109 protein-coding genes, 1 tRNA gene, 1 pseudogene and 2 other annotated features (2 of these 113 cut by a window edge) are annotated in these 115,343 nt (G+C 40.4%); of the genes and pseudogenes, 71 read left to right on the top strand and 40 right to left on the bottom strand.

Going from position 1 to position 115,343, the window contains the following annotated elements; all coding sequences use genetic code 11:
* A protein-coding gene (locus tag PKC96_05095) for a M42 family metallopeptidase (GenBank protein ID HMM00700.1) crosses the window boundary here: on the top strand, positions 1-1,012 show its 3' portion. The gene continues 74 nt to the left of window position 1, outside the view; the window shows 1,012 of its 1,086 coding nt (coding positions 75-1,086); its start codon lies beyond the left edge, outside the window; the stop codon is at positions 1,010-1,012.
* Between the two features lie 118 nt (positions 1,013-1,130).
* Here PKC96_05095 and PKC96_05090 read toward each other — a convergent pair whose 3' ends face one another.
* Both PKC96_05090 and PKC96_05085 read right to left on the bottom strand, forming a co-directional pair.
* Positions 1,131-1,637, bottom strand: a complete 507-nt coding sequence (locus tag PKC96_05090; protein HMM00699.1) for an ECF transporter S component — start codon at positions 1,635-1,637, stop codon at positions 1,131-1,133.
* Positions 1,610-2,068 (bottom strand): DUF523 domain-containing protein, encoded by a 459-nt coding sequence (locus PKC96_05085; GenBank protein HMM00698.1) that lies wholly within the window; start codon positions 2,066-2,068, stop codon positions 1,610-1,612. Before PKC96_05085 ends, PKC96_05090 begins: the two co-directional genes overlap by 28 nt.
* 75 nt (positions 2,069-2,143) lie before the next feature.
* On the opposite strand from PKC96_05085, the gene PKC96_05080 reads away from it, so the two are divergent.
* The 8 genes from PKC96_05080 (at position 2,144) to PKC96_05045 (ending at position 9,374) form a co-directional block, all read left to right on the top strand.
* Positions 2,144-2,755 carry a M48 family metallopeptidase gene (locus PKC96_05080; GenBank protein ID HMM00697.1) on the top strand — a complete coding sequence of 204 codons (612 nt, stop codon included), beginning with the start codon at positions 2,144-2,146 and terminating at the stop codon, positions 2,753-2,755.
* Positions 2,727-3,473 carry an RNA methyltransferase gene (locus PKC96_05075; protein ID HMM00696.1) on the top strand — a complete coding sequence of 249 codons (747 nt, stop codon included), beginning with the start codon at positions 2,727-2,729 and terminating at the stop codon, positions 3,471-3,473. Before PKC96_05080 ends, PKC96_05075 begins: the two co-directional genes overlap by 29 nt.
* A 251-nt stretch (positions 3,474-3,724) precedes the next feature.
* Positions 3,725-4,759 (top strand): phenylalanine--tRNA ligase subunit alpha, encoded by a 1,035-nt coding sequence (gene pheS / locus PKC96_05070; GenBank protein ID HMM00695.1) that lies wholly within the window; start codon positions 3,725-3,727, stop codon positions 4,757-4,759.
* Between the two features lie 9 nt (positions 4,760-4,768).
* The gene (gene pheT, locus PKC96_05065; protein ID HMM00694.1) at positions 4,769-7,177 is read left to right on the top strand and encodes a phenylalanine--tRNA ligase subunit beta; all 2,409 of its coding nucleotides are present in this window, start codon (positions 4,769-4,771) and stop codon (positions 7,175-7,177) included.
* Between the two features lie 3 nt (positions 7,178-7,180).
* The gene (locus tag PKC96_05060) at positions 7,181-7,669 is read left to right on the top strand and encodes a DUF177 domain-containing protein (protein ID HMM00693.1); all 489 of its coding nucleotides are present in this window, start codon (positions 7,181-7,183) and stop codon (positions 7,667-7,669) included.
* 120 nt (positions 7,670-7,789) lie between these two features.
* Positions 7,790-8,227 (top strand): division/cell wall cluster transcriptional repressor MraZ, encoded by a 438-nt coding sequence (gene mraZ, locus PKC96_05055; GenBank protein HMM00692.1) that lies wholly within the window; start codon positions 7,790-7,792, stop codon positions 8,225-8,227.
* Positions 8,220-9,149, top strand: coding sequence for a 16S rRNA (cytosine(1402)-N(4))-methyltransferase RsmH (rsmH, locus tag PKC96_05050; protein HMM00691.1), 930 nt, complete (start codon positions 8,220-8,222; stop codon positions 9,147-9,149). Before mraZ ends, rsmH begins: the two co-directional genes overlap by 8 nt.
* Before the next feature lie 9 nt (positions 9,150-9,158).
* Positions 9,159-9,374, top strand: coding sequence for a hypothetical protein (locus PKC96_05045; GenBank protein HMM00690.1), 216 nt, complete (start codon positions 9,159-9,161; stop codon positions 9,372-9,374).
* Between the two features lie 135 nt (positions 9,375-9,509).
* Here the strand turns inward: PKC96_05045 and PKC96_05040 are convergent, their stop codons facing one another.
* Together PKC96_05040 and PKC96_05035 are read right to left on the bottom strand one after the other, a co-directional pair.
* Positions 9,510-10,067, bottom strand: coding sequence for a hypothetical protein (locus tag PKC96_05040; GenBank protein ID HMM00689.1), 558 nt, complete (start codon positions 10,065-10,067; stop codon positions 9,510-9,512).
* Positions 10,068-10,096: 29 nt separating this feature from the next.
* Positions 10,097-10,552: a hypothetical protein gene (locus PKC96_05035; protein HMM00688.1), complete on the bottom strand. Its 456-nt coding sequence runs from the start codon at positions 10,550-10,552 to the stop codon at positions 10,097-10,099.
* 197 nt (positions 10,553-10,749) lie between these two features.
* Between PKC96_05035 and PKC96_05030 the strand changes: the two genes are divergently transcribed.
* The 5 genes from PKC96_05030 to PKC96_05010 all read left to right on the top strand — a co-directional run bounded on the left by PKC96_05030 (position 10,750) and on the right by PKC96_05010 (position 17,618).
* On the top strand, positions 10,750-11,997 hold the full coding sequence (locus tag PKC96_05030) for a hypothetical protein (protein HMM00687.1): 1,248 nt from the start codon (positions 10,750-10,752) through the stop codon (positions 11,995-11,997).
* A gap of 8 nt (positions 11,998-12,005) precedes the next feature.
* Positions 12,006-13,157, top strand: coding sequence for a cell division protein FtsZ (ftsZ, locus tag PKC96_05025; protein HMM00686.1), 1,152 nt, complete (start codon positions 12,006-12,008; stop codon positions 13,155-13,157).
* A 71-nt stretch (positions 13,158-13,228) separates the two neighbouring features.
* Positions 13,229-13,429: a binding site (T-box leader), on the top strand.
* Positions 13,430-13,461: 32 nt separating this feature from the next.
* Entirely contained in the window at positions 13,462-16,191 is a 2,730-nt protein-coding gene (ileS, locus tag PKC96_05020) for an isoleucine--tRNA ligase (GenBank protein HMM00685.1), read from the top strand.
* On the top strand, positions 16,181-16,699 hold the full coding sequence (gene lspA / locus PKC96_05015; protein HMM00684.1) for a signal peptidase II: 519 nt from the start codon (positions 16,181-16,183) through the stop codon (positions 16,697-16,699). The genes ileS and lspA overlap by 11 nt, the downstream gene beginning before the upstream one ends.
* The gene (locus PKC96_05010) at positions 16,692-17,618 is read left to right on the top strand and encodes an RluA family pseudouridine synthase (GenBank protein HMM00683.1); all 927 of its coding nucleotides are present in this window, start codon (positions 16,692-16,694) and stop codon (positions 17,616-17,618) included. The genes lspA and PKC96_05010 overlap by 8 nt, the downstream gene beginning before the upstream one ends.
* On the opposite strand, the gene PKC96_05005 is transcribed toward PKC96_05010, so the two are convergent.
* Entirely contained in the window at positions 17,615-18,556 is a 942-nt protein-coding gene (locus PKC96_05005) for a ribonuclease HIII (GenBank protein ID HMM00682.1), read from the bottom strand. The genes PKC96_05010 and PKC96_05005 overlap by 4 nt on opposite strands.
* 31 nt (positions 18,557-18,587) lie before the next feature.
* On the opposite strand from PKC96_05005, the gene PKC96_05000 reads away from it, so the two are divergent.
* From PKC96_05000 to PKC96_04740, 53 genes are all read left to right on the top strand, one after another.
* Entirely contained in the window at positions 18,588-20,894 is a 2,307-nt protein-coding gene (locus tag PKC96_05000; protein HMM00681.1) for an endonuclease MutS2, read from the top strand.
* Positions 20,891-22,651: an excinuclease ABC subunit UvrC gene (gene uvrC, locus PKC96_04995; GenBank protein HMM00680.1), complete on the top strand. Its 1,761-nt coding sequence runs from the start codon at positions 20,891-20,893 to the stop codon at positions 22,649-22,651. Before PKC96_05000 ends, uvrC begins: the two co-directional genes overlap by 4 nt.
* Before the next feature lie 48 nt (positions 22,652-22,699).
* Positions 22,700-22,776: transfer RNA gene (locus PKC96_04990), tRNA-Arg, on the top strand.
* A 502-nt stretch (positions 22,777-23,278) separates the two neighbouring features.
* Positions 23,279-23,728, top strand: a complete 450-nt coding sequence (locus PKC96_04985) for a hypothetical protein (protein HMM00679.1) — start codon at positions 23,279-23,281, stop codon at positions 23,726-23,728.
* A gap of 833 nt (positions 23,729-24,561) precedes the next feature.
* A complete protein-coding gene (locus PKC96_04980) occupies positions 24,562-25,017 on the top strand; it encodes a hypothetical protein (GenBank protein ID HMM00678.1) in 456 nt (151 codons plus the stop codon).
* A gap of 67 nt (positions 25,018-25,084) precedes the next feature.
* On the top strand, positions 25,085-25,645 hold the full coding sequence (locus PKC96_04975) for a hypothetical protein (protein ID HMM00677.1): 561 nt from the start codon (positions 25,085-25,087) through the stop codon (positions 25,643-25,645).
* Complete coding sequence (locus PKC96_04970) at positions 25,645-28,146, top strand: ATP-binding cassette domain-containing protein (protein ID HMM00676.1); 2,502 nt, start codon at positions 25,645-25,647, stop codon at positions 28,144-28,146. The genes PKC96_04975 and PKC96_04970 overlap by 1 nt, the downstream gene beginning before the upstream one ends.
* 152 nt (positions 28,147-28,298) lie before the next feature.
* Positions 28,299-29,753: a M6 family metalloprotease domain-containing protein gene (locus tag PKC96_04965; GenBank protein HMM00675.1), complete on the top strand. Its 1,455-nt coding sequence runs from the start codon at positions 28,299-28,301 to the stop codon at positions 29,751-29,753.
* 475 nt (positions 29,754-30,228) lie between these two features.
* The gene (locus PKC96_04960) at positions 30,229-31,128 is read left to right on the top strand and encodes an endonuclease (protein HMM00674.1); all 900 of its coding nucleotides are present in this window, start codon (positions 30,229-30,231) and stop codon (positions 31,126-31,128) included.
* 259 nt (positions 31,129-31,387) lie between these two features.
* On the top strand, positions 31,388-31,990 hold the full coding sequence (locus PKC96_04955; GenBank protein HMM00673.1) for a sugar O-acetyltransferase: 603 nt from the start codon (positions 31,388-31,390) through the stop codon (positions 31,988-31,990).
* A gap of 264 nt (positions 31,991-32,254) precedes the next feature.
* Positions 32,255-33,658, top strand: a complete 1,404-nt coding sequence (locus PKC96_04950; protein HMM00672.1) for an MBL fold metallo-hydrolase — start codon at positions 32,255-32,257, stop codon at positions 33,656-33,658.
* A 15-nt stretch (positions 33,659-33,673) separates the two neighbouring features.
* Entirely contained in the window at positions 33,674-34,288 is a 615-nt protein-coding gene (locus PKC96_04945) for a hypothetical protein (protein HMM00671.1), read from the top strand.
* 52 nt (positions 34,289-34,340) lie between these two features.
* Positions 34,341-34,547 carry a hypothetical protein gene (locus PKC96_04940; GenBank protein HMM00670.1) on the top strand — a complete coding sequence of 69 codons (207 nt, stop codon included), beginning with the start codon at positions 34,341-34,343 and terminating at the stop codon, positions 34,545-34,547.
* Positions 34,548-34,560: 13 nt separating this feature from the next.
* The gene (locus PKC96_04935; protein HMM00669.1) at positions 34,561-35,172 is read left to right on the top strand and encodes a DUF6273 domain-containing protein; all 612 of its coding nucleotides are present in this window, start codon (positions 34,561-34,563) and stop codon (positions 35,170-35,172) included.
* Positions 35,173-35,259: 87 nt separating this feature from the next.
* On the top strand, positions 35,260-36,012 hold the full coding sequence (locus PKC96_04930) for a class I SAM-dependent methyltransferase (protein ID HMM00668.1): 753 nt from the start codon (positions 35,260-35,262) through the stop codon (positions 36,010-36,012).
* A 12-nt stretch (positions 36,013-36,024) separates the two neighbouring features.
* A complete protein-coding gene (locus PKC96_04925) occupies positions 36,025-36,492 on the top strand; it encodes a methylated-DNA--[protein]-cysteine S-methyltransferase (GenBank protein HMM00667.1) in 468 nt (155 codons plus the stop codon).
* A 2-nt stretch (positions 36,493-36,494) separates the two neighbouring features.
* Complete coding sequence (locus tag PKC96_04920) at positions 36,495-37,397, top strand: hypothetical protein (GenBank protein ID HMM00666.1); 903 nt, start codon at positions 36,495-36,497, stop codon at positions 37,395-37,397.
* 86 nt (positions 37,398-37,483) lie between these two features.
* Positions 37,484-38,758 carry a trigger factor gene (tig, locus tag PKC96_04915; GenBank protein ID HMM00665.1) on the top strand — a complete coding sequence of 425 codons (1,275 nt, stop codon included), beginning with the start codon at positions 37,484-37,486 and terminating at the stop codon, positions 38,756-38,758.
* 95 nt (positions 38,759-38,853) lie between these two features.
* Positions 38,854-41,208, top strand: a complete 2,355-nt coding sequence (gene lon, locus PKC96_04910; GenBank protein ID HMM00664.1) for an endopeptidase La — start codon at positions 38,854-38,856, stop codon at positions 41,206-41,208.
* Positions 41,192-41,776: a ribosome biogenesis GTP-binding protein YihA/YsxC gene (gene yihA, locus PKC96_04905; GenBank protein ID HMM00663.1), complete on the top strand. Its 585-nt coding sequence runs from the start codon at positions 41,192-41,194 to the stop codon at positions 41,774-41,776. The genes lon and yihA overlap by 17 nt, the downstream gene beginning before the upstream one ends.
* Positions 41,777-42,055 (top strand): hypothetical protein, encoded by a 279-nt coding sequence (locus tag PKC96_04900; GenBank protein ID HMM00662.1) that lies wholly within the window; start codon positions 41,777-41,779, stop codon positions 42,053-42,055. It abuts the gene before it with no gap.
* 123 nt (positions 42,056-42,178) lie between these two features.
* The gene (locus tag PKC96_04895) at positions 42,179-42,436 is read left to right on the top strand and encodes a co-chaperone GroES (protein HMM00661.1); all 258 of its coding nucleotides are present in this window, start codon (positions 42,179-42,181) and stop codon (positions 42,434-42,436) included.
* Between the two features lie 12 nt (positions 42,437-42,448).
* Positions 42,449-44,065 carry a chaperonin GroEL gene (groL, locus tag PKC96_04890; protein ID HMM00660.1) on the top strand — a complete coding sequence of 539 codons (1,617 nt, stop codon included), beginning with the start codon at positions 42,449-42,451 and terminating at the stop codon, positions 44,063-44,065.
* A 302-nt stretch (positions 44,066-44,367) separates the two neighbouring features.
* Positions 44,368-46,959 (top strand): valine--tRNA ligase, encoded by a 2,592-nt coding sequence (locus PKC96_04885; GenBank protein HMM00659.1) that lies wholly within the window; start codon positions 44,368-44,370, stop codon positions 46,957-46,959.
* Positions 46,960-47,002: 43 nt separating this feature from the next.
* The gene (locus tag PKC96_04880; protein HMM00658.1) at positions 47,003-47,179 is read left to right on the top strand and encodes a hypothetical protein; all 177 of its coding nucleotides are present in this window, start codon (positions 47,003-47,005) and stop codon (positions 47,177-47,179) included.
* A 3-nt stretch (positions 47,180-47,182) separates the two neighbouring features.
* The gene (gene radC, locus PKC96_04875; protein ID HMM00657.1) at positions 47,183-47,869 is read left to right on the top strand and encodes a DNA repair protein RadC; all 687 of its coding nucleotides are present in this window, start codon (positions 47,183-47,185) and stop codon (positions 47,867-47,869) included.
* A gap of 100 nt (positions 47,870-47,969) precedes the next feature.
* Positions 47,970-48,038: a sequence feature (ribosomal protein L21 leader region), on the top strand.
* A gap of 19 nt (positions 48,039-48,057) precedes the next feature.
* Complete coding sequence (gene rplU / locus PKC96_04870; GenBank protein HMM00656.1) at positions 48,058-48,366, top strand: 50S ribosomal protein L21; 309 nt, start codon at positions 48,058-48,060, stop codon at positions 48,364-48,366.
* 5 nt (positions 48,367-48,371) lie between these two features.
* Positions 48,372-48,701 carry a ribosomal-processing cysteine protease Prp gene (locus PKC96_04865; protein HMM00655.1) on the top strand — a complete coding sequence of 110 codons (330 nt, stop codon included), beginning with the start codon at positions 48,372-48,374 and terminating at the stop codon, positions 48,699-48,701.
* The gene (gene rpmA, locus PKC96_04860) at positions 48,701-48,988 is read left to right on the top strand and encodes a 50S ribosomal protein L27 (protein HMM00654.1); all 288 of its coding nucleotides are present in this window, start codon (positions 48,701-48,703) and stop codon (positions 48,986-48,988) included. The genes PKC96_04865 and rpmA overlap by 1 nt, the downstream gene beginning before the upstream one ends.
* 83 nt (positions 48,989-49,071) lie before the next feature.
* The gene (locus PKC96_04855; GenBank protein HMM00653.1) at positions 49,072-50,031 is read left to right on the top strand and encodes a glycosyltransferase family 2 protein; all 960 of its coding nucleotides are present in this window, start codon (positions 49,072-49,074) and stop codon (positions 50,029-50,031) included.
* Positions 50,032-50,034: 3 nt separating this feature from the next.
* Complete coding sequence (gene obgE, locus PKC96_04850; GenBank protein HMM00652.1) at positions 50,035-51,318, top strand: GTPase ObgE; 1,284 nt, start codon at positions 50,035-50,037, stop codon at positions 51,316-51,318.
* Between the two features lie 153 nt (positions 51,319-51,471).
* Positions 51,472-52,026, top strand: coding sequence for a Holliday junction branch migration protein RuvA (ruvA, locus tag PKC96_04845; GenBank protein HMM00651.1), 555 nt, complete (start codon positions 51,472-51,474; stop codon positions 52,024-52,026).
* Positions 52,027-52,035: 9 nt separating this feature from the next.
* Entirely contained in the window at positions 52,036-53,043 is a 1,008-nt protein-coding gene (gene ruvB, locus PKC96_04840; protein HMM00650.1) for a Holliday junction branch migration DNA helicase RuvB, read from the top strand.
* 2 nt (positions 53,044-53,045) lie between these two features.
* A complete protein-coding gene (locus PKC96_04835; GenBank protein ID HMM00649.1) occupies positions 53,046-54,101 on the top strand; it encodes a YwaF family protein in 1,056 nt (351 codons plus the stop codon).
* 113 nt (positions 54,102-54,214) lie between these two features.
* Positions 54,215-56,830, top strand: coding sequence for a hypothetical protein (locus PKC96_04830; GenBank protein ID HMM00648.1), 2,616 nt, complete (start codon positions 54,215-54,217; stop codon positions 56,828-56,830).
* 40 nt (positions 56,831-56,870) lie between these two features.
* Positions 56,871-58,436, top strand: a complete 1,566-nt coding sequence (locus tag PKC96_04825; GenBank protein HMM00647.1) for a DHH family phosphoesterase — start codon at positions 56,871-56,873, stop codon at positions 58,434-58,436.
* Positions 58,437-58,625: 189 nt separating this feature from the next.
* On the top strand, positions 58,626-61,004 hold the full coding sequence (locus tag PKC96_04820) for an Ig-like domain-containing protein (GenBank protein HMM00646.1): 2,379 nt from the start codon (positions 58,626-58,628) through the stop codon (positions 61,002-61,004).
* A 103-nt stretch (positions 61,005-61,107) separates the two neighbouring features.
* Positions 61,108-63,408: a bifunctional (p)ppGpp synthetase/guanosine-3',5'-bis(diphosphate) 3'-pyrophosphohydrolase gene (locus tag PKC96_04815; protein ID HMM00645.1), complete on the top strand. Its 2,301-nt coding sequence runs from the start codon at positions 61,108-61,110 to the stop codon at positions 63,406-63,408.
* 68 nt (positions 63,409-63,476) lie between these two features.
* Positions 63,477-64,781 (top strand): histidine--tRNA ligase, encoded by a 1,305-nt coding sequence (hisS, locus tag PKC96_04810; GenBank protein ID HMM00644.1) that lies wholly within the window; start codon positions 63,477-63,479, stop codon positions 64,779-64,781.
* Between the two features lie 190 nt (positions 64,782-64,971).
* Positions 64,972-66,957: a transketolase gene (tkt, locus tag PKC96_04805; protein HMM00643.1), complete on the top strand. Its 1,986-nt coding sequence runs from the start codon at positions 64,972-64,974 to the stop codon at positions 66,955-66,957.
* A 514-nt stretch (positions 66,958-67,471) separates the two neighbouring features.
* Positions 67,472-67,807: an Asp23/Gls24 family envelope stress response protein gene (locus PKC96_04800; protein HMM00642.1), complete on the top strand. Its 336-nt coding sequence runs from the start codon at positions 67,472-67,474 to the stop codon at positions 67,805-67,807.
* A 14-nt stretch (positions 67,808-67,821) separates the two neighbouring features.
* Entirely contained in the window at positions 67,822-68,301 is a 480-nt protein-coding gene (locus tag PKC96_04795) for a hypothetical protein (GenBank protein HMM00641.1), read from the top strand.
* Between the two features lie 53 nt (positions 68,302-68,354).
* Entirely contained in the window at positions 68,355-68,765 is a 411-nt protein-coding gene (locus PKC96_04790; GenBank protein ID HMM00640.1) for a transcription antitermination factor NusB, read from the top strand.
* On the top strand, positions 68,762-70,177 hold the full coding sequence (gene xseA, locus PKC96_04785) for an exodeoxyribonuclease VII large subunit (GenBank protein ID HMM00639.1): 1,416 nt from the start codon (positions 68,762-68,764) through the stop codon (positions 70,175-70,177). Before PKC96_04790 ends, xseA begins: the two co-directional genes overlap by 4 nt.
* Positions 70,164-70,367 (top strand): exodeoxyribonuclease VII small subunit, encoded by a 204-nt coding sequence (gene xseB, locus PKC96_04780; protein HMM00638.1) that lies wholly within the window; start codon positions 70,164-70,166, stop codon positions 70,365-70,367. Before xseA ends, xseB begins: the two co-directional genes overlap by 14 nt.
* A gap of 35 nt (positions 70,368-70,402) precedes the next feature.
* Positions 70,403-72,298: a 1-deoxy-D-xylulose-5-phosphate synthase gene (dxs, locus tag PKC96_04775; protein ID HMM00637.1), complete on the top strand. Its 1,896-nt coding sequence runs from the start codon at positions 70,403-70,405 to the stop codon at positions 72,296-72,298.
* Positions 72,288-73,949, top strand: a complete 1,662-nt coding sequence (gene recN / locus PKC96_04770; GenBank protein ID HMM00636.1) for a DNA repair protein RecN — start codon at positions 72,288-72,290, stop codon at positions 73,947-73,949. Before dxs ends, recN begins: the two co-directional genes overlap by 11 nt.
* 55 nt (positions 73,950-74,004) lie before the next feature.
* Positions 74,005-75,183, top strand: coding sequence for a DNA polymerase IV (locus PKC96_04765; protein ID HMM00635.1), 1,179 nt, complete (start codon positions 74,005-74,007; stop codon positions 75,181-75,183).
* A 15-nt stretch (positions 75,184-75,198) separates the two neighbouring features.
* A complete protein-coding gene (locus PKC96_04760; protein ID HMM00634.1) occupies positions 75,199-76,077 on the top strand; it encodes a tyrosine recombinase in 879 nt (292 codons plus the stop codon).
* Positions 76,078-76,108: 31 nt separating this feature from the next.
* On the top strand, positions 76,109-77,326 hold the full coding sequence (locus PKC96_04755; protein HMM00633.1) for a phosphopentomutase: 1,218 nt from the start codon (positions 76,109-76,111) through the stop codon (positions 77,324-77,326).
* Positions 77,316-78,314, top strand: coding sequence for a hypothetical protein (locus PKC96_04750; GenBank protein HMM00632.1), 999 nt, complete (start codon positions 77,316-77,318; stop codon positions 78,312-78,314). Before PKC96_04755 ends, PKC96_04750 begins: the two co-directional genes overlap by 11 nt.
* Before the next feature lie 5 nt (positions 78,315-78,319).
* A complete protein-coding gene (locus PKC96_04745) occupies positions 78,320-79,090 on the top strand; it encodes an ABC transporter permease subunit (protein HMM00631.1) in 771 nt (256 codons plus the stop codon).
* Between the two features lie 148 nt (positions 79,091-79,238).
* Positions 79,239-79,853, top strand: a complete 615-nt coding sequence (locus tag PKC96_04740) for a type II toxin-antitoxin system PemK/MazF family toxin (GenBank protein ID HMM00630.1) — start codon at positions 79,239-79,241, stop codon at positions 79,851-79,853.
* A 397-nt stretch (positions 79,854-80,250) separates the two neighbouring features.
* Here PKC96_04740 and rsfS read toward each other — a convergent pair whose 3' ends face one another.
* The 5 genes from rsfS to PKC96_04715 are packed head-to-tail and all read right to left on the bottom strand — an operon-like array spanning position 80,251 to position 83,631.
* Entirely contained in the window at positions 80,251-80,583 is a 333-nt protein-coding gene (gene rsfS, locus PKC96_04735; GenBank protein ID HMM00629.1) for a ribosome silencing factor, read from the bottom strand.
* Positions 80,580-81,674, bottom strand: coding sequence for a nicotinate (nicotinamide) nucleotide adenylyltransferase (gene nadD, locus PKC96_04730; protein HMM00628.1), 1,095 nt, complete (start codon positions 81,672-81,674; stop codon positions 80,580-80,582). The genes rsfS and nadD overlap by 4 nt, the downstream gene beginning before the upstream one ends.
* Positions 81,674-81,970, bottom strand: a complete 297-nt coding sequence (locus PKC96_04725) for a YhbY family RNA-binding protein (protein HMM00627.1) — start codon at positions 81,968-81,970, stop codon at positions 81,674-81,676. Before PKC96_04725 ends, nadD begins: the two co-directional genes overlap by 1 nt.
* A gap of 8 nt (positions 81,971-81,978) precedes the next feature.
* Complete coding sequence (locus PKC96_04720) at positions 81,979-83,109, bottom strand: 50S ribosome-binding GTPase (protein ID HMM00626.1); 1,131 nt, start codon at positions 83,107-83,109, stop codon at positions 81,979-81,981.
* 3 nt (positions 83,110-83,112) lie between these two features.
* Positions 83,113-83,631 (bottom strand): YqeG family HAD IIIA-type phosphatase, encoded by a 519-nt coding sequence (locus PKC96_04715; protein HMM00625.1) that lies wholly within the window; start codon positions 83,629-83,631, stop codon positions 83,113-83,115.
* A 98-nt stretch (positions 83,632-83,729) separates the two neighbouring features.
* Here PKC96_04715 and PKC96_04710 point away from each other — a divergent pair, with 98 nt between their 5' ends.
* Positions 83,730-83,996, top strand: coding sequence for a hypothetical protein (locus PKC96_04710; GenBank protein HMM00624.1), 267 nt, complete (start codon positions 83,730-83,732; stop codon positions 83,994-83,996).
* A 32-nt stretch (positions 83,997-84,028) separates the two neighbouring features.
* Here the strand turns inward: PKC96_04710 and parC are convergent, their stop codons facing one another.
* Positions 84,029-86,620 (bottom strand): DNA topoisomerase IV subunit A, encoded by a 2,592-nt coding sequence (gene parC / locus PKC96_04705; protein HMM00623.1) that lies wholly within the window; start codon positions 86,618-86,620, stop codon positions 84,029-84,031.
* Positions 86,621-88,591, bottom strand: coding sequence for a DNA topoisomerase IV subunit B (locus PKC96_04700; protein HMM00622.1), 1,971 nt, complete (start codon positions 88,589-88,591; stop codon positions 86,621-86,623).
* 114 nt (positions 88,592-88,705) lie between these two features.
* Here PKC96_04700 and plsY point away from each other — a divergent pair, with 114 nt between their 5' ends.
* Positions 88,706-89,386, top strand: coding sequence for a glycerol-3-phosphate 1-O-acyltransferase PlsY (gene plsY / locus PKC96_04695; GenBank protein HMM00621.1), 681 nt, complete (start codon positions 88,706-88,708; stop codon positions 89,384-89,386).
* A 20-nt stretch (positions 89,387-89,406) separates the two neighbouring features.
* On the opposite strand, the gene PKC96_04690 is transcribed toward plsY, so the two are convergent.
* From PKC96_04690 to rpmG, 11 genes are all read right to left on the bottom strand, one after another.
* Positions 89,407-90,444 carry a hypothetical protein gene (locus PKC96_04690; GenBank protein HMM00620.1) on the bottom strand — a complete coding sequence of 346 codons (1,038 nt, stop codon included), beginning with the start codon at positions 90,442-90,444 and terminating at the stop codon, positions 89,407-89,409.
* Entirely contained in the window at positions 90,431-90,979 is a 549-nt protein-coding gene (locus tag PKC96_04685) for an RNA polymerase sigma factor (GenBank protein HMM00619.1), read from the bottom strand. Before PKC96_04685 ends, PKC96_04690 begins: the two co-directional genes overlap by 14 nt.
* Before the next feature lie 648 nt (positions 90,980-91,627).
* A complete protein-coding gene (locus tag PKC96_04680; GenBank protein HMM00618.1) occupies positions 91,628-91,861 on the bottom strand; it encodes a YneF family protein in 234 nt (77 codons plus the stop codon).
* A gap of 21 nt (positions 91,862-91,882) precedes the next feature.
* Positions 91,883-92,440 (bottom strand): elongation factor P, encoded by a 558-nt coding sequence (gene efp, locus PKC96_04675; GenBank protein HMM00617.1) that lies wholly within the window; start codon positions 92,438-92,440, stop codon positions 91,883-91,885.
* A gap of 54 nt (positions 92,441-92,494) precedes the next feature.
* Entirely contained in the window at positions 92,495-93,145 is a 651-nt protein-coding gene (locus PKC96_04670) for a metal-dependent transcriptional regulator (GenBank protein ID HMM00616.1), read from the bottom strand.
* Entirely contained in the window at positions 93,117-94,262 is a 1,146-nt protein-coding gene (locus PKC96_04665) for a metal ABC transporter permease (GenBank protein ID HMM00615.1), read from the bottom strand. The genes PKC96_04670 and PKC96_04665 overlap by 29 nt, the downstream gene beginning before the upstream one ends.
* On the bottom strand, positions 94,250-95,287 hold the full coding sequence (locus PKC96_04660) for a metal ABC transporter permease (GenBank protein ID HMM00614.1): 1,038 nt from the start codon (positions 95,285-95,287) through the stop codon (positions 94,250-94,252). The genes PKC96_04665 and PKC96_04660 overlap by 13 nt, the downstream gene beginning before the upstream one ends.
* A 2-nt stretch (positions 95,288-95,289) precedes the next feature.
* Entirely contained in the window at positions 95,290-96,000 is a 711-nt protein-coding gene (locus tag PKC96_04655; protein ID HMM00613.1) for a metal ABC transporter ATP-binding protein, read from the bottom strand.
* Between the two features lie 2 nt (positions 96,001-96,002).
* Complete coding sequence (locus PKC96_04650) at positions 96,003-96,962, bottom strand: metal ABC transporter substrate-binding protein (GenBank protein ID HMM00612.1); 960 nt, start codon at positions 96,960-96,962, stop codon at positions 96,003-96,005.
* 81 nt (positions 96,963-97,043) lie between these two features.
* Positions 97,044-97,676 (bottom strand): MBL fold metallo-hydrolase, encoded by a 633-nt coding sequence (locus PKC96_04645; GenBank protein ID HMM00611.1) that lies wholly within the window; start codon positions 97,674-97,676, stop codon positions 97,044-97,046.
* A 29-nt stretch (positions 97,677-97,705) separates the two neighbouring features.
* On the bottom strand, positions 97,706-97,855 hold the full coding sequence (rpmG, locus tag PKC96_04640) for a 50S ribosomal protein L33 (GenBank protein ID HMM00610.1): 150 nt from the start codon (positions 97,853-97,855) through the stop codon (positions 97,706-97,708).
* 250 nt (positions 97,856-98,105) lie between these two features.
* On the opposite strand from rpmG, the gene ispG reads away from it, so the two are divergent.
* Positions 98,106-99,158 carry a flavodoxin-dependent (E)-4-hydroxy-3-methylbut-2-enyl-diphosphate synthase gene (gene ispG / locus PKC96_04635; GenBank protein ID HMM00609.1) on the top strand — a complete coding sequence of 351 codons (1,053 nt, stop codon included), beginning with the start codon at positions 98,106-98,108 and terminating at the stop codon, positions 99,156-99,158.
* A 15-nt stretch (positions 99,159-99,173) separates the two neighbouring features.
* Here ispG and PKC96_04630 read toward each other — a convergent pair whose 3' ends face one another.
* Complete coding sequence (locus PKC96_04630) at positions 99,174-100,526, bottom strand: DEAD/DEAH box helicase (GenBank protein HMM00608.1); 1,353 nt, start codon at positions 100,524-100,526, stop codon at positions 99,174-99,176.
* Positions 100,527-100,595: 69 nt separating this feature from the next.
* Between PKC96_04630 and ispH the strand changes: the two genes are divergently transcribed.
* Entirely contained in the window at positions 100,596-101,474 is an 879-nt protein-coding gene (gene ispH, locus PKC96_04625) for a 4-hydroxy-3-methylbut-2-enyl diphosphate reductase (GenBank protein ID HMM00607.1), read from the top strand.
* Here ispH and PKC96_04620 read toward each other — a convergent pair.
* The 16 genes and pseudogenes from PKC96_04620 to PKC96_04545 form a co-directional block, all read right to left on the bottom strand.
* Positions 101,458-102,240: a Nif3-like dinuclear metal center hexameric protein gene (locus PKC96_04620; GenBank protein ID HMM00606.1), complete on the bottom strand. Its 783-nt coding sequence runs from the start codon at positions 102,238-102,240 to the stop codon at positions 101,458-101,460. The two genes, ispH and PKC96_04620, sit on opposite strands and share 17 nt — an antisense overlap.
* Positions 102,219-102,896, bottom strand: coding sequence for a class I SAM-dependent methyltransferase (locus PKC96_04615; GenBank protein HMM00605.1), 678 nt, complete (start codon positions 102,894-102,896; stop codon positions 102,219-102,221). Before PKC96_04615 ends, PKC96_04620 begins: the two co-directional genes overlap by 22 nt.
* Positions 102,893-104,155, bottom strand: a complete 1,263-nt coding sequence (gene rpoD / locus PKC96_04610; GenBank protein HMM00604.1) for an RNA polymerase sigma factor RpoD — start codon at positions 104,153-104,155, stop codon at positions 102,893-102,895. Before rpoD ends, PKC96_04615 begins: the two co-directional genes overlap by 4 nt.
* 11 nt (positions 104,156-104,166) lie before the next feature.
* The gene (gene dnaG, locus PKC96_04605; GenBank protein ID HMM00603.1) at positions 104,167-105,978 is read right to left on the bottom strand and encodes a DNA primase; all 1,812 of its coding nucleotides are present in this window, start codon (positions 105,976-105,978) and stop codon (positions 104,167-104,169) included.
* Between the two features lie 14 nt (positions 105,979-105,992).
* Positions 105,993-107,366 (bottom strand): glycine--tRNA ligase, encoded by a 1,374-nt coding sequence (locus PKC96_04600; protein ID HMM00602.1) that lies wholly within the window; start codon positions 107,364-107,366, stop codon positions 105,993-105,995.
* Between the two features lie 73 nt (positions 107,367-107,439).
* A complete protein-coding gene (recO, locus tag PKC96_04595; GenBank protein ID HMM00601.1) occupies positions 107,440-108,165 on the bottom strand; it encodes a DNA repair protein RecO in 726 nt (241 codons plus the stop codon).
* 2 nt (positions 108,166-108,167) lie between these two features.
* Positions 108,168-109,052: a GTPase Era gene (gene era, locus PKC96_04590; protein HMM00600.1), complete on the bottom strand. Its 885-nt coding sequence runs from the start codon at positions 109,050-109,052 to the stop codon at positions 108,168-108,170.
* Positions 109,053-109,054: 2 nt separating this feature from the next.
* The gene (gene cdd, locus PKC96_04585) at positions 109,055-109,453 is read right to left on the bottom strand and encodes a cytidine deaminase (GenBank protein ID HMM00599.1); all 399 of its coding nucleotides are present in this window, start codon (positions 109,451-109,453) and stop codon (positions 109,055-109,057) included.
* On the bottom strand, positions 109,449-109,916 hold the full coding sequence (ybeY, locus tag PKC96_04580) for an rRNA maturation RNase YbeY (GenBank protein ID HMM00598.1): 468 nt from the start codon (positions 109,914-109,916) through the stop codon (positions 109,449-109,451). The genes cdd and ybeY overlap by 5 nt, the downstream gene beginning before the upstream one ends.
* 61 nt (positions 109,917-109,977) lie before the next feature.
* Positions 109,978-111,087 carry a cysteine peptidase family C39 domain-containing protein gene (locus tag PKC96_04575; GenBank protein HMM00597.1) on the bottom strand — a complete coding sequence of 370 codons (1,110 nt, stop codon included), beginning with the start codon at positions 111,085-111,087 and terminating at the stop codon, positions 109,978-109,980.
* Between the two features lie 76 nt (positions 111,088-111,163).
* On the bottom strand, positions 111,164-111,340 hold the full coding sequence (rpsU, locus tag PKC96_04570) for a 30S ribosomal protein S21 (protein HMM00596.1): 177 nt from the start codon (positions 111,338-111,340) through the stop codon (positions 111,164-111,166).
* 96 nt (positions 111,341-111,436) lie between these two features.
* Entirely contained in the window at positions 111,437-112,072 is a 636-nt protein-coding gene (deoC, locus tag PKC96_04565) for a deoxyribose-phosphate aldolase (protein ID HMM00595.1), read from the bottom strand.
* A 219-nt stretch (positions 112,073-112,291) separates the two neighbouring features.
* Positions 112,292-112,456: pseudogene (gene rpmF, locus PKC96_04560) on the bottom strand (50S ribosomal protein L32).
* Positions 112,457-112,567: 111 nt separating this feature from the next.
* On the bottom strand, positions 112,568-113,857 hold the full coding sequence (mtaB, locus tag PKC96_04555; GenBank protein HMM00594.1) for a tRNA (N(6)-L-threonylcarbamoyladenosine(37)-C(2))-methylthiotransferase MtaB: 1,290 nt from the start codon (positions 113,855-113,857) through the stop codon (positions 112,568-112,570).
* A 3-nt stretch (positions 113,858-113,860) separates the two neighbouring features.
* Positions 113,861-114,619: a hypothetical protein gene (locus tag PKC96_04550; GenBank protein ID HMM00593.1), complete on the bottom strand. Its 759-nt coding sequence runs from the start codon at positions 114,617-114,619 to the stop codon at positions 113,861-113,863.
* A gap of 16 nt (positions 114,620-114,635) precedes the next feature.
* Positions 114,636-115,343, bottom strand: the 3' portion of a protein-coding gene (locus PKC96_04545; protein HMM00592.1) for an RsmE family RNA methyltransferase. It continues 21 nt past the right edge of the window; 708 of the gene's 729 nt are visible here — the last part of the coding sequence; its start codon lies off the right edge, out of view; its stop codon occupies positions 114,636-114,638.

The raw sequence follows: 115,343 nt of genomic DNA, 5'->3' as shown, positions 1-115,343 counted from the left end.
AGTAAGCCGTTTGATTCAGCGGTATTTGAAGGATGACGTCGATCATTTTGAATTTGATAATCTCGGCTCTACTTTAGCCTATTTACCGGGAGAAAAAGGAGAACCGACCGTTCTTTTTACCGCCCATATGGATGAGATTGGTTTTATGGTCCTACGCATTGAGGAAAGTGGACTTATCCGCCTCGGCAATGTCGGAGGGTGGTGGGGTCACGTGATACCGGCGCATGAATTTGTTGTTAAAACACGGGATGGTCATGAATACGTCGGAGTTACTGGGGCACAGCCTCCGCATGGGATGCCCGCCGATCAAAAAAACAAGGTCATGGATCTCAAAGATATGTATCTTGATTTAGGTGTTGATAGCCGAAAACAGGTTGAAGATATGGGAATCAGAATCGGCGACACCGTCACTCCCCTGCAAAGTTTCCGCGTGATGAATAACGGAACCGCGCTTCTTGGCAAAGCCTGGGACGATCGGGCGAGCGTAGCCGTCGGCATTGAAGTTATTAAAAATTTAAAAGCTCGCGGCCATAGATGCAACGTTGTTTTTGCTGGAACCGTTCAAGAGGAAGTAGGTTTGCGGGGGGCGGGAACTGCCGCTTATCATGTTAAACCCGATATTGCCTTTGCAACCGATGTTACAATGTCCTACGATTTACCGGGGGCCCCTAACTCACCTTCGCGTTTGGGAGCGGGAGTGGCTCTTTCCATTATGGATAGTTCAGTCATCGCGCATCGCGGTTTGTTTGATTGGGTGGAATCAATTGCCCAGGAAAGAAAAATTAAGTATTGCTACGATTTATTGACCGCCGGCGGAACGGATAGCGGCGCTATCCATAAACAATTTGATGGCATAGTGAATATGACGGTAAGTTTACCTTGTCGTTACTTCCATAGTCACGTGAGTATCATCGATTATAATGATTATGTGGCGATGGTCGACTTGATGACAGAAGCCATCGCGCGTATTGATAAGGAAGTTGTTGTTTCGCTAAAGGAATCGAAGCACTGAGCTGCATTTTATTTCTCTTTTTATTTGAAAATAACTTGGTTTATAAAGAAAAGCCTCGAAAGTAATTCGGGGCTTTTTATTAAAAGTGAAAATTAATAACATCAAATAGGGCAAAAGATTAATTATCGCTCTCGCGCATAAGGCGAACTTTTTTGGCAGTGAAAATCAATATTAAACCCATAATAACGGCAACGACCGCTTGCACGATATCAAAAGGCGAATAAGCGACAACCGCTCCCCAGCCTCCGTATAAAAGGTAATAGGCAAATGCATAGCCGATGACCATAATCAAACTCGAGATAACAATGCCTACGTAGCGAACAAATCCCTTTCCGTAGCGGTAAAAAAAGCCGGCAATAAGACCCATGACAAATTTTATTACAATGGTGAAAGGTAAGAATTGAATATATCCGAACGTAAAATCCGCCAATCCGGCTCCGATGACGCCGACAATTCCTCCCGATATCGGATCGATAAAGCAGGCAGCAAAAAGAATTATGGCATCCCCAAAATTCAAATAGCCTTGGTTCCCGGCATAGGGCACTCGCAAAAATGCAGTAGCAAGGTAGGTAACGGCGGCTAAAAGAGCGATTAAAGTCATTTTTCTGACAGTTGAATTTTGCATAACAAATCCTCAATTTGATCTTCCGAAAAAACTTCTATTCCGTGAGCGAGCAGCAGATCGGCTGTCACTCCGTTCCCCGGGGCCAATGTTTTGCTAAATGTGCCGTCATATATCAGCCCTAAGCCACATGACGGTGACCTACTTTTTAAAAGCGCAAAACGGACGTTATTGGCCTGAGCAAGCTTTAAAGCTTTGTGCGCTCCCTGTAAAAAGAAAGAAGTATTATCCGCGCCTAGTGAATTGATAACTTTTTCGCCATTTCTTTCGCTGGGAGCACGGGGCGTTGGTAGGCCGCCTTCAACTTCCGGACAAATCAATATAAAATCAAAATATTCTCTTAAGGATTCAATATCCCCGTTGATTTTGCTCCGGCCATCGTAGCGACAATTAATTCCAACTAGGCATGCCGATACTAAAATCTTTTCCATCATTCTTCCTCGTAATTATTCTATATTATTCGCTTTACTTTTACTAGTTTTCGTGCCAATAATCGCTATACTATTGATATGAGAATTAAAGAAGCGACAATTAGCATTAATAACCGACTCTACAAGGTTAATATTACCCATAAATTGATTAAGAATATATATCTTCGTTTTCGAAATGATACTTTTTATGTCAGTGCGCCTCCGGTAGCTACAAAAAATTTAATATTTCAAATTATCATTCAGTCCGGGGAAAATTTGATTGCTCGGACCGAAAAAAAATTATCTTTAAACCAAGTTGCAAATTATCTGTTCGGCAAAAAGATTGAGCGCGATTTGAGCGAAGAAGAAAAAAAAGATCGTCTGTTGGCCTACTTGGCAGTCAAAGTCCCCTTTTTTGAAAAAAAGATGAACATCGCGCCTTTTTATAAGATTAGGGTACGAAGTATGCGAAAACTGGCGGGTTCAAATTCGCGGGCAAGCCATACTTTGACGTTTGCCAGTTTTCTTGTTCATTATGATTACGCCATCATCGACTCGATCATAATTCATGAGCTGGCCCATTATTATGAGTTTAATCACGGCCCGCATTTCTACCAGATTATTTATAAATATATGCCGGATTATCACCGACTATCCAAACAGATGAAGAAAGGAATTTACCATGACGCGAGAAACGAAAATTATATCTAGTCGAAGCAATGATTTGGTCAAGCAAGTCATCGCCTTAAAAGAAAAAAAATATCGCGACGCGACCAATAGCTTTATTATTGAAGGCGAACACCTATTTTCGATGGCTAAATCAAAAAAAGTCATTCAGAAGGTTTTTTGTTTAAAAGAGGGGTTTGACCGCGATGAAATAAGGGTCAGTTATGATGTGATGGCGAAGATGAGTTCATTAAAATCGGTTCCGGATGTGCTGGCGATTGTCGAAAAGCCGAATGGCAGCGTTATAAATAAGACCAACCTTTTATTTCTTGATGGGATTCAAGATCCGGGCAATATGGGAACCATCATTAGAACCGCGACGGCATTCGGTTTTGAGGGGATTATCGCCAGTTACGAAAGTGCCGATTTTTACAATCAAAAAACGATCATGGCCTCGCAAGGAACAATTTTTTCGCTTCCCCTGGTACGGATGAGTTCAAAAGAGTTTATCACCTATGCCCGGGAGAATAAATATCAGATTATCGCTTCTTCGTTAGATAAGGAAAGCGTCGATATCAAAAACCTGAAAGTCAAAGGAAAATATATCTTAGTAATCGGTAACGAAGGTCAGGGAATAAGCGAAACTGTACTGAAGGCGGCGACGGACAAGGTGATCATTCCCATCAAAGATGTCGATTCGTTGAATGCCGGAGTGGCCGCGGGCATTTTAATGTATCAATTAAAGCAAAATACCCACTTATAACTTTTTCGGCTGCGTGTTATAATTTAATCGGCATTGATTCGGAGTAGTACGTTTGTCTTCTATTGTCAGCGAGGGAGTGTTGGTGTGAGATCCCCAATAGAGTTAACCGAATTCACCGATGAGCCGGGTTAAGATCGCCCCGTAGCATGCGTTAAATGCAATTAAGAGCGTAAAAATAATACTTACGAATCAGGATGGTACCGCGAATGTTCGTTCCTGAACGTAAGTTTTTTTATTTTTTAGGAGGATATATGAAAGGTAATCTCGACAGTTTACTAAATGAAATTAAGGTTAAAATTTCGGAAGCCAAATCACTGGAAGATCTGACCGCCATTTTTAACATTTACTATGCCAAAAAAGGCAAAATCAGCGAATTAATGCAATTGATGCGCAATATTCCTACCGAGGAAAAAGCGGAATACGGGAAGGAAGTAAATGCACTTAAAGAAGAAGCTAATTTACTTTTAGCGGACAAAAAACAAAAGCTTGAGCAAATTGCCCTTTCTCAACAATTGGAGCAGGAAAAAATCGATTTGACTTTGCCGGGTAAAAATTATTTCCCCGGGGGTATCAATCCCCTGTTTCTCATCAAAGACGAAATCGAAGGGATTTTTATCGGGATGGGATATGAGATTGCCGAAGGTCCGGAGATTGAATCCGATCACTTTAATTTTGAGTTGCTTAATATCCCCGCCGATCACCCCGCGCGCGATATGCAGGATAGTTTTTATATTGATGACAAGACATTGTTGCGGACCCATACTTCGCCCGTTCAGGCTCGGGTAATGCAAGAAAAAAAAGGGCAACCTATTAAAGTTATCTGCCCGGGAAAAGTATTTCGTCGCGATGACGATGATGCAACGCACTCCCATCAATTTGCCCAAGTCGAAGGATTGGTTATCGATAAAAACATCAATATGGCTAATTTAAAGGCGACTTTGGAGTTATTTATAAAAAGAATGTTTGGCGAGAAAAGAGAGATTCGTCTTCGTTCAAGTTACTTCCCTTTTACCGAACCAAGTGTAGAGGTCGATGTCAGTTGCTTTGAGTGCGGAGGAAAAGGTTGCTCCGTTTGCAAAGGAACGGGGTGGATTGAAATCTTAGGGGCGGGAATGGTTCATCCCAATGTCCTGCGAATGAATGGATATGACCCCGATGAATATCAAGGCTTTGCCTTTGGTATTGGCATCGAGCGGGTGGCCATGCTTCGCTATGGCATTGATGATATTAGAAAATTTTATACCAACGATATTCGCTTTTTACAGCAATACGTTCGTATTAAGTAAGGAGCAATTATGAAATTCTCATTAAATTGGTTAAATAAATATGTCGATTTATCCGGCTTAAGTCCAAAGCAGATAAGCGATCGCCTAACTTTTGCCGGCATTGAAGTCGAAGGTTTTTATCCTCTGGCGTTTGGTGACCGTTTGGTCATCGGCCAAATTTTGGAAGTAAAGACTCATCCCGATTCTGACCATCTTCATGTTTTGAGCGTTAATTTGGGGGCAAAATACGGACTTCGTCAAATTGTCTGCGGAGCGCCGAATGTTAAAAAAGGACTTAAGGTCATCGTGGCCTTAGAAAACTGCCACCTTGCCAATGATGTTGTAATCACCCCCTCGACGATCCGCGGTGTTGAAAGCAACGGAATGTGCTGTTCGCTATCAGAACTTGGGGTTGAGCATAAGTTTTTAAACGAGAATCAAATCGCCGGTATTGAAGAGCTGCCGGATGAAGCGGAAGTGGGAAATGAAAATGTCCTTTCTTACCTTGGGCTAGACGATGTTATTTTAGATTTAAAACTTCTTGCCAATCGCCCGGATTGTTCGGCGGCGATTAATTTGTCGCGCGAGCTTGGAGGCCTTTTTGAAAGAAAGGTCTCGCTTCCGACCGCAAATTTGAAAGCGGATTTTGACAGTGGTTTAAAAGTCGAATCACAAACGGAAAAGTGTCCCTTATTTTCCTTGATGGAAATTAAGGGAATAAGGGTTAAACCTTCACCTAAATGGCTGAAAACGGTTCTGATGGCTTCGGGAATCCGCTCAATTAATAATGTTGTCGATATCGGCAATTATATTATGCTTCTAACCGGACAACCCCTTCATATGTATGATCTTGATAAGGTCAATGGTGAGAGTTTTGTCATTCGCGACGATATCGAAGATGAAGACTGGATGGCGCTAGATGACAATGCCTATCACGTTATGGCGGGCGATATCGCAATAACGGTTAATAATAAAATAATGTGTCTTGGTGGAGTGATGGGATCAAAAACGGCCGAAGTTGATGCCGGTAGCAAACATATTGCGGTTGAGGCGGCCCTCTTTGACGGCGCGACCATCCGTCACACTTCAACGCGACTAAATTTGGTAAGTGATTCTTCATCGCGGTTTGCAAAGGGAATTAATCCTCATCAAAGCGAATGGGTTTTAGCTTTGGTATCCCGTTTGCTTCGTGAACTGGCGGATGCCAAGGAAATCTCAAATGTCATAACTTACGACCATATCAACCATGGAAAGCAGTTGATTAGTTTTTCTATTCAGGATATCAACCATCGCTTGGGTACAAGTTTTTCTTTGTCGGAGATAAAAAAAGCACTGACAAATCTGTCTTTTAAAATTATTGAGGAAAGGGCGGAATCCGCGCTTGTGGTCGAAGTGCCGGATTTTAGAATTGATATCTCGGGAGTGGCTGATTTAAGCGAAGAAGTTATCCGTTACTACGGGTATGATAATGTCGTCAGTTCTTTGCCGATTTTTGCCACGACAGTCGGGGGATATAATTTTGAGCAAGACGCCATTAAAAAACTACGTCATTTCTTACTCAGCAACGGGTTGAATGAGGCGTTGACTTATTCGCTTATCAGTGAGCAGGAAACGAAGGAGTTCGCCTATTTGAATAAGGATATTCCTTTTAAACTATTACATCCTATGACTCCTGAACATGCCTTGTTTCGGACCAATACCCTCGCTTCTTTACTCAAGGTGGCGGAATATAATGTGGCTCATCAAATGGAGGACTTTGCCCTTTTTGAAATATCTAACGCTTATGGGCAAAATAGTTCCATGACCCAGCTTTCGGTTGTCCTTGTCGGTCAGGACAAGAAATGGGGAAGCATTCAAAAGGAAAGTTATAATTACTATCATGCTAAGGGTTTACTCGAAGGGATTTTTCTTGCGTTTGGCATTGAACCCAGCCGCTATCATCTACAGAAATTTTCCAGTTCAGGCAATGAGTTTCATCCTGGTCGTTCGGCGGAGGTTTTCTTTGCCAAGGATCCGACTGCCGTTTTAGGTGAGATTCATCCTGAATGGAAGAAGAACCATGGGTTTAACAAATTGGCAGTCGTGGCTTTAACTTTAAATCTCGATTCTTTGCTGGCACTCAAAACCAGTCCGATCAAAAGTAAAGCCATCCCTAAGTATCCGTTTGTTCGCCGTGATTTGGCTTTTGTTATCGAACAAGCTATTGCGGTAAGCGATGTGGAAAAATGTATTAAAAAGGCAGGAAGAGCCCTAGTGAAGAACGTGGAAGTGTTTGATGTCTATCAAGGTGAGCATGTGCAAGATGGAATGAAATCAATCGCGATAAGCGTTTTTTACGGAGACGACAAAAAAACCTTGACCGATGGCGATGTCCGGACGATAGAAGAAGAAATTAAATCGGCCTTATTTCATCAATTTAAGGCTGAACTACGGGGGTAAAACATGCGAATCTTTCTTAATGAGTGTTCAAATAAACCGCTTATTTTAAAGGCATCAGTTGATTTGTCGGCTTTTTCGATACGGGATAATCCAACATTGAGGAAAATCCTTTCGAGCAACGTGGAAACCAGTGTTATTGAAAGCGGCGACATTATTGAAATTGATGTCCGGATGGAAGCGGAAGTTGAACTAGAATGCGCTTATACTCTCGAGCCTTTTATGAAGAAGATCCGCCTTCATGATCAATTGATTTTTACTTTTGATAAAGAAAATGAAGATCCCAATATTTTTCCAATCAGCGGCAATTACATCGATTTGGATCCTTACTTATTTGGCTTACTGCTTACTGAGATTCCGCTCAAGGCCGTTAAACCCGGGGCAAAACTTCCAAAAGTGGGAGACGGAGTGAGAATTTTAAGTGAGGAAGAATACGCGGCTGGTCGTGGGAAAAATAACCCATTTGAAGGGATTAAAGTCGAAGAAGACGAGTGACTTATATCTGATAATATGGATTAGCGCCATCTGATTGGCGCTTTTTTTACGTTTATTGCTTTACAAAAAAAACATACTTAAATATAATGTGATTGTAGAAAGTGGGAGAAAGTGGGAAAAATGTTTTTTGGAACTTATTACCATTCGCTTGATAGTAAAGGCCGCTTGGTTATTCCAAGTCACTTTCGTGAGCAAGTAAAAGATCGTCTTTACGTTATGAATGGTTATAACGGAACGCTTGAAATATATCTCCCCGAAGACTTTGATGCTTTGGTCAAAAAGACTTCATCTCTGTCTTACAATCATAAAGATGAACGCGACTTTATTCGTTTACGGTTAGCGAGCGTGATTGAAACGGAACTGGATGATCACGGCCGGATTGCTCTTCCCCTAAAAATTCTTACTCGACTTGATATTAAGAAATCCGTAGCCGTAATCGGCGTCAATGATCATTTCGAAGTGTGGAATCAGGAAAAATGGGGTGAATATTCGCAGGACATCGCGCAGCGGATGGAGTCAATAGCCGAGGGCTTACCTGAGGATAAGAACCATGAGTAGTGAAAATGAACACATACCGGTTCTGCTTTCCGAAGTAATTTCGGGTTTAAACATTCGCGACGGAGGAATATATGTCGATTTGACGCTTGGACGAGCGGGGCATAGCAAAGAAATTCTAAAGCGAATTCCCCATGGTCACCTCTATGGATTTGATCAGGATCCGGAAGCACTTACGAGGAGTAAGGAAGTTTTGGAAAAAAGCGGCGGTAATTGGACGACTATCCACGCCAACTTTGCCGAGGCGGCGGAAAAACTGGAAAGCCTGGGGATAAACAAAGTGGATGGAATACTGATGGATCTCGGTGTCAGTTCCCCACAATTTGATGAAGCCGATCGTGGATTCTCCTATCGTTACGATGCGCTGCTTGATATGCGCATGGACCCGTCCTCAATGCGCCCGACTGCTTATGACATCGTCAACACATTCTCTCTCGAGGCTTTAACGAAGATATTCAGAGACTATGGCGAAGAAAAATTTGCTTATAGTATCGCCCAAAATATTATTCGCAATCGAACGAAAAAACCGATTGTGACCACCAATGATTTAGTGGGAATCATTAAGAATAGCAAACCTGACAGCGAATTGAGAAAAAAAGGACATCCGGCAAAGCAGACTTTTCAAGCTTTGCGCATCGCCGTTAATGACGAGTTAAATGTTCTACGAGTTGCCCTTGAAAAATGCATTCCGTTATTAAATAGTGGCGGAAGAATTGCGGTCATAACCTTTCAGAGTCTAGAGGACCGAATTGTAAAGGAAGTATTTAAGAACAGTGCCGTGGTAATCGGCGACAAACGTAATCCGTTTCAAACTGAGAAGGAATATCGGCTCGTCAATCGAAAGGTGATTGTCCCCAGTCAGGAAGAAGTTTTACGAAATCGCCGTTCAACATCGGCTAAATTAAGAATCTTAGAAAGAAAGTAGGTGAAGAATATGCGCGACAAGTTAGAGAAAAATGGACGAAAAGCAAGTTACTATCGGACTCGTAAAGTGTTAACCGGTCTCATCTTTTTCGTTGCCCTTGGCGCGGGGATTGGCGTTCCCATTCAACTTGCAAAGAATGGTTCACCCGCGGAAGCACAAACAACCTCCACCGAGGAAAACAGTTCTTCAAATGTTTCTTCGGAAATCACCATCGAACAACTTTAATCACTTGTTGAATCAATCTTCCTTTTTAAAATGGCCCAATGCCATTTTTTTATAAAAAAAAGACCCTCCTGTTAGTTGGTCTAACATTTGGGTCTCATCTCAACAACCGGTCTTTCCTGTTTCAATTGTCGATTTTCAATTATCTTGAATCATCGTATAGGTATCTAAATCGGTAGGAAGCGTAATCGTCGGTGTTACATTCATATTGAGCTTTATTGAAAACTCAACATTGGCTTTAATTTTAACGCCTTCAAATACACTTGCCGCTTTTTCAGCGGTAAAAACAATATCCGATGAAGAAGTGGGAATCGCCAAATCAAGATTAGCATTAAAGGAAATCTCTGAGAGGGTATCTCCCGTTAAAACAACATACAAAGTTAGGTCAAACGATCCATAAGCATCAACCATCGCCGCGGCTTCTTCACGCAAAGCGTCAAGATCCAAAGATACATAGGATGGGATACTTGACATATCTATATCCTTTGTATACATAGCTACTATATAATCGGTTATAGTATCATTATTCACCTTTAACGAAATTTTGGTACCGCCACTGACAGTAGTCGCTGAGAAACCACTGAAACCACCGAAAAATTCCTCGGCAGATGACGACAATTCTTCCGCTGTCGGAAGCTCCATTCCGCCCATATTGACCATTAAGTCGCGAACGGTAACATCACCTTCAACGCCCATATAATCCTTCAGTAATCCAGCTTGGACCTTCAATTAGGAGTAGTGACGAATGCGGGATCAAGTTCTTGGATAGACGGTGCTTTAGAAAGATCGCCGTATAAGAAACCTTCAGTGTAGTAGGCATTGATTTCTTCATCGACGCTTGTTTCACTCGAATCAATCGTCGCTGAACCCTTGCCCTTTATGGATAAACTCGCCTGCGGAGCGTCGCCAAGTAAATCTACACCTTTAAAAGAGAATTCTTCTTCACCATCAATGTAAGCAGAATTTGTCGCTGTCTCAGATCCACCCTCGTAATTTTTAATGTCGATCGTACCCTTCAATGTTTGATCAAGGGTGATGCCGTCAACGACGGTATCGAGCATCTGGGTATACGCTTTTGACAAGGCAGCCGAAGCATCTTTGGCACTAACGGGAGAATTACAACCGGCGATTAACAATGAAACAGGTAGAAGCAATAAAAATCGTCTATTTTTTCTTTCCATATAGACCTCCTATTAAATATATTAGCAACTTTTTTTACCGAATAAAAGAAAAAAAGCATTTGCTAGATATAAGCCAAATGATTTTTTTTAATACGATTATCAAAAAAACAAGTCCAAAGGGAAATATTAAGGTTTTTAATTGCATGCAAGACAACAATTACATATAATTTAACTAAAGAAAAAAGATAGGAATGAGTATGAACAAACCAATTGTCGCTATTGAAATATCCCATCGCGCAGTTAAACTTGTTGTCGGTTACGTTCTAGATAATCAACCGATTGTTTTGCATACCGGCTATCAAATGATTCCAAGCGCACTTAGAAGCGGTGAAATCGTGGATGCTCCGCTCGTTAGTGAAACTATCAAGTCACTCGTGGCAGCGATCCCGTCAAACATATTGGTAAAACCCGAAGAGGCGATTATCGCCCTTCCTTCAATTGGTCTACAAGTTTTTCAAGCCGAGCGTTCTTCAACTGTCGTTAGCCCGGTTGGAAAAGTCGAACAAATCGATGTTAAAAATGTCATAAATATCATTCGCAAGGATGCTAATGTCGATAATGCGAGCGTCGTTTCGATTGTTCCTGAAATTTATATTTTGGATAAAGGGCAAGAGTTTACTCGCGCTCCGATAGGAATGGATTCCGCCAGTCTCTCCATTACTGCTAAAATTCACATTCTTCCAACCCATATCTGCGATTGTTATAGCGATGTAGTAAATAGCTCAGGAATTAAAGTTCGCAAGGCCTTTGCTGAAACTTATGCTCTTTCAAAGTTATACGCTAATTACCACAATCTACCGGATCAGTATTTATTAATTGATATGGGAGACGAAAAAACAACCGCCAGTCTTATTGCGGGGGGAAAGCTTTTCGCCTCAACCTACGTTATGAAGGGTGGTAAAAATCTTGCTTCGCTAGTGGCCGAAAGATTGGGATTATCCCTAAAGGATGCTCAGCGTATCATTGAAAACTATGGACGAGACAAGACAGTGTGTTCATTAAAAGCCAAAATCGCCTCCACTTCGGCCTTCGATCAAGTTTCCCGTGCGATATACTTAAATGATTTATCAGAAGTAATCGATCAATGGCTGGTGACATATTACGGCGATATTAATCGGACAATCCGCCAATTGGTTAATGAGCAGAATAACGATCGTATAAATGAGTATCCCCTTGTTTTTACCGGAGGAATGATTCATATAAATGGACTTCAGGCCGCTTTCAATCAGCAATACTCTGATCGGCAGATTATTTTCAAGCAACCAGAGACCTTCGGAGCCCGTAATGGCGGTATGTCAGTGGTTTTAGGATTACTGAGCGCTTACGACCACTATACTAGTGAAATCGGGGATGAAAAAACACGTGTCGCTTCGGTAACGCGCGATGTTTCTAATAAGAAAAAGGCAAAACGTTCTGCCAATAGTATTGGGAAAGAAGAACTATAGGAGGCCCTATGGAAGAAAATATAGAACAGAATTACGATGAAATTGCTCCCGGAGGATCCGACTTAGATAATTTCGAGCCCATCGCTAATATAAAAGTTATCGGTGTCGGTGGCGCCGGAAATAATGCGGTGAACCGTATGATTGATGACGACATTAAAAATGTCGATTTTTGGGTTGCCAACACTGACAAGCAGGCGCTCGCTACTTCCCGTGCGCGCAATCGCCTTGTTCTTGGACTTGAAACCACACATGGATTGGGAGCTGGCGGTGAGCCAAGCGTCGGTCGTGATGCAGCCTTATCATCATCCGAGGATATTGAGAAAGTTGTCAAAGGCGCCGATTTGGTTTTTATCGCCGCGGGCATGGGAGGCGGCACCGGAACGGGAGCCGCGCCGGTTATCGCTGAGATTGCAAGAAAAAGCGGTGCTCTGACGATTGCCATTGTTACGCGGCCATTTACATTTGAAGGAAAAAAACGGATTGCCAACTCCGTTGAAGGATTGAATAAACTAAAGGATGTCGTTGATAGTATTATTGTTGTCAGTAATGACAAATTACTTATGGTGAGCGGAACCGCCCCAATTGGTGAAGCCTTCGCAGCGAGTGATAAGGTTTTAGCACAATCGGTCAAAACCGTTGTGGACTTAATTCTCTTACCTGCGGTTATTAATCTCGATTTTGCCGATGTTCGTAATACATTAAAGAACACCGGTATCGCCCTCATCGGTTTCGGCAGCGGCAGTGGCCCAAATAAGGCGGAAGAAGCAGCGCAAAACGCAATTAATTCACCTTTGCTCGAGGCCTCGCTCAGCGGAGCTCGCAAGGCTATTATCGCGGTCACCTGTGGCAAAAATGTTTCTTTATATGAGGCGCAAGACACAGTTTATAAAATCATTGAGACCAGTGGCAATTCTTTAGATATCAAATTTGGGGTGTCTATTAATTCATTCTTGGACGATCAAATTTTAGTCAGTGTGATTGCCACGGACTTTGAGGAGCAGCAGGACTTTACCACCGTCCCGACCTATGATTCGCTCAATCGTTCGGTTGACGGCGCCAAACCGATTGAGAATCGACCGGTCGTCGCGGTTAAAGAGAAGAAGGAAAAAGAGGAGGATATCAGTGAGAATATTCTTCCGGATTTTCTGAAAGACGAATAGAAATAAAGTGGCTGATGCCACTTTTTTTCTTATTCAGTTGCTAAGAAAGTGATTGATGATATAATTACTCATGTAAAACATTGATGAAGACGCGTCACCATTTTTTAGATAAAAGCGACTAGTGTTAGGTGTGAGACTAGAATTGACAAAATGGTGGTATCACTTCGGAGTGGAAAATTGATTTTTTTAGATTTTCCCGGTGCGGCCGTTATCCGCTCGAGCGCCAAGTTTATCTTGGAAATAAGGTGGTACCGCGCGACTGCGTCCTTAGAGGATGCTTTTTTTTATTTAAAGGAGAAAAACAATGGATTTAAAGAAAACATTACTGATGCCAAAAACCAATTTTGAAATGCGGGGAAACTTAGCGCAAAAGGAGCCGGTTTTTGTCGCTGATTGGCGCGAGGGAAATCTATACGCCAAAATGCTGGAAAATCGTCTTGGCTGTGAAGAATATCAACTTCATGACGGGCCTCCTTATGCTAACAACAGCATCCATTGCGGACATACGCTCAATCATATTTTAAAGGATTTTGTTGTTCGCTATAAAAATATGTCCGGGTATTACACACCTTTTGTTTTTGGCTGGGATACACATGGATTACCAATTGAAAATCAAGTTACAAAAAATGGTATTAATCGCAAAACAACTCCTATAAATGAGTTTCGCAATAAATGTCATGACTATGCTTTAAAGCAGGTCAATATCCAACGTGAACAAGTTCGACGGTTAGGAGTTATTGGCGATTATGACCACCCCTATTTAACCTTGGATAAGGAGTATGAAGCCAACCAACTTAATGTCTTTAAAACGATGGCTTTAGAGGGATTAATTTTTAAAGGTTTAAAGCCAGTTTACTGGTCACCGAGCAGCGAATCGGCTTTAGCAGAAGCCGAAATTGAATATAAAAATGTCGATTCTCACGCCATCTATGTGCGTTTTAAGGTAAAAGACGGGGGAACGGTTTTACCAAATGATGCCTATTTTGTCATTTGGACGACAACCCCCTGGACATTACCCGCCAATTTAGCCATCAGCGTTCATCCTGATTTTGAGTACGGACTATATGAAACAGAAAAAGGTAAACTTATCGTTCTTACTTCACTTTTGTCGTCGTTTATGAAAGAAACGGGCATTAAGAAGGCCCAGTTGATTAAAGTCATTAAAGGAAAGGATATGGATGGGCTAGTGGCTGAGCATCCTCTATATCATCGCGACTCATTAATTATTAATGGTGAACATGTGACTGATGATGCGGGCACGGGCCAAGTTCATACGGCTCCTGGACATGGCGAAGACGATTTTATTGTTGGTCAGAAGTATCATTTACCAATCCTATGTCCAGTTGACAGCCGAGGATTTATGACGGAAGAAGCAGGAGAGAGATTAAAGGGCGTTTTTTATGAGAATGCGAATGATCTAGTTCTCGCTTGGCTACGCGAAGAAGATGCACTTTTAGCCGATACAATCATTAATCATAGTTATCCGCATGACTGGCGGACGGGCAAACCGCTTATTTTTCGAGCTACTCCCCAGTGGTTTTGCTCAATTGATAAAATTCGCGATCAGCTTTTAAAGGCGGTGGATGAAGTAAAATGGAATCCCGAATGGGGAAAAACCCGGATGCATAATATGATAAAAGACCGGGGTGATTGGTGTATTTCGCGGCAAAGAGCTTGGGGTGTTCCCATTCCGATTATTTATGCCGAAGACGGAACCCCGCTTATTGATAAAGACATTTTTGACAATGTCATCAAACTTGTCCGCCAATATGGAAGCAATGTTTGGTTTGAACGCAGTGCGGAAGACTTGCTTCCTGAAGGCTACACAAATTCTCATAGTCCAAACGGAGTATATAGCAAAGAAAAGGATATTATGGACGTATGGTTCGATTCGGGTTCCTCATTTAGCGGAGTACTTTTGCAACGGGGAATGAAGTTTCCAGCCGACCTTTACATCGAGGGCAGCGACCAATATCGGGGATGGTTTAATTCCTCACTCATCATTTCGGTAGCGACTACAGGAAAAGCACCATATAAAATGGTGGCGAGTCATGGTTTTGTCATGGACGAGAATTGGGAAAAAATGTCTAAGTCCAAGGGCAATGGCATCGATCCCAACAAAATTGCCAATATATATGGAGCGGATTTACTTCGTCTATGGGCGGCTAATGTCGATTATCACGCCGACTCACGACTAAGCGAGAGCATTATCCAACAGATGAGCGAAAGCTATCGTAAGATTCGCAATACCTTCCGCTTTTTACTCGGAAATTTGCCTGCGCTTGATGATGAGAAATATATTCAATCTATTCAAGACTTTGTTCCGACTGAAATCGTTGATAAGTTCCTATTATCGCGCCTTGACGCGTTGACTAATAATGTACTTGAAGCTTATGATAATTTAGATTTTGCATCGGTGACAAGTGCGCTGGCTACTTTTATCAGTGCTGATTTGAGTAGCTTTTACCTCGACTTTGCCAAGGATATTCTTTACTGCGAAAGTAAGTATTCCCCACGGCGTTTGGGAGTCGAACATGTCTTATATGCCGTCAGTGATCGCTTAATGCGTTTATATGAACCTATACTTACTTTTACGATGGAAGAAGTTTATCGTGCCTTTCCAAAGACGGACAAAAAGTTTGCTCTTCAGCTGGAAGACATGCCCAAGCCGAAGATTTTTGATCAGGCGCTGCTTAAGCAATATGGGGAATTTTTAAATTTCCGTGAATCGGTGTTAAAGTCCCTGGAAGAAGCGCGCAAGGCCGGTCTGATCGGAAGTGCTCAGGAGGCACTAATTGAAGTGAATGAAAAACTTGTGCCCTCTTCATTACGCGGAATGGATAAAGATGAACTCGCCCGGCTATTTATCGTCAGCGAGGTCAAATTTGCAGGCACGGGAATTAATGTCGTTCGTCATTCGGGAACCAAATGCGATCGCTGCTGGAACTACCATGATGAAACGGTTACGTTAGAAGATGGCACGCATTTATGCCACCGCTGCGCGGAAGCAATAGGAGATGAACATGTCGATTAAACAAAGATTTGCTTCCCTTTTTAAGGGATACTACTGGGTAATGTTAGTTATTATTGCTCTTGATCAGGCTACCAAATGGATTGTAGTTTCGCTTAAACCCAACATGCAACCGATCATCAATGGTTTTTTCTATTTTGATTATCAGAGAAATACCGGCGCGGCTTGGTCGATATTAAGTGGAAATACAATCATATTGGCTTTTTTTAGTCTTATTATCGGAGTCGCCTTCGTTTTCTATCGCATTAAAAAAGACAAGGTACTAACCAATTTAATGAAATTGGATATCGCTTTTATCGTCGGGGGAACGCTCGGCAATTTTATTGATCGCGCTTTCTATAAAGAGGGAGTGATCGATTTTCTTTCATTTGTGTTTGGAAACTACTACTTTCCGGTTTTTAACGTCGCGGATATGACCCTGGTAATCGGTTTTATTGGGCTTGCCCTTTTAGTGGCTTTTAATAAGGAAAAGGTACCATCCTCAATTGATGAGGTAAATAAGCATGAGTGAAGATCGGATTTTCACAATTGATGAGACGCTTGTCGGAGAACGGCTTGATAAGGCGCTGGGAACACTGCTCGAGGAACATTCACGTACTTTTGCTATGCATTTGATCAAAGAAGGGTATGTCACCATCAACGGTGAATTGAACTTTAAACCCGCTTACCGCGTTGAAATCGAAGATGAGATCGTCGTTAATGAACGTCCGCTTGCCCCGATGGCGATTGAGCCGGAAGATATTCCGCTTGATATCGTTTATGAAGATGCCGATTTGCTCGTGGTCAATAAGCCGGCGGGTATGGTTGTTCATCCCGCGAATGGGCATTACTCTGGAACGCTTGTCAATGCGTTGCTCTATTCGGTCAAAAACCTGAGCGGAATAAATGGAGTTAAGCGACCGGGTATCGTTCATCGTATCGATAAGGATACATCGGGTCTATTGCTTGTATGCAAAAACGATTTTGCACATGAAGGAATATCTAAACAGTTGGCGGATCATTCGATGCATCGGGAATATTTTGCCCTCGTAGACGGAGTTATCAGCGAAGATGATGGCAAGATAATCGCACCCGTCGGACGCGATAAAAAAGACCGCTTTAAGATGGCGGTTGATCTGATTGACGGCAAAGAAGCAACGACGCTTTTTCATGTCGAGGAGCGCTTTAATCAATATACCTTAATCAGTTGTCGGCTTTTAACTGGCCGCACTCATCAAATCCGCGTTCATATGGACTATATCGGCCATCCGATTGAGGGCGATCCCATTTACGGGCGCAACAATCACTTGCTATATCAAAACGGGCAGCTTCTTCATGCTTTTCGTTTGACCTTTGTCCATCCTAGGACAAATAAAGAAATCACAGTCGAGGCTCCGTTTCCAAAGCATTTTGAAGATGTGCTAAACGGGCTTCGCAACCAGGAGAATTAATTATTTTCGCCTAAATCTTTCCAATTACGAAATTTTGTCTTGCAGACATGGCTCATTGTTTGACGACCATGTTTTTGAATGAAATCTTTTGCAAAGGCATCAACTTTAGTCGATGCGCCTAAGGGAAATGTCGTATGGTAAATCTTTCCGAGTTTGGCCATTTCTTTCAAAAATGTATAACGGGCGATAACACTGGCCAAGGCCACGGAGGGAAATAAACTTTCCGCTTTGGTGCGAAGGACCACGCGTTCAATAATGGGTTCTTCAATATATTCGAGGTATGATTTTAGTGAGCAGAATTGATCGATATAGGCCGTTTTATAGTCCGGATGTCTACCGGCCAAAATTCTTAAGGCGCGATTATGGAGCATAGCTTTAATTTTATTCAGATTATATCCCTTCGCAAACAACTCATTCAGTTTGTCGTTATTAATTACAAACGAGACATGATCATATTTGTGCTCAATTAATGGACCAATTTCCATAATATACTTATCGTTCATTTTCTTAGAGTCATCGATTTTAAAAGTCGAAATACTATCCATATCCGATTCTGATACATAAGCGCCTGTAACGACGATCGGACCGAAAAAGTCGCCAAATCCAACTTCGTCACTGCCAATTTGCGGATCAAAAGTCAAAAAACCCGCGGCTGATTCCTTAACGAGCGGTTTAGTTGTCGGCTGATAATTAGCATCGAACTTTGTAGCTAACTTCAAGGCACTAGGACCGCTGAAAGTTACTTTTTGATAGTCGTGATGGGTATTGGCGTAAACGCGAATTATCGTCTGTTCATATATCGCTTTAAAGAAAACATATTCACCATCAACCGCCACTTTATAGTTATCAAAAAAGCCGATTAGTCGCTTTATCTGTTCTTTATCGAGTTTAATAGATGCTGTGTCCATGCTAATAATTTTAGCATAAATAGTTCTCATGCCCTATAATATGTTTGAAAAAGAGGAATTTATGAAAACAACGAGTGAAACTCTGGAATTCGGTCGCATACAAGCGGCTATCAAACAATATACCCACTCCGAGGTGGCCAAAGATTATATTGAGCACTTAGCGATGTTTTCTCATCGCGAGGAACTTCAAGATGCTTTAGCTACCCTCAAAGAAATGATTGAAACCTTGGTGCGGTTTTCTTCATGGCCACTCAATTCATCATTTGATCTTTTCCCAATTATTACTAACGGCAAAAAAGGGGGCATTCTTACTCCCCTTGATATTGACCACGTAGCCACAGATATTGGACAGAGTAATGATATAAAACGGTTTTTTGGCAAATTAGATCGCGACTATCCATTTTTAAAAGAAATAGTGACTGACTTCTTTGATTTAACTCCCTTGCAGAAGGAAATACATCGGGTTATTGCTCCCAATTTAACAATATATGATGAAGCCTCAGCTACCTTGAAATCAATTCGTCAGCGTATGCGCCGACAAGAGCAGAAGATCAATGAAAAAGTCAACCGCCTGGCGGGCCTTTACTCAAGTTTTCTTTCTGACAATCTTTTGACGATTCGCGATGGCCATTATGTACTGCCGGTTAGAACAAGTGATAAAAATAAAGTCAGTGGCATAATTCATGACATATCCGACAGTGGACAAACAACTTTTATCGAACCTAATGAAATTGTCGTTTTAAATAATGAAATGGTGGCTTTAAAAAACAATGAACTTGAGGAAATAAGAAGAATTCTTCGGGCTTTGACGATGCTTATTATTAGCGAAGAAGATCATTTATTGGCAAATAACAAGTTGATTGGACTCATCGATTTTTATTCCGCCAAAGCCAAGTACGCTTTAGAAATCAATGCGACAATTGCTGATGTTAATACTAAATCAACAATTAAAATTAAATCTGCTCGTCATCCCTTGCTTGATCAAAATAAAGTTGTTGCAAATGATTTTTCCTTTACTATGGAGGAACGGATTGTAATAATTAGTGGACCAAACGCTGGAGGTAAAACCGTTGCTTTAAAAACCGTCGGCTTGCTTATATTAATGCATCATGCCGGCTTAGCCATTCCGGCTGACGAAGGAGCGAATATTTGCTTTATCAAAAATATTTATGTTGATATTGGTGATTCGCAATCAATTTCCGATAACTTATCAACCTTCTCGGGACATATTGCTAATTTAGTCAGCATAACCAGCGAAGCTAAAAGCAATGATTTAATTTTAATCGATGAGTTAGGAACGGGAACTGACCCAGACGAAGGGGCGGCTCTTGCAGAAGCAGTGGTAAAGTTTTTACTTGAAAAAAATGTTTTTGCAATGATAAGTTCTCATTATAGTGGCTTAAAAATTATGGCAATTAATACTGAAGGCTTGATAAACGCTTCGATGATTTTCGACGAGCATAAATTGGAGCCGACGTATCGCATGTCTTTAGGTGTGCCGGGTTCTTCCTATGGAGTGATGGTCGCAAAACGCTTGGGCCTTAACGCTAAAATTATTGATACAGCGAAATCAATTCTTAATACTCAGGGCACTTCCGATATTGCGCTTACGATTCGCAATCTCGAGCAAAGCAGCCGCGATGTTTTACAAAAGCAGACCATTTTAGATAAGAAACTTAAAGATATTGGTCTAATTGAACAACAAATCGAATCAGAAAAAGAAGAATTGAACCGACGTAAAAAGAATTTTCTCGAAGATGTTAACGATGAAAAAGCAATGTTAATTGATGAAGCATTGAAGAAAGCCAATGCAATTTTAGCAACCTTGGAAGAAGCTAAAAAACCTCATGAGGTTATTGCCGCCAAAAAAGAATTAACCGATTTGTTAGATGCCGAGCCCGATTTTAAGAGCAAAGATATAATTCATGAAAATGACTTTGTTTTGGTTACCGGGTTAGGAATTCTTGGACGCGTTACGCGGATACAAGGCAATCATGCTCGAATCCGCGCGATTAACGGACTATCGATATCCGCCGATGTCGATAAATTGGTCCATGCTGAAGTTCCAAAGAAGAAGAAAAATAACCCGGTGACAAACCATGACTCGGTAATTGTCCAAGGTAAGGTGGGATTAGAGTGTAATGTGATTGGGTTTCATGTAGACGAAGCGCTTGCTGAAGTTTCTCGCTTTCTTGATGGCTGCCGAGTCAAGCATTATAAAGAGGTTAGAATAATTCATGGCGATGGTAGTGGCGCTTTAAGACGGGCGGTTCACGAGTATCTTAAAAACCAATCCTGGATCAAAGAATTTCGATTGGGTGGTCCTGGCGAAGGTGGCCTGGGGGCAACGATGGTAACTTTAAAATGAATTTACGTTTAAAAAAGGAAATTAGCCTTTTACCCGATAGTCCCGGTGTCTATCTGATGAAGGATATAGACGAGAAAATAATATATGTGGGGAAAGCCAAAAATTTAAAAAAACGCGTTTCCCAATATTTTTTACGGCCGCAAAATGGTAAAGTGGCCGCGATGGTTTTTCACGTTGATCACTTTGACACGATTATGACACCTAGTGAAAAGGAAGCTTTAATCCTTGAGATGAATCTAATTAAAAAGCACTATCCGCGCTACAACATCTTGCTAAAGGATAATTCCCACTATCCCTACATTGCTCTACGCAAAAATACGGATCCGATTTTAAAAATTGCCCGTAACACAAAGGATAAGAATTTTATTTACTTCGGTCCTTACCCTAATGCTAGTAGTGCCTATCAAGTCATTGATTTGCTCAATAAAATTTTCCCGCTAAGAAAATGCAAAGTGATGCCTTCAGTTCCCTGCTTATACTATCACTTAGGACAATGTCTTGCCCCCTGCATTAATAAAATCAGCGATGAAGATTACCTAAAATTAGTAAATAAAATTGAGCGATTTTTAAAGGGATATGACGATGATATAAAAAAAGAGATAACTAAAAAGATGCTGGATGCAAGTGCTAATTTAAATTACGAAATGGCAAAAGACTATAAAGAGATGCTGGATGCTATTGAACACGTTACCGCCAAGCAGATTGTGGAAAGTAAGGATAAGGTGGCTCGCGATGCGTTTGCTTTTGCTAGTCGCGATGGTTACTTAGGTATGGCGGTTATGGTTTTTCGGCGCGGGCTACTCTTAGGAAAAGAGTTTTATGCGCTAGAGCAGTTTGATGATCCTTTAGAGCAAATGGTGGATCTTATAGCCCAATACTATGATCACCATGACTTGCCAAAAGAGATAGTGCTTCGTGATCGTGAGGTTGCTAACTCTCTTCGTGATTTAATGGAAGTAAATATTCTCGTACCCCAAAGGGGAGAGAAAATGCAGATAATTGAAATGGTTCAATTAAATGCTAGCCATGGTTTGGATGAGCATTTTTTAACTGCACGTTTAAATGATGACAATCGTTTTCTACTTGAACAACTGGGCCAATTGCTGTCTATTAAAACACCTTACCGAATTGAACTTTTTGATAATGCCCATTTGCAAGGCAGTTCTCCAGTCGGCGCAATGGTTTGTTACATAAATGGTGAGCCAGTGAAGAAGATGTACCGTAAATTTCATTTGGAAGAACAGCATGGAGGCGATGATGCAGCTAGTATGGAAGAAGTGGTTTTTAGGCGTTATCGGCGCCTAGTTGATGAAAAACTTCCGCTTCCAGATTTAATTATTGTCGATGGAGGAATTATTCAAATTAACGCCGCCAAAAAAGCTTTGATGCGCATTGAGGCAAATATAAACATCGCTGGTTTATATAAGAATGAGCATCATCAGACCAGAGGTTTAATGGATCAAAATGGCGAAGTTCATCCAATTGATATTCGCTCCCCGCTCTTTTTCTTATTGATGAGAATGCAAGATGAAGTTCATCGTTACGCAATCACTTTTCATCGCTCTACACGAAGCAAATCGCTATTTGTCTCCATTTTTGATGGAATTGATGGTCTAGGAAAGCATCGCCAAGAGACCCTAAGGAAAAACTATCCAAGTTTGGATGATTTACGGAATGCTTCAATTACGGAGTTAACTCAGCTTTTACCAGAGAAAGTGGCAAGCGCGCTTTTTAAAAAAATTCATGATAAGAACTGATTTATAGGTTGTAAAAAGTCTAATTTAACATTATTATTATATGGCGTTGTCCCCGTAGCTCAGCTGGATAGAGCAACAGCCTTCTAAGCTGTGGGTCAGGCGTTCGAGTCGCCTCGGGGACACCATTTGTAAAATGAACTAGGCTTCCATTAATTTTCGTTCCTGCTCTAAAGAATCCTCATGTATATCATCGTGTCTTTGCAGATAACATTGTTTTGTATGATGGGTCAACTTGAGATGTAATGAATAGAAGCTCTTTTAAAATAATCGAAAGTATTAATGATGAATCAATAAATATACATCCTCAAATAGTTTCACCGTTAAGTTTGGCAATACTTCCCAAACAATTGCGATATCAAATGAATATATTACAAATATTCCTGTCAATGATTTAAAGACCATTTCCATTATAAATTCTATGACAAGCACCAGCAATGACGAGGTAATGCCTATAACAACTTAATTTGACAAAATGACTAAATTTGTCTTGTCAAATGGTGGGATATTAAATAAATATGCCGTCATTCTACAATCTTCTGGAAAGCTTAAATATTATTACATCTACTTAGGGATTGAATTGACATATAGCGAAATAAGCGAGGTCTCTAAACTGGAGGGGGATAGTTTATGAAAAGAACGCGTTTAGTTGGAATCATTTTTATAGTAACTTCGATTTGTTTAGGCGTGCTTTCACTATTGTTTTTAATCGATGTCATTGATATAAAAAGCTCGGATAATATCGGTACAAATGGAATAGTGGGATTACTCATTTTATTGCCACTGATTCCATTTAATATGATTGTAGGCACAGCATATTGTCGGAACAGGAAATATCGAATAAACACTTGGGGAATAATTGGTCTTTGTGTATGTGTATTGCAATTCATAGGGTTTTCGTTTGGGATTTTATCTCTTGGAACAGACTTATTTACTATATCAACTAGTTTTCTTCCTGGAATAATGGCGGGTATAGTCATTTTTGGAAACATTTACGGTCTCATATTTGCCATACTTTTAGTGGCTAAACCAATAGTAAGAATCGAACCGATCAAAACGTCAAACCAGTCACAAAATTAATATTCGTATTACCTATCGTTTTCGTCCCATATAGGTTATTCCTTTTAGACAACACATTTTTTTGCGAACTTCTAGGGGTTTAGTATACACTGCTGTCTCACTATTTATGGTGACATTACTAATTCTGATGGATATCAGAATGAGATTTATAATCTATGGTTCGTTGATATAATCGAAATCTATTGTGGGACAAATCATGCCTATGACGAAAACCCGAATTATAAGTATTATACAAAGGCACCAATTCCAGTGTTTTGATTGTCTTATTATACGAAAAAGGAAAAAGTATACATTTTTAATTCTAAAACGATAAATTTATAATAAACTTATAAAAAAAGTTTAAACTAACTATAAATCTTTTGGCTGTTTAAAATTTCTCTACAGATTCGAGTACAATACAAAAAGTTATGGCTTAAATAATATGTGTTCGGCGTCTTAGAATTATTGACATTTTATGTGCGAATAGTTAGCATATAAAAAAAGGGGGCTATATGAAAAACTTTTTTTGTTTTTATTCTTGCTACACTCGTTGTTACGAACTCTAGTTATGCATTTCGGCAAGATATGGTGAAAGATCAAGGCTTTGTTTCACCAAATTATGCTAATGAACTTGAAAATGTACGGAATCTCGGTGGTTCACTTTTTGCTGCTGAATGCGATGCATATGGTTTTTCAATTTCATCAGACTGGTAGCCATACCGATCGCAATCATTTGTTAAATCTTCCTAACTAAAACTTGATGGCGGTAAAAGCCAGTATCAACTGATATGCAACAAGTTTTATTGAAAAATATTAATTATTTTGGAGTATACGCCATTGCATATAGAGTCGTTATGTCACCAATTAGTCATTCACGAAATTGGGGGTTTTTGGGTATAGGCAGCCGTAGTGATGATTGGTATGTTAGAGGTGTTAATACCAATGTTCAAGTTTCAAATGGATATTCAATCGGCACATGGGCACCAAAGAATACAGCATCATCGACTTCAGGTACTATTGGTGTTGGTTATGGGACTCAAGGCTTTACAATTTCGGCTTCTGTCGATTTTACGATAAGTCAGCTTGAACTATCAAGCAAAACAAATGTGGCTCTGGGATACTATGAGACCGATTATTCCGTTTCAGGTAAAAACAATTATTCTCGTTACTCATCTGATTACTATGGATTTTTTACATTTATTGGACCTGCTTCTTTACCAATGCCGAGCATTTCTATTAATCACGAAGTCAAATATTTTGGCAATGAGTATTTCGGTTTGAAAACTCACTCCTATGAAATAGAACTATAGTTTTTGATTACGTGGCGATAGTATTAGTTTTACATTTTTGCTTAAACTTTTTTAGGAGATTAAATCTATGCGAAAAATTAAAATATGTGTCCTTTCTATCATACTATCTTTGTTTGTCACCTCTTGTAGTCCATCTCGACTCTCTGAATCAATAAGTTTCATAAATGGCACGAATTCCTTTTTTTACACTTTTAAAGATAGAAGTAAGGAATTATCAAAACTAAAGAACTATGATGCATTTAATTCGGCTGATGACATCAATAATGATTATGCGTGTGTCGGTGTATATTTTGATGTAAAAACGCAAAAGGAATACATTACTGTCGATTTATTAAATGATGTATATGATAAAGTGTTAAAAACCAATGTTTTTGGCTACATATTCTTTTCCTATTTTGATACTGATTTATCGGTTATTGCTGGGAGTCAATTTGAAAATATACTGCCCAATTATAAATCAATTAATTCCAATACTGTCGCTTTCTATAATAATGGCAATAATCATATAGCAGCTGAACAAAGATACTCTTATTCGAATGTAACTGGATCGGATGAGTCAATTTCAATTTTAGCTGAAAACTTTATAACCTACAGCACATTGGTAAAAACATATTTGGGCGCACAATAATGATTGAAATTTCTCATTTGACCAAATCATTTCAAAATGGCAATCTTGTTTTTAATGCTCTTTCAAATGTATCGATATCGATTCCCGATAAAAGGCTCATCTTTCTATCCGGAGAAAGCGGTAGTGGTAAGACTACTTTGCTAAGTATTATCGGTTTACTCCAAAAACCGACTTCCGGGCAAGTAATGATTTCTAATGAAATAATTGATTACGATAATGATAATTATACCCGGAAACGGTTAAAGGATACGATATCGCTCGTTTTTCAAGAATTTAATTTACTGGATGATTTCAGTGTCATTGATAATTTGAAGATAGTATGTGATGACGATGCTTTAGTAATGAAAATTATAAAGAAAATACGACTAGAAAATAAAATAAATACGCCGACAAAGTTTTTATCGGGAGGCGAAAAACAGCGATTAGCCATCGGTAGAGCTTTAGCAAAAGGCGGAGATATAATTCTTCTCGATGAGCCTACAGGTAGTTTAGATGCGGAAAATTCAACCATTATATTTACGCTTTTAAAGGAAATTTCAATTTCAAAAACCGTTATCGTTGCTAGCCATGATTTATCAAGCGCTTATTTTTATGGCGATCAAATAATTTTTCTTAAGTCGGGTAGAATCGATCACGCAGTGGATCTCTCCGTTAAAGACTATGAGATTGATTTTCCTCAAAAGGGATTTTCTGCTTTTGATTTGATTTTAGACATTATTCGTTATAAACAGCAAAATGATAACTTTGTTATCGCCTGTACGTGTGATAATCAGAAAAAGAGTTTTATAGCTTCAAAAGAAAATTACTTGAGCGTCTTGTATGACATATATCAAGTATATCGGAATTCAAAGATAAAAATTCAAATTTTAACCGGTAAAAATAATGATACTTTTACTTTAAACAATGGGAATAAGGCAACTATGTTTAAAAACCGACATATTTTTATGTACTCATTATTTTTGCTAAAAAATAAAATCGGTCGTAACATCATTTCCATCATATTACTGATAATTAATATTATCCTGGTTTTTACAACAAGCAGTGTTATCGCATTTGATCAATCGCAAGCAATATTTAATGCGCTAAATAACAATGATGTAAATTTTTCCCGCGTTTATCGATTAGAAACTAATGCGCCGACCAACGAGATTAAAACTTCGTTTACAGGCGAAAAAATATATAACAGTCTACTTAATGCCGATATTGAACCACTGAGTTATATATTCTCCAACTCCGACATTCATAATTTAAATTTAATCGTGGCTATCATTGATCAACCGGTTGCGTTTTATGGAAAAGAAGTAGCTGTTCCTTCCGAAAACAGCATATCAGTCACTTCATTTGTTCACTACTTTATGGACAGTGAAATTGTAAATATATCCTTTAATAGCGATGGCTTTTATGGTGATGCCGTTTTAGCATTGGGCGATATTATTGATATTGATTACCCAGTAGCCGATGTTGAGGCTCTTCAAAATAACTCGAACTTTGAAAATGAAAATGAAGATTTATTTTATACAAAATATGGTGTCGCTTTTATCTCACAAGCCACACTCGATAATCTAAAGCGTACGGCAACAAACAATCTTCCTGCTAGCAATTTTTTTATCAGTGGATTTAATACAAAAGCCTACGCTGAAGCGGCAGTAAAATATGCCAATTACAATAACAACAACTTAATAAAAGGTCATAAACCAACTGCAATTAACGAGGTCGTTGTCTCTAGTAATTTTCTCCTTGATAATCAAAATTATATCGACGATTTAGACAATGTTGTTGGCCAGACTGTGCAATTTAAAGATTTAAATGCCAGTCCTAATTTTGTACTATATCAATCAGTTATAAATTTATACGATATTCAGCCGGAGTTAGTAATAACGGGAATAACGGATGATAACAGTAGCGGAATTTATGTTGATTCAAGCTTTTATAATCAATTAAATGAAAAACGCAACAAGTATTTATCTGGGTATGTTATAGGCGCTAATATAACTAAAACACAGATTCAAAGTATGCTTAAAGAAAAAATGTTTTTTGCTCTTAAAATTGTGGAACCGGTTTTATCAATTAACATAATGGTCAATAGTGATTTCTTTATGGTACTAATTGCGGTTGAAGTAGCCCTATTATTGATTACTATTTTATACCTTATTATATCTTGTGGAACCAATGTAAAAGAAAAGTATAGGGAAATGTCTATATTAAAATCTTTAGGAATATCCAATAGGCGAATCTATAGCATTTTTATTCTGTTGAATACTTATGTAGCCTTGATAGCTAGTCTTCTCGGGCTAATTTTGGCACAAATCGGATTGCACTTCTTTAATTTGGTAATGATGAGCCCAAGTGTCTTTAACATCAACTATGCCTTGTTTTCGGCTAATATCGCCATATATTTTTTTATTGTTTTGCTTATCGTGGGCATCTCTTTGCTTACAACCTTAACGGCTTTCTTCAAAATCAAGAAAATTGATATTGCCGTCGCTCTGCGGATGTTTTAATCGTTTATTTAAAAAATCGCTATAAATTTAGCCATTATTTTTTTTATTTTTAAAAATAAAAATACTTTCTACAAGCGCATTGTAAACGCTAACATAAAAAAAGGCTTTTTAAATATGGTATATATATTAAAAATAAAAACGGGAGAAATTTTATGAAAAGTAAAAAATACTTATTAGTGCTAGTAGCATTAATGGCCAGTGGCTGTTCCGGAACCGGAAATTCAAATAGCGCATCGGTTACGAGCGATCCATCGGTTTCTAACACGGAATCAGTATCTACAACCTCAAGTGAAATTACTAGTACGACAAGCGAAGAACCAAGTTCAGAGCCGCTGCCAGTCGGCATTCTTAATACGCTTTCGGACACGAAAACGATTAATGAATATCAAGTTGAGGCCTTTGGAAAATCGGGTTTGCCATCCATTGGTGATGTCAATATGCTCGTGGTTCCAGTCGAAGTTAACGGCACTCCATTTGAAACTGGTTATGACGAAAAATTGAATTTAGTCTTTAATGGAAGCAGTGAAGAAACAGGATGGGAATCGGTGTCAAGCTTCTACAATAAATCAAGTTATGGCAAACTGAATCTTCATTTTGATATTGCCCCAAAGTACACTACAGTTGGCAATTATAGTTATTACGATAGTATTCTCAATGGCTACGAGGACATGATTGCCGAGGCTTTGGATAGTCTTGATGAGACGATTGATTTTAGCCAATATGATAACAATGACGACGGTTACATTGATAGTATAGCCTTTATCTATTCGGTTCAGTATGCTCATCGCGAGGACAACAATATTTGGTGGGCCTTTGTCTATCATTCTAACTTTTTTACTCCGGCTTATCCGACGATTGATGGCGTAGAATTCGGTCATTATATGTGGGCCAGTTATGCGTTTATGAAAGATTCACTCGGCATTCCTACTACTGTAAATGCCGAGACCTACATTCATGAATTTGGCCATCTATTAGGAATGCCCGATTTATATTCTAGCTCCTACAATGTCGGACCGGTCGGCGGTTGGGATATGATGGATTATAACTGCGCTGATCATGGTCCTTTTAATAAGCTGATGTGGGGATGGAATCGTCCATTAGTGGCTCAAAAAGGTTACCAATATGATGTAACTCTTGATAGTTATTCGCTCGATACCGATGGCGAGAACAGTGTCTTACTTATTCCTCGAGGTTCGGCTAATCTTGATGATGGTGATGCGTTTGATGAATACTTGCTGGTTATGTATTATACTCCTGATGGTCTATATCAAGGCCATCGTTCCAATAACCCAATATATCGCAGTCAGCCCGGAGTGGTGGTCTACAAGATTAATGCTGCCTTATCGTCTAAACCGAATGTTTGGCAATTCTTTATGTACAATAATCAGGGAACGAGCAACTTTATCGTCGAAATTCTCGAGAATGACTTTAATGATAGTATTCCCGGAGACACATCTTACATCAGCTACTCGGACTTCCTTACCGAGGGAACGTTTGATCTATCGGCGTACCGCTGGAATCCGAGCACTAAATCGCCGATTAATGTCAAGATTACATTAGAGAGCAAAGATTCTTCCAGTGCCGATTTACATGTTGAGTATTTATAATAATTAATTGCGAATTATTCGCTCTTATGCGTTAATTCAATCCATAATAATCCGTTTAAGTTGATTGCTTGTTCTTTACCTGACTTCAGTATTGAATAGCAATCAACTTTTAATTCTTTTATAAAAGTATTAATTTTTTTCGACAACTAATCTAAATTGTGGTAGCATATACCGGACTAAAGAAGTGCTATTAAAAGACAAATTTAGCATTTCGCCTTAACTTAAATTAATAAACAAAATGGAGATATTGAAGGATTTATGAACATTTCAGCTACCGGCCGCCGAGCGATGGGAAAAAACAATCGGACTCAAGTATTAGTTTATATATAGGCAACGAATAATCTGTTAGCTGTATTGGTCATAATTTATTAAACAATTAATAATTTTGACGCTTGAAATCGGACTATCGTAAAAATTCTCGATGCACAAAAGAACACTGTTTATTAATATAATTATTACAATTGAAAGGATCTTTATGAAACTTAAAAAAATGGCCTTGCCATTAATTATTATGCTTCTAGTCGGCTGTGCAAACGACCGGACTAGTTCAAATTCGACCACTTCTTTACCAAGTAGTGATTCCACTACGACCAGTATTGAAGAACCCACTTCCGAGAGCAGTTCCTCAAGCAGTGAAGAGCAATCAACCAGCGAATCCTCATCTGATTCCAGCGTGCCTGAACCTACTGGTTACTACGCTTCAATCAGCAATTCATTGGAAGGCAATAATTTACTTGCCGCTTTGCGGAGCTTAAACTCTAGCAAGCGTAAGAGAACTATCGGCTATAAGAACTTTGGCGAATATTACCCGATAACTGATGGTGATCCGACTAATTCCAACAATATAATTTCATTTTATTCGGGCACATCGGTTAAATTTTCAGGTTCTTTTCAGGGATCGGTTAACCGCGAACATGTATGGCCTAATAGCCGCGGAGGAAATTATGTTGAGGCTGACATCCATATGCCTCGTCCAACAATTACGAGTGAAAACGGCTCCCGTGGCAATTCGTTTTATGTCGAAGGTATGAAATCGTCCAGTAACGGCTGGGACCCCGCGATGGAATCGTTCGGAAAAGAAAAATATCGGGGCATATCCGCCAGAATTATCTTCTACTGCGTTGTTGCCAGCAGTAATTTAAGTTTGGTGGATACAAATAATGATAGTACTGGAAATAATACCATGGGCAAGTTAAGCGATTTACTATCATGGAATTTACGTTACGGAATTGATTCTACTGAGAATCAGCGCAACGAGGCTATCGCTTCCGACGCAATCCAAGGAAACCGAAATCCTTTCATTGATCATCCGGAATATGCCTGCAAGATTTGGGGAAACTATAACAGTAATACGCGCAGTGTCTGCGGATTATAATTAGTCGATTTTGTTATAAATTTTTATTTAGCGCCTTTATCAGAACCATCAATGGTTTAAAGGCGCTTTTTTATGCCCAATGGTCTACTGATAATTCTATTAATATTGCTAGATTAAACAGCAATATAATATTTATCGCCTAAACGTCAGTTTTATAACTGGAATTTTATGGACGAAAATCAAGAAGTTGAAAACTATATTGTTAAAAGTAATGTATACTCTTTTATGAAGTCAGCTTAATATACGAGGGAGAAGTTATATGAGTGAAAAAGACAGAATGCTAGAAGGCAAACTATATATAGCCCAAGACGAAGAGATTGCAAATATGAATCTGCAAGCCCGGAAACTTGTCGACATGTTTAACGCCACTCGCTATGATGATTTTGATGGCCGACAAAAAATAATTAAACAATTGTTCGCTAAAACCGGTGAGGCAATCAATATTAATAAACCGTTCTTTTGTGATTATGGTTCCAACATTTATATCGGAGAAAATTTTTATGCCAATTATGACTGTATTCTTCTTGATGTTAATAAAATAATTATTGGGAATAACGTCATGCTTGGTCCACGGGTTAGCCTTTTTACCGCCGGACATCCCATCGATAAGAATGTCCGTAATCAGCAACTGGAATATGGAAAGGAAATTATTATTGGGGATGATGTTTGGATTGGTGGCAATGTGGTTATTAATCCCGGAGTTACCATTGGATCAAATGTTGTTATAGGATCTGGTTCGATCGTTACGCACGATATAACGGATAATGTCGTAGCTGCTGGAAATCCTTGCCGAATAATTCGTAAAATTGACGATCAAGATAAAAGATATTGGGAAAAATTACGGGACGAATATTTTCAGTAGTACCGGTATTTAACGGATATTGTTGTTTTTGCATATCAATACTAAATTCCCGCTAAGATTTAATTAAGCGTTAGCTTGTAATTTTTTTTCTAAAGATTTTAAACCTTATATAACAGTGTAATATGTCTTTTTTCATTTAAAAGCACAATCAAATATTCTGCATAGTCGCTAATAAAAACATTAAAGTTAAGTAAAATATGTATTTTTAATTTGCTATAATAAACACACTAAACAATTATTTGCCGGACGAATTGGAGCATGATTATGAAAAGATTCAAGTATTCACTAGTGTTGTTATTAACCGTTATAACCGGTTGTTCACATAATCAGTCTTATTCTAGTCAATCTTCTTTTGATACTACTGGCACTTCGGACAGTGGTGATTATAGCGAAGAATCTAGTTCATCTAATGAATCATCTTCTCTATCAAGCGAAGATATTAATGACGCATTTAACAATCGAATTTCTACTATGGTTTCAACGGGGATGTTTCCCCGGGAAAATGACGCACTTTTACCGGCATTGACCGCTTATGATGAGAATGCTGTCCTTGGCAGCGCCGCCCATCCTTTATTGAACCAGATAGATTCCTCCTATCTAGAAATAGTCGCATTTGAACAACCATCGCAATATGGAGATGCTTTTTTAATTAAAGCCGATAATGCGGAGATTATAGTCGACTTCGGCAATTACGCCAGTACAAATTATGATGATGGCACAAAATATGGTTCTTATTTAGCTGAACAATATAACCAATATATTACCGATCAAAAGTTAGAGTTGATGATTGTCTCCCACCCCCATTCTGACCATATCGGCGGAGTGGATGGTTTTATCGATTCCAATGTGAACAAAATTGATATGCTCGTGGATTATGGATATCGCGGGTATAACGATTCGAATTATTATAATTCGATTCGAAACAGTATCAATCAGTGGGATGGAGTCTATCATTCCATTTATGATTGCGTAAATAATCTTCACAATGCGCTCGAACGGACTTATGTTACCCCCGAATTATTTATCGATTGGATTGATAGTGGTTTTTATCAATCAAATTCCGAACTAGATTCAAGTAATTTGACTTATCAGGGACAAGCGATCGAAGATTTAAATATCACCAGTGTTCAAGCAATACTGAATTATCGAAATTTTTCCTTTTATCTCAGTGGCGATATGCAAAACTCAACATCTTATGGGGTAATTGATGGCGAAAATATAATGGTGGAAAACAATCAGAATAATTCTTCTTTTCATCAAGTTACGATGTTAAAAGTTGGTCATCATGGCTCAGGAACCGCTACCTATGCGTCCCTGCTCGAGTACTTGCAGCCTGAGCTAGGGGTAATATCCGCCGGCCGGGTGGAAGGGACTAACACCTACGGAAATAAGTTTGGCGCCTGCTCTAACCACCCGCATGTCGCAACCTTAAATCGGTTAAAAGCGGCAAATGTCAAGACCTATTTGAATTCAGCCAGTGGTACCCTTCACTTTGTAACAAATGGCGAAATAAATAGCCCCGTATATTTTATTGGGTCACCTCTTAAATCATCATTATATGGCGGTCAAAACAATCACTCTGAAGTCTTAAATGCCCCTACTGGCAGTAACTATGATATAAGCAACGATCTTTGGTCTTCTTCCTTTTATAGTGCATGTCATATTTAACGGAGAATGAAGGCAATGAATAGAATTAGCGAGCTTATCTCCCGTTATCAAGCTATGACATATAGACAACGGGCCCATTTTTCTTCGACCGCGTCGATGATTGGAAATTTTATTTTTGCTTTTGTCAAAATTATTGTGTCCATTTTTCTTGGTTCCATATTTATCGCCATGAGCGGTTTTGCTACGTTAGCGATTGGGACGGCAAAGATACAGTATTTCCGTTATTTATATAAAGGCAAGTCGCCCAAGTTAATACCGATAACACTGCTGATATTTTGTTTTATCTATATCTCATATATGATTGTGCAGATTATTTTTATTCATCAATCGGTCGATATTGGAACGATACCGGCCATCGCAGTCGCTGCAGTGTCTTTTTTCGAAATTGGTCTAGCGATATCGGGCCTCATTCGAGCGACGAAAAAAACTAATCGCTCTTTATTTGCATTAAAGGTTATTAATCTTTGTTCGGCTTTAACGGCGATTGTTTTAACTCAGTCCGTGCTTTTGGCATTAAATACCGGCTCATTCAGCCATTATATTTATGATGCCGGCTTCGGCATCGGTATCGGTGCCGTCTGTGCTTTGATGGCAATCATGCTTTTAATTAAAGACCAAAATAATAATTGAACTTTCCTTATAGCAGACACGAAATATTGTATACTATGATCATGGAGATACTATGAGTAAATATGAACCCCTATGGCAGGCACTTCAAAAAGATGGAAGCGACACGATAACCTTGTCTTTTTTAGAGGCGGAAACCATCTTGGCATTTCCCCTTGATCACTCTTTTTTGAACTATAAGAAAGAGGCGGAAAAATATGGCTATAGGGTGAAGAAAATATCATTAAATGGGCGATGGATTATTTTTGCTCATATAAATTAAACGAGGGAAAATAATGGAAATAGGCGAAAAAATTACATTTGGAAAATATCTATGGCGCATCTTAGATATTAAACCCGGGAAATTGCTGATAATAACCGATGAGATTATCGAACAGCGTAATTATCATGCCCAAAAAACAGATATTGATTGGGAACATTCATCAATCAGAAACTATCTTAACAACGATTTTCTTTCTCAGTTCTCATCTGTTGAGCAAAGTAAAATAATTTCGGTTGTCAACAAAAATAGAGCCAACAATTGGTATCACACCCATGCCGGAAATGATACCCTCGATCATATTTTTCTGCTTTCACTCGAGGAGGTTACTAAGTATTACTTTGGTGATAGCAGCGTCTTACTTGATAACCCGAAGCCAAAACAACGATATTGGTTTGAGCGCAAAGACGTTAACAACCATCTGCGAAGAGCCACCTATCTAAATTATATTTGGTGGTGGTGGACGCGAACCCCCGGGAAAAATCAACGGGTGAGCGTTTATATTCATGGCGACGGGAATATTGGAATCCAAGGTAATGGAATATGCAATCCTTCATTTAACACGCTTCACCCCATTACTAAAAGCAATAAAGGCGGTTTACGTCCCGCTCTCTGGCTTAAGATATGATTAGGATATATATTTAGACGAATACGAAAGTACATATATTGGCAGTGCTCGTTAAAGAAGCAATAAATATTTTCAGGAGATGATTCAATGAAAAAATACCAAGACATTAATTCTGAAGTTATCGATAAATGGGTCATGGACGGCTGGGAATGGGGCCAACCGATTTCGCATGAAGAGTATTTGCTTGCTCAAAAAGGAGTTTGGCAAATGGTGCTTACGCCCAATGTACCAGTTCCCAAAAGCTGGTTTCCCAAATTAAAGGAAGCAAAAGTATTAGGACTGGCCTCTGGTGGTGGCCAGCAGATGCCGATTTTTGCGGCTTTAGGCGCCGAATGTACGATTTTGGATTACTCTTCTAAGCAACTGGAAAGCGAGGCGCTGGTCGCTCAACGCGAAGGATACAAGATTAATATTGTTAAAGCAGATATGACGAAGAGGTTGCCCTTTCCAGATAATAGTTTCGATTTTATTTTTCATCCCGTCTCGAATGTCTACATTGAAGAAGTTGAGCCCGTATTCCATGAGTGCTATCGGATTTTAAAGACGGGTGGAACGATGATTGCCGGGTTAGATAACGGTATAAATTTTGCTTTTGATGAGGATGAGGCCATACTTCGTTTCTCTCTCCCCTTCAACCCCCTCAAAAGTAAGGAGCAGTACGAATATATGATGAGTCACGATTACGGACTGCAATTTTCCCATACCTTAAGCGAGCAAATTGGCGGTCAATTAAAAGCGGGCTTTCGCTTGCTTGATATTTATGAAGACACTAATTCAGACGGCTATCTTAAGGAGAAGAATGTCCCTTCTTTCATCGCAACGCGGGTAATAAAGGACTAGTTAGGAGCACCTATGAGCACATATTTTTCATATTTAAAAACCGAAGATATCACGTTGATAATTGCCGCTGACGAAAATGCTCTAATCAGTATTAGTCGCGCTGATAATTTAACGACGGAGCAGCCCAATGCCATCACTTTGCAAGCCCAAAAAGAACTCAAAGAATTTTTTTCTGGAAAACGAAAATCTTTTTCGATTGCTATCAGTCCAAGCGGGAGTGATTTTGACCAGAAAGTCTGGAGCGCGATTAAGGATATCCCCTACGGTGAGACCCGCAGTTACGCCCAAATAGCGAGAGCAGTTGGAAATTCAAAAGCCAGCCGAGCGGTGGGCAACAGTTGCCACGCTAATCCTCTTCCGTTTATCATTCCTTGTCATCGGGTAATTAAAACCTCCGGCCGGCTTGGAAATTATGGCTTTGGAAGTCGACTGAAAGAGCGATTGCTGATTTTAGAGCACATTAACAAGGCGGCCATATAAGCATGAATTCTTATTTTAAATTAATCCGGTCCGGGCAATTTGAAGAGGTTCTGCGGCAGTCGTTAGATAAAGAGGACGCCGATAGCATATATGCTCGTTGCCAAGCGCTTGAAGGATTGAATCGACAAGATGAAGCTTTAAATTATTTAATAAAGTATCATGATTATCTTTATGATTGTGGCCCAATCAAATTTATGCGCACTCATATTGATCTTTTATTAGACTTGCGGCAGATTAAAGATGCTTATATGTGGGCAAGCAAATATCAGAGTATGCCTTATTACTCAATGGAAGTGGAAGAATTTGTACGTGATTTGCCGAATTATATCGAACAACGCGAAAAGCAAAATCGCCCGCAGCTTGATGATGAAAACCTTACTGAGAATCTTCAAATTGATCAAACATCGGAAAAACAACTTTTTGCCCTTAACTATATCAGTAAAATGAATAGTAACGAACACAATAACGAAATAATTAGTTTATGTGCGCTGGGAAAAGATTATAACGTGCGCCTATATGCTTTTTTAATATTAATGAGTAAGAAACATAATCAAAATTTGGCCTTTACCACTAAAAAAAGTAAAACCGTTCTATTAAATCCAAGTTTAGTTACTCCGCCATTTGCAAGTTTAGCCAGTCAACAGTTAAAAAGAGCGATGGAAACTTTTAATCACGACACTTCAATTAATCAAATTGCACTAAAAATTTATGAGCAGGTAACATTAAATCTCTTTCCAACTACTTTGGATGCATATAGTATGAATAACCTTTTAGTGGCGTTATCTTATTTAGCATCGAAAGCGTTAGGAAATATGATTTTGGATATTGCTACATTTGAAAACCATATTCAAGTAGACAATGATAAGGTAAAAGAAATTATTCATCTTATTGAGGAAAATCAGTAAAAAAACGTCTTTTTATTGCTTGATATCTTCCTAAAGGTTATAATTTCTTTCGTGTGTAGACAAGTTTTATTGTCGCAGGAGGAAAAATGAAATCATCAGTCAAGAAATTAGAGAATTCGCATGTCGAAATCATCGTTGATTTTGAGTCAAGCGAATGGAAGGAAGCACAAGAGAAAGCTTTCAAGAAATTAGCCGGCGAATTAGAAATTAAGGGCTTCCGCAAGGGAAAAGCTCCTGAAAAACTCGCAAGAGAAAAAATTAACCCAAACAATATCTTAACCGAGGCCCTCGATAGTCTCGTTCAACCAACTTTTAGTCAAGTATTGAGTGAACACAATCTTGTTCCAATGGCCCGTCCAAGTTACGATGTTCCAAAGTTTTCGGATAACGATTTACAGGTTAAATTCACCATCGTCGTCGCTCCGGAAGTGGAGATCGGCGCCTATAAAGATTTAGCCGTCGGACATAAGGAAATTAAAGTTTCGGAAGAAGATATCGATTTGCGTCTCGTCTCACTTAGAGAAGAGAATGCCGAGTTGGTTCTCAAAGAAGACGCGGCCGCTTTTGGCGATACCGTTGTTCTTGATTTCGATGGATATGTTGATGGTAAGCAATTTGATGGTGGAAAAGCCGAGAATTATAGTTTGGAACTAGGTTCTGGCTCTTTTATCCCTGGATTTGAGGATCAGGTTGTCGGTCATAAAGCGGGAGATGAATTTGAAGTAAAGGTTACTTTCCCTGAAAAATACGTTGAGCATTTGGCAGGAAAAGACGCAACCTTTAAAGTTAAACTTCATGAAGTTAAGACCAAGAAAGTTCCGGAACTTAGCGATGAATTTGTGGCTGACCTATCGCGTGAAGGGGTCAACAATGTTAGTGAACTCCGCGCGGATGTAAAAAAAGAATTAACTCTAAAAAAAGAGAATGATGAGAAAAACCGTTATTTGGAAGAGCTTTTAAAGAAACTTCGCGAAACATCAAAAGTGGAACTTGCCGATGAAATTGTGGCTGATGAAGCGCACAATATGCAGAAGAATTTAGAGGATCAAATCAGCCAAAATGGTCTTGACCTTGCTTCTTACTGCAAAATGACCAATACCACGGAGGAAGCCCTTCATCAAAAATTCCACGAGGAAGCGCGGCGGAATATCACAAATTATCTTATTATCGAAAAAGTTGGCGAAGCGGAAAACATCGGGGTTACCGAAGAAGCTTTGAATGCCGAAATAAAGAAGTTGGCTGAGCAATATAAGATGGAAGACGCTAAGGTTCGTGAGATTCTTGGTGACTCGCTTGATCGGTTTAAAGCGGACATCAAACAGAGAAATATCTTCGATTATTTACTCTCTGTTAATAAGTAATTGCTTAAGAGGAACCGGCGACGGTTCCTCTTTTCATATCGCTATCATTTTTATTTCTTTTCAATTAGAATAATTACGTAGAGGAGGTAAGTTATATGGAACAAGAAGTCCTTCAATTACCAATTATATTCACGCGGGGTCAAGTTATTATCCCGATTGATGAAGTTACGACCATAGATGCCGGCCGTAGTTATACTTTAGCGGCGATTAATGTCGCTAATGCACGCGATGACAAGTATTTAGTCGTAACCGCCCAAAAAATATATACCAGTTCAAATCCAAATTTTGACGAAGTATATCATATTGCCACTTTGGTTAAGATTACCGGAATTCAAAAACGGTCGTCTTATACGACTATCGAGGTTCGCCCTGTCGCCCGGGTCGCGATTAACGATGGTCATTTTTCACAAGAAAACGGTTGGTTTGCGGATACGCAAATTCTGAGCGATGTTGTCGGCGACGAAAAGAAAGAATCGGATTTGGTTAAAGAACTTTACGGCCTTATCGCTGATAAAAACAGTTTGGCTCCGGCCAATAATTCCGACATTCAAGATCGGTTGGACTCCAATCTTTCGTCGGGCGAAAAAGCCGATATCGTTGCCACTTACTTGATTAACAGTACCGAGCAAAGGCAAAAAGTTCTCGAATTGGTCGATGTCAACGAACGCTTAAGCTATGTTATTGACGTTATCAGCGGCGAGCAAAATGAGAATTCGGTGCGCTCAATTGCTTCAACTATCTCGAAGAAAGTTCAGGAGGAAAGCCAAAATCGTCAGACTGAAACCGATGAAGACGATGAGGAAGACTTGGATACCAACGAGGAAATCCTTAATCGCTTAAATGCGAATCCCTATCCTGATTATGTTAAGAAGCGGGTTAAAAAAGAGTTAAGACGGCTTTCGGGCAACGATAATGATCGTTCACGGGCGCTTGATTATATCGATTGGCTTTTAAAAATTCCTTATTGGCAAGTCACTCAGGACAATAATGATATCGCTAATGTTCAAAAGGTTCTAGACGAGGACCATTATGGTTTGAAAGATGCTAAGAAGCGGATTGTAGAATACATTGCCGTTAAAAAAATGACCGATAATCTCCACACTCCGATTATCTGTTTTTATGGTGAACCCGGAACAGGAAAAACGAGTTTGGCCAAATCGATCGCCCGCGCCCTTGGTCGCAAAATGGTTAAATGCTCACTCGGCGGAGTTGATGATGAAGCAAAAATTCGCGGCTTTCTAAGAACATACGTCGGAGCTCAGCCCGGTATTATCGTTCAATCGATGAAAAAAGCCGGTACCGTTAATCCTGTGTTTGTTCTAGATGAGGTAGATAAGATGACTTCATCCACCCATGGCGATCCCGCCAGCGCGTTGCTGGAAGTCTTGGATCCCGAACAAAACAAGGAATTTAACGACCACTATTTGGAAGAAAATTATGATTTAAGCCAGGTAATGTTTATTGCCACGGCTAACTATATTGAACAGATTCCACCGGCGCTTCGCGATCGGATGGAGATGATTTATCTACCGCCTTACACCGAAGACGAGAAGATTCATATTGCTCTTGAACATTTGCTGCCAAAGGAAATTAAGACCCATGGTTTGGAAAAATACAATATTACTATGAGTCGCGAAGCGGTCATTGAGATCATCGAGCATTATACGATGGAAGCCGGCGTTCGCTCGCTCGATAAAACCATCGCCTCCATTTTGCGAAAACTATCCGTTGAGCTACTTACCAACAAGAATCCGGTTGTGGATATCAATGCGGAAGAAACAAAACGCTACTTAGGTAAGGAGCTGATTCTTTCCAATAAAAAACAAAAGGAAAATAAAGTGGGAGTCGTCACCGGTTTGGCTGTTGTCGGTGGGGTCGGCGGAGATATTTTGCCGATTGAAGTGTCGACGGAAGTCCCCGGTCGGGGAAACGTCAATGTCACCGGCAACCTTAAAGATATGATGAAGGAAAGCGGAACGATTGCGATGGCGCATGTTCGCAGTTTTGCCCGCCATTACGGAATCGATCCTAAGCTGTTTGATTTAATCAATATTCATATTCATTTTCCCGACGCCGCGCCAAAGGATGGAAATTCGGCTGGTGTTGCAATGGCAGTTGGTATTATTTCGGCATTAACTGGCCGTAAAGTTGATGCTAACGTTTGTATGACCGGTGAAGTTTCGCTTATGGGAAATGCTCTACCAATAGGTGGAGTTAGAGAAAAACTAACCGGTGCCTTAAGAGCTGGAATGAAAATGGCTCTTATTCCTAGAGATAATGAACGTGACCTCGAAGATGTACCGGAAGAAGTTAAAAAGGGCTTGGACATTAAGATTATTGATACAGTTGGTGAAGCGGTTGAGTTTGCTCTTACCAACGATATAATTGACAATTTAGATTTGAAAAATATCGTTAAGGAGTCACCAAAGAAAGATGCTCAACTTTCGTAACACCATCTTTATTAAAAGTGCGACTGAAAAAAATGGACGTCCGGAAAAAAACCTTTCGGAAGTCCTTTTTGTTGGTCGATCCAATGTGGGCAAATCATCTTTATTAAATGCTTTAACCGACAACTCCCATCTTGCATTTACATCCTCTAAACCCGGACATACGCGCCTTTTAAATTATTATTCAGTTGACCAAAAACTATATTTTGTCGATGCTCCTGGATATGGCTTTGCCAAAGGTTCAAAAGAGGGCTGGATTGATTTTGGAAAGATGATGGAAGATTACTTTGTTAACAATTCTTCGCTTAGAGTGGTTCTTTTTTTACTTGATGGTCGTCGCCAACCCACGGTTGAGGATATCGATTTATATCGATTTTTTAAAGCGACAAATGTACCATTTATTCTTATTGCCACCAAAAGTGATAAACTGAATCAAAGTGCTAAGGCCAAACTCACACGCCAATGGCAAAATTGTTTTGAAGATGATAAATTATCAATCTTACCCGTCTCAATTCAAAATCGACAATCGATATCCTCTTTGGCGGCGACTATCGAAAGGTGGGTCAAATAGATGAATTGGAAAAAGATAAACACTAATGTTGTAGTTTTAACAGGTCTTACTATTGTATTTTCAATCGGTTTATTTAATTGGTTTTTAAACAAAAATTTTGATCCGATTTTTTATAAGGGATTTCGCCTTCTTACCGGACTAGGCATTGCATCGATATTTGGAACGGTTTTCGCTGTTTTTATTAGTAAACGCCACCAGCAATTATCCAAAATTTGGGGCTTATATTTAGCTTTCATACTGCTGATAATAATTATCTTTTCTCCCCTGTATTTTATTTGAGCCAGAATGATGGCTCTTTTTTTTATAATTTTATTGGCACTCGATATTGACAAGTGCTAAAAGACGTATAAAATAATACATGCTAGCACTCACAATAACAAAGTGCTAATAAGGAGGAATTTTATGTTAAAACCATTAAGTTCTTATGTTGCTTTGACTTTGCTGAAAGATGAGCCTAAAACCCAAAGTGGCATTATTCTTGCCTCAGAGGCAAAGGAAAAACCCGCCCTCGGATTGGTAAAGGCCATTGGTGATGAAGTCAAGTTTGTGCAGACCGGCAATCGCGTAGTTTATGAATCTTATGCTGGGACTAAGGTAAAAGTTGATGAGACGGAATATCTTTTAATCAAAGAAGAAAATATTCTAGCAATTATTGAATAGAGGTGAATAATTATGGCAAAAGAAATTAGAAATAATGTTGTAATGAAAGAATCGCTTTTAGCCGGGGTTGATAAACTTGCAGATACGGTTAAAATTACACTCGGTCCTAAGGGACGCAATGTCATTTTAGAAAAAACATATGGCACGCCGATGATTGTTAATGACGGCGTCACAATCGCTAAGGAAATTGAACTGGCTGACCCATTTGAAAATATGGGGGCAAAGTTAGTATATGAGGTAGCAAGTAATACTAATGAAGTGGCCGGCGATGGAACGACTACCGCGACTGTTTTGGCCCAATCGATGATTCATCGCGGTTTTAGAGCCATTGAAAGTGGTGCCAATCCTGTCTTTGTTCGCGAAGGAATATCCCGGGCGGGAAAAGAAGTGGCTTCAGCATTACTTTCTCACTCCCATCCAGTCACGACTAAAGACGATATCGAAAATGTTGCAGCAATTTCATCTAGCGATCGCGAAATAGGAAAAATTATCGCTGAAGCAATGGAAAAGGTCGGTCAAGATGGAGTTATTAGTGTAGACGAATCAAAAGGTTTTGACACTATGCTAGAGGTTGTTGAGGGTCTACAATATAATAAAGGTTACCTATCTCCTTACTTTGTTACCAATCGCGACAATATGACTACGGAATTAGATAATCCATATATTTTAGTTACCGATCAGAAGGTTTCAACAATTCAAGACATTCTTCCTATTCTTGAAGGAATAGTTAAAGAAAATCGGCCTTTACTCGTAATTTGTGATGATATGGAAAATGAGGTTACCAACACCATTTTGGTTAACAAATTACAAGGAACGTTTAATGTTGTGGTTACAAAAGCTCCAGGCTTTGGTGACAATCAAAAAGAAACGCTTAAGGATATCGCTATTTTGACTGGGGCAAAGTTCATCACTAAAGATTTGGGAATGAAACTTTCGGAAGCAACAGTAAGTGATCTTGGCGGAGTCGGTAAGGCGGTTATAAAAAAGGACACTACCACTCTAGTCAATGGCCATGGCGCTAAAAATAGTATCCAAGAGCGTGTGACTGAGATTAAAGCCCAAATTAATAGTTCGACTAGTGAATATGATCGCAAGAACCTTGAGAATCGCCTGGCAAAACTAGCGGGGGGTGTTGCTCTTATCCGTGTCGGGGCGCTGAATGAAAGCGAACTTAAGGAAAAGAAATTGCGCATCGAGGATGCTCTTAATGCAACTAAAGCCGCGGTTAGCGAAGGAATTGTTCCGGGTGGAGGCATGGTGCTTTTGCAAATTCAAGGTGAGTTAAAAGCGAAGCTATACGATGAAAACCCCGATATCCAGCGAGGAATTCAAGCTGTTTTAGATTCTCTATCAGCTCCTGCCTACCAAATCGCTGAAAATGCCGGCTATAATGGCGATGATATTCTTGCAAAAAGTCGCCAGCAAAAAGAAGGATATGGCTTTAATGCGACTACCGGGAATTGGGTCAATCTTCTTAAAGATGGCATCATTGATCCGACAAAAGTTACTAGAAGTGCCATTCTAAACGCTTCTTCAATTGCTGCTTTATTTGTTACTACCGGTGCGGCCGTAGCACAGATTAAAGACAAGGATTCTCATTCTGCTGGACCAAATCCGGATATGTACTAGGCGGTATAAGGGCTGAAACCAATAATTTCAGCCTTTTTTTATTGCGAAAATCACGCTTATGTTGTAGCATAATGTTGACAGTGATTCCGAGGAGTAAATGAGTATCATTCTAGCGAAGATGGGTTAGTGGAAGCCATCAAATGTATCTTATTTATAGGTCGCGGATGAGTCTCTAGGGAACTAGCGCTGCTCGCGTTATCGAGAAAATGAGTGCGGAAATTATCTAATATTTCCGAATTAAGGTGGTACCACGGTTATCTAGCGTCCTTTCGGAGGACGTTTTTTTATTTTAAGGAGGCTTTATGGAAACACGTTATAATCCCCAGTTAGTGGAGAAAGACAAATATCAGTTTTGGTTAAATAACAATTATTTTGTCGCTGGACAGGATAAGTCAAAGCCCGCCTTTTCCATGGTCATACCTCCCCCCAATGTGACGGGAATTCTTCATCTTGGACATGCCTGGGATAACACTATTCAAGATATTATTGCGCGCTATAAGCGCGCTCAAGGATATGATGTTTTGTGGGTGCCTGGCATGGATCATGCCGGAATTGCTACGCAAGCCAAGGTGGATGCCAGACTTCAAAGCGAAGGAACCAATCGTTTTGCGATTGGACGGGAAAAGTTTCTTGAAGCCGCCTGGAAATGGAAGGCGGAATATGCCGATACTATTCGTCAACAATGGGCAAAAATGGGCTTGGCTTTAGATTATTCGCGAGAACGCTTTACTCTTGACGACGGGCTAAATCGGGCGGTGAGAAAAGTTTTTGTTACCTTATATAATGAAGGCCTTATCTATCGGGGCGAAAAAATTATAAATTGGGACCCGAAGTTTAAAACCGCCTTATCCAATATTGAAGTTATATACCGAGATGATCCAGGAAAGTTTTACTATTTCAAATATAATTTAGTCGCTAGTTCGGATTTTCTTGTGGTGGCGACAACTCGTCCTGAAACAATGTTTGGCGACGTATGTCTAGTGGTGAATCCAAAAGACAAACGTTTCAGCAAATATATTAATCAAAAGGCAATTAATCCTGCAAATGGGGCAATATTGCCGATTATTGCGGACGAATATGTAGATATAAGTTTTGGTACTGGAGTAATGAAATGTACGCCTGCGCATGATCCAAACGATTTTATTATCGGTGAAAAATATCATTTTCCGCATCCAATAGTTATGCATCCTGATGGAACGATGAATGAATTAGCCGGACCTTATAATGGAATGGATCGGTTTGTCTGCCGGGAGCAATTAGTTGCAAAAATTCAAAGTGATGGCAATTTAGTAAAAATAGAAGACATCATTCATCCCGTAGGTCACTCAGAAAGGTCAGATGCGGTTATTGAACCTTATCTTAGCAAACAATGGTTTGTAAAAATGCGTCCTTTAGCGGAGGCTTCACTGGCCAATCAAAAGACCGAGCAAGCAGTTAAGTTTATTCCTGACCGCTTTGCTAGAACTTTTGCCCAATGGATGGAGAATGCTGAGGATTGGTGCATTTCGCGGCAATTATGGTGGGGACATCAAATCCCAGCTTATTATAATAAAGTAACTGGCGAAGTTTTAGTGAGTGAAGAAGAACCAAAGAATATTGATGAATATATTCAAGATGAAGATGTGCTGGATACGTGGTTTAGTAGTGCCCTTTGGCCATTTTCAACTCTTGGTTGGCCTGATGATACCGATGATTATAAACGGTATTTTCCACTGGATGTAATGTCCAATGGCTATGACATAATATTCTTTTGGGTTTCGAGAATGATCTTTCAAAGTTTGCATTTTACCGCGAAGATTCCGTTTAAAGTATCAGTGTTGCATGGTCTTATTCGGGATGCGGAAGGAAGAAAAATGTCTAAATCGCTCGGTAATGGCATCAATCCAATGGATGTCATCAATAAATATGGCGCTGATGCCTTACGTTATTTCCTAGCTACCGGCTCCACTCCCGGACAGGATACACGCTTCATCGAGGAGAAGGTTCAAAGCAGCGGCAACTACTTAAATAAAATTTGGAATGCTGCCCGATACATATTATTAAATATTTCCGAGGATTTTGTTCCTCAGTCAATTGATATCAATAGCCTAAACCCACTCGATTTGTGGTTATATGCGAAACTTAATGCCACAATAAAAAATGTTACTGAGTACATGGACAAGTATGAGTTTGGAATTGCTTCAACTCATTTGTATAACTTTGTCTATGATGATTTTTGCTCTTGGTATTTAGAGATGAGTAAAGTTACACTTCAAGATGAAAATATGTCAAACACGACAACGCTAAATCTTTTGTATCATTCAATTAAATCCATTTTGATGATGATTTACCCATTCACTCCCTTTATTGCCGAAGAAATTTATCAAAGCCTCCCAGGGCATAAACATAGCATTATGGAAGAAGAATATCCTCAGTCCATAGTTGTTAATAATGCCGAAAAGTACATTCATGACGTCGATATAATAATTAAAATGATTTCCGATATCCGCTCCTTTAAAAAGGAAAATGATTTGGCACCCAATGCGCACATAAATGTTTTTTTCCGTCATCCAGAATTTGATTTGTTTCCTTATTATCCTTATTTAAAAAGATTTGGATTTATTGATGAAATTACGATAAGTAATCAGAATCATCCCGAGCTTAGATCATATTTTTACGGATCGGCGGTCATGACGATTGATGCCGTTATTGATCAAACGGCAATTATCACTAAACTAAAGGAAGAAATTAATTTTTATCAAAGTGAAATTGCGCGATCGGAAGGAATGTTAAATAATTCTAACTTTGTAAAGAAAGCTCCTGTCGCTAAGGTGGAAAACGAACGACAAAAAGTTGATTCTAACCGCAAACTTCTTGCACAAGCAGAAGCAAAATTAAAACTAATAATTAAATAAATAATGTTTTTCCTCGCTATCTACTTGGTAGGGAGGTTTTTTTATGAAAACACTAAGTGCCTATGAGTGTAGTCAAATCAAAGGTGGTGAGATTATTACATTAACTGCGGTGATGGCGGTAGTTATCATTGCAGTTATGGCGGTAGTTGTTTATCGACTTTTTATGTCAAAAGAAGGCTCAACAACGATTCCCGGAGGATTCAAATTTACATGGGAATAATTGATGCGTATCTGCGAAATGGTAACGAGCGAAAGGCCACGCGAAAAGGCTATTGCTTTAGGTATTGAGCGTTTAAGTGAGGTGGAACTATTAGCGCTTCTTATCGGAAGTGGAACTAGTGGTTTGAATTCTCTAGAATGCGCATCAAAGCTTCTATATATGAAGGGCGGGTTGCCTGGCTTAGCTAAAATAAAGCAGCCGATTGATATTAAAGTTGAAGGGATTGGTCGGGCGCGATCGTTGATAATTATAGCGGCCATTGAGTTAGCCAATCGCCTGGCGGCCGTTCCGCAAAAATCATATTTACCAGTTTGGCATTCAGAAACCATTTTTAATCGCTACCGGCATCGTTTTAGCGCTACTAACGAAAAACTTATGATCTTATATTTTTCACGCCAAAAAGAACAGTTGGGCGAAGACGACGTCTACCTGGGAACAGGCAAGGGATTTGGTATCGATCTTCGGGATATTTTTGCCCGGGTTTTACGGGCCAATGCCTATTACTTTATCTTGATTCATAATCATCCCTCAGGGAGCTTAAAACCTTCGCGCGATGACGTGATTACCACAAGTGAAGTAAGATCTCAGGCTCCTACCCTAGGGATTCAACTTTTAGATCACATTATTCTTACTGATCAAGGATATTTTTCCTTTTCGCAAAACGGTTGGGCTGACGGCTTATTTAAATAATGTTTGGTTACTATCCGTTACTCCGGAAAACAGTCGACAAAAAAAGCTTTTTATATTGATTGTCCAGCGTCTTTGTGATATATTACTTGCGTTGTCGCCTCACTAGCTACAACCGCTTAGAAAAGGTTCAAGTGATTTATCCACCTTTATAGCGAGTATAAGTGAATTTTTAATAGGAGGTGCAAACTATGTACGCAATTCTTGAAACTGGCGGAAAGCAAGTCAAAGTTGAAGTTGGCCAAAAAATTTACGTTGAAAAAATCGACGCGGAAGTTGGTTCAGCTTATACCTTTGATAAAGTTCTTCTTGTCAACGATAAGGCCGTTAAAATCGGTGCTCCCTACGTTAAAGGAGCCACAGTTACGGCTAAAGTCGAAAAACATGGTCTTAGCAAAAAGATTATCGTCTTCAAGTACAAATCGAAAGCTAACTACAAGCGGACTTATGGACACCGGCAACCTTATACTTGCCTATCCATTGAAGCCATCAATGAGTAAACTATATGATTCGTGTGAACGCCCACTTTATTGACAATCGGATTAATTACATCGAAATTACCGGCCATGCTGGTAGTGCCGAGTATGGTCATGATTTGGTTTGTGCGGGTGTCAGTGCTATTGCAATCGGTTGCCTCAACAGTTTGAATAAACCTGATAGTTATCAAATTGTTGTTGAGGAGGGGTATGTTCGCGTTAAAGAGAAATCTATCCCTGAATCTCACGATGTAATCGTACTTGAAACAATGTATCGGGCGCTAAAAAGTGTCGCCAAAAATGAAGCAGACTATGTGAAAGTAAGAAAAAGAAAAGTGAAAGGAAGTGCAACACAATGATGTTTGAAATGAATCTTCAACTCTTCGCTTCGAAGAAGGGTGTTGGATCAACTAAAAACGGACGTGACTCAGCCGGTCGTCGTTTAGGCGCCAAAAAAGCTGATGGCCAATTTGCAACTGCCGGCTCAATCATTTATCGCCAAAGAGGAACCAAGATTTATCCTGGGGTTAACGCTAAAAAAGGCGGCGATGATACAATCTTTGCTACCATTGATGGTATCGTCAAATATGAACGGGTTGGAAAAGACAAAAAGCAAGTTTCCGTCTATGCCGTTGAAGCCAAATAAGGTTTTATCGTAAATATCGGCCACCTGGTGTGGCCTTTTTTTTATATTATATTTATAATATACTAGTCAAAAGAGGAAATTATATGCCCTTAATATCAATTGTCGTTCCTATGTATAACGAAGAGGCGGTCGTCGCCGACTTTTTTGCCCGCATAAATAAAGTAGTGAGTGATGTTCCCGGCTATGATTTTGAAATTGTTGTTGTAAATGATGGCTCAAATGATGCCACATTAGCTCTGATAAAGGAACAGCAAGCCCACCAAAACAATATTGTAATTGTTAACTTGGCACGAAACTTTGGTCATGAACCGGCGGTTAGTGCCGGACTCCATATTGCTAAAGGCGAGGCGGTAATTCCGATCGATGCCGACTTGCAGGATCCTCCCGAGATTATTCCCGCGATGATTCAAAAATATGAAGCCGGCTTTGAAGTGGTAAACGCCCGACGGGCCTCACGTAAAGAAGACAGCTTCATGAAACGATTTACGGCGAAAAAATTTTATGATTATATGACGAAGATTTCCGGGAAAATAAAGGTACCGAGCAATGTCGGCCATTATCGTCTCATCTCGCGGCGCGTTGTTGACGAAGTCAATGCTTTAAGTGAATCGACCCGCGTGTTTCGGGTGGAAGTTCCCTATATCGGTCACAAGACAACCGAGGTGTTGTTTTCGCGGCAAAAACGGACTAAGGGCCAGAGCCATTATAATTATCATGCCATGTTTGATTTGGCGTTTAATGCGATAATTTCCAGCTCAATTAAACCTGTGTATTGGCCATTATGGACCGCCATTTGGATTGGCTTCTTGACTGGTCTTTCGCTTTTAGCCGAATTAGTGTTTTTTATCCTCGCTCAAACAAGCGTATTGAATTTGGCGATTAACTTTGAACTATGGCTCATAATAAATTCAATCTTCGTCGTCGGATCGATTATGTTACTGGTGCTAGGAATCATTTCTATTTATGTCGGTAAGACCTTTATCGAGGCGCAGGGACGTCCGTTCTATGTTATTGATGAAGTACTTACAAAAAAGGAAAAATAATTTATGTTTATCGATAAAGCAAAAGTTGAATTAAGAGCCGGAAAAGGTGGCGATGGGGCCATATCTTTTCACAAGGAAAAATATGTTGATCGGGGCGGCCCCGATGGGGGAAACGGAGGCCGAGGCGGTTCGATAATCCTCGTTGCTCGTCAAAGTTCGTCGACTTTAATTAATTTTCGTCATTCCCGGGTAATAAAAGCCGATGAAGGCGAAAAGGGCGATAAAAACAATCGTTACGGGCGCAAGGGGGAGGACGTATATGTTGAAGTACCGGTTGGTACGGTGGTATACGATTTTCAAACGCATGAACTTTTGGCCGACTTAGCGACCGAAGGTCAGCAATTTGTCGCGGCTAAAGGCGGAAGGGGCGGAAGAGGCAATACCTGTTTCAAGTCGCCGCAAATTCGCGTTCCCAAAATCGCTGAAAATGGTCTTCCCGGCGAAAAGAAGATTCTGACATTAGAGTTAAAAATTTTGGCGGATGTCGGTTTTATCGGTCTTCCCAGCGTCGGAAAATCGACACTTTTAAGCGTGATTAGTAAGGCTAAACCTGAGATTGCCGACTACCCTTTTACCACGATAACCCCAAATTTGGGTTTGGTCGAACTTAAAGATGGCCGTTCCTTCGTTGCTGCGGATTTGCCCGGTCTTATTGAAGGCGCCCACTTAGGAAAAGGGTTGGGACTGGAGTTCCTTCGTCACATCGAACGCTGCCGCGTGCTTGTTCAAGTCATATCCATGGACGGCGAACGGGATCCTTACGAAGACTATTTAACAATTATGGACGAACTTACTCAGTATGGTTTTGGACTCAGTGAACGACCGATGGTTATTGCCGCGAGCAAAATGGATGAAGAGGGGGCAAACGAACGGTTAAAAACACTTCGGACAAAACTTAAGGAACATGAGATTATTCCAATAAGTGCCCTAGCGGATCAAGGAATTGATCTTTTGCTTTACAAAGTGGCAGATATTCTCGCGGTTACCCTCCCATTCCCCATTTTAACCAAGCAGGGAGAAGAGGCCGGGGTTAAGATTTATGATGCCAATGAAATGTCGCTGCGCGATGTCTTTAGAATTGAGAAAATTAACGATCATACCTATCGTATTTTTGGTGATTCGGTACTAAACACCTATCACCGAATAAACCTATCGACTGACGAAGGGCTCCTCAAGTTACTTCAGTATCTGCGGTTTATCGGGGTCGATGATGAACTGAAAAAAATGCAGGTTAAGGATGGCGATACCGTTATTCTCGATGATTTTGAATTCGACTATTTTGAATGATCGATTTCGCACGTCTAAACGATGACTCAAAGGGTAGGTGCCAGTTATGGAACGCAATAAAATTGTCATTGTCGCTTCACTATTAACCGCATTTTTACTACTTTTAGGATTAATATATTACATTCTTATCAGCCGCTAGAAAGGAGACGGATCATGATTTATGGTTTAAAGGGACGAATCGTTCAAATTGACAGTGAAAGTATAGTCGTCGATGTTCACGATATTTTTTATCGGATTCTCGTCTGTCATCCCGACTATTTTCATGTTGACGAGTCGCGCTTAATCTATACTGAGCAGATCATTCGTGAAGATGAACAATACTTGGTCGGATTTGTCGACGATGATGAGCGACGGGCATTTTTAGATTTGATATCCGTCAGCGGGATTGGACCTAAGACGGCTTTGAATGCCCTAAGAGCGACCTCTCCGGCACTCTTATATCAAGCGATAGCGAGTAAAGACACTAAATATTTGAAAAAACTCCCCGGAATTGGTCCCAAAGCGGCATCTCAAATTATTCTCGATATCAAAGGACAGCTTTCCGAAACGGATGCAACCGATAGAAGTTTAAGCCCGAATGTCATAGAGGCCCTTTTGAGCCTTGGATTTAAAAATAGCGATATAAACCGGGCGATTAAAAACGCCTATCTTCCGGGAATTAGCGACGATGAGTTACTGAAACGATGCTTACAGATAATAAGAAAGTAGGTTTGTTGCATGACGGATATTTTAAACAGCAAAAAAATCGACAGTTTTGAAGAGGAACAGGAGATTTCTCTTCGCCCTCAGCACTTGAGTGAATATATCGGGCAAGATGATTTGAAGCGCAATCTGCGGGTTTTTATCGGTGCCGCTTTAAAGCGACACGAAACCCTCGATCATACGCTCCTATATGGCCCGCCCGGACTTGGAAAAACCACTCTGGCTTATATTATCGCCAATGAAATGAAAGGTAAAATTCGGGTCATTAACGGTCCATCAATCGAAAAACCGGGTGATTTAGCCGCCGTTTTATCAACGTTAGAGAGTGGTGATATTCTATTCATTGATGAGATTCATCGCCTTCCGCGAATCGTTGAGGAAGTTCTATATGGCGCAATGGAAGATTTTACGCTGTCGGTTATCATTAATCGCGATGGCAACGCCAAAACGATTGAAGTTCCGCTACCGCCTTTTACCCTTGTCGGCGCTACCACGAGAATCGGCGACTTAACAAGCCCGTTGCGGGCTCGCTTTGGCATTGCGGAGAAAATAAATTTTTACTCGGAAAATGAAATTGCCGATATCGTCAACCGGACAGCAAAAGTGTACAGCACGGCAATTGCCCCCGAAGCCGTTAATGCGATAGCGCAAAGATCGCGGGGCACCCCACGTATTGCCAATCGCCTTTTTCGACGCGTGCGTGATTTTTCGGATTTTGCCAATGAAAAATCCATAAATCAGGCTTCGGCCATCTTCGCACTTGATGCCTTAAAAGTCGATGAACTTGGATTGGATGACGTCGATATCAAATACCTATCAACGATAATCGATCGCTTTCACGGCGGGCCAGTCGGTTTGGAAGCCCTCGCCAGCGCCATCGGAGAAGAAGTCGGTAATTTGGAAGATGTCCTAGAGCCCTATTTACTCCAAATCGGAATGATTAATCGGACCCCAAGAGGAAGAATGGCGACCGATAAAGCCTATCATCATTTGAAGAAAAATCATCAAGAAAGCCTTTTTTAAATATGAACTTATCAACCGGTATTTTAATTAGTATTATCTTTGTTATATTGGAATTAGGCCTTATTTGCACAGCTATCTTTTTTCGTAAGCGGCAAAAAAACATTTTCGAAGCCGTGACGATTCTAACCATCGCCATTATTCCCGGCATTTATCTGTTTCTAATCGATGGGTGGCAGTGGGATGTCGATTATATTTCCCGCTTGGGCGGAAATGTGAGCAATCCCTCTCCGACCGATATTTTGCCTTTCAGTTGGTTTCACTTCTCATTCATCGGCTTGATGCTGGCAATTATAGCCGTTATTTTGCTGGTAGGCAATCATCGAGGAAAAGAAACGAAGTTCGTTTTTAACCGAAGTCGTTTTGATTTTATTATCTTTGCGTACGGCGCTTTTTTATTGTCGATAGAGGTTTATAAGCAAATTCGCTATCTAAATTTATTTACTGACTATTCGTGGTATGGGTTTCCCTTTCAATTTTGTTCGGTTCCCCTCTATGTCAGTTTAATTTTTCCATGGATAAAAAAAGCGCAGATCCGTCAAGCCGGTTATGATTTTCTGGCATTTTATCCCCTGCTAGCGGGAATTGCGGTGATGATTATCCCTACAACGGTATTCGTGTGGTCAGTTGCCATTTCCATCCATACGATGATCTGGCACCTTTCGATGGTTACAACCAGTTTTTTCGTTATTATCTACCGCTATATAGGTAGTTCTTACAAGCAAGTACACAAAGCTTTCATCGTTTTCTTAGGACTGGTAGGAATAGCGTTGCTGATGGACTCCTTGGCGGTTATCAGCAAGAACCCCCGTCTTTCTGATTTCAATATGTTTTTTATTCGACCATTTGATGTCGTGAACATCGTTGTTTTTTCTAATATAAATACCGCTTTAATACCCGAGATTGGCCCGCGCCTGGCCTGGTTTATAACCGTGTTGCTCTATATATTTGCCATGGGACTGGGGAGTATTATTGTTTTTAGTCTTTGCCGGTGGCGACTAAAACATAAATATCGGTACATTAATTTGCCAAGTCTTGATTTGAATGAAAACTATCTTTAAATAGATTTATTTGCCTGCTTTGTCATTTCTTGGTTTACTTTGTGGCGTTCAATATGTAAAATTATGTTGTTTACTTATAAAGTAAAAACCGCTCTTCTGTTGGAGGAAATAATATGCGTCGTTTTTTTGCTTATCTAGCTATTTGTCTAACTGCCATCCTGGGTATGGCTTTCAACTTTTTTTCAGTCGTAAGTCAAACCGTTCCCAACTTTGATTATGACTCCGGCCGTGAGTTTGCTTACCGGATTGAAAACAAGGATTCCGACAATGACAGTGCTATCTCCGTCGAAACGATGGATTCCATCGTCGCGACAATGGAATCACGTCTCGATACCTATGGCGTATCAAAATATCAGATAGCTCGTGAAGGCAGCGATATCGTTCGTGTCACTGTTAAGCAAGAGAGCAGTACGGAGTACACCCGCTTAGGCGCTTATTTAAATTACGATGCCGATTTTACGGTAACGCTCGGCGATCCCGATAAATCAACCGCTCTTGTCGGCGATGATATTTTCACCACCGCCCATATCGAATATGAAGGACAAGTCCCAGTCGTAGTTATCGACTTGAAAGATTCGGACGCCATCTCCGAATTCAAAGCCGTCGTCGATGAAGCCACTCAAATTCAAGAAGATGAGGGCAGTACCACCGCTGAGGGTGCCACTGAGACAACTTTAGTTGATAATGCGACAATTGTAATTTGGTCTAATTACGATGAAACCAAAGATGATTACATTACCGCTAAGTCGGGCGATGATGAAGACATGCAAAGTAAGCTTTTTATGACTTTTGATCCTCGCCATATATTCTATGACAAGGCCAGCGTTGATAATGGAGCCATTGCGATGTCGATGAGCCTGGGTGATGCGGATGAGAACGGAAATTACACTCTGGCTAATATTACCAAGGCCAACAATAATGCCAAGTATTTGGTCAACATCTTTAACTCAACTTCTTACGGTGACTTTACAATTGACTATCTATTCAGCAACACTGTCGATGCCTCGGTTGAATATCTATTCAGTTATGATGGCATTCTGCATTTAAATTTCTCTCGAACACTGATTTCACTGATGGTGGGAGCGCTTCTAGTAACGCTCATTCTCGCTGCTTTTGAAAGAGTTCCGACAATCGGCGTTGTTTCATTAAGCCTCCTGTCGGTGTTTTTATCTTTGGCTTTCTACAATAAGGTTGGAATTGAATTATCCACTTCCACGCTCATTGGCTTTATTATTGTATTTGTCCTTGCCGTCTTTACTTTTATCAGTCACATAAACGCGTTTAAAAACGAGATATACCGTGGTCGCACGATGAAAAAAGCCAATAGCGAAGGATCAAAGAAATCCACGATGATTGCGGTCGATGCCTCTATCGCCCTCTTTATAATTGGCTTTGCTACCTATTTCCTCGGCGGAGCGGCGCTTTTAGGACTCTCGACCTTCACTATGTTTGGAGCCGTCATCAATATTGTTGTTATTTTGCCCCTTACCAAAGCTTTGATGTGGCTTTTGACCAATAACACCGCCACGCAGAAGGCCTTCGGTTGGTTTGGAATTAATCAAAAACGTATTCCGCAATCCGGTTCTATTTCTAAAGAAGACAGTTATGAAGGTTATTTTGCCAAATTTAATTTCGGTAAAAAGAGCAAATCGGTTTTAGTTGGCGGTGGCGCCATTGCCGTTGCAAGTCTTGGACTTTTATTAGGACTTGGATTCGGTTCCAATAATGCGCTGAACATCCCGGTTTCCAGCGGGGATATGACTCGTATCTATTTGACGGTAAACTCTGACACTTCGCCGATTTCGACGGTATCAACTACCGATTCGCCAAAGAATATAATTGAACGTATTTACGTTGATGGCGAACAATTAAATTACTCCTCGCTCGATGTTGAAGAAAAATCTACCACTGAGGGCGAAGGGACCGACAAAATCACCGTTAATTACACCTACTACATTTTGAACATTTCTGGTTCATTTAACGATGACACCATCGTTACATATCAAAAAGTTGACGATACAATGTCAATTTCTATGGCGCTTAAGGACGCTTTGCTTGACGTCGTTGCCGAAAGTGATTCGGCCGCTAAAGTTTCGGTTAATCCGGTTGCTGTGTCCACCGGTTCACCCAATATCTTAGTCGTAGCCTTTGCCACCTTAATCGCGTGGCTGGCTGTAACGGTTTACTACATGCTTCGCTATGGACTAAGCCGTGGTTTATCCTTCCTTGTCTCCTCATCAATTGTGAGTTTAATTGCGGTTGGATTGTTTATTATCACCCGCATCAGTGTAACTCCATTGGTTGCGGTAGCCTTGGAATTAGGACTGATCTTTGCTTCCTTTGTCGCCGCTTATATGTTTAATCAAGAAAAACAAGTGCATAATGACTTCCTTCAATTAACCAGGAGTGAAGTGGCGTTTAAAGGCGTAAATATGTCGGCAACACCAATTCTGTTGTTTACTTTATTAGCGGCTCTGTTTGCCCTGAATTACTTTGCCCTATGTCCGATGAACGTGGCCCTGGTGTTTGCCGCTCTGCTTATCGCCATTCTGCTTGCGCCAACGGTTTTGTTACATGTCAGTCCCGCACTTGAGAATTTCTTCTACAAGATTATTAAACGCATTTCCTTACCAAAACATCAGAGTAAGAAAACTGTTACTAAGAAGAACATTCAGCATCGCAATTCGGCTGAACCAGAAGAAGCGATTATTATCGGTATTAATGATTAGTTTAAAGGCTGCCGAAAGGCAGCCTTTTTGAAAGGTTGACATGGATTTTTTACATAAACTTTTGACAAATTACTCCCTAAGTGAAGAAGAGTATTATGCTTTAACAAGACCGGTTCATTTATTTGATCTACCTGATCCCCGGCTCTTTTTAAGAATGGACGAAGCTGTGTCATTGATTAAAAAAACTATCCGCCAACATAAAAAAATAATCGTTTATGGCGATTATGACTGCGATGGCGTGATGTCGACCACGATTCTCGTCCATGCTTTAAGAAAGATGGGGGCGGATGTTGGCTACTATATCCCTAGCCGTTATCAGGATGGTTATGGTATCAACCGAAAAATGATCGACGCTTTTAACGATAAACAATATAAATTAATTATTACGGTCGACAACGGAATTTCGCAAATTGAAGAAATAGCGTATGCACGGCAGTTAGGCATCGATGTTATTGTCACCGATCACCACACTGTCGGCCAGAAAATTCCCGACGCTAATTATATTTTGCATCCGCAATATTCAGCTTACTCACAACTTTATTCGTGCGGAGCTTATGTTTCGCTCATGCTTGCTTCCACCTTGCTTAATCGCTACGATGAGTACGAAGTTTTTCTGGCCTCAATCGCGACAATCAGTGACATGATGCCTCTTCAAGAACACAATCGTACCTTGGTTCGCATCGGGATTAATCTATATAACGAACGCCATTTTGCCCCTATTTATGAGTTAATTCAGCTTGAAACCATTAACGAGGAGACGATCGGGATGTCGATCGCTCCAAAAATCAATGCGGTTGGTCGCATTATTGAGGATAAAAAAGTCAATTATCTCGTTCAATTTCTCCTGTCCGACTCCAAAAGGGAAATTGTTACTTTTAGCAATTGGATAAAAGAGATTAATCTTACCCGACAGACGCTTTTAAAGGAAACTATCAGTGAAGGAAACGATGAAATTATTGTGCACGATGGAGCCCTTATTGCTGTCTCGAACACAAAAGAGGGGTTGATTGGACTTTTAGCCGCGCGGTATATGAATTTATACCATTTGCCAACCATCGTTTTTTGCCCTACCGAACAAGATCCATTGGTGTATAAGGGAAGTGCCCGCGCTGATAATGGCTTTAGCATTGTGCATGCATTTAAAAATTTGGAGCATTATCTTTTAAATTTCGGCGGCCATAAGGCGGCGGGCGGGTGCAGTATAAGCCGGGACCAACTGACGGCTTTTTCTAAAGCTTTTAATGAACTGGCCAAGCAACCCATGGATATCATTGATAACGATGCATCAATAGCGATTGCTTTAGATGATATCAACTGGACTAATTTTTATACGATGGATACCTTTCGGCCGTTCGGAATTGGCTTTGCCAAGCCGCTTTTTCGTATTGAACACGTTGCCACCTCCGCCTTGTCATTCATTAAAGACGGTCAGCATATATCAACCTTAATAAAGAATGATGTCAAAATATTGGGCTTTAATATTACTCAAGAAACCCTGAAAAGTTACGATAAAATAACTGTTTATGGCGAGATGAATCTTAACGAATTTCGCGGCCGTAAATCCTTAATTTATCAGATTTCCGATTGGCAAAATGAAAATTTTTAGTAAAGTCAAAACGCAAAAATACGCAAAATATTGATGTTTTTGATTGATTGTTGCTAAATAACTGGTTTTTATAGGCTTTTAAGTGTACTTATGTTTTTAAGTCGCACAAATTATTAAAACAACCACATTACAATTTTAATAATTATGTTATAATCTCTATGTAATAGAAAAGGAGGAAAAATCATAACAATGAAAAAGAAAGTAATTCTATTACCAATCTTCGCATTGTTACTCGCGGGCTGTAATGGTCAGGGCGGTAGCAGTAGTGGAGGCGGTGGCATAAGCCTTCCCTCTTCTGATACTTCAGTAAGTGTTCCAACTTCTGAAGGCAGTAGCGAAGAAATGCCTAGTGTCGTGGCGATTAAAGATGTGTCTGAATATGTATCTGGTACCGTAATGACGGTTGGTGGAAAAGTCACCAAAATTTACCAAGATAGTTTAACAAACGGCACGATGTCTGTATCGATTCAAGATGGTGCTGATGCTCTCCTTTTATACGCAGTTAGCACTACTGTTCTTGGCGCAGTGAAAGTCGGAGACTCAGTTGAAGCTTCCGGAACCTATTCGCCATATTACGGAATCGATGAAATCAATCCGGTCACCGAATTGAATGTCGTCTCGACAAGTTATTCCGTTGAAACTTTTGAAATCACTACTTGGACCAACGAAACCCTTCTAACCATGGATAGTCGTTTGGTTTCCATTAACGGTGCTACTCCTTTTGCCGATTCTCAAACTGTTAATATTAATGACCATACTGATTATTATGTTACTTTCGACAATAAACAAGTCGATCTCCGTCTTAACAAGAATCTTGGTCCTGACGAATTAACAGCTATTGCTGCGAAATTAGATAATTTACGTCCAAATATCGACACAATTGATGTCGTTGGTATTATTGGAAGTTATCAAAATAACGCCCAATTCTCGCTTGTATCTGCTGATGATATTGTTGTTCATGAAGGTGTCGTTGGTGGTGCTGTTACCGGCGTCACGCTTGCAACTGATGGTAATTCTTCAAAAGTTGCAACCGTTGAACAATATAGGACCCTTCAACTTGTCACCGGAATTCAACCAGCGAATGCTGCCAATCAAGTTGCTACCTATGCATCAAGTAATGAAGCGGCTGCAACAGTTAGTGCTACTGGCTTAGTTACGACGATTGCTCCTGGTGAAGCAACAATTACTGTTACCACGGATGATGGTGGATTCACTGATTCCGTCGTTATTACCGTTACTGCGACAACCCAAACCGTTTTAGCTCCAGCCGCTGTGCATGAACTTGCCACCGGTGTTGCCGCTGTCGTTAAGGGAACTGTGACTTCAACCCCTTCAAATGGATCTTTTTCCATTCAATCGGGCAATTCCGGACTATATCTTTACAATGTTCCTGCTGCAATGCGTAGTTCGTTCGTTGTTGGCCATGAAGTAGTAGTTTCTGGCACGACCTCCATCTACAAAGACTTTATGGAACTTGCGAGCATCACCGTGGTTGTTGATCTTGGCGTTTCTGCTGAAACCATCAATCCGCTTGTTATTTCAACAATGGGTGCTTTGACCGCTGCCGATGCTGGCCGTATCGTTACCGTGACTGGTTTAGCCTATGTCAGTGGTAGTGTTACTGTTGGAACTTCCTCGAGTATTAACTTTACTTTGGGTAGTGAAAGCGTCGTTGTTAGAACTGATAAGTATCTTGACGATACAGTTGAACAAGCTATCGCTGATGTTATTGCTGGCTTAACTCCAGTTGATACCGTTGATTTCGCTGGTGTATTAGGCTGGTATACCCCAAGCCCACAACTATTACTTGGTGCCGTTGCTGAATTAACCGTTCATAAAGGTGAATTAACTCCTGCGACTAGTGTTGTTGTTAGTGCAGCTGATGGTGTTACTTCCGTCGAGGTTGCTGGAACTTTACAATTAGCAGCCGAAGTTCTTCCAAATTCTGTCGGCGATGGTTTTGCTGATCAAACCGTTACTTGGTCATCAAGTGACGGGGCAAAAGCCACTGTTGATGCCGAAGGATTAGTTACTGGTGTTGCTGAAGGCGCGGTTACAATCACCGCCACTTCATCGACTGCGGGCATTGTTGGCACAATTGATTTAACCGTCATCGCGGCTGTCGCTAAAACCACTTTAACCATTACGGCCAGTGATTTGGCCCTTAGTGCCACCTATGCTGATGGAACTGCTACCGTTAACGGATTATCAATTGCTTTCACTCAACTTTACTTAAGTTCAAATGGATTTATCCAAATGCGCTATAAGAATGAAATTCAAAGCGGATTCTTTAATGATGTCGCTTCCGAATTGGCAATTGTTAAAATTACTGTGAATTATGATCAAGCTCAAACAAACTTAACTGAGTTAGACCTCTATGCTGGTAGTGAGTCTGTTGCTACTGCGACTGAAGGTGCAACCAAGGTTTGCAATGTGGCCGGTCAATATTCTTATGATGTTAATTTTGAAGCTACCGAAAACATTCACTTCTTTAAGTTAGAAAAACCGCAAGCTTCATATACTGCTTATGTTGAGAGCGTTGTCTTGACATTTGCCGTTGTTGATTAATATCAGTCGATTTGATTCAAAACTAGGCTCCATTGTAAATGGAGCCTTTTTTATTCATTTTTTTAAGCATTTAACCTATAATATTAAAGAGGATGTGATGAATATGGCTGAAAGAAAACTAAAATTAATTTACGATGTCCCAGCCAATATTCGGATGGCGGCGCAGAACACTCATGTTAGGCGTTATCAAGACGTCAAAAAAACAATTATTCATAAAATCGGCAACCATAAACTTCATACTTTTGAAGAAGTTGAGGAACTGTATTTTTTATATATTAAAGACGAAGCGGATCGGAAGCGGATTCGTGATGCCTATGAATTTGCCGAAGACAAGCATCGTAATCAGTTGCGGAAATCAGGCGAACCCTACATTCACCATTTAATTGAGGTCGCCTACATTATTGCCGGATTACACGGTGGTCCTAATACCTTAATTGGCGGACTGCTTCACGATGTCGTTGAAGATACGGATGTAACTATTGATTTTATTCGATCTCGTTGGGGAGACGATGTTGCTCTGTTGGTTGACTCGGTGACCAAGATTCAACGTTTAAAATTGTCAAAGCGCCAAGACGACAGCGATTTTGTCTATGAAGATCACCGAAAGATTTTTTTGGGTATGGCCAAAGACATTCGTGTCATTATTATCAAATTGGCCGATCGTCTGCACAATTTAAGAACTTTAGAATATTTGTCCGCTGATCGTCAGCAAGCAATTGCCAAAGAATCGCTACAGGTTTTCGTTCCCATAGCGCATCGTCTTGGTATGTACAATATTAAGAGTGAAATGGAAGATATTTGTTTAAAATATCTCGAACCGTCAGTTTTTAACGAGATTATGCAGTCTTTGAATAACAAGACAAAAAACCGTAAAAAATCTTTGATGGATCTCAAAAAGCGGATCGCTGATATACTATATGAACATAAAATACCCTTTCGGCTTGAAAGTCGGGTAAAGTCAATATATTCGATATATAAGAAAATGTATTTAAAACATCATAATTTTGATGAAATATATGACTTAATGGCCATTCGCGTCATTACCAAAACGGAATTGAATTGCTATGAAATCTTGGGACTTATCCACGCTACATACAAACCGATGCCGGGACGATTTAAAGATTATATCGCCATGCCCAAACCAAATATGTACCAGTCGCTACATACGACAATTGTGGCCGGTGATGGTCAAACCTATGAGGTTCAAATTCGAACTGAGGAAATGGATGAAATCGCTGAGGGCGGTGTCGCCGCGCATTGGCGCTACAAAGAGGGAGCCAACTACGATCCGCGTCGCGAACAAAAGGAAATCGAAGAACAATTACACTGGTTTAGAGATTTTATCGGTGTAAGTAACGACATGAGCGATAACGCCCGAGAGTACATGGATACTTTGCAGCACGATATTTTCGAGTCGAATGTATATGTTTTTACCCCTAAAGGAAAAGTCATCGATTTACCGGTCGGGGCTACTCCGCTTGATTTTGCCTATAAAATTCACACTGGAGTGGGTGATTCAGCTGTAGGGGCCGTCGTTAATGGCTCCCTAGTACCCTTAAACACTGTTTTAAAAACCGGTGATATTGTCGAAATCAGAACTTCAAAAACATCTTCAGGTCCCAATGAAGGATGGCTTAAAATTGCCCAGACGGCCAGCGCAAAAAATCATATTCGTAAATTTTTGATCAAAAAAAACAGCGATCTTGTCCGGGATGAAAAAATTGCCCGCGGACGACAGGCGACCATCGATGCTTTCCGGGAGCGGGATATAAATGAAACTGATACCCTTAGACTGATTGATGATCCTAAGGTGTTTCATGAATTTAATGCTGAAGACCTTGATGACTTATTTATTGATATCTCAAATCGTAATCCGTCACCCGCGGCCATTATTGACTTTTTAAACATTCCCAAAAAACGTGACGTGCAAAAACTGGTTCGAAACGTCAGTATGGATAACAAGAATCCGGTTCATGTTGAAGGCGCGGGAACCGTGGCTATCACGCTTGGAAAATGCTGTAATCCAATCCCGGGTGACGATATTGTCGGCTATATTACTAAAGGCAAGGGGATTACCGTTCATCGCGTGACTTGCCCTAATGTCACAAGTGAGCAGCAACGTTTGGTGGATGTATATTGGAATGAAAATTTGGGTATTCAAAACTATACGGTCGACATTACCATTGACTGCGATGATCGCCCGAATCTTTTGGTGGACATCCTGTCTGTTTTTAGCGCCAATAAAATAGGTGTCAGTCGTGTAAATGCGCGTTTTCACAACAATACGATGTCCACGACTATCTCAGCGACAATTCTCGTCAGCGACGCTCACCGTTTAAATGATATTTTTGCGATTGTAAAGAATATCCCTGCTGTACAGGAAGTAAAAAGAGTCGTCCATTAGGTCTGCGGTTGACGGGCATTTTTATGCTCACTATAATAGACTAGTCGCCGATTTATGGAGGTAATAGCATGAATCAAATCAATCCCCCAAAGGGAACTCATGATATCTATGATCTTGAGGGTGTCGCCAATCAATATATTGAAACTATTTTTTCCTCACTATGTGGATTTTATGGTTTTTCCTATGCGCAAACGCCGATTTTTGAACACACTGAACTTTTCGAACGTGGAGTCGGCGATAGTTCCGACATCGTGCGCAAGGAAATGTATACCTTCAAGGATAAGGGTGACCGGTTTATTACTCTTCGCCCCGAGGGTACGGCGGGGATTATGCGCGCCATCGTCAGCAATAAGCTTTATGCCAACACAGATTTACCTTTGAAATACTTTTACTCGGGTGAGGTTTTCCGCTATGAACGTCCTCAGCAGGGCCGTTTTCGGGAATTTCATCAGCTGGGGGTAGAAGAAGTAGGGGTCAATTCAATTTATAGTGATATCGAAGTTATTTTACTTGGCTACTCCATCCTTCAAACTTTGGGCTTAAAAGATGTGAAACTCAAAATTAATTCGTTAGGTGATAAGTTGTCACGCGATAACTATCGAATGGCCCTGAAGGAATTTTTTGCCGACAAAATCGATGATATGTGCGAGGATTGTCACGATCGATACAATACCAATCCGCTCCGGATTTTGGACTGCAAGGTGGAGCATGATCAGGAGATTGTTCGCCATGCCCCCATTATGCGCGACTATCTTACCAAACAGGCTGAAGCTGATTTTGTCGAGACTTTGGAAGTCCTCAATGCCTTTGGCATTCCTTATGAGGTTGACAACAACCTTGTGCGCGGACTCGATTATTATTCCGGAGTCGTCTTTGAGTTTCATTATACCTCGATGACCGGTCAGAATTACGGAGCAATCGGGGCGGGCGGTCACTATGACCATCTGGTGGAAGAAATCGGCGGTCCTGCATTGGAAGGCGTTGGTTTTGCGTTTGGGCTTGAGCGCCTCTATGCCGTTATGCGCGACGACAACCTGCTTGAAGGGATAGATGAGGGAATTGATTTCTATATCATGAGTGTCGGCACCAAGAGTTTTACCGATGCATTTAGTCTTTTAACATCTTTACGCGCTTCCGGCTTTAGGTGTGAGTCAAGTTTTGATGGGAAAGGATTTAAACAATTGTTTAAACGGGCCAATCGCAAAAAGGCGAAATTTGCTATTATCATCGGCGACGATGAAGTGGCCAAAGAAGTTGTAACGATAAAGAATATGCTGACGGAAGAGCAATTTAGTGTTCCTTATGGCCAAGTTGTCGATAAAGCGGATGAATTAATTGACGGACTTGAAGAACATCACCACCATCACCAATAATTGCTTTATATTTTCGGATTTGAATTTATTCAAACAATATAAAATGGTATAATTCTCTCTGTTGGTTTGTTAGTCGGAAAAGTGACTTTTGGTGTCTTTCTTAACATTAAGGAATAAAAAATGTCTCTTTCCAAGTCTTACCATATTGAAAACATCTTATTAATATCGGCATATTGCCAAAGGAGGACTTATGTTTAAGAAAAAGAAAGTTTTTAATGACAAATTAGCGATTAACGCAATTCGTGCCACGGTTATCGACATTACCAATAAGGCAAAATCGGGACATCCGGGAATGGCGATTGGCAGTGCTCCCGCGCTCTATACTTTATTTGCTAAGCATATGGTTGCTGATCCTCTTCATCCGGAATGGATTAATCGTGATCGGTTCGTTTTAAGTGCCGGTCACGCTTCGGCTTTGCTATATACAATATTACATCTTTCCGGTTACGCGGTTTCGATTGAAGACTTGAAATCTTTCCGCCAAATCGACTCCATTACCCCCGGTCATCCGGAATTTGGAATGACACCCGGCGTTGACGCCACGGCCGGACCTTTGGCTCAAGGATTGGCCCAAGCTGTCGGTATGGCGATGGCCGAAACTATGTTGAGCGCTCATTATCCGAACAGTGAAAAAATAATGTCGCATTACACTTATGCCTTAGTCGGCGATGGTTGTTTACAGGAAGGATTATCCCAAGAAGCGATTTCCTTCGCCGGACATCAGAAACTTAATCGTTTGGTTGTCTTATATGATGCCAACAGCACGACGCTTGACGGACCGCTGACCAATTCATTTAGCGAAAATGTTAAGGCTCGGTTTTTGGCCAGCGAATGGCAAGTCATTGAGATTGCCGATGGAAACAATATCAAAGCGATTGATAAGGCCCTAACAAAAGCCAAAAAAAGCAGTCGGCCGACGCTTATTATGTACCACTCTATTATCGGCGAAGGCAGCGCTAATGCCGGAACCTATAAAGTCCATGGAAATCCTTTAGGAGAAAGCGATGGTGCTTACGCTAAAGGCCACTATCAATATTCTTATCCGCCTTTTGAGATTCCCGCTGAAGTATATGATATCTTTAAGGATACATTTATTGCACGTGGTACCAACGCCTATAAGAAATATGAAGCCGCGCTTAATGTTTATGCGAGCACGCATGAGAAGCAAGCGGCGGAATTTGTGAGTAATTTAGGCTTGGATATCAATCATTATTTGAAGGATCCTCTTCCAGAATTTACCGATGATTTTAAGGATTCCACCCGGAACACAAGTGGACAAATGTTGGCGATGTACAATCGGCTGGTTCCCAATCTCGTTGGCGGCAGTGCCGATGTCGCCCATTCAGTCATGACATTGATTCCCGGGGAGACCGATTATTCATTTCTTCATCGTGAGGGAAGAAATATTAACTTTGGTATCCGCGAGTTTGCGATGGCCGCTATGCAAAACGGAATTTTGCTTCACGGTGGTTTAAGAAGTTATGTTGGTTGTTTCCTAGTGTTTTCCGATTATATGAAAAATGCCATTCGTATGGCTTCAATCGAGCATTTACCGGCTATTTTTCTCTTCTCGCATGACTCGATTGCCGTCGGAGAAGACGGACCAACTCACCAACCTATCGAGCAATTAGTTATGCTTCGTTCAATTCCGCATCTTAATGTCATTCGGCCGGCTGATGCCCGGGAAACCGCCTATGCCTGGCAATTGGCTTTACAGTCAACTTCAACCCCGACGGCTTTAATTCTTTCTCGACAAGGACTACCAGTCCTTCCCGGAAGTGGAAGTGAGGAGATGGCTAAGGGAGCATATGTGATTGGCAAAGAGGAAAACGAAACTCCTGATTTCACGATAATTGCCACCGGAAGTGAAGTGTCATTGGCACTTGATGCCAAAAAGAAACTTAAAGCTTCAGGTATTGATGTCCGGGTTGTGAGTATGCCATCAACATATTTATTTGATCAACAAACCGATGCGTTTAAGGAAGATCTTTTGAAAGTACCTTATGAAAAGCGCGTTGCCGTCGAAATGCTTTCCCCACTTTCATGGTATAAGTATGCTAAAACGGTGATGGGTCTTAACGATTTCGGGGCCAGCGCGCCAGCCAAAGACGTGATTGCTAAATTCGACTTTACGGCCGATCATCTTGTCAAATTGATTAAGGAATTAAATAAGTAAGACACAAAGAACCCTGCTGGGTTCTTTTTTTAGAACTGTAATAATGTAAGCCATAATTTTAATACTTTAAGTTGTCAATATCATACTTTAAAATTAGATTGTATAGTATGCCTTTAGTAAATCAATAGTAATCGCTTTAGCATTTAATTTGTTTTTACGTTATATGTTATTATTTTAAGTTGTAATAGACATCAATAAATATTCTTGTGAAAGAGTAATAAATACATAAGAAAATCTTCAATATTTAAGATTTAGAAAAGATGATTTTGCCCGAATCAATTAAGCAATCGATGATTGCCTAATGAAATCTTCTCCTTTATTTAAGACGCAAGCTAACAAGTTAAATGATTTTGATATTATATAAATGGTTTAGACTTATAAAAGGAACGATATATTTTAACGAAAGCATAGTAATGCTATTTGCCCTAAAAGAACGATGGAACTCCTTTTTTATCCTAGTTGAAGATTAGCTACTTTATCTTTATAATATTCATATTAGAAGGTGGTAAGCATTATGGCCCAATATGTTTATATACAAAACTATACGCGCAATGGTCTCATGGGAATTTCGCATGTTGTTTTTGATCAGATTGCAGAGATTGCGACTAATAACGTCGCTGGGGCAAAAGTGCGGGAACCGATTAAAACCGTTTTTTCCCTTCATAAACCGATTCAATGCTCGATTCGAAACGGCCTGGTTGACGTTAAGATATATGTTAACATCGATCGCAACGTTGTTAACGTAAGTGAAGTGGCAACTCGTATTCAAGAAGAAGTGGCGAATGCATTGACATCAATGACCGAACTTATCCCATTTAAGATCAATGTCGAGATTTCGAGCATTTCTTAATCATGATTTCAAACATGAAACATAAAGCGAAGATATTCTTAGCATTTTATAGAAGTTTTTCCTCTATTTTTGTTTATATAGGAATTATTGCTATAGCGGGTTACTATTTATTCGCTCATACCAGTGAACCATTTCTGGGCTTGAATTTAGCCGTTTCTACTTGGTTTGATTATTTATACGCCTCATCGAGCCAAATAATTTTTCTCATCCTCGCCCATACAATTACAATAATTGGCGGTCTTGCCTTTGTTGTTGGCGGATACTTTTCTAAACGCGGATACTTAACCAGTTTACTTATTTCAAGTGGGGCATATCTTCTCGACCTTGCTTTGCTTATCATTATTTACAACTTTAAATACATTGATTTTAACAATTTTATCTCTAGTTTAATCGTTCATGGTGCATTTTTATTGATGATGCTATTTGCCATTTATGCCTTTATTTTTCTTTATCGTCATGGCTTGGCGGAAAAAAGCGATATCGAGGGCAAATAAAAGTTTTTTTCCCGCTAAATTGTGATAGAATAGCAAGGAATAAGAGGTGCTGTATGGAAAAAAGTCGCAATCAGAATCAAATTGATGCTCTCAGTGTTATCTATAGCATCCTAACATATAAAGCTATTGATTTTCCGATTGATCTCGAAGAATTAATTAGTGGAATTTGCAATCAGCCATATAGTGATGTTGACTTCTTTGTTAAAGAAATGGCGATTAAATCAATTAAACACTATAAAGAAATAAGCGAAGAAGTTGATCAACATCTAAATAAGTGGCGGTGGTCACGGCTTAATCTTGTAGCTCAGGCAATCTTTCTTCTCAGTATTGCTCATTACCGTTATGGTTCAGAATCAGTGGAAAAAATTGTTGTGATTTCCGTCGCCATAAATTTGGCGAAGAAGTTTCTTGACGATGGTGACTACCGTTATATCAATGCCGTTTTAGAAAAGGTGCTATCATGACTGAGGCACCCTTTTTTACCGTTTCGAGTTTGAACTTTTATGTGAAGAAAATTTTTGACAACGAAAATAGCCTTCATCATCTTCATTTGAAAGGGGAAATATCCAACTATAAAGTTTATCCTAGCGGCCATGCCTACTTTTCCCTTAAAGACGAGGAATCGCAAATTCAAGCCGTAATGTTTAAAGGGGAACGCTTTAATCTGGCTTTTGCCCCTAAAGACGGTGATGAAGTAATCGTAGTCGGGACCATCTCCCTTTATGCCGCCAGCGGAAAATATCAAATAAATGTCGAGGAAATGGAGTTGTATGGCTTAGGTTTAAAACTTTTAGAGCTTGAAAAACTTAAGAAGAAACTGGAAAATGAGGGCCTTTTTTCATCGGAAAGGAAGCGGGCAATTTCACCTTTTTCCCAAACCATTGGCGTCATCACCGGTGATCACAGCGCCGCTGAGAAAGATATTACGGAAAACATCTCTCGGCGTAATCCGTTGACAAAAATTTATCTTTTTCCTTCGTTAGTTCAAGGTGAAAGAGCGCCAAATTCACTGCTAAATGCCATTGCTCGGGCGCGTAGCTATCCCCTAGACTTGCTAATTATTGCCCGAGGTGGGGGTTCAAAGGAAGATCTTTGGGCCTTTAATGATGAAAAAGTGGTTCGTGCCCTTGCAACTTTTCCTTACCCGATAATTTCAGCCGTCGGTCACGAAATTGATACCACGCTGGTTGATTACGTAGCAGACAAACGGGTCTCTACCCCAACCGGTGCGGCGGAAGCGGCCACTTTCGACCGCCATGAAGTAGAGCAGGGCATCGATCAATCTTTTTTGCGACTTCAGGCGTCAGCGGCCAAATTATTTCGTATCTGCGATCAGGAGTATAGCGCTTTAAAAAAACACTTAATTTTTCTACAAAAAGAACCGTATCATCGCTGGGAAGAACGCATTGTACTTAATAAGGACAAATTAAAGTATCTATCGCAAAGTACTATTGAGCGTTACAGTCACCAAATAAAGTTATTAAGTGGACGAATTACCGCGGATGCCTATACTAAGCAAATTGATTTTTTGATTTCTAAAAATAAAACTGCGGATGCGATGCTCATTAAAACCTTTAAAAGTCAGATTGATGTGTTTAAACAAAGATTCTCTTCCTTAAAGGAAAGATTCGATTATTTACCTTCAATCTATTTTGAACAATTATTCCACCGCCTAAAAATCGACGAGGAAAAATTGTCCTCGCTTTCACCACTTGCCGTTCTAAAAAGAGGCTATGCAGTCGTCATGAAAAGTAACGACACCCTCGTAAAAGATATTAACGATGTTAGCCTCGGTGAAGTGGTGCAAATTAAACTGCAAAATGGTAAAATAACCTCAGTGATTGCAAGTAAGGAGATAGACCATGGAGAACAATAAAAAAAGCTTTGCTGAACGTTTATCGCGTTTGGACGAGATAGTAAAGGAACTTGAGGGCGGAGAAGTTGAACTTGAAAAATCACTTACGCTTTTTAAAGAGGGAAACGAACTGGTAAAAGTTCTTGAAAAAGAATTAAATGAGGCGAAGAGCGAAATTGTTCGGGTGACCGAAGAAAATACTGAAAAGTAGTTTTTTAGTATTTAATTAGTATTATTTAAGTGAATATGATTAACATTAAGGATTTTGACGATCAAGCCCCAAAAGCTTTGGATTTATCTTTTTCCAATCCGAAGTTTGTAAAGGGCCTCAATGAAAAAGAACTTGCTTCGTTAGCCGACAAGATTCGCGACGAAGTTATTTTTGCAACATCGGTTTTCGGCGGACATCTTTCGAGTAATCTAGGAGTAGTGGAAGCGACCATTGCCCTGCATCGCGCATTTGATTTTCCAAAAGACAAACTGCTATTTGATGTCGGGCATCAAACTTATGCCCACAAAATTCTTACGGGCCGAAGTCTCGATTTATTGCGTACTAAGAACGGGGTCAGCGGTTTCCAAAAACGGGCGGAGTCCGTTTATGATCAGTTCGAGGCCGGCCACTCATCCACATCTTTGAGCGCCGCTTTAGGAATGGCTATTGCCCGTGATCTCAATAAAGAGAACTACGAGATCATCGCATTTATTGGCGATGCCAGTATATCGAACGGCGAAGCCTTTGAAGCCCTAAATCATATTGGGCAATTAAATCACAAAGTAATCGTCGTTTTAAACGATAATGAAATGTCGATAACTCGGCCTATCGGATCGATGAGTAAGATGTTTCGTAAATGGCGGCTTTCTCCCAACTACATCCGTTCAAAAAATGCATATAAGCGCTTATTATTTCGCACCCGTTTTGGTTATGCTTTCTATCGTTTTACCTGGATGATTAAGAACTTCTTTGTTCGCCATCTGTTTCAAAAGAATATTTTTGAACAAATGGGATTTAATTACGTCGGTTTGGTCGACGGTCATTCTTTTCCAGCCTTAAACAAGGCTTTTAAACAAGCCAAACGGTCAACAAAATCGATTGTTATCCATCTTAAAACCAGTAAAGGCAAAGGCTATTCTTACAGTGAAAATGACAAAAATGGGGACTGGCATGGGGTTGCTCCTTTTATTGTTTCTTCCGGCAAAAGTCATAATATAGCTTCCGCCAGTGTCGTCAGTTGGTCGCAATTATATGCCCAAAAACTTTTGACTTTCATGGAGGAAGTTCCGGAGAGCGTTCTGATAAATCCCGCGACGATTAAAGGCTCCGAACTTGAACCGGTTTTTTCGCGTTTCGCTTCGCGCTGCTATGATACCGGCATTGCCGAAATGCATGCTCTTTCCTTAGCCTCCGGTGTTGCTCTTAATAGTAAATTTCCGATTGTTTCAATTTATTCCACTTTTATGCAACGAGCTTTTGATCAGATTCTTCATGATCTTGCACGTATGCGTTTACCATCGCTTATTTTGGTTGATCGAGCGGGGTTTGTCGGGGCTGATGGCGAGACCCATCAAGGACTATACGATGAGGCATTTTTACTTAATACCCCCAATGTAATCGTTTCGATGGCGGCTAACAGTGAACAGGCCTCCGCGCTGCTTGAAGTGGTAAAAACAACCGCGCTCCCTTTCTTTATCCGCTATCCACGGGCAAACGTCATCCACACTAAGAATGCAAGGATTAAACTGACGATTGGTCGTTGGTTGACCTATCAAAAAAGCAATTCTAAAAATTTAGCCTTAGTCGGCTTTGGTCCCGTACTGGATGAAGTTTATTCAAAGGTTAAGTCCCTCGATTTAGGTGTTTATAATGCTATATTTCAAAAACCGATGGATGAAAAGGTCATTCGCGAACTACTTAAGTATCATGAGATATTAATTTTTGATGCTTATGCCACTTCAAATGGATTTATTTTTGCCCTTACCAACCGATTAGTTGAATTGGGTTATCATGGTAAAATAACTATGCAAGCGCCCAAAGACGATTTTTATACTCAGGATTCAGTTATTAACCAAATGCAATCGGCAAAAGTAGATGCCGAATCAATTACTAAGGTGATAAAGCGGAGGATAGGCCACTATGATCAATAGTCTCGTCATTAAGAATTTTGCTATCATTGAGGATTTAGAGGTTGGTTTTCTACCTGGTTATTCGGTCATCACCGGTGAAACCGGCGCCGGAAAATCAATTATTATTGATGCCCTCAGTCTTCTTTTGGGCGAGCGCAGTTCTTTTAATCAAATTAGAAACGGCACTGCCCGGGCTTTTATCGAGGGTAGCTTTTACATTGATAACGACGATACTTTACTAGCCATTAATAGCATAATGGAGGATTTAGTTTCGTCTGAAGATCACCTTTTGGTAGTTACCCGTACGCTTGACAGTTCCGGACGAAGCATTTTGAAAATGAATGGCCGCTCGGTTACTTTGGCTATCAGCAAGTCAGTTATGAGTTATCTCATCGACATTCACTCGCAGCACGAGAACATGCTTTTGTTGGATGAGCACCGTCACCTTTCTCTGTTGGATGAATTTATTAAGGATAATATCGCCTACCGTGAGTATCGCGAATCCTATAGACGCTACCAGGATTTACTGACGGAACAGAAGAATATTTTGCAAGCGACCATCTCTGATGATGAGATTGACTTTTTAAAATCCCAAGTTGATGAGATTGCCAAAGTCAACATTCTTGAAAATGAAGAAGAAGAACTCGAGTCCAAGGTGACGCTTTTGCGTAACCTAGAAAAAATCGCCGGTATTCGCAGTGGACTATATGATTTACTTTCCGGTGATCGGGGTGCCGTCACTAACCTATATTTAGCCACTAAAGAAATCCATAATCTCGGCGAAGAATTTTCTTCTTTTGCCGATAAAATCAACGAATACTATTATGGTGTCCGTGATCAGGCGGAGAATATTATCGATAAACTGGATACGCTCTTGGAAAGTAGTGACAATATTGAAGAAATCGATAATCGTTTATATCGGATTAGAAAACTTATTCATAAATACGGAACCACGGAAAATGATGTGGTAGCAGCTAAAGAAGTTATGGAACAAAAACTTGCCAATGCGCGAAATTTTGAGGAACAAAAGAACCGCATCGGCAAAGCTATTGCGGATGAATTGACGATTCTTAACGCTAAAGCGGTTGCCCTGAGTGAGATAAGAAAAAGTAAAGCGGTCGATTTAAGTCGCGAGATTAACTTGGAATTGAAGGACCTCGCCTTGGACAACGCTGAATTTAAGGTTGATTTCAATTTAAAAGAACTTGGACCTAGTGGCTGTGATGAAGTGGCCTTCGTCTTAGCGGCGAATCGCGGCAGTGCATTTTTACCCATTAAGAACGCGATCAGCGGCGGTGAAGCCAGTCGGCTTATGCTTGCTTTAAAAATTATCTTTCGGCGCCTAGGAAGTGCTGAAACCCTTATTTTCGATGAGGTTGACACCGGCATCAGCGGTCGAATAGCATCGATGGTCGGAAAGAAGATTGCCGATCTAGCCATAGACACACAGATTATTGCCATCACCCATCTAGCACAGGTGGCTGTCTTTGCTGATCATCACTATTACGTCAGTAAACTTATTTCCGCTACCTCCACCCGTGCTGAAGTCAGCATTCTTGGCGAAGAGGAGACGGTGGAAGCCATCGCTAGAATGCTTGGCGGTGATGTTATAACGACTACGGTTATAAATGCCGCTCGTGAGCTGCGTAGCGACGCCAAAAAAAAGCGGTAAGACAATTAACATCACGCTTTTTATATGCGATAATTATTGTGCATAGGGGGAATCTATGGCAAAAATTATTATGCATATTGACTTGAATGCTTTCTTTGCCACCGCGGAAGAAATTAGAGATCCCACCCTGATGGGTAAGCCACTTGTCGTCGGAGGCTCAGGGCGGAGAGGAATCGTCTCCACCGCCTCTTATGCTGCACGCAAATACGGCATTCATTCGGCAATGCCCACCTACATGGCCAAGCGGCTGTATTCTAATCTAGTTGTCATCAGTCCTGATTTTCATCTTTACTCGCGCCTTTCACACGAGTTCTTTTCTTTTCTAAGAACATACTCTTCAATCCAGGAAATTGCCAGTATTGATGAGTGCTATATGGATATGACAGGCGCGATGAAAAATGTCAGTGATCCCTACAAATATTTACTTGATTTACAAACCAAACTTTATGAACAAACCAAGTTGAAGTGCTCAATCGGTTTAGCCCCGACAAAGTTTTTGGCCAAGATGGCCAGCGATATCAAAAAACCGATGGGAATAACCATCTTGCGTAGAAGAGACATAAAAAAAATTCTTTGGCCGTTGCCGATTTCTTCGATGTTCGGCATCGGCAAAAAAACTTGGCCTAAACTACAAAAAATCGGCATAAAAACGATTGGGGACTTTGCCGAGTCGACCGATCCGTTAGTGAAACAAATTCTGGGGAAATTTTACTATGTTCTGCTGGATTGGGCTCATGGCCGAGGTAATGATATCGTTGAAAGTGAACCCGATGATCCAAAAAGTATCGGTCATTCCTCTACCTTTCTCAATGATACAAATGATAGCGAAGAGATTGTCACCTTACTTAACCAACTGGTAAAAGAAGTCAGTGAAGAGGCTAAGCGCAAAGACTATATCGGGTCGACGATTCAGATTGTTATTAAGAACTCCGATTTTAGCATCATCAACCGCTCCGAAACGCTTTTGGAAGCGACAAATGACTATTCAATTATTGCTAAAGTCGCCTTAGATCTATTAAATCGCAATTACCAGGGGCAATTGATTCGCTTGATTGGCGTTACGCTTCAAAACATTGTCCGTCGCGAAGATGCCGTTGTGCAGATGTCGCTATTTGATTTTTCGCAAGTTGAGAAAGAAAACGAGACTAGAGCACTGATCAGTGAGATCAATCGCAAAATGAAAAAAGAACTTCTTCTAACCGCCCGTGATTTGAAGAAAAAGCAAGAAAGGTAGTTATTTAGTAATTTTATGGTAATTATTAAGTCACTTGAATTATATCGAACTTATCTTGTCGCAGAGAAAGGACTCGCTTTAAACACGATTGAGAGTTACTTGTCCGACCTTGGATTCTTTTTTCGGGATTTTCCCTATCAGGATACGTGCGAACTAACCGGCGCGGAACTAAATGATTTTATCTATAATCAAAGTAATCAAGGTCATTCGATGACGACCATCGTTCGTCGTATATCGGCAATTAAAAATTATCTTTTGTTTTTATCGCAATCTAATCTTTATTCACATCCTTTGCCGAAAATTGATCTGCCCAAACAAGGATCCCATTTACCTGTTGTGCTGTCGCTAGAAGAAGTAGACCGCCTACTAAATGCACCTAACCTTGATATTCGACGGGAATACCGCGATAAAACGATGCTGGAAGTCATGTATGCCTGTGGTCTTCGCGTTTCGGAACTCTTATTATTGACGCGCAATCAAATTAATTTTCAAACTGACACCATAAGAATTATCGGAAAAGGAAACAAGGAACGCATTATTCCAATCGGCGAATTTGCCTTAGGATATTTAACCAAATATATCGAGGAGGTAAGAGCCAAAAACCCCGGATTTAAGTCCAATTATATTTTTTTAAATCGGATGGGAAAAAAGGTGTCGCGCCAATACTTTTATAAAGCCATTAATGAATACGCTAAACGGGCAGAAATAAGTAAGCGCGTATCGCCTCATACCCTCCGGCATTGCTTTGCAACCCATTTATTAGAGAATGGGGCCGCCTTGCGGGTGGTCCAAGAAATGCTCGGTCACAGTTCAATTGCAACAACGCAAATTTACACTCATGTTTCGAGTCGAAGAATAATCAGCGCCTACGATTTGTATACTAGCCGTAAATGAATTATAATACTATGTTTCGGAGGTATGTTATATGGGAAACAAATTAAATTTTAGACGAGTGTTTGTGATTGTAATGGATAGCGCCGGCATTGGCGAAATGCCTGATGCCGAACGTTTTGGTGATAAAGGAGCTTCGACATTTGTCCATATCAGTGAAAAGATGCCAAACGGCCTCCACTTGCCGGTAATGGAAGCGATGGGCCTTGGCGAATTAAACTCGATTAAGGGTGTAAAGTCATCCGTTAAGCATCCGCATAGTTACGCTATGCGCGCCCAAGAAGCCAGTAACGGCAAAGACACGATGACCGGCCATTGGGAGATGATGGGCATTTTGACAACTGAACCTTTTCAAACTTTTACCGATACCGGTTTTCCCGCTGAACTTATCAGCGAATTAGAAGCAAAAACTGGACACAAAGTTATCGGCAATGTCGCCGCTTCCGGAACGGAAATCCTCAAGCAACTTGGCGAGCAGCAGATGCGCGAGAATTCGCTTATTGTCTACACTTCGGCTGACAGCGTTCTGCAAATCGCAGCGCATGAAGAGGTAACCGGCGTTCAAGAGTTATATCGCTGCTGCGAAATCGCCCGCGAAATTTGCATGAAACCGGAATGGCGGGTCGGTCGGGTTATCGCGCGGCCCTTTGTCGGGACAAATGCCGAAAATTTTAAGCGCACGCCAAATCGTCATGATTTAGCTTTGTCTCCTTCCTCGACAACCGCTATGGATATTTTAAAGGACAAAGGCTATATGGTGAGTTGCATCGGGAAAATAGGCGATATATTTAACCAAAAAGGAGTGGTGAAAACCCAAAAGACCGTCAGCAATGAGGATGGTATGGATAAGACTATCGGAGAAGCCAAGACCGGTAATTTCCGTGGCCTCGTATTTACCAACCTAGTTGAGTTTGATAGCGAATATGGTCATCGCCGGAATCCGGTTGGCTATGGTGAAGCGCTTGAAGCTTTTGATAAGCGCTTAGGAGAATTGCTGTCCGTAATTAAGGAAGACGATTTGGTTGTGGTTACTGCTGATCACGGCAATGACCCGACTTGGCATGGCAGTGATCATACCCGCGAAAAGGTCCCTTTCTTAATGTATAGTCCTCTTTTCCGAAACGGCCATTTCTTAGAAGATCGGCATTCATTCGCGGATTTGGGTGCGACCATTTTAGCAAATTTTGATTTACAAAAGGCGGATACAATGATAGGGGAGGCTATTACTGAGGTTAATAACGATGAAAAATAAGCTTTTCTTATTGTTATCCTCTTTTTCACTTTTACTTGTCGCCTGCCAAGGCAATCAAGTATCACCTAATAGCGACAGTTCTTTATCAAACACGGATAACAGTGCGAACCTTGTTTTAGATTATTCAATTATTTCTCCTTCTGGCGCTCCGTCATTGGGATTTTATCCTTGGGCTAAAAGTGGCGTTTTATCCACGAACTCTTCGGTCCCCGCTATTTTAAGCGCTTTTGCGGCAGCTTCCTATGATGTAATCGTCATGGACCATAGCCAAGGCTTAAAGCAGATTGTTAACAATAATGCACCCTACCAATTGGCGCGCATCGTAACCAAAGGCAACTTTCACCTTATAGGAATCAATAAAAGCAGTAGTGATAACCCTAAAACTGGCGATTTAGTTGTTAGTTTTGGGAACGCTCAGGGCATCCCCAATCAAATTCTGCAAAAAGTTTTTCCCAGTATTGATAATTTAAACTTTGTGAGTTCGGTTTCCGACACGGTTCCCGTTATTAAAACCGGACTGTATGGCGGGGAGGCTGTCGACTATGTTTTAACCGCTCAGCCAATCCTCCATAACATTGAAAAGAGCGGAACGACTGTTTCCTACGATGTCGATATGCAAAAAATGTGGAATGAATTATCTAATCTCGATGGATTTCCTCAAGCGGGTGTTTTTGTTAAAACCGGTCTGTATCAAGAGAATCCTGACCAATTGGCTCTTTTTATTTCACAGTTGGATGAAGCGACCAACAATTTAATCTTTCATCCGCAAATTGCAATTGATGCGATGGATGCATACGGAACAAGTGACGAACAGAAAGCTCTTTTTGGAGTTGATAGCTCAACCGTGAGCGATCTTCAACTCTTTGAGGAAGTGGAAGATGCACCTAACAACATGGGCTTTGCCACAGGTAAATATAGTCTTGTAAATTATCTTGAATATATGGAGCAGGAAGATTACCCATCTTCAGCCTACTCACCTTTATTTTAACTATTATGAAAAAGAGAATTTTTTCCTTAAAACCTAATTTACGGATAATTCTCTTTTTATTATTCGGTTTTCTCTTTCTTTTTATCCTTTGGCAAATCCTTTCGCTAACCATTAATGCTTATATTATTCCCTCGCCCATCAAGGTTATACCCGCCTACATATCTTCTTTTTCGTTTATTACCACTTATGAGGCTGTTTTAGCCACAATAACGAGATTAGTTATATCAGTGCTCATCGCGTGCCTATTGGGATTAATACTTGGACTGGTAAGTGGATCTTATGCGGACTTTCATCGGTTTCTCATGCCTTTAATTAGCGCTCTCCGTAGTGTCCCAACAGCAGTGATTATCCTGATAGCTATTTCGATAATCAAGATTTCTTTTTCGCCAATTATTGTTTCATTTCTAATTTCCTTTCCATTGATTTATGAAGCGACGTATTCAGGCGTAAAATCAATCGACCAAGATCTTTATGATGCCATGCGCCTTGAAGGAGAAAATCACTGGCAAACTTTACTTTGGGTCAAACTCCCGATTGCGCTGCCTTATGTACTATTGAGCATTATTCAGGCAGTGGGATTAGGAATGAAAGTTACGATTATGAGCGAGGTTCTTTCCGGAAATAATCGCAGTAGTGGCTTAGGGTTTAGTATCGCTCAAGCCTACTATGATGCTGACTTTATAAAAATTTTCGTTTTTGCTTTACACGCAATTGTAATTAGTATAATCTTTGACTTAGTGGCAACTAATTTTCGTAAAAAGTCACAGTTTAAGTAGCGATGGTGGGGGATTAGTTTAGTAACCGAGTCCATGTACTCCTCATAAGTAATTAGATGCCTGAAGAAGCCGAATCAACAATCCGACTTTTTTTTACGTGCAAGTTACCCACATAGTTGAATTTCCGATTGGAAACAGGAGGTATGAAATGAATTCGGAAAAAAAGGAAAAAGTCTTTTACAAGAAAAAAGTTTACGATGGGGAAAAAAGCCGCTACCGATTAAGTGATGATGGTCAAACCGAGGATTTAACCTGCGAAGAGCAAATGCTTCGTAGCGTTAGCGAAATGGAATTATCAATTACGATTCTAAATTGGATGCGAAGAATGCTGAATTACGCAAAGTTTTCGCTTCTATACAAAACCGAATATACTTTGCACGCAGGCGAAATATATGAAATTGATTTTGGCATCGGTGTCAATTGTGAAATCAAGGAGCGCCATTATGGGGTTATCTTAGTGGATAGTTATGAGAACAATCAAATCGCTATCGTATGTCCATTAAAAACAAAGCATCATGATGCCAACCCAACCAGCGATGTCGCTATTGGAAAGATTCCCGACTTATTAACTGACAAAGAAACAATTGCCGTTTTTAATCAAATTCGTGGAATTGACAAAATTCGTATTTACCGATTTGGAATTATTAATGGCAAGAAAAGCGAAAGAGAAGGGCCTATAAGTAAACTTAGTGATGAGCAAATGGAAAAAATACGTTCTGCCATTAATCAAACAATTATTAATGGTAATCCATTCGCGCAATAACGTTAGTAGTTATTTAGTATTTATTAAGTCATAAATAAGTATAGTCTTTTTGTGGAAAACTCTATGTTTGAAGCAAGAAGACTTTTTATGTTTTAACGATGAAAATATTATTAATTTACTTCTCATGGGCATTATTTAAATATTAGTTTACATAATATACATTATGCGAAGTGATTTGTCTTACCCTTTAGGAGCGTTTTATTATGAACCCATACCAAAATCTCTTCCACTGCTTCAGTTATGCTCCATATATACATTAAACTTTTATTATATTTTTAGTCAGCAAATTATAGCTCGCTCCTAGCTGTTAAATGGTTTTGATACATTTCAATAAAAAAAGTCCAACGATTAATTGGACTTTCCAATTTCTTCTTTTATCATCGGACTTCTTATTTTTCTAATTAGGCAAGTATATTCCTTCAAGGTTAAACCTTTGTCGACCTTGAGGACTAAAGATGTGAACGATAACATCCCCGGCATCGATGAGGACCCATTCTGATCCACGATTTTTTCCCTCAATATGGTTTATACCGGCACCGATACTTTTCAGCGCCGTTTCGATAACATCAGCCAATGCATTAAGCTGTCGCTCATTGGTCGCGGTGGCAATTATGTAGTAATCGGCTAAAGGCATTCTTTCGCTAACATCTACAGCAATAATGTCCTCGGCTTTTTTATCATCTAAGGCCTTAATTAAAACTTGAACTTTTTCCGGATAAATCTCTTTCATATTGACTCCTTTAAGTATTGGCGAAAACACCGCTTTGTTAATTTATTATAAATATCTTTCTCATGAGCAAGCAGATATTCCCGATTAGCTGCTAGAACTTTAAGAAAACCATCGTGATAGTCATTCATGCAGGATGCAATGAGACTACTGCTATCGAAGCCACGGGTGGGCTCAATTTTATCGGCACTATAAGTTATCATTGCAATCGGCCCCATATTTTGATCTCCGGTCGCATGTTTTCTGATTGCCTCTAAAATTGTTCGGCTTTTAATTCCAAAAACCTCGCGCGCCAGGTACTCGCTTATGAACTGATGATGCAGCCATTTATTCAAATCAACATAGCCCGCATATTTTTTTTGCATAATTTCCTTTTGAAAAGATTCACTTATGTTCTTACCGATGTCATGCAGTAAGCCCGCCACATAGGCATCGCTTCCCGAAAGTCCATTCGCTTCAGCAATTTGTTTGGCCAATTTTGCCACTTGAAGCGAATGAGCAAGTCGATCTCCCGAAATAAATTCCTTGATCTTAGGCAAGTAGTATAGATTATGACTGGCGATATACTCCAGCACTTCGATTGAAGTATCCGCGCTCTTTAGCTCACGAATTAAAGACGAACTAGTCGGGCTCTTAGGGCCCGGAACAACTTGCATCTTATAGGTTATGACATTATCAAGATTTAACGGAATTCCCGGCCGTTCATAGACTAGGACCCCGGCTCTTTCAATTAGTTCCGTATTCTTATACCAATTATGAAACTTATTGGCCTGATCAGCGCCTAAAAGAAAGAATAGTTTCTCATCCGGATGTTGATGCTGATAATCGCGAACGGTATCAGCGGAGTAGTTTACCGGGGCCGGACTATCTAATTCCATATGCGAAATTTCCGCCCACGGAGTGTCTTTTAAGAAAAGCTCAAGCATTCTTAAACGATCAAGCTCGTTATTCTTTTCATCTTTCCAGCGTGGGTGTTTGGCTAAAACAAAAACCACTTTATCCGCTCCAACTTCATGAAGAGCCGATTCCGCTACTTGAAGGTGTCCTAAATGAACGGGATCAAAAGACCCACCATATATTATTGTCTTGTTCATTATCGGGGTAATTCGATTCTATGAGGAAGATGGGGATTGGCCCGATAGAGGGTAATAATGCGGCCGACAATTTGCACTACTTCCGCCTGTAGTTTCATCGAGAGGTCGATTGCGATTCCCTCAATTGGATTCTCCGCCGACTTCAAAACACTGATTTTAATTAATTCCTTGGCTTTCAAACCCTTATCCAACAAATCCAACTGTGTCTCCCCTAAAAGGTTTTTCCCAATTTGATACAGCGGGCGTAACGCATTGGCCTTATTTTTCAAAAAAGCTTTTTGATGATTGTTTAGCATAATTGCTCCTATACTTTAGCGGTACCATGATAGATACTGATGCCATTTAAAACGTAAACTCGAATGACTTGGTGATTACCGACAAACGAAATCCAGCCGAGGCCGGAAATAGATATATCACACTTATTCTCATAATCGACCTTTATTTCATAAACATCTAAATCCCGTGAGGTCGATATTAAGTTTGATAACGGCCGCGTGAGTTTTTTGCGAATAAGCCGCTCAAAAACCTCATTGGCGGTGGCTATACTTGTTTTATGAATTTCCACATTCGGGGCCATATAGATTGAATATGGAGCCCTAGCGCCCGATACAATTTCGATAAAAGCTAAACCGCCAAATAGTAGAACATCCTTGCTTTTAAGAAAATAGTTCCGTCCCCGAACCAAGGTCCTTGGAATCAAATCATGAACTACTTCTCTTTCGGCCGCCATCTTGCCGACATAACTATTAGATAAGGAAAGTCCGGGAGTATCATACATTGAATGCTGTTCATCAATGGGAATTTCAATTACCTGAATTGTTGTATTGGGATAAATGGAGGTGGAAATATATTTTTGCGTCGGATTCTTATATGTTTTCAAAAGTGAGTTGATTAGAGCCGATTTGCCAGAGCTATAGGCCCCGATGAAATATATATCTTTACCCTCACTATAGGTAAATATCGTCTTGATTACTTCATCGATATTATAGTTTTGCGCCACGCTGGTTAGAATTATCTTTAACGGATTAAGGTGGGCATCCGTCACCCGTTTGGCCACATAATCATGAATGTTATCCAGATTGGTTTTAGGAGGCAAGAGGTCAGCTTTATTTGCCACGACAATAAGCGGATTATTCTTTATTTCTTCCGCTACTTCAGAGTTAAAACTGGTTTCAAAAGTAAATAAATCGACAACGTAGATTATGAGGGATTTATGGGCCTTAGCCTGTTTTAATATCTCGCGGAAATCCGCGTCTAAAATAGGCTCGTTAGCCGCTTTCTTCTTCATGCGTTGTTCAGCAAAACAATTGGAACAGAGAACAATCTCATGATGTTCCATTTCCCAAGGATCCGCATAGCCCGGTAAATTTGGATTATCCGATTGTAAAACTTCCCCACAGCCATAGCAGCGACGGACGCGACGTACTTCACCCATAAGCTAGTTTCTCCAATCTGGCAAAAGGTTCTTTTGCCTTAAATATTTCCTAATCGGCCGATCAAACAGACGATTAAATCGGGTTGTCCATTGATCTTCACGAACAAGCTTTTCGGTTAAAACAACCGGTAACCCGATTTTATTAGCCACGACCACATCTGTTAAGAGTTGATCGCCGATTAAAATAGTTTTGCTGACATCAATTTTCATCGCCCTGATATACTGTAAAATTCGCTTTTTAAATGGCTTATGCGCATTAGCCAGATATGGAAGATGTAAGGCATCGGCATATTGATTAACCCGACCCGAGTGATTGTTCGAAATGATGAACACACTAAGACCCGCTGCCAGCAGTCGTTCAATTAACTCCTTTGCACGGACCGAGGGCTCAAATAGTTTATAGGAGTCGAGAGTGTTATCCAAATCGACTATAACATTCTCAAAGCCATGCTTTTTATAGAAATCAATGTCGATGTCATAGACGCTTAAAGCGTGGTAAGTTGGTCGAAATGTTTTGAGCATAAACTCTCCTTATTTATATTTTAATAAAATATTCGCTAAGATAAAAGAAATATATCCTCCCAAAATTAAATATTATATAATAGGTACGAGGATAAAGCATGATGGAAAATAAAAGTAGCAAACCAAAAATTAGCATGTTCACAATTTATCGTGAGCGTTTATCCACTTCTTTAGCTCTGCTGGTAGCCTTATTTTTAAACCCGGTTATTGCCCTCATGATAGCTATCGGCAGTTTTGTTAGCATTCGCAATGACCGAACCGGTAATTTTCCTTTTTATGACACCGAAGACTATCGGTTTTCCATTATTACACTAATCGTGATTGCTTTTTATACGGTCGTCTATTTCATTTACATTGCTGGATAACCTTTATAAAAATAAGGTTGGCCCGCATTTATTTAATCACCCATCGCATCAAAAATGCTAATTTGTTCATATTCATCAGTATTGTCTTCACTCGCATCACCATCTTTTTCATTTGGCTTCTTATCCGGTTGATAGGCGACAATCGAATCATCGATAATCGGCAAACGCTCTTTATAGATTGAAGCAATTTCGACACCGTCAGCGAGAAAGTCCAAATTCTTTTTGGCATATTTATCGATGGGGGTAACGTGGAAATCATTGAGTATAAAGTCAAACGATTCGCCGTTAGCCAAAAGGCCACGCAACAAAATATAACTGGCCGATTTATCAATTTTATCAATGTATAAAAGGGTTTGGGGATCGCTTTTAAAAGCTTTAAAAGCATATTGAATTTTTCCCAAACGGGCGGTTGAATCGAAGTAATTTGAATCGATAAATCGGGCATGACCTTCCCTCGTAATCTCTAAAAGCTTAGACCGCTCTTGCGGATCAAAAACCAGCATGGAAGAAATTTCCGTCTTTTTCAAACCATTTATGGCTTTAACGCCGCTCGCCTTAAGCGAGAGTATTGAAACATCGTTTTCATTAAATAGCGAGCATGTTCCGTTATTACAGGCGACGAGAATCGATGAATTGCCGGTTGTGACATCGACTGCGACTAATTCGTCATCGCGTGTTAAGCGCATGCAGTTAATGGGTCGTGAGTAACGGGTTAAGGAGAAATCGCTGACAACCGTGCGCTTTATTTGACCATGTTTGCTTATCAAAGCAAAGTACAAGTCGCTTCTGACTGCGCGCGCACTAAAAACGGCGATGCACTTTTCATTACCGTCAAGGGTGGCGATGGTATTTAAATGCTTTCCTTCGTCTTTCCACTTCCCATCCGCTATCACATATACCGGAACGATTAAATAGTTGCCTAAAGAAGTAAAAATTATCAGATTGTCGGTAGTAAAGCTCGGGCCACTGGCAATTAGTGAATCACCGTTTTTAACTCCGGGAAGACAATTATCCCCACTGCTTTTAAAACTCTTAAGTGAAGAGCGTTTAATATAGCCGTCGCGCGTAAGCGCAATCATCACTTCTTCTTTTGCTATTAAATCACGCTTATCAATTTGAATGATTTCGCCCCGATCTTCAACTTTAGAACGGCGATCGTCGCCATATTTTTTGTTGATGTCCTTCAGATCATCTATGATTACCCGATTAAGTTTATTCTCATCGGCCAGAATTCCTTCCAATGTTTCGATATCGATTAAAAGCGCCTTCTTCTCCTCTTGTAAAACCGTGACATCGGTATTGGTTAATTTATAAAGTTGCAACATGACAATTGCTTCCGCTTGTTCGCCGGAAAAAGCGAACCGGCTGATTAAGTTATCTTTTGCATCGGCCTTATTGTTGCTGGAGCGAATCGTGTGTACAACTTCATCAAGCATCGATATGGCTTTAATCAAACCATCAACCAAATGCAATCGACTCTTAAATTTTTCCAAGTCAAACTCCGAACGACGACGAATCACTTCAACCTGATGATTAATATAGGCATCGACCATTCCTAACAAATTTAAAGTCTTCGGTCGATAACCCTCGATAGCAACCATATTGGCCGTATATGAAGTTCGCAGTTGCGTCTTGTTAAATAAGTATTCGGAAATAACGTTTATGTCGGTATCTTTTTTGACATCGATAACAATTGACAAACCCTTGCGGTCACTTTCATCGCGGACCTCAATTACTCCATCAATGTTATGGTTGTGCGCAATAAGATCGATTTCTTTCAATACCGAACTCTTGTTCACGCCGTAAGGAATTTCGGTAATGACAATTTGATTAATCTCCTTGTCGAAACGAATTTCGCTTTTAGCCGCGATTTCAATTCTTCCATGTCCGGTTTCATAGATTGAATCCAACCCTTCCGAGCGATAGATGATTCCTCCGGTCGGAAAATCCGGGCCGAGAACAAACTGCCGTAAATCGGCATTAGTGGCTCGTTTATGATTGATGCGATAGATTATTGCCGCGATCAATTCCCGTAAGTTGTGCGGAGGAATGTCGGTAGCCACTCCAACCGCGATACCTTGTGAACCATTAGCCAGTAAATTAGGAAAACGAGCCGGTAAAACAATCGGTTCGAGCGAGGAGTCATCAAAAGTCAATTGCATATCCACCGTATTCTTCTTAATGTCGCGCACCATCTCTTCGGCAATTTCACTTAAGCGCGCTTCGGTATAACGATAGGCCGCGGGCGGATCGCCGTCGATACTGCCGTTATTACCCTGAAAATCAATTAACGGGTACCGCATAACCCAATTTTGGCTCATACGGGCCAAGGCCTCATAAATGGACGAATCGCCGTGCGGATGGTATTTACCCATAACCGACCCTACAGTATGGGCGCATTTTTTCGTTGGTTTAGAAAAAAGATTTCCTTCATCAAACATAGAAAAAATAATTCTTCTTTGAACGGGTTTCATCCCATCGCGAGCATCGGGAATTGCCCGATTTTGAATGACATCTTTGGCATAAATACCAAATCTTTCCCCCATGATGTCATCCATCGGAGTTTCGATGATATTTTCCACCACTTCTTCAACTGGCTTAATATTGTTTTTCTTCTTTGCCATTTAGCGCACCTCTTCAATAAATGAATCTGTGGCATTGAAATCAATATTTTCTTCAATCCACTTACGGCGATTGCCGGCATCTTTTCCCATAAGAATGCCAACTCGTTTTTCGACTAACAACGGATCCTCAATATTTACTCGAACCAACATCCGTGTCCGTGGATTCATCGTTGTTTCCCATAGTTGATCCGAATTCATTTCGCCTAATCCCTTGTAGCGATTTATCTTGTAATTCGCGCCGACTTTGGCTTTCGCCTCAACTAAAGAAGCATCGTCCCAAGCGTATTGATAAACAATCTCTTTATTAACTTCTTTATGAACGCGATAAAGTGGCGGTACTGCGATATATACACTGCCGTTTTTTATCAGGGGTTTCATATAGTGATAAAAGAATGTCAAAAGTAGCGTTTGAATATGGGCTCCGTCCGTATCGGCATCAGTCATGATAATGATCTTTCCATAATGTGCATCATCAATATCAAAATCAGTGCCTATGCCGGCGCCGATAGTATTTATCAAAGTGGCAAATTCTTCATTCTTCAACATTTTATCCATCGTGTTTGTGTCGGTATTTAAAGGTTTTCCGCGAAGCGGTAAAATCGCCTGATGAATTCGATCTCGTCCCGTCCGCGCCGTCCCTCCCGCCGATTCACCTTCGACGATAAAAAGCTCGTTACTTTTATAGTCCTTACTCTGTGCCGGAGTTAATTTCCCGGAGAGAATAATATCATTACGAGGTTTTTTACTTTTACGAGCTTCATCTTTGGCTTTGCGTGCAGCTAATCTGGCATTCTGAGCATCGATGCATTTTTTGATAAGACTAACGGCAAATTCATGATGTTCCTTGAGATAGTAGGTCAAACTCGTATAGACGAAATTATTAACCGCTGTCATCGCGTCTGGCGTTCCTAGTTTACCTTTAGTCTGACCTTCAAATTCAAGTATTTCCTCCGGTATTCTCAACGAAATAATCGCTGTTAATCCTTCGCGAATGTCACCGCCTTCTAATTTCATTTTCCCACGTAAAAGACTGTTATCAACCGCAAAATCATTGACCGCGCGGGTAAGTCCCATCCGAAGTCCCGTTTCATGGGTTCCTCCATCGTGAGTGCGAACATTATTGACGTAACTTAAGACCGTTTCTCCATAGTCGCCATTGCAGTACTGCATTGCTAGCTCCATTTGAATCGGCTCAAGATTATTATTATGATCGGAAGCATTATATACGTCATCAAACGAAATAATATCACTCATCGGCTCTTTATTCTGATTTATTACGCCGATATATTGACTCAAACCGTCTTCATAAAAGAAATCCTCATTTAATCCATTGCGTTCGTCCACAACGTAAAAATGAACTTTTTTTAATAAAAACGCGCTTTCTTGCAGGTGATTACAAATCGTATCCCATTTAAAATCAACGGTCGAAAAAATCTTGGCATCAGGCTTAAAGGTCACCAATGTGCCATGGCGATTGGTATTGCCAACAATCTCTAACGGAACTACCAATTTCCCACCATTTTCAAACCGCAAATGATACGTTTTACCGTCTCGGTAAACCGTGACATCACAGTACTCACTTAAAGCATTGGTCACGGATGCTCCAACCCCATGCAAACCAGCACTGGTCTTATAGGCCGCCTCCGTAAATTTCCCCCCCGAGTGGAGAGTGGAAAAAATGAGCTGCACCGCAGGAATTTTCGTCTTTTTGTGAATTCCCACAGGAATGCCCCGTCCCTCGTCTTGAACGCTGATTGACCCATCTTTATGGATTGTAACCGTAATTTTATCGCCGAAGCCAGACATAGCTTCATCGACCGAGTTATCGACAACTTCCCAAACAAGGTGGTGAAGACCCATGGCATTCGTCGAGCCAATATACATCGCTGGCCGTTTACGAACCCCTTCTAGTCCTTCAAGAACCTCGATACTGTCTTCGTTATAATTGTTGTAGTTAATTTTATCTGCCACAAAACATCCTCCAAAAATCTAAAACAGCCCTTAAAATCTAGTATAATTATACCAAAGTTTGCAATTTGCTACTAGGGTAAATATAATGATAAAGTTAACCGGAGGGCAAACAAAATGCCAACTTTACTTTTGACGATAATCATTTATTTACTCGCTATCATTTTGAGTTATTTATTGGGATCGGTTTCAACTTCAATCATTGTTAGTAAACATTTTTATCATAAGGATATCAGAGAATTTGGCTCTAAAAACGCCGGCGGAACCAACGTTGGACGTGTTCTAGGAAGAAAAGCCGGAATTGCAGTGATTCTTATTGATATGGCCAAAGCCGCCTTCGTCTATTGGGGCGTATATTGGATTTTAAAAATACCGGCTTTAGGCGATGTTTTTGCCCCCGATTTATTACTGTCATTATCGATTACGGCGCTGTTAATCGGCCACTGCTATCCGATATTTTTTAATTTTCGGGGCGGAAAAGCGGTCAGCACCCTCGCCGGATTTACAATAGCCAGCAATTGGATATTTACTATAACCGGCCTTCTTATCTTTCTTGGTGTATTAAAATGGAAAAAATACGTCTCTTTATCGTCAATTATTACCGGACTGTTTTTGATGATCGGCAGTTGGATTTTGTTCTTTATCAAAAGTCCGTTCGGATTCTATCTTTCAACCACGAACTTGCTCTTCTACGCCTTATCGATGACGGCCTATGCTCTAATCTTAATTTATCGTCATCGCGAAAACATAAAACGGTTATTTAAGAAAAGCGAACGAAAAATTACTTGGATGAAGTAAAGTAATTTTTTAGTATTTTTCTAGTAGTTATTAAGTAAATGTTTAAAACAAGTGCCATTGGGAATTTCGGGAGGCATATTTTCGTTTCCATGTCCGCCCCCCGGATGATCAATTTCAAAATTTCCACTTCTGCCATTCGACTCATGAAAAACATTGAAACAATTATCGTTATCTTCAACGATAAATTCGATTTCACTTTCCCCGGGAGCCATGAAAGATAATCTATAGGCGAGACCCTCTTGTCCATTTTCATTATATCCAATGGAGAAACTGAGCGTAAAATCCTGTTTGGGACCATCAAAACATTGGTAATCAATTTTTTGAATGCCATCATTGACGTCAAATTTAGTACTGAGATGCCGACTTTCGACGGTTGACGAATTAACCGGTAAAAGTTCAACCTCACCTATTCCGTTTTTATCCGCATACGCCGAGATGGAAAAGGTTCCGTTTTCGCCAACGAAATAGCCGCTGATTTGCGTTTCCTTCTTTCCGATTTCTTCCCCGGAATAATAAAAATAGTAATCGTTGGCAATCGAAATTCGATAATCGAAAATTTTCCCTTCAAAAAGGAAAAAGCCACTGTCGCTTTCGACGCTAAAATCATTTTTAAACGAGTAAAATTGATCGATTAATTTGCTGAATTTTTTATAGGCCGACGAGGCTTTGTCTTTTTCGCTTTGATTGTTGCCGTTGTCTTTTTTTCCTAATGCTTCCGCTTCGGGATAAAAAAGTTGCTCTCCGGTAATAAGCTGAAGCGATACGGCTTTCAGGGGATCATCAGTAAACGGGCGCGCGACGAAGTTTATACTTGATTTTGTAATAAATAAGTTATAGCCGCCGAAAGCGAAGAACGATCCGATCACTAGGGCTAGCGCGCCAAAACTAAAAGAAAACGATCGGACCAGGCGATTGGCAAAAAAACGCTCGAAAAACGGCTTCTTCTTCGGCAAAATCGGCTGCCGATGATAGACCGATATAATGTCCGCCGATTCGGTTTTAACATCGTGGTTACTATGGCTGACAATAATATTCTCTAACTTATCATACCTTTTCATACTTCTTCCGCTCCTTATCTAGTTTCTTAATTGCTTGCTGATATATCCATGTGACACTTCCCAGGGGCCGCTTGACAATTCTGGCTATCTCGCGATGGGGAAGATCGTTAACGACATGCAGGATAACGATTTGGTATTCAATTGGCTTTAGGCAACTGCGCATCCAATTAAAGAACGACTCATCTCCGGCTTTGGTATAATCATTAAGATCAGGGACACTGCTCTCATCAAAGTTTTCCGGGAAAGAAACTTCCCGTTTGCGTTTTTTCAACATACTCAAAGCTGAGTTTCGGGCAATCACCAATAAAAAGCCGAATGGACTTTGCTCCTTTTTTATCCGCGAGTGGCTGTCGATAAACTTTATGAATGTCTCCTGAACGATATCCTCACTGTCACTTTCATTGCCTAAGATTGAAAAGGCGGTGTAAAAAACAGCCTTTTTGGTCAAATCAAAAAATTCAGTGAAATTGACAAGATTCCCTTGACTAATCTCATCCGCCAAGCTGGCAATCCGACTTTCGTCATTCGAATTCATAACTAACTCCCATCCGCAGCGAATAAAGATTATCCAATGTTTATTTTGAAATCATCTTTAAAACCATTGTAGCACGACTATTCATTTAGAAAAAATAAACAATCCCCCATTCTGTCAGAGTAATCAGTCTTCCATTCATATCTTTCGCAAAAAAATATCTACAAAATAGCCCATTATAAATACTGATTTACCGTGGCTTTTATTGGGAAAAAAGCATCTATTTATGATATTCGCTCATATTATGGATAAATCACAAAAAAATGGCCTTAATAAAATACTTAGAGATATATGAAAACGGATTCCTAAAAAGTATTTAAAAGATTGATAGGTTAGTAGATTAGAGAACGAAAGAGATACTTTCTTTACTTATTATGCTTTAAATTAGACTTATTATCCTTCGAACTATAAATCAATAGAAAGTTACCTATGTTCACTCCCTGTATAGAAATGATAGGCCGCGGGTTGCTGCTTTTTTCCGGTTAAGAATCAGCCAGTTACGGCTAGCATGTTCATCACTCGTAGGATTGACATATAAAAAAAAGGATGCCTCCCTTTGAATAGAGGGAAGCATCCATATTGCCTTAGGCTACATTCCAATTAACTTGTTCAGAAAACCGGGCATATATCACAAATAAATGTTTTACTTAATTAGCGACTCTTATTGACGCTATTCATAATTTGGCGAATCTGTGCCTCCGAAGGCTTACGTCCCATCTGGGCATACATTACGCGAATCATCTGTTCATTGATCGGAGGATTCTTGGCCAATTCTCTTTTAAAATACCAACGAGAAATGAAGAAGCCACCTACGGCTCCCAAGACGACTCCCAAAAGAATCCAGCCTAGACTAACCAACCAACCGGTTGTTGCCAAAATAATCATTTTAATTGAATTAGTGATGGCTTAAGCCCGGCCATCATATTCACCCGTATCAGTACGAACTGAAACGGTCTCTCCTTCCTCAATAAATAACGGAACCCGAATCGTGATTCCGGTTTCTAGCACTGCATCTTTGGTCGCACTTGTAACGGTATTTCCCCGAACTCCGGGAGCACACTCCGTAATTTTTAATGCCACTTTGGCCGGCAGGGTAATACCCATAATCTCCCCATCATAAGAGGCGATATCCACTTCTGAATTAGCCACCAAAAAGCGCATTTCCCATTCAAGCCGGTCTTTGGAAACCTCAACCTGCTCATAAGTATCCTGATCCATAAAAACAAGAAAATTCCCCGAATCATACAAATAAGTCATCTTGCGCTTATCAATCGTAATTCTTTCAATCGCATAACCCGAATTGAAACTCATTTCCGTCGTTGAACCAGTGCGAACGTTTTTGACTTTTAATTTCGCCACCATTTTCCGCATTGCCGTCTTATTAAGTAAGATATCTAAAACATTATAAATTTGGCCTTCTTCGATAAAATAATTTCCCGGCCTTAACTCGGTAACATTAATCATAATAATCCTCCTGTTAGCCTTTGATATTATACCAAAACTATTAATTAAATCAATTTAGGAATGCATATTAGACGATAATACAAAGATTTTTTTTGCTTCCTCTTGCTTTAGATTAAGAATTGTCTCATCGGCTAGTTTGATTTTGACCCCGTCATGGTTGTGCGCGACAATTGTCACGCGGCTCAACTCTGGCAAAAGCTTGCGTTTCACCCCTTCTATCTCAGGGCTTTTAGCGATTATTTGAAGGCTGCCGACTTCTTCTTCCCATAGCGAATAATGGGTAATGGGGGGAATGGTTCCGTCAGGACGGGGTATCGGATGTCCATGATGACAATACTTGGGTTGCCCAAGATAAAAATATAATTTGTCGAGCATGCTTTTGCTGGATGCATGCTCTAAAGCATCGGCTTGTTCTGCCAATTCTTCATTTGAAAAATTAAGTTCCTTTAATAGAAAAGCCTCCCAAATCCGATGACTTCTAATTAGTTCAACCGCAATTTTTTTACCACTTTCAGACAGTTTTACCCCTTGATAAGGAACAAAAACAGCCAAATCTTGTTCGACTAAGCGCTTGACCATTTCATTTACGCTTTGTGAGGTGAAACCAAGACTTTTTGCTAGTGATGACAATTTTACAAATTCGTTATCATGATGAAGGGATAATTCATAGATACTCTTAAGATAATTTTCTGTCGCGCGGTTCATATACTTCCTCCTCATTGTCTCGTGACAAGTAGTTCTTAATATAATCATGTCCTTGATTGCTTAAGCCATAGCTCGCATGGCTCTCAATAATATAGTGTTTGTTTTTTGCTTTCTTTAAATAATGCCTGATTTTCTTTTTTGACCAGTGAAGGTGATTGACAATTGTTTCATTTTCATTGGCGCAGATTCTGATTCCTTCCAGCTCGTGGTGATAAAAGTGGATTAGAAGACTGATTAAGTCATAATTGCTCTTTTTTCTGTTGCGAATAACATTAGCGCCGATTATGCCCCGGGTTGGATGGAAAAATACGATGGCCAGGTAGACAAGGAAAATCAATGTGCTCAGCGTCGGTGCCAAAGGAAAGTTTAATCCATCCGCTATAATGAAGGCCGATGTTGTCTCAATAGCAGTCAGGGCAAGAGTAAAAATTATCATCTGTCCTTGGGATTTAGCAAAAAACTTAACACTTAAACTAGGTCCGATCATCACCGCGATAATGGCAATGGATCCTAAAACATTAAAGTTCATTACGGTTGTAAAGGAGGTTAAGACCATAAGCACATTGATCGTTATCGTCGGTAACAACCCCCCTAAAAAGGCCAGTGATCGGTCAAATATGGCAACTTTTAATTCCTTGTTGAAAATAACGGCGAATGCTATATTCAGCACTAGCATTAATCCGGCTATATAAAGGGCAACCGGACCGATATTCACATCGAAAATTAAAAGCGGCTTAAGTTCGGCGAATTCCGCTCGCCCAAATAGAACTGCCTCAAGATCGATTGGCGTATTGCGAAAATAAAGCGAAATGATGATTATCGCGGTGGCAAAAAAAAGCGAGTAAATTAGAGCTATCGCATCATGATGATTGGCCATCTTTTTTTGCACTAACCACTCAATTATTGTTAAAGATAAATATCCAACGAGCCCGGCTATGACAAGAAGGAGAGGATTATTTATATCTTTTGTCAGTGCAAAGCCGATGACAATTCCTAACAGCGTAGTATGGGCCAAAGCATCACTCAGCATTGACTTGTGACTTAAAACGATAAAACAGCCGATGATTGTTACACTAAGAGCCGATACCAAAAGAATCAACCATGTCATAAAACCCATAATTTATCCTCGACAATCATTTTTTCAATCTCTTTTTTGCTTGTTGAATCCAAAACTTTGAATTCCCTTTTTAATGCCATCAAGTCTTCATCTTTAATCGGAATCGGATATAAAAGGTGATACTGAAAACGCATGGGATACATTTTAATTTTTTTATCGAGGATTTTTTTATTTAGCAGATGGCTTAAAAGGCTTCCATACTTGCCAAAAATAAAGCTTAAAAAGGTAATAATGGCCAAGACAAGAATGATTGTTGGTCCCGGTGGAAGTAGGGGATTAAGCGTTGCAAAAATCGGACCAATCAATCCGGCGATGGCTCCCAACAAAGAGGCGACCAGCAATTGGTGATTAAACTTCTTTACCCAGTGTTTAGCGGCAATATACGGGATGGCTATCAAAGAAGAAATCAATACCACCCCCACCGTTGAAAGACCGATTACAATCACGACAATGGTTAAGAAAGAAAAAATAAATTCAATGAGATAACTGCTAAAACCGCTGATGCGCATAAATTGTCCGTCAAACGAATAACCGCTAAGTTCTTTCTTGAAAAAGATAATAATCGTTATCGTGACCAAGGTCATGATCCAAAGAAAAAGCGCATCGCTTTTTAGCATTGTCGCTGCTTCGCCAAAGATAAAACCATCGAGCGAAGATTGGTTACTTCCGGGTCTTAAATAGGATAATGAGCGAAGTATAACTTGGCCAAGGCCAAACATTCCCGCCATCGTTAGAGCCATTGTTCCATCAATGCTATGTTTGAACAGGCGACCGATAATATTGATTAGAGCCATGCTGATAACGGATGCAATCGCAGCTCCAAGCAACAGCGTAGTAATGTCGCTTTTCCCGCTCAACAAAAAGGCTAATACCACGCCCGGAAACGAAGCATGAGCAATCGCATCGCCGATCATTGATTGCCGACGGTTGGACAAAAAGCCACCGAAAAGCCCGCCCATTATTCCTAAAGCAACCGATCCAAGAGTGACAATCAATAAAGTGTAAGAAAAAAAATCGCTTCCCATATTTATTTCCTATAGGTCCGGTTGATGTTTTCTTGTGTCAAAACATCCTGTGCCTTTCCAAAGGCTATCAAGCCCACATTTAAAAGCATAATATCCGAAAAATAATCTCGGGCTGTCTGTAAATTATGATGGACGGCAATTATCGTTTTACCTTGAGCATGAAGACGTTTGAGAACTTGCACAATCGTCTGCTCCGAGTAGATATCAACCCCTTGAAAAGGTTCGTCCAAAAAGAACACTTCGGCTTCACTCGCCAATGCTCGAGCCAAAAACACCCTCTGCTGTTGACCGCCACTCAACTCCGCGATTTGATGATTCTTCAGTTCCAATAAACCTACTTGTGCTAAGGCGGAAGTCACGACTTTCCGATCAAGGCTCTTAGGTGTTTTAAACCATCCTAATTTCCCATAGCGTCCCATCATAACCGCTTCAAAGACGGTCATAGGAAATGACCAATCGACTGTTTCCTTTTGCGGAACATAGGTAATATTCTTTTTATATGTAGAAAAAGGTTTCCCAAAGTATTCGATTACTCCTGATATGGGCTTGACTAAACCCAACATTCCTTTTAGTACGGTCGACTTTCCTGCACCATTAGGACCGATTATCGCTACCATCATTCCCTTTTGTATACTAAAGGACAAATCGAAAACAACCGGTTTCAAATCGTAGGCAAGAGTTAAATTTTTTACCGTTATGCATTCTTTTTCCATCGTTATTCCAAGGCGGAAACAATCCGCTCAATATCCGTCTTCATCATTTTAACATATGTATCGGCACTGTCCTCAATGCTTCCTAGCGTGTCAGTAAACAGTTCGCCGCCGATACTCAAATTATAATTGATTGCTTGAGCAGCCTCAATTACGGCGCGTGTGGATTTATCGGATAAGCCGTCTTCAAGAAAAATGGCCTTGACATTTAATTCTTTGGCCGTTTTGGCAATATTGTTAAGCGCGGTCGTAGATATTTCTCCGTCGGTTGATATTCCCTGCAAAGAATAGACCTCAAATCCATAGGCTTTAGCAAAATAGCTCAAGGCATCGTGGGTGGTAAGAAGAATGCGTTTATTGGCGTCTAAATTCAAAGCATTTTCACTGATGTAACTGTCAACTTCTTCTAACTCTCTCACGTATGTCGCTAAGTTGTCAGCAAAATAATCGCTTTCATCCGCTCGGTATGATGAAAGAAAACCACTCAAACCGGTTACCGCTTTGATGGAAAGCGTGGCATCAAGCCAGAAGTGAGGATCATATAGTCCGTGGTCGTGAATGGCCTCATCCTCATCATGACTGGCAGTTAGCAAATCTGTACTGTCAAGCCCATCACTCAAGGCATAGAAGGCTTTGTCCTTTGCAGAGGTATACGAATCCAGAACATCTTCAATTCTACTTTCCAATTCCAATCCGCTTGTCAAAATCAAATCGGTCGCTTTTAAAAACTTCAAATCCTCCGGAGTGGTGTTATAGGTATGAGCATCCATTCCCGGTTTTATCATGTTATACACGATGACTTGATCCTGACCTATTTCACGGGCAAAATCGGCCACAATCGAGGTCGTGGCGACAATTTTAATCTTATCCGAATTGACGAAGCTCGTATATTCGGCGTTATTATAACAGCCGCTTAAAGCCAAAGTAATCGGCAAGGACATCATATAAGCAAAAGACTTTTTCATTGCACTGTCTCCTTTTTTAAGGCTAACCTTAATATTTGTAATTATAAGGCAGACCTTAAAATAGGTCAATTTAAATGCTCACTAATAATATAAAAAGAAGCGATTAAACTTTACTTCGTCTTCCATTGTCGTCTTTTTATCGTGTCCCGGATAAAGAATTGTCGTCAGCGGAATCTCCTTGCGAATATAGTTTAGACTGTTGGCTATATCCTTCGGTGAGCCACCAAATAAATCGGTCCGCCCGATGGAACGTTTAAATATCGTATCGCCGGTAAAGGCGGCATTCTCCTGAGAAAAATAGTAAATGACACTTCCGGGCGTATGAAAGGGAGTATGTAAAACATTAATCGGAGTGGCAAGCAGATTTAATGTCATCCTGTCCTCGATATACACAATGTAGTCCTTTAATCCCTGCAGATAATCAATTCCGGAATTAAAACGTTCGTTTTCGCAAAGCATCGCGTCGCGGGCGTTGATGAAAACCGGGACGTGAAAATTATCAACAATGACCTTAACTCCCCGTATATGATCGTAGTGACCGTGCGTCAATAGAATAGCCTTTAAATTTATTTTATTGGCGGAAATATACTCCACCAATCCAAGACCCGTTTGTCCGGGGTCAATGACGACGGAGGCGTTATTTTCGTCGCTGACAATGTAAGTGTTGGAACTAAAATTTTTCTCCGGATAGATAAGCGGTATAACTTTAATCATGATATAAACAAAAAAATAAAGCGTGAGCTTTATTTCTTTTCCTTATGAATGGTGACTTTGTTGCAACGCGGGCAATATTTTTTAACTTCCATCCGATCTGGATGAAGCTTTTTATTCTTAGTCGTAATATAGTTTTCCTCGCCGCAATCAGTACATTTCAAAATAATGTTTTCACGCATAATTCCACCTCCGGTGCTTACATTTCCGTATTGTATCATACCTGTTGTTTTTATTCTATAAATATTTACTCAAATTTCCCCAATTTTAACTATATGAAACAATTAGTTTAATCTTCATATTTTTATTGAATAAATATTATCTATAATGGTCGAGATAGAAGCCAAGTTTTGTCTTCACCATTTTTACAGGAACTTAAATTAGTTTTTTACTCGCACTATGATAAAATGAAAACGTAAGAGGTTCATAAAAATGATTTCAAGAATTAATACCCGCCCGGTTCACGTCGGAAACGTCCAAATCGGCGGGCAAGATAAAGTCGTTATCCAAAGTATGTGCAATATCAAAACAAGTCGGATCACGGAAGTCGCAAACCAAATTAACGATGCGACCGCTTTAGGAGCGGAGATCATGCGGTTAGCGGTCCTCGACACGGAAGATGCTAAAGCTATTGGCGAAATTAAAAAACTTATTTCCATTCCCCTGGTGGCCGATATTCATTTTGATTATCGCCTGGCGCTGGCGGCGATGGATGCCGGTGTGGATGCAATCAGATTAAATCCCGGCAATATCGGATCAATTGACAGAATAAAGGAAGTCGTTGATCGGGCAAAAGCATTGGGTATCCCCATTCGTATTGGCGTAAATTCCGGTTCGATCGATCGCAGTATTTATAATTACGATCAGGAATTAACTGCTCAGCATCTGGTTAATAGCGCTATGAAACATGTCAAAATTCTCGAGGATTTAGGTTTTTTTGATATTGTTATTTCCTTGAAAGGAACCGATGTTAAAGAAACTATCGCCGCTTATAAATTGGCCGCGGAAACATTCCCTTATCCACTTCATCTTGGAATTACCGAGGCAGGAACCAAGGAGACTGGTATTATTCGCTCCGCTGCCGGATTATCCCCGCTGCTTTTATCGGGAATCGGCGATACTATTCGTATCTCGCTAAGCGCTAGCCCGTTAGATGAAATCATAACTGCAAAGCGGCTTTTGCATGACTTGGGCCTTTACCCCAATTATCCGACTCTGATCAGTTGCCCGACATGCGGACGTACCCAAGTTGATGTCATTGCCCTTGCCAATAAGGTATTAGCCTATATTGAGCAAGTTAATAAGCCAATTACGGTTGCGGTCATGGGTTGCGTTGTTAATGGTCCCGGGGAAGCGAGCAACGCCGACATCGGGTTAGCCGGAGGTCGCGGTCAGTATGCCATATTTAAAAAAGGAAAAGTGATCGCCTCCATTCCGGAAAATGAGGCTTTTATTAGACTAAAAAAGGAAATCGACAATCTCTGACGATTTCCTTTTTTTTTACTTATCCGATGTTTTTTGCCGTTTGCGTTCTTCGACTTGGCGCCGGATATCTTTTCTAATTACTTCCTGCCGGTGCTTGCGCTTAACCTTATCGACTGCCTGTTTAACTTTTTTCTTATAACCGGGCTTAACCTTTTTGCTGCGGTTCATCGCTACGGCTTTTTTTATTTTTGCCGTCAAATCCGGATTTTCCTTTTTAATTATTGTTTTACGAGCTTTCTGATTTGAAAGGACAAATTCTCTGTCCCGATAAACCAAGTACTGAAAGCCGACATTTCTTTTTATTAATTCATTTAAATCAGTCAATTGATCATTGTCATAAAGTAAAAATGAATTGCCCACCCGATCATAACGGGCGGTTCGCCCGGCCCGATGGAAATAGTATGCCATATCCGAAGGAAAGCCGACATTTAAAATGTCACTTACATCCGGCAAATCAATTCCACGCGCTGCCACGTCGCTGGCCACGACTACACTGAATTCCTTGTTCCGGATTCGTTTCATCATTATCTTGCGTTCGCGCGGACTCAAACCGCCATGAAGCTCGCCGACATTCATTCCTTGCTGATTAAGATATTGGGCGTAATGCCGGGCATCTTCATTAGTTCGGGCAAAGACCAAAAGAAAATACGGGTGATAGAAAATAACAAAGTTTTTAATTACTTCCTCAATAGGCTGATGACGGGTATCGATGGCAAAATGTGAAACGCGGGATGAAGTCGGCTCCTTGGGTGAAAGCTGTATGACCCGTGCTCCCTTAAGATAGTGGTTGATTAGATTGGCCAAGGCCGGAGTCATCGTCGCCGAGAAAACCATAACTTGGCTGCTAATTTGGCCTAAAAGGCCATCAATAAGATTAAAGAAACCGCTGTCGAGAAGCATATCGGCCTCATCGAGTACAATCGTCCTAACATGCGCCATTGAAGTAACCGAGTTTTCCACCCCTAAATCATACAATCGACCCGGAGTGCCGATTACTATATGCGGATGCGAAAAGAGTTTTTCTTCGTCGCGACTTTTGTCATTTCCCCCGGCGATTAAGGCGACGTTTATTCCGGAAAGACCGCCGGCCAACTGCATGGCAAAATCATATATCTGTTTAGCCAATTCACGGGTAGGCGATAAAATGATCGTCTGAATCTCGTGGTCATCAACCTTGATATTATTAATAATCGGCACCAGAAAAGAATGCGTTTTCCCTGAACCGGTCGGAGCCTGAACAACTAAAGATTTCCCGCGCATAGCATCGGGAATCACCTCCGTTTGAACCGGAGTTAAATTATCGTATCCGTGATTTTGTAAAGCGCTTAATAAACTACTCTTGATTGCATATTGACTAAATTTGGCCATAAAATTCTCCGTGTATTATTATACATAATTTTTTTACTCGTATGGTATTATTGTAGCGAAAGGATCATTATGAAAGTTTTTGTTTGTCAACCGCACGGATATTGCGAGGGTGTAATAAAGGCCATTAATCTGGCTTTAAAAACCCGGGAAAATTATCCTTTAAGACCGATATACATAATCGGCATGCTCGTCCATAACGAGCACGTCAATAATATACTTTTTGAACATAAAATTACGACTCTCGATTATCCATTTGCCGAACTGAAAGAGGCGATGGGCGAATTACCGCCCGAAAGCATCGTTGTTTTCACCGCCCATGGGCATCCCGCGAGCCTTGAGTCGCACGCGCGGAAATTAAATTTGACAATCGTGGACGCAACCTGCACTTATGTCAGTGATAATCTGCATTTGATAAAGGAAGCCGCGCATAATGGTCAAAAGGTGATATACATCGGAAAAGAGAACCATCCTGAGACCCTTTCGGCCCTATCCGTCAGCGATAACGTCGTCCTTTATCGAGAAGACGATTTAAATCTTTATCGCGCTTTCAACGACGATCTAGTTCCCCCGTTAGTCATAAATCAAACAACTTTAGCCTATGATTCCCTGTTGCCCATTCACTATCGAATTCGCAATGTGATTCCCAAGGCAATTTTTGCGGAAGAAATATGTCCCGCGACTCGACTTAGACAAAACGCCGTCAAGAATATTCCTCAAGAAGTCGGCGCCATTTTGGTCGTCGGATCAAAACGTTCGGCCAACACCAATCATCTAGTTGCCATCGCAAAGGCATCTCATCCAAAGGCCGATGTCAATCTGATTGGCTCAATTGATGAACTTGATCTTGATAAGATCAGGCGTTTTGCGCTGGTCGCCGTATCCGCCGGGGCTTCGACTCCCCTTGAAATAACCGAAAAAGTAATATCCGCACTTAAGGCAATTGAATAACCGGAGGTGCCTTCTCTTGATCAAGAATAAGAACTTCTAGGGTTGGATCAATTTCCAGCAGTATTTTTTTCATTTGTTTAAGAAAAATCCTTTCCACTTCGTGGGGAACGTCCAAATAATTAAATTGGTAGCGGACGATATCTCTTCGAACATGATGCGGAGCATCACCGCTGATAAAAATATCAAAACCTTCCGCGGCGGCTTTTTGCCAACTCCGCGAACCGCCACCACCGATAATCGCCACGCTGGTAATGGCTTTTTTCCCGGCATTTATAATGCTGCCATAGGGAACGTCAAGGCGCATAAGAGCATATTTTACAAAATCATCCACTTCCATCGGCTGAGACAGAATTCCTCCTCGCGCCATTTTTTCTGTGGCTAATGGATGAATATTTTCTAAACCTAAGGCTGTGGCTAAAGCATCATTCATGCCATCTTTTCCCTCGTCAAAATTTGTATGCATACTATAGACGGGTATCAAGGCATCATCTAGTCGCCTAACCAGTTCCATTTTTAAAGAATCACTTTTCAGCACTGCCATCCGCGGACCAAAAATAAACGGGTGGTGAGTCAAAACCAAATCGGGACTAATTTCTAGCACGCGGTCGGCAATGGTCTCATCTAAATCAAGGGCGAGCACGATACGCGATGTCCACTCCTTTAACTTTCCTGTTTGTAAGCCAATCCTACGGTCGTGGTTCTTATACGCGAGCGCTTTGGGAAAGCGACCGGCCAATTTTTGAATTAAAACTTTTGTTTTGACCATAAAGTCTCAATCTTCTCCTGTTCCGCCAAAATTTGATCACGGCGATGGTCATCAATATTTCCCGATAAAATCTTCTCATTTCGTTCGTAACGATCGCGCCACATTCTTATGAAGGAATCGCTTTTTTGATTCAGATTGATCGGTCCGAAAACTAACTCCAGTCCGCAGTAAATGTGGCGTTTGGGAACCATAACTATTATTTCGTAGAAGTGATTATCTTCTTCAACAACAACTTCATCTTCAAAACTAAAACCATAAAAAGCCATCAGCGAGCGCACTTCGTCTGCCTTGGTGTGCGGTACTAGAATAATTTTTTTTATTTGATCAAGTTTATCAATTGAGTCGTTTATTATATCGCATATAACATCCCCGCCCATGCCTGATATCACGACCGTATCGATATCTTCCGGTAATTTCTTCAGTCCGTCGGCCAAATCAACTTGGATTTGATCTGCCAAATTTGCTTCTGTCACCGCTTTATGCAAAATTTTAAAGGGCCCCTCTTTATTGTCGGAAGCATAGACGCGGGTCAAATGGCTTTCTTTCACTAAAAACAGCGGCAAAAGGCCGTGATCCGAACCGATATCGGCCACATGGTCCTTCTCATTTATATGACTAGCAATCGCCATTAATCGGGAAGGTAATTGCATGCTCATTCTTTAAAATTCCTATAATCTTGCAAACGTTTCATCCGACTTGGCGCCCGCATTTTACGGATAGCCTTAGCCTCAATTTGCCGAATACGCTCTCTGGTAACTCCGAATTCTTTTCCTACTTCTTCTAAGGTCCGGGGCCGATTATCATCCAGTCCATAACGAAGGCGAATAACTCGGTCCTCACGGTCGGTTAGGCAATCGTGCATGACTTCATATATCTCTTCAACCAAAAGAATGTTACTCGTGTAATCGGTTGGTGATAAGGTGTCTTTATCTTCAATAAAATCGCCAATGTGGCTATCTTCTTCTTCACCGATTGGCGTCTCTAAAGAAACCGGTTCAAGGGCAATCCGCTGAATTTCACGAATTCTCTCCGGCGGCATCGCGCCGTCAAGTTTGTCACTGATTTCTTCCGCAGTTGGATCCCGTCCCAATTCTTGGACCAGTTGACGTTGAACCCGGGTAATTTTATTAATTGTCTCAACCATATGCACAGGGATACGAATCGTCCGCGCCTGATCAGCAATCGCGCGCGTAATAGCCTGGCGAATCCACCATGTGGCATAGGTAGAAAATTTAAATCCTTTTTTATAGTCGAATTTTTCTACCGCTTTCATCAAGCCAAGGTTGCCCTCTTGAATTAAATCTAAAAATTGCATTCCCCGTCCTAAATAATGTTTAGCGATATTAACTACCAAACGTAAGTTGCAGTTTATCAAACGATCTTTAGCATCTTCATCACCCGCTTCAATCCGCTTGGCCAATTCTACTTCCTCGTCCGGTTTTAGTAATTCGTGGTGCCCGATTTCATGCAGATACATCTTAACCGAGTCATTGACTTTGACATCACCATTTGCTAAACGATTGAACCGATCGACATCCAAATCATCCGTCTCTTCTTCTTCGTTGCTATCATCAAAGCTATCATCAAACATCACATCTTCATCTTCGACAATATCTTGATTTAATTTTTTTTCATCCAAGTTTTTGACATCAATATCGATGCTGTCTAAGTCCTCCCCGTCTTCGTCGCCGATAATATTAATACCTTTTTGTTTAAAGTAATCCAAAAGCGCATCCATATCTTCATCTGATAGGTCCAGATGTTGGATAGCTTCAAAAATATCGTCTTGATCCAAATAGCCGGCGGTTTTTCCTTTTTTTTCAAGCTTTTTTTTGATTGTATCGAGACTTTCAACGGCCTCATCATCATCGGAAATTAGACTTAAATCATCTTCCACTATTTTCTTTTTTTTCATATTAACTCCTCTTAATTGGGTTTCCTTTCTTTATCCAAAACCGGTAAATTATCATCTTTATTTTTACGGTAATACTGAGCATAAATTGCTGCTTTTTCAGCATCCGATTTACCCTTTGTCTGTTCTAATAAGTCACGTTCCTTCTTCTCTTTACTACGTTCAGCTTCAATTGTAAACCGTAATTCATCCATCGATTGATCGGAATAGACCGGTAGGTCATTTCTTAGTGATAAGGATGACACCTCCTCTATAATATCTTGCACGCCTGCCGAATCGTTGCTTGCAATGGTATTAATTAACTCCGCCACATCAAGAGCATCATGGTTATCGTAATAATCAATTAGGAAATTGGCAATTGAACGATATATATCATCATATAGATAATTAATGTTTGCTTCGTAATACGCGGCTGCCCGCTTGTCGTGCAACATATAGACGATCACATCTCGTTCAGCAAAAGAAAAATGACGAATCAATTCCCTTTCCGGGTGAACTTCTCGAAACGATGGTATCGCTTTATTAGAGCGCTTCCGATATAAATCCAAACTCTTTTTAAGCGACTCCAAAGGAAAATTAGTCAGTGATTTCAGTATCAGCAGGCCATCCATCAGTTCTTCTTGATTAGTGATGGTATCGATAATAGGCAACATCTCGACTACCAAGCGCCGACGGTCGCTGGTCGTTTCCGCTTTACCATGAAGCCGATAATACTGCATTGCAAAGACCGAATGAGAAATGCGTCTGTCTAAATATTTTAGCAACGCTTCCGTGCCATCTTGCGTTAAAATCTCATCTGGATCTCGCAGTTCGTTGCCACTATCTACAAATGAATAACTTAATCCGCTGTTGCTCAGTTCCTTGGCTATTTTAAGCATTCCCATTTGACCGGCTAAGTCACCATCAAGGCAAATTCTTAATTCGGCATTTAACGAACGCAACATGGCGATGTGTTCTTTAGTTAATGCTGTTCCCATTAAAGCGACAGCACTATTTATTCCTGCCCGATATAGTGCGAAAACATCCATGAACCCTTCCAGAATGTACACATAGCCGTCATGGCGAGCCGTCGTTTTCGCCCGATCAAAATTGTAGAGAATCTGGCTTTTTTTAAAAACCGGGGTCTCCGGTGAATTAACATATTTGCCGACATCTTTCCGCTTTTGCAAAATTCGGCCACTAAAGCCGACGATTTTACCGTCTCGATCGGTAATCGGAAACATTACTCTCCCCCGATTGCGATCGAAGGGCTGATTGAGTTCGCCCCCCATAATACCAATCGCTTCAATAGTTTTTATTGAATGACCGCGCTTTTGTAGAAACTCAATAGAAGCCTCACCATTATTAAGGGCATATCCGAGACGGAATGTCTGCTCAATCTCACCAGCCAAGCCCCGATTATGAAGGTAATCCTTTGCCTCTTTTCCCTCTTCTGTCAAAAGGCAGTATTGGTAATACTTTGTCAAGTCCTCAAGGCAGTTATATAGCGGTACAAGCGCATGATCAATCTTGTTAATATGTTGATATTGCTTCAAACGCTCATCATCGTAACCAATTAAATCGGCGACCTTTTTCAAAGCATCGCCAAAAGATATTTTTTCGTAGTTCTGCACAAACGAAATTGCATTTCCGCCAGCGCCACAGGCAAAGCACTTGTATATCTGCTTGTCCTGAGAGATATGAAGGGATGGATTTTTATCATCATGAAAAGGACATATGGCGACATAATTCCGGCCCTTTTTGGTCACAGGAATATAGTTGCTTATGACTTCCACAATATCGGCGCGATGAAGAATTTCATCTGCTAAGTTTGATTTAAATGCCATCTAAATTTCTCTTTCTAAAAGGAGGTTTTTTCTTCCAAAAATGTGTCTAATTCGGTAATTGACATTCTAATTTGTTCCATTGAGTCACGATTCCGAATCGTAACTTGATTATCTTCCAAAGTATCGAAATCCACCGTTATGCAAAACGGAGTTCCAATTGCATCTTCCCGCCGGTAACGTTTGCCGATTGAGCCGGTTTCATCATATGTAACCATAAAATGCTTTTGTAGATGCGCGTAGATTTCACCGGCCTTCTCATTTAACTTCTTTGATAATGGTAAAACCGCCGCCTTATATGGGGCCAAGGCCGGATGCAGATGCATTACAATCCGCATGTCGTCATTAGGAAGACTCTCTTCATCATATGCATCGGTCAGAGCCATTAAAATTAGGCGATCAAGCCCCACGGAAGGTTCGATACAGTACGGAACATATTTTTCGTTCGTCTCCGGATCCAGGTACTCAAGATTTTCACCGCTATACTGCATATGACGTTTCAAATCATAGTCGGTTCGATCGGCGATTCCCCATATTTCGCCCCATCCAAATGGAAACAAGTATTCAATATCGGTCGTCGCCTTCGAATAAAAAGCCAATTCCTCGGTCTCATGATTGCGAAAACGAAGATTCTCTTTTTTGATTCCAAGCGCGCCAACAAAATCAATACAGTGCTGCTTCCAATATTTAAACCACTCTAAATCGGAACCCGGCCTACAAAAAAACTCCATCTCCATCTGCTCAAATTCGCGAGTTCTAAAAGTAAAATTCCCAGGAGTAATCTCGTTACGAAATGATTTCCCGGTCTGGCAAATACCAAAGGGAAGTTTCTTCCGGGCCGCGCGCATGACATTTTTAAAATTAACGAAAATACCCTGTGCGGTCTCGGGACGAAGATATACTTCACTCTTGCTATCATCCGTAACTCCAATATGTGTTTTAAACATCATATTAAATTGCCTAATATCGGTAAAATTGCTCTTGCCACATACCGGGCAAACGACGTTGTTATGCCGAATAAACTCCATCATTTCCGCTTGACTCATCCCGTTGACATCGGCGTCAGGAAATTGAGTCTCAATCAGCGTATCGGCACGGTGACGAGCGTGGCAAGACTTGCAATCGATTAACGGGTCGGAAAAAGTCGCCACATGACCGGTTGCTTCCCAAACTTTTGGATTCATCAAAATCGCCGCATCAAGGCCGACGTTTTCTTTGCTTTCTTGAACAAATCTCTTCCACCACGCGCGACGAATATTATTTTTTATTTCAACACCAAGCGGACCATAATCCCAAGTATTCGACAACCCGCCGTATATCTCCGAACCTTGAAAAACGTAACCGCTCGTCTGCAAATGAACCACAATCTTATCAAATGAATGTTCTGGCATAAAATTCTCCCGGCCCTAAGGCACAGAGTGATTATACTTTATGCTATTACTTTGTCAACCTATTATAAGTGTATCAAACTCTCAAAATTGAAATAAAATCGTTGTATTTTTTTAACTTGATGCCAAGCGAATCGCTTAAATACTGATTCAGTTCGCTTAGAATCAAAAGATTATCTTTCGCTTCAAAGGATACTCGGCATATGTCATCAGGACTTATTTTAAAAGCGTAACGATACATGTTTAAAAGATGTGTGCTTCGTTGCTCTATCTGTGATTCATAGGCGCAATTTTGACAAATAAAGCCCCCTTCTTCAAACGAAAAACCAACTATTTTACGCTTTGATCCACAGATGACGCATTGGTCGACTTCCGGACCAAAACCCGCCACTTTGATTGCAGTCGCCAAGTAGAGCATGACTAAAGATAACTCATCGAACTTTTCAATATTATGAATGGCTTTTTCAAGAAAGGGAAAAATTTTTTTCGCATCTTCCTCCTCTTTAATGATTGCTAAGGTAATTTCTCCCAGCAAAAAAAGCGCGCTCATTTTTTCTAGATGATTTAAGCTGGCATCAGCTGTAAAAATCGTGCTTGCTGTCTTTAAAACATTCCCGGCCTTACCTTCGGTCAAATCGACCACTACCTCATTGAAGGGTTGAATAAGAGCTCCGTTATGAGCGTTGATTTTCATTATTCCCCGGGCCGAAAATGATACATAACCATTGGAACTAATTGCCGTTACAATCGCATCGGATTCTTTATATTGTGTCAAACGAAGAATAATGACTTTATCTTCCATTTTTACTCCTCGTCATTGATACCTAAAGATTTAAGGGACTTTAAATCGTCGCGCCAATTTTCCTTAACCCGGACGAACAATTCCATTCGAATCGTTTTATGAAGTAAATGCTCCAATTGCTTGGTGGCATCAAGCCGTATTTGGCGAATAAGTCGTCCCCCTTTGCCAATTAAGATCCCTTTTTGAGAGTCTTTTTCAACAATTATATCCGCGGCAACATCCATTTTATCGTCATCGATAAGTTCTTTTTTTACGAGGCTTACCGCCACGCTATGAGGAATTTCCTGACGAGTAAGTAGCATGATGCGTTCGCGAATGACTTCTGAAATCAAAAAATCATCGCCGCGATTCGAAGTCATATTAGATGGAAAATATTGGGGCCCTTCGGGGAGAATTTTGATTATTTCTGATACGACAACATCCAAATTGACATTCCGAATCGCACTTACCTCAATTTGGTGAGCCGTAGGATATTTATCTTTATAGATGGACTTGAGTTTTTCCATACTGGCAAAAGTTGCAAGATCAATCTTGTTAAAAACGATGAATAAGGGGGAACGAATAGTTAAGTTATCAATCAAAAATTGGTCTCCCGGTCCAAAACTTTGTCCGGCATCAACAACCAAGATTGTAGCCTCAGCTTCGCGTAATGAATGATAAGCCATCTTATTCATCTCATTTCCAATTTGCAAATAAGGCTTATGTATTCCTGGAGTATCGATAAATATTAACTGTGCTTCCGGGGTAGTTAAAATACCGCGAATAATATTTCGCGTTGTCTGAGGCTTAGAAGTGGTAATTGCCACTTTGGTTCCGATGATGGCGTTGATAATTGTCGATTTACCAACATTAGGCCGGCCAACGATGCTAATGAATCCGCTTTTCATGTCTATAAATCCTGATCATCAAAAGCAAATGGCAATAGTTCTTTGGCATTGGTCGTTCTTACTTCCCCTTTTAAATTAGCGAGGATAATCGGTTTATCCGCCGGATAAAGTTCCGAAATAACCTGTCGGCACGATCCGCAGGGAGAAACCGGTTCGCCCGTATCAGCAATTACTGATAATAGAGCTAAGTCTTCTTTATGACATCCGTGCATATAGGCATTAAAAATAGCATTTCTCTCCGCGCACATCGAAAGACCATAGGCCGCATTCTCAATATTTGCTCCTTCGAATACCCGTCCGTCGTTAGTAACGATAACGGCTCCGACCGCAAATTTTGAATAAGGAGAGTAACTCTTTTTTCGCGCTTCAAGCGCTAAAGCCACAGCTTGTTTTTCATCAATCATTTTTTATAATCCTCTTTCCAAGTATTTCATCTTGCAAGTCAAACATTTCTTTTTCATCTTCCTTTGTTTGATGATCGTAGCCAAGCAAATGAAGTAAGCCATGAAGAAAAAGAAATTTCATCTCTCGATGGAATGAATGTCCATATTCAAGGGCTTGGGATCGAGCTCGATCCACCGAGATAATAATATTACCTAACAGCATGGGTAAATCGCCGGTTTTTATTTTCACTTCCCCTTCCACTTCATCATTAAAGGCAAATGAAATGACATCGGTTTCACGATCTATTGCTCGGTAATCGCGATTTATCTCATGGATACGGTCATTGTCAACTAAGTCCACCTCAAGAACGTAATGGTCAAGTATGTTCAAGTGTTTTAACGTTTTATCTGCCAAGCGACGATACACTTGCCGATAGTTTCCAAGTTCTTGCGGATATTCGTTATTAAAATCAATTCTCATAAGTTCACCTTGAGTATTGATATTTTAGCACAATAATGTTTTTTTTGGCTTTTTTTTACATTTAAAGAGTTAAATTTATTGAATTGTTATTCTTAAGAAAATAAATCAGCTGCCATAACTCCTGAAAAGAAAATCGAACGAGAAAAAAATAAAAAATGGCATAATTTAAACGGGCTTTATTTTCGACGATAAGCATAAGGATAACAATGAGCAATGGAATGAGTTCTTTTGCAAGGATCGAAACACTTTTCTTAAAAGTTAACAGTTCGGCTTTTTTCTGCAATTGCTTGAGTTGAGACGAACTTACTTTATTATTTTTCTCCATTTGATTCTCCAGTTTTTTAATATCCAAAATCGTTTTCCCCGACGGATAATAAATAGCGGCCGCGACGGCCACTACAGACAAAAAAGCAAGCGAAATAAGGCCTAGAAATAAATTATTGTACAATATCAGTCCTAAGGAAAAGATGACCATTAACACCTTGGTAATGATTTGAAGCAAAAATTCGCTTTTTCGCGTAGAGTTTCTTATGCATTTAGCAAATTGCGTATATTTATCTTTTTTTGCATTGGCAAATAAATTATGAATACGATATATTTTTTCATAAAGGTAAAATAGCATCGCTAATATCAATAACCCTATGGATATCAAATAGTCGTTTCCATCATTTATTAGGTACAAAGCTATTACTAATGCCGTCACGGTGCTTAATTGAAAGAAAAGCATCCCCATCAATGCCAGAAAATGTTTTTTTGGCGGAAGGGCATCTTTGCCATTCTTAACTTTTTTATAAATTTCTACAGCAATAATATTTCCGTCAATTGCCGTCATCAGCTGTGTCTGATTTAGTGCATAGATTCCCAATGCGGGGTCTAAGATTACGAATTGGCGTTTATTAAAGCGCACTTTTATGACGACAAAATGTCCATTTCCATCAGGCTGATGCGCAATGTACCAAAAGGCAGAGGTTAACTGCCGCGCCGAAGAAACCCTCATGGCTCTGGCTGTCACCCCCTTAGCCTTTAAAAAAGTTAAAATATCTAGAAAACTGGCCGGTCCTAACGGCACATTGTCATGTATATAATCTTCACTGCGCATTAAATTTGCCAGCAGGATTGCAGCCGCGTCATATCCGCAGCTGTTTTTATGTGTCTGTTTACGGTAAAACATAATTCCTCCCTATTAGTAAATAGAGAGAAATCGCTTTTATATAATAAAAAAAAGCATCTTACGATGCTTATTTTTCTTAACGACGTCCCTTGCGACGAGCTTGCTCGGACTTAAGTTTACGCTTAAGACCCGGCTTTAAATAAAACTCACGCTTACGCGCTTCCGTTAAAGTTCCCGCCTTGTTGACTTGGCGCTTGAACCGACGAAGAGCTTCATCAAGCGATTCGTTGTCACGTACGATTGTTTTTGGCATTTTTTATCAACTCCTTGGGAGCATATAAGCTTTTAACCTTAAACATTATATCGGTCATCAACCGGCTTTGCAAGGAAAAAATGCCTATTAAATCTCTTAAATAATTTGCGGACCGCTACTTGCGCCGATACGCGTGGCTCCCGCCTCAACTAAAGCTACCATTTGTTCATGCGTATGAATGCCGCCGCTGGCTTTTACGCCGATATTGGGTCCGACCGTTTTGCGCATCAGAGCAATATCATGCACATTGGCTCCACCTGTGGAAAAACCAGTTGAGGTTTTCACAAAATCGGCTCCGGCCGCCACCGCAAGCTGGCAAGCCCGAACCTTTTGTTCGTCGGTTAATAAACAGGTCTCAATGATAACTTTTAAAACTTTGTTTCCACAAGCTTTTTTCAGCGAACGAATCTCGTTTTCGACATATTGATTGTCTTGAGCTATCAATCGCCCGATATTAATGACCATATCGACTTCGGTTGCTCCGTCTTTCAAAGCGATTTCCGTCTCTTTAAGTTTGGCTTCACTTGCCATCGCTCCCAAAGGAAAGCCAACTACGGTACAAACATCGATGCCCGAGTCTTTTAACTCCTGAGCGGCCAGGCGCACATAGCACCCATTGACGCACACACTCGCAAATCCGTATTCTTTAGCCTCACCGCAAAGTTTAACAATCTTATCTGGGGTCGCATCCGGTTTCAGCAAAGTATGGTCAATCATTTTGTTGTAATTCATTTTTTTCTCCTTTTAAATCCGCTTAACGGAAATAATTAAATTAAATTCAACATGCGGATGTATTATACAATAAATATTAAAAAAAGTTGAGTTTCCTCAACTTTATTCAGCTTTTTCTTCAGCAACGGTTGAAGTTTCTGCCACTTTTTTATCGCCGGCTTTCTTCTTTCCTTTTGTCGCTTTAGCTTTAGGCGCGGCCGATGTTTCTTCCACCGGTCCGATAACCTTTTCGCCTTTATAGTATCCGCATTTTGGACAAACCGTATGCGCGGGGATCAGCGCTCCACAATGGGGGCAAGTGACTAATCCAGGAACACCAAGTTTGAAATGGGTACGCCGCATTCTCTTCCGAGTCTTGCTGGTACGTCTAAATGGTACTGCCATATGAAAAATCCTCCTTCTTTGAATTCACGAACGTATTATATATAGATAAATAGCTTCCGTCAATATTTTTTAGACATTTTATTAAAAAAAATAAAAAACACTGATTAAGCCTTATTTTTTATTTATGTCATGTGTATAATTTTGGAAGATGATATCCTTTATTTGACCATGAAGAGCGATCGGTGAAGGATATTGAGCGACCAGGTAATTGGATGTATGGCCGATAGCTAAATGATGAGTATCATCGTACTCCTCAAAGATAACTTCAACGCTTTTTCCGACGAACTTTTTTTCATAATCCGCTTCTAATGCTTCCGAGAGCGCAATAAGCTGATTTACTCTTTCTTTTTTTACTTCCGGTGCGACTTGATTCTTCATTCGCGCCGCACTCGTTCCACTCCGAGGTGAAAAAGGAAAAACATGAAGGCGCATAAAATTTGCCTGCTTTATAAAATTATATGTCTCGGCAAATTCCTCTTCCGTCTCCCCAGGAAAGCCCACTATGACATCAGTCGAAAGTGCAATGTCCGGTAGGTAATCGCGAATCATCTTTACTTTGGACAAAAAGGACGCGGTATCATATTTTCGATTCATGCGCTTTAAGACACCGCTGCTACCACTTTGCAGTGGTAAATGTAGATGACGGGCCATCACCGATGACTTCGCCATAATACTTAGTAAATCCGGAGTCACTTCATTTTCTTCAATTGAGGAAATACGAAGGCGAAATAAGTCAGGGACATCATGAAGTATCGTTTCCACCAAATTGGAAAAGGTAAATCCGTTTAAATCTTTTCCGTAGCCTCCCGTATGAATTCCCGTCAAAATAATCTCCTTATAACCATGACCTACCAGATCCTTAATCTCGGTGATAATTGATGCCACCGGCCGTGACCGCAATTTTCCGCGCGAATATGGAATAATGCAGTAACTGCAAAAATTATCGCAACCATCTTGAATTTTTAAGTAAGCCCGCGAATTATGGGTAAAACTTGTCACTCCAAAGTCCTCATAATCAAAGTCACGCTCGTTTTTGGCAACGGTACTGATAACTTGCGAATGCTGTTTGTACTGCTCGATCAAATCGGGGATCCGATGGCGATCACTCGCCCCGACAACAATGGCCACACCGGGAAGGGAACGGACACTTTCGGGATCAACTTGGGCATAGCAACCCATAACGACGATAATCGCCGTCGGGTATAATTTATGAAATTTGCGAATATGCTGACGCGATTTCTGATCGCTGGTGGACGTCACTGAACAGGTGTTGATTATGATTACGTCTACCGATTCTGTTTCGTTCGCCTCATGATACCCACGGGTATTTAAAAGCGAAGCCACGGCGTCGCTCTCGTAGGCGTTTACCTTGCAGCCGAGCGTAAATGTTTTATATGTCATACGTCACACCATTTTTCCTAAAAGAAGATTATAAGCATAGACGGATATAAATTCTCCTTGGTAGAGCATATCGATCATCTTAATGCGATTATTGTCATAGTAAGCCTGAATAACCGGCTTTAAACGCGAAATAATATGGCTGGTATTTACATTGCGAATTTTACTGTCAAAAAGGGTAATTTTGGTATCCAATGTGCCCTGAAGATTGACGATAAAAACCATTTGAAAATCCAAATGATAGTAGGCTCGGGTTGTTTTGTCCCCACCGACAAGAACTAACTGGGTGAAATTGCTGCCAAAAAGCGGGAAATTATACTCTTCAAACGGATCGACCATCTCCCCATCTAATTCCTCAATCATACGATTTAAGGGCAAAGAGAAAAGTTTGGCGCTGTCGACGCCATATATAAGATTAAAGACCCGAGAAAATAAAGGAAAATAAGCTTCCTCATCTTCAATAAAAAAATATGGTGCATCCTTAAAAATTGTCGCAAATACTGCTTTTAAGCGATTGTCATCCATCCTGTCCGTGTCAAGCCCAAGTTTTTGAATGGCGCTGTTCAGGGTTCTTAAGGTGTCAAGCGAGCGAAGAATAATGTTTGCCCGGACGATATCAAACTCATTATCCACCTCGTAAAGGTTGCTATAACGCGGGCGCAAAAGCAATTCATCGCGGTGCTTTAAAAAATACTCGCCATCGACGGTTAAGTCTAGATTTCGGGGCTTTTGGTGCCGATACAAATATTCATACAAGTGAATCATATTTTCTTTTTCCTCATCAATAATTCAAAATGCTGAAAAGGGCCGCAGCCGTAATTGCCGCCGTTTCCGATCGGAGAATGCGTGGACCAAGTGAAAGACTGGCAAATTTCATCTGATGGAACAAGGCTATTTCGCTGGGACTAAAGCCCCCTTCGGGACCAATGGCAACGGCGATTGAGTCTCGGGCTTCGACGGATGCTTGGGCCGCCTTAATTGACCAGATTTTCCCGTCTTCGGCCTGGGTGGTATCACAAACAAAGCGATGTTTGGAACGATCGTAACTCAACGCTTCTTTTAAAGACATCGGTCCGATTATTTCCGGAATTGCCAGCCGGTGACATTGTTCGCTGGCTTCTTTAGCAATCGTCATATATCGATTGCGTTTATTTTCAATTCGGGACGCATCAATTTTAACCACCGAATGTTCGCTCGCAAAAAGAATGACTCGTTTAATTCCCAATTCGGTGCACTTTTGAATCACCAAATCCGGTTTTTCCGCTTTAGCAAGAGCAAAGAGAATTGTAACATCGCTTTCATTCTCGCTGTTTTCAAATAAAGGCTCACGAACGATTGCTTTCAAAGGATTGACATTGATAATTTCGCCAAGAAAAAGTTTATTTTCAAAGACGACCTCCAACCTCTGATGAACTTTAAAGCGCATCACCCGCAGGATATGAAATTCATCTTCCCGTGTAAATGCGATTTCCTGATTATTTTTAATGTC

It is taken from the genome of Bacilli bacterium (assembly GCA_035326105.1).
Lineage (GTDB): Bacteria > Bacillota_I > Bacilli_A > RFN20 > CAG-826 > UBA7706.
The sequence above is the reverse complement of the archived record's forward strand: the minus strand, read 5'-3'. Positions and strand labels throughout refer to the sequence as shown.

What these genes read in the sequence shown, in the direction of transcription:
- PKC96_05090 (HMM00699.1), bottom strand. Translation starts at nt 1,637, where the DNA reads ATGCAAAATTCAACTGTCAGAAAAATGACTTTAATCGCTCTTTTAGCC.
- PKC96_05085 (HMM00698.1), bottom strand. Translation starts at nt 2,068, where the DNA reads ATGATGGAAAAGATTTTAGTATCGGCATGCCTAGTTGGAATTAATTGT.
- PKC96_05080 (HMM00697.1), top strand. Translation starts at nt 2,144, where the DNA reads ATGAGAATTAAAGAAGCGACAATTAGCATTAATAACCGACTCTACAAG.
- PKC96_05075 (HMM00696.1), top strand. Translation starts at nt 2,727, where the DNA reads ATGACGCGAGAAACGAAAATTATATCTAGTCGAAGCAATGATTTGGTC.
- pheS (HMM00695.1), top strand. Translation starts at nt 3,725, where the DNA reads ATGAAAGGTAATCTCGACAGTTTACTAAATGAAATTAAGGTTAAAATT.
- pheT (HMM00694.1), top strand. Translation starts at nt 4,769, where the DNA reads ATGAAATTCTCATTAAATTGGTTAAATAAATATGTCGATTTATCCGGC.
- PKC96_05060 (HMM00693.1), top strand. Translation starts at nt 7,181, where the DNA reads ATGCGAATCTTTCTTAATGAGTGTTCAAATAAACCGCTTATTTTAAAG.
- mraZ (HMM00692.1), top strand. Translation starts at nt 7,790, where the DNA reads ATGTTTTTTGGAACTTATTACCATTCGCTTGATAGTAAAGGCCGCTTG.
- rsmH (HMM00691.1), top strand. Translation starts at nt 8,220, where the DNA reads ATGAGTAGTGAAAATGAACACATACCGGTTCTGCTTTCCGAAGTAATT.
- PKC96_05045 (HMM00690.1), top strand. Translation starts at nt 9,159, where the DNA reads ATGCGCGACAAGTTAGAGAAAAATGGACGAAAAGCAAGTTACTATCGG.
- PKC96_05040 (HMM00689.1), bottom strand. Translation starts at nt 10,067, where the DNA reads ATGGGCGTTGAAGGTGATGTTACCGTTCGCGACTTAATGGTCAATATG.
- PKC96_05035 (HMM00688.1), bottom strand. Translation starts at nt 10,552, where the DNA reads ATGGAAAGAAAAAATAGACGATTTTTATTGCTTCTACCTGTTTCATTG.
- PKC96_05030 (HMM00687.1), top strand. Translation starts at nt 10,750, where the DNA reads ATGAACAAACCAATTGTCGCTATTGAAATATCCCATCGCGCAGTTAAA.
- ftsZ (HMM00686.1), top strand. Translation starts at nt 12,006, where the DNA reads ATGGAAGAAAATATAGAACAGAATTACGATGAAATTGCTCCCGGAGGA.
- ileS (HMM00685.1), top strand. Translation starts at nt 13,462, where the DNA reads ATGGATTTAAAGAAAACATTACTGATGCCAAAAACCAATTTTGAAATG.
- lspA (HMM00684.1), top strand. Translation starts at nt 16,181, where the DNA reads ATGTCGATTAAACAAAGATTTGCTTCCCTTTTTAAGGGATACTACTGG.
- PKC96_05010 (HMM00683.1), top strand. Translation starts at nt 16,692, where the DNA reads ATGAGTGAAGATCGGATTTTCACAATTGATGAGACGCTTGTCGGAGAA.
- PKC96_05005 (HMM00682.1), bottom strand. Translation starts at nt 18,556, where the DNA reads ATGAGAACTATTTATGCTAAAATTATTAGCATGGACACAGCATCTATT.
- PKC96_05000 (HMM00681.1), top strand. Translation starts at nt 18,588, where the DNA reads ATGAAAACAACGAGTGAAACTCTGGAATTCGGTCGCATACAAGCGGCT.
- uvrC (HMM00680.1), top strand. Translation starts at nt 20,891, where the DNA reads ATGAATTTACGTTTAAAAAAGGAAATTAGCCTTTTACCCGATAGTCCC.
- PKC96_04985 (HMM00679.1), top strand. Translation starts at nt 23,279, where the DNA reads ATGAAAAGAACGCGTTTAGTTGGAATCATTTTTATAGTAACTTCGATT.
- PKC96_04980 (HMM00678.1), top strand. Translation starts at nt 24,562, where the DNA reads ATGTCACCAATTAGTCATTCACGAAATTGGGGGTTTTTGGGTATAGGC.
- PKC96_04975 (HMM00677.1), top strand. Translation starts at nt 25,085, where the DNA reads ATGCGAAAAATTAAAATATGTGTCCTTTCTATCATACTATCTTTGTTT.
- PKC96_04970 (HMM00676.1), top strand. Translation starts at nt 25,645, where the DNA reads ATGATTGAAATTTCTCATTTGACCAAATCATTTCAAAATGGCAATCTT.
- PKC96_04965 (HMM00675.1), top strand. Translation starts at nt 28,299, where the DNA reads ATGAAAAGTAAAAAATACTTATTAGTGCTAGTAGCATTAATGGCCAGT.
- PKC96_04960 (HMM00674.1), top strand. Translation starts at nt 30,229, where the DNA reads ATGAAACTTAAAAAAATGGCCTTGCCATTAATTATTATGCTTCTAGTC.
- PKC96_04955 (HMM00673.1), top strand. Translation starts at nt 31,388, where the DNA reads ATGAGTGAAAAAGACAGAATGCTAGAAGGCAAACTATATATAGCCCAA.
- PKC96_04950 (HMM00672.1), top strand. Translation starts at nt 32,255, where the DNA reads ATGAAAAGATTCAAGTATTCACTAGTGTTGTTATTAACCGTTATAACC.
- PKC96_04945 (HMM00671.1), top strand. Translation starts at nt 33,674, where the DNA reads ATGAATAGAATTAGCGAGCTTATCTCCCGTTATCAAGCTATGACATAT.
- PKC96_04940 (HMM00670.1), top strand. Translation starts at nt 34,341, where the DNA reads ATGAGTAAATATGAACCCCTATGGCAGGCACTTCAAAAAGATGGAAGC.
- PKC96_04935 (HMM00669.1), top strand. Translation starts at nt 34,561, where the DNA reads ATGGAAATAGGCGAAAAAATTACATTTGGAAAATATCTATGGCGCATC.
- PKC96_04930 (HMM00668.1), top strand. Translation starts at nt 35,260, where the DNA reads ATGAAAAAATACCAAGACATTAATTCTGAAGTTATCGATAAATGGGTC.
- PKC96_04925 (HMM00667.1), top strand. Translation starts at nt 36,025, where the DNA reads ATGAGCACATATTTTTCATATTTAAAAACCGAAGATATCACGTTGATA.
- PKC96_04920 (HMM00666.1), top strand. Translation starts at nt 36,495, where the DNA reads ATGAATTCTTATTTTAAATTAATCCGGTCCGGGCAATTTGAAGAGGTT.
- tig (HMM00665.1), top strand. Translation starts at nt 37,484, where the DNA reads ATGAAATCATCAGTCAAGAAATTAGAGAATTCGCATGTCGAAATCATC.
- lon (HMM00664.1), top strand. Translation starts at nt 38,854, where the DNA reads ATGGAACAAGAAGTCCTTCAATTACCAATTATATTCACGCGGGGTCAA.
- yihA (HMM00663.1), top strand. Translation starts at nt 41,192, where the DNA reads ATGCTCAACTTTCGTAACACCATCTTTATTAAAAGTGCGACTGAAAAA.
- PKC96_04900 (HMM00662.1), top strand. Translation starts at nt 41,777, where the DNA reads ATGAATTGGAAAAAGATAAACACTAATGTTGTAGTTTTAACAGGTCTT.
- PKC96_04895 (HMM00661.1), top strand. Translation starts at nt 42,179, where the DNA reads ATGTTAAAACCATTAAGTTCTTATGTTGCTTTGACTTTGCTGAAAGAT.
- groL (HMM00660.1), top strand. Translation starts at nt 42,449, where the DNA reads ATGGCAAAAGAAATTAGAAATAATGTTGTAATGAAAGAATCGCTTTTA.
- PKC96_04885 (HMM00659.1), top strand. Translation starts at nt 44,368, where the DNA reads ATGGAAACACGTTATAATCCCCAGTTAGTGGAGAAAGACAAATATCAG.
- PKC96_04880 (HMM00658.1), top strand. Translation starts at nt 47,003, where the DNA reads ATGAAAACACTAAGTGCCTATGAGTGTAGTCAAATCAAAGGTGGTGAG.
- radC (HMM00657.1), top strand. Translation starts at nt 47,183, where the DNA reads ATGCGTATCTGCGAAATGGTAACGAGCGAAAGGCCACGCGAAAAGGCT.
- rplU (HMM00656.1), top strand. Translation starts at nt 48,058, where the DNA reads ATGTACGCAATTCTTGAAACTGGCGGAAAGCAAGTCAAAGTTGAAGTT.
- PKC96_04865 (HMM00655.1), top strand. Translation starts at nt 48,372, where the DNA reads ATGATTCGTGTGAACGCCCACTTTATTGACAATCGGATTAATTACATC.
- rpmA (HMM00654.1), top strand. Translation starts at nt 48,701, where the DNA reads ATGTTTGAAATGAATCTTCAACTCTTCGCTTCGAAGAAGGGTGTTGGA.
- PKC96_04855 (HMM00653.1), top strand. Translation starts at nt 49,072, where the DNA reads ATGCCCTTAATATCAATTGTCGTTCCTATGTATAACGAAGAGGCGGTC.
- obgE (HMM00652.1), top strand. Translation starts at nt 50,035, where the DNA reads ATGTTTATCGATAAAGCAAAAGTTGAATTAAGAGCCGGAAAAGGTGGC.
- ruvA (HMM00651.1), top strand. Translation starts at nt 51,472, where the DNA reads ATGATTTATGGTTTAAAGGGACGAATCGTTCAAATTGACAGTGAAAGT.
- ruvB (HMM00650.1), top strand. Translation starts at nt 52,036, where the DNA reads ATGACGGATATTTTAAACAGCAAAAAAATCGACAGTTTTGAAGAGGAA.
- PKC96_04835 (HMM00649.1), top strand. Translation starts at nt 53,046, where the DNA reads ATGAACTTATCAACCGGTATTTTAATTAGTATTATCTTTGTTATATTG.
- PKC96_04830 (HMM00648.1), top strand. Translation starts at nt 54,215, where the DNA reads ATGCGTCGTTTTTTTGCTTATCTAGCTATTTGTCTAACTGCCATCCTG.
- PKC96_04825 (HMM00647.1), top strand. Translation starts at nt 56,871, where the DNA reads ATGGATTTTTTACATAAACTTTTGACAAATTACTCCCTAAGTGAAGAA.
- PKC96_04820 (HMM00646.1), top strand. Translation starts at nt 58,626, where the DNA reads ATGAAAAAGAAAGTAATTCTATTACCAATCTTCGCATTGTTACTCGCG.
- PKC96_04815 (HMM00645.1), top strand. Translation starts at nt 61,108, where the DNA reads ATGGCTGAAAGAAAACTAAAATTAATTTACGATGTCCCAGCCAATATT.
- hisS (HMM00644.1), top strand. Translation starts at nt 63,477, where the DNA reads ATGAATCAAATCAATCCCCCAAAGGGAACTCATGATATCTATGATCTT.
- tkt (HMM00643.1), top strand. Translation starts at nt 64,972, where the DNA reads ATGTTTAAGAAAAAGAAAGTTTTTAATGACAAATTAGCGATTAACGCA.
- PKC96_04800 (HMM00642.1), top strand. Translation starts at nt 67,472, where the DNA reads ATGGCCCAATATGTTTATATACAAAACTATACGCGCAATGGTCTCATG.
- PKC96_04795 (HMM00641.1), top strand. Translation starts at nt 67,822, where the DNA reads ATGAAACATAAAGCGAAGATATTCTTAGCATTTTATAGAAGTTTTTCC.
- PKC96_04790 (HMM00640.1), top strand. Translation starts at nt 68,355, where the DNA reads ATGGAAAAAAGTCGCAATCAGAATCAAATTGATGCTCTCAGTGTTATC.
- xseA (HMM00639.1), top strand. Translation starts at nt 68,762, where the DNA reads ATGACTGAGGCACCCTTTTTTACCGTTTCGAGTTTGAACTTTTATGTG.
- xseB (HMM00638.1), top strand. Translation starts at nt 70,164, where the DNA reads ATGGAGAACAATAAAAAAAGCTTTGCTGAACGTTTATCGCGTTTGGAC.
- dxs (HMM00637.1), top strand. Translation starts at nt 70,403, where the DNA reads ATGATTAACATTAAGGATTTTGACGATCAAGCCCCAAAAGCTTTGGAT.
- recN (HMM00636.1), top strand. Translation starts at nt 72,288, where the DNA reads ATGATCAATAGTCTCGTCATTAAGAATTTTGCTATCATTGAGGATTTA.
- PKC96_04765 (HMM00635.1), top strand. Translation starts at nt 74,005, where the DNA reads ATGGCAAAAATTATTATGCATATTGACTTGAATGCTTTCTTTGCCACC.
- PKC96_04760 (HMM00634.1), top strand. Translation starts at nt 75,199, where the DNA reads ATGGTAATTATTAAGTCACTTGAATTATATCGAACTTATCTTGTCGCA.
- PKC96_04755 (HMM00633.1), top strand. Translation starts at nt 76,109, where the DNA reads ATGGGAAACAAATTAAATTTTAGACGAGTGTTTGTGATTGTAATGGAT.
- PKC96_04750 (HMM00632.1), top strand. Translation starts at nt 77,316, where the DNA reads ATGAAAAATAAGCTTTTCTTATTGTTATCCTCTTTTTCACTTTTACTT.
- PKC96_04745 (HMM00631.1), top strand. Translation starts at nt 78,320, where the DNA reads ATGAAAAAGAGAATTTTTTCCTTAAAACCTAATTTACGGATAATTCTC.
- PKC96_04740 (HMM00630.1), top strand. Translation starts at nt 79,239, where the DNA reads ATGAATTCGGAAAAAAAGGAAAAAGTCTTTTACAAGAAAAAAGTTTAC.
- rsfS (HMM00629.1), bottom strand. Translation starts at nt 80,583, where the DNA reads ATGAAAGAGATTTATCCGGAAAAAGTTCAAGTTTTAATTAAGGCCTTA.
- nadD (HMM00628.1), bottom strand. Translation starts at nt 81,674, where the DNA reads ATGAACAAGACAATAATATATGGTGGGTCTTTTGATCCCGTTCATTTA.
- PKC96_04725 (HMM00627.1), bottom strand. Translation starts at nt 81,970, where the DNA reads ATGCTAAACAATCATCAAAAAGCTTTTTTGAAAAATAAGGCCAATGCG.
- PKC96_04720 (HMM00626.1), bottom strand. Translation starts at nt 83,109, where the DNA reads ATGGGTGAAGTACGTCGCGTCCGTCGCTGCTATGGCTGTGGGGAAGTT.
- PKC96_04715 (HMM00625.1), bottom strand. Translation starts at nt 83,631, where the DNA reads ATGCTCAAAACATTTCGACCAACTTACCACGCTTTAAGCGTCTATGAC.
- PKC96_04710 (HMM00624.1), top strand. Translation starts at nt 83,730, where the DNA reads ATGATGGAAAATAAAAGTAGCAAACCAAAAATTAGCATGTTCACAATT.
- parC (HMM00623.1), bottom strand. Translation starts at nt 86,620, where the DNA reads ATGGCAAAGAAGAAAAACAATATTAAGCCAGTTGAAGAAGTGGTGGAA.
- plsY (HMM00621.1), top strand. Translation starts at nt 88,706, where the DNA reads ATGCCAACTTTACTTTTGACGATAATCATTTATTTACTCGCTATCATT.
- PKC96_04690 (HMM00620.1), bottom strand. Translation starts at nt 90,444, where the DNA reads ATGAAAAGGTATGATAAGTTAGAGAATATTATTGTCAGCCATAGTAAC.
- PKC96_04685 (HMM00619.1), bottom strand. Translation starts at nt 90,979, where the DNA reads ATGAATTCGAATGACGAAAGTCGGATTGCCAGCTTGGCGGATGAGATT.
- PKC96_04680 (HMM00618.1), bottom strand. Translation starts at nt 91,861, where the DNA reads ATGATTATTTTGGCAACAACCGGTTGGTTGGTTAGTCTAGGCTGGATT.
- efp (HMM00617.1), bottom strand. Translation starts at nt 92,440, where the DNA reads ATGATTAATGTTACCGAGTTAAGGCCGGGAAATTATTTTATCGAAGAA.
- PKC96_04670 (HMM00616.1), bottom strand. Translation starts at nt 93,145, where the DNA reads ATGAACCGCGCGACAGAAAATTATCTTAAGAGTATCTATGAATTATCC.
- PKC96_04665 (HMM00615.1), bottom strand. Translation starts at nt 94,262, where the DNA reads ATGGGTTTTATGACATGGTTGATTCTTTTGGTATCGGCTCTTAGTGTA.
- PKC96_04660 (HMM00614.1), bottom strand. Translation starts at nt 95,287, where the DNA reads ATGGGAAGCGATTTTTTTTCTTACACTTTATTGATTGTCACTCTTGGA.
- PKC96_04655 (HMM00613.1), bottom strand. Translation starts at nt 96,000, where the DNA reads ATGGAAAAAGAATGCATAACGGTAAAAAATTTAACTCTTGCCTACGAT.
- PKC96_04650 (HMM00612.1), bottom strand. Translation starts at nt 96,962, where the DNA reads ATGAAAAAGTCTTTTGCTTATATGATGTCCTTGCCGATTACTTTGGCT.
- PKC96_04645 (HMM00611.1), bottom strand. Translation starts at nt 97,676, where the DNA reads ATGATTAAAGTTATACCGCTTATCTATCCGGAGAAAAATTTTAGTTCC.
- rpmG (HMM00610.1), bottom strand. Translation starts at nt 97,855, where the DNA reads ATGCGTGAAAACATTATTTTGAAATGTACTGATTGCGGCGAGGAAAAC.
- ispG (HMM00609.1), top strand. Translation starts at nt 98,106, where the DNA reads ATGATTTCAAGAATTAATACCCGCCCGGTTCACGTCGGAAACGTCCAA.
- PKC96_04630 (HMM00608.1), bottom strand. Translation starts at nt 100,526, where the DNA reads ATGGCCAAATTTAGTCAATATGCAATCAAGAGTAGTTTATTAAGCGCT.
- ispH (HMM00607.1), top strand. Translation starts at nt 100,596, where the DNA reads ATGAAAGTTTTTGTTTGTCAACCGCACGGATATTGCGAGGGTGTAATA.
- PKC96_04620 (HMM00606.1), bottom strand. Translation starts at nt 102,240, where the DNA reads ATGGTCAAAACAAAAGTTTTAATTCAAAAATTGGCCGGTCGCTTTCCC.
- PKC96_04615 (HMM00605.1), bottom strand. Translation starts at nt 102,896, where the DNA reads ATGAGCATGCAATTACCTTCCCGATTAATGGCGATTGCTAGTCATATA.
- rpoD (HMM00604.1), bottom strand. Translation starts at nt 104,155, where the DNA reads ATGAAAAAAAAGAAAATAGTGGAAGATGATTTAAGTCTAATTTCCGAT.
- dnaG (HMM00603.1), bottom strand. Translation starts at nt 105,978, where the DNA reads ATGGCATTTAAATCAAACTTAGCAGATGAAATTCTTCATCGCGCCGAT.
- PKC96_04600 (HMM00602.1), bottom strand. Translation starts at nt 107,366, where the DNA reads ATGCCAGAACATTCATTTGATAAGATTGTGGTTCATTTGCAGACGAGC.
- recO (HMM00601.1), bottom strand. Translation starts at nt 108,165, where the DNA reads ATGGAAGATAAAGTCATTATTCTTCGTTTGACACAATATAAAGAATCC.
- era (HMM00600.1), bottom strand. Translation starts at nt 109,052, where the DNA reads ATGAAAAGCGGATTCATTAGCATCGTTGGCCGGCCTAATGTTGGTAAA.
- ybeY (HMM00598.1), bottom strand. Translation starts at nt 109,916, where the DNA reads ATGAGAATTGATTTTAATAACGAATATCCGCAAGAACTTGGAAACTAT.
- PKC96_04575 (HMM00597.1), bottom strand. Translation starts at nt 111,087, where the DNA reads ATGTTTTACCGTAAACAGACACATAAAAACAGCTGCGGATATGACGCG.
- rpsU (HMM00596.1), bottom strand. Translation starts at nt 111,340, where the DNA reads ATGCCAAAAACAATCGTACGTGACAACGAATCGCTTGATGAAGCTCTT.
- deoC (HMM00595.1), bottom strand. Translation starts at nt 112,072, where the DNA reads ATGAATTACAACAAAATGATTGACCATACTTTGCTGAAACCGGATGCG.
- mtaB (HMM00594.1), bottom strand. Translation starts at nt 113,857, where the DNA reads ATGACATATAAAACATTTACGCTCGGCTGCAAGGTAAACGCCTACGAG.
- PKC96_04550 (HMM00593.1), bottom strand. Translation starts at nt 114,619, where the DNA reads ATGATTCACTTGTATGAATATTTGTATCGGCACCAAAAGCCCCGAAAT.